The organism is Streptomyces sp. NPDC059787 (assembly GCF_042732315.1).
Classification (GTDB): Bacteria; Actinomycetota; Actinomycetes; order Streptomycetales; family Streptomycetaceae; genus Streptomyces; species Streptomyces atrovirens.
This window is the reverse complement of sequence record NZ_JBHWHX010000001.1, coordinates 55,431-167,375: the sequence shown is the minus strand read 5'-3', so window position 1 is coordinate 167,375 and position 111,945 is coordinate 55,431. Positions and strand designations below refer to the sequence as shown.

General features: G+C 70.4%; 107 protein-coding genes (2 of these 107 running past the window's edge). 32 read left to right on the top strand and 75 right to left on the bottom strand.

Annotated features, from left to right (window positions below):
* A protein-coding gene (locus ACFV5H_RS00815) for a lipopolysaccharide biosynthesis protein (protein ID WP_385192021.1) crosses the window boundary here: on the bottom strand, positions 1–1,315 show its beginning. It extends 1,424 nt beyond the left edge of the window; the window shows 1,315 of its 2,739 coding nt (coding positions 1–1,315); the start codon lies at positions 1,313–1,315; its stop codon lies off the left edge, out of view.
* Entirely contained in the window at positions 1,308–2,567 is a 1,260-nt protein-coding gene (locus tag ACFV5H_RS00810) for a DegT/DnrJ/EryC1/StrS family aminotransferase (RefSeq protein ID WP_385192018.1), read from the bottom strand. The genes ACFV5H_RS00815 and ACFV5H_RS00810 overlap by 8 nt, the downstream gene beginning before the upstream one ends.
* Before the next feature lie 244 nt (positions 2,568–2,811).
* Between ACFV5H_RS00810 and fahA the strand changes: the two genes are divergently transcribed.
* Together fahA and ACFV5H_RS00800 are read left to right on the top strand one after the other, a co-directional pair.
* A complete protein-coding gene (fahA, locus tag ACFV5H_RS00805; RefSeq protein ID WP_385045614.1) occupies positions 2,812–4,026 on the top strand; it encodes a fumarylacetoacetase in 1,215 nt (404 codons plus the stop codon).
* Positions 4,027–4,194: 168 nt separating this feature from the next.
* Positions 4,195–5,136 carry a M56 family metallopeptidase gene (locus ACFV5H_RS00800; protein WP_385045612.1) on the top strand — a complete coding sequence of 314 codons (942 nt, stop codon included), beginning with the start codon at positions 4,195–4,197 and terminating at the stop codon, positions 5,134–5,136.
* A 76-nt stretch (positions 5,137–5,212) separates the two neighbouring features.
* Here the strand turns inward: ACFV5H_RS00800 and ACFV5H_RS00795 are convergent, their stop codons facing one another.
* The 16 genes from ACFV5H_RS00795 to ACFV5H_RS00720 form a co-directional block, all read right to left on the bottom strand.
* Positions 5,213–6,121, bottom strand: a complete 909-nt coding sequence (locus tag ACFV5H_RS00795; protein ID WP_385045609.1) for a DUF1963 domain-containing protein — start codon at positions 6,119–6,121, stop codon at positions 5,213–5,215.
* An 87-nt stretch (positions 6,122–6,208) separates the two neighbouring features.
* On the bottom strand, positions 6,209–8,182 hold the full coding sequence (gene recQ / locus ACFV5H_RS00790) for a DNA helicase RecQ (protein WP_385045607.1): 1,974 nt from the start codon (positions 8,180–8,182) through the stop codon (positions 6,209–6,211).
* A 174-nt stretch (positions 8,183–8,356) separates the two neighbouring features.
* Positions 8,357–10,006 carry an NADH-quinone oxidoreductase subunit NuoN gene (gene nuoN / locus ACFV5H_RS00785; RefSeq protein WP_385192016.1) on the bottom strand — a complete coding sequence of 550 codons (1,650 nt, stop codon included), beginning with the start codon at positions 10,004–10,006 and terminating at the stop codon, positions 8,357–8,359.
* A complete protein-coding gene (locus ACFV5H_RS00780) occupies positions 10,003–11,574 on the bottom strand; it encodes an NADH-quinone oxidoreductase subunit M (protein ID WP_385045601.1) in 1,572 nt (523 codons plus the stop codon). The genes nuoN and ACFV5H_RS00780 overlap by 4 nt, the downstream gene beginning before the upstream one ends.
* Positions 11,575–11,579: 5 nt before the next feature.
* Positions 11,580–13,544, bottom strand: a complete 1,965-nt coding sequence (nuoL, locus tag ACFV5H_RS00775; RefSeq protein WP_385192014.1) for an NADH-quinone oxidoreductase subunit L — start codon at positions 13,542–13,544, stop codon at positions 11,580–11,582.
* Between the two features lie 14 nt (positions 13,545–13,558).
* Positions 13,559–13,858: an NADH-quinone oxidoreductase subunit NuoK gene (gene nuoK, locus ACFV5H_RS00770; RefSeq protein ID WP_004927567.1), complete on the bottom strand. Its 300-nt coding sequence runs from the start codon at positions 13,856–13,858 to the stop codon at positions 13,559–13,561.
* On the bottom strand, positions 13,855–14,712 hold the full coding sequence (locus ACFV5H_RS00765; protein WP_385192012.1) for an NADH-quinone oxidoreductase subunit J: 858 nt from the start codon (positions 14,710–14,712) through the stop codon (positions 13,855–13,857). The genes nuoK and ACFV5H_RS00765 overlap by 4 nt, the downstream gene beginning before the upstream one ends.
* A complete protein-coding gene (gene nuoI, locus ACFV5H_RS00760; protein WP_385045593.1) occupies positions 14,709–15,350 on the bottom strand; it encodes an NADH-quinone oxidoreductase subunit NuoI in 642 nt (213 codons plus the stop codon). Before nuoI ends, ACFV5H_RS00765 begins: the two co-directional genes overlap by 4 nt.
* Positions 15,343–16,719: an NADH-quinone oxidoreductase subunit NuoH gene (gene nuoH, locus ACFV5H_RS00755; protein WP_385045591.1), complete on the bottom strand. Its 1,377-nt coding sequence runs from the start codon at positions 16,717–16,719 to the stop codon at positions 15,343–15,345. The genes nuoI and nuoH overlap by 8 nt, the downstream gene beginning before the upstream one ends.
* Positions 16,716–19,271, bottom strand: coding sequence for an NADH-quinone oxidoreductase subunit G (locus ACFV5H_RS00750; RefSeq protein WP_385192009.1), 2,556 nt, complete (start codon positions 19,269–19,271; stop codon positions 16,716–16,718). Before ACFV5H_RS00750 ends, nuoH begins: the two co-directional genes overlap by 4 nt.
* Complete coding sequence (nuoF, locus tag ACFV5H_RS00745; RefSeq protein WP_385192007.1) at positions 19,268–20,617, bottom strand: NADH-quinone oxidoreductase subunit NuoF; 1,350 nt, start codon at positions 20,615–20,617, stop codon at positions 19,268–19,270. Before nuoF ends, ACFV5H_RS00750 begins: the two co-directional genes overlap by 4 nt.
* Positions 20,617–21,486 (bottom strand): NADH-quinone oxidoreductase subunit NuoE, encoded by an 870-nt coding sequence (gene nuoE / locus ACFV5H_RS00740; RefSeq protein ID WP_385045582.1) that lies wholly within the window; start codon positions 21,484–21,486, stop codon positions 20,617–20,619. The genes nuoF and nuoE overlap by 1 nt, the downstream gene beginning before the upstream one ends.
* Complete coding sequence (locus ACFV5H_RS00735) at positions 21,483–22,805, bottom strand: NADH-quinone oxidoreductase subunit D (protein WP_385045579.1); 1,323 nt, start codon at positions 22,803–22,805, stop codon at positions 21,483–21,485. The genes nuoE and ACFV5H_RS00735 overlap by 4 nt, the downstream gene beginning before the upstream one ends.
* Positions 22,802–23,554 carry an NADH-quinone oxidoreductase subunit C gene (locus ACFV5H_RS00730; RefSeq protein ID WP_385192004.1) on the bottom strand — a complete coding sequence of 251 codons (753 nt, stop codon included), beginning with the start codon at positions 23,552–23,554 and terminating at the stop codon, positions 22,802–22,804. The genes ACFV5H_RS00735 and ACFV5H_RS00730 overlap by 4 nt, the downstream gene beginning before the upstream one ends.
* The gene (locus ACFV5H_RS00725; RefSeq protein ID WP_016640165.1) at positions 23,551–24,105 is read right to left on the bottom strand and encodes an NADH-quinone oxidoreductase subunit B family protein; all 555 of its coding nucleotides are present in this window, start codon (positions 24,103–24,105) and stop codon (positions 23,551–23,553) included. The genes ACFV5H_RS00730 and ACFV5H_RS00725 overlap by 4 nt, the downstream gene beginning before the upstream one ends.
* A gap of 13 nt (positions 24,106–24,118) precedes the next feature.
* Positions 24,119–24,478, bottom strand: a complete 360-nt coding sequence (locus tag ACFV5H_RS00720) for an NADH-quinone oxidoreductase subunit A (RefSeq protein ID WP_003974383.1) — start codon at positions 24,476–24,478, stop codon at positions 24,119–24,121.
* Positions 24,479–25,397: 919 nt separating this feature from the next.
* On the opposite strand from ACFV5H_RS00720, the gene ACFV5H_RS00715 reads away from it, so the two are divergent.
* Entirely contained in the window at positions 25,398–26,237 is an 840-nt protein-coding gene (locus tag ACFV5H_RS00715) for a C40 family peptidase (protein WP_385192001.1), read from the top strand.
* Positions 26,238–26,516: 279 nt separating this feature from the next.
* Here ACFV5H_RS00715 and ACFV5H_RS00710 read toward each other — a convergent pair whose 3' ends face one another.
* Both ACFV5H_RS00710 and ACFV5H_RS00705 read right to left on the bottom strand, forming a co-directional pair.
* Positions 26,517–28,199, bottom strand: a complete 1,683-nt coding sequence (locus ACFV5H_RS00710) for a hypothetical protein (protein ID WP_385191998.1) — start codon at positions 28,197–28,199, stop codon at positions 26,517–26,519.
* Positions 28,200–28,324: 125 nt separating this feature from the next.
* Positions 28,325–29,608 carry a geranylgeranyl reductase family protein gene (locus tag ACFV5H_RS00705; RefSeq protein ID WP_385045565.1) on the bottom strand — a complete coding sequence of 428 codons (1,284 nt, stop codon included), beginning with the start codon at positions 29,606–29,608 and terminating at the stop codon, positions 28,325–28,327.
* Positions 29,609–29,706: 98 nt separating this feature from the next.
* On the opposite strand from ACFV5H_RS00705, the gene ACFV5H_RS00700 reads away from it, so the two are divergent.
* The gene (locus ACFV5H_RS00700) at positions 29,707–30,213 is read left to right on the top strand and encodes a GNAT family N-acetyltransferase (protein WP_385191995.1); all 507 of its coding nucleotides are present in this window, start codon (positions 29,707–29,709) and stop codon (positions 30,211–30,213) included.
* 118 nt (positions 30,214–30,331) lie between these two features.
* Positions 30,332–30,679, top strand: coding sequence for a PASTA domain-containing protein (locus tag ACFV5H_RS00695; RefSeq protein WP_385191992.1), 348 nt, complete (start codon positions 30,332–30,334; stop codon positions 30,677–30,679).
* Here the strand turns inward: ACFV5H_RS00695 and ACFV5H_RS00690 are convergent.
* The 4 genes from ACFV5H_RS00690 to ACFV5H_RS00675 are packed head-to-tail and all read right to left on the bottom strand — an operon-like array spanning position 30,666 to position 35,156.
* Positions 30,666–31,361: a demethylmenaquinone methyltransferase gene (locus tag ACFV5H_RS00690; RefSeq protein WP_385191990.1), complete on the bottom strand. Its 696-nt coding sequence runs from the start codon at positions 31,359–31,361 to the stop codon at positions 30,666–30,668. The two genes, ACFV5H_RS00695 and ACFV5H_RS00690, sit on opposite strands and share 14 nt — an antisense overlap.
* Positions 31,358–32,524 carry an acyltransferase gene (locus ACFV5H_RS00685; protein WP_385191987.1) on the bottom strand — a complete coding sequence of 389 codons (1,167 nt, stop codon included), beginning with the start codon at positions 32,522–32,524 and terminating at the stop codon, positions 31,358–31,360. The genes ACFV5H_RS00690 and ACFV5H_RS00685 overlap by 4 nt, the downstream gene beginning before the upstream one ends.
* Entirely contained in the window at positions 32,524–34,788 is a 2,265-nt protein-coding gene (locus ACFV5H_RS00680; RefSeq protein WP_385191985.1) for a bifunctional polysaccharide deacetylase/glycosyltransferase family 2 protein, read from the bottom strand. Before ACFV5H_RS00680 ends, ACFV5H_RS00685 begins: the two co-directional genes overlap by 1 nt.
* Complete coding sequence (locus ACFV5H_RS00675; RefSeq protein WP_385045551.1) at positions 34,785–35,156, bottom strand: hypothetical protein; 372 nt, start codon at positions 35,154–35,156, stop codon at positions 34,785–34,787. Before ACFV5H_RS00675 ends, ACFV5H_RS00680 begins: the two co-directional genes overlap by 4 nt.
* A 187-nt stretch (positions 35,157–35,343) precedes the next feature.
* Here ACFV5H_RS00675 and ACFV5H_RS00670 point away from each other — a divergent pair, with 187 nt between their 5' ends.
* Positions 35,344–36,369 carry a chitinase gene (locus ACFV5H_RS00670; protein WP_385191982.1) on the top strand — a complete coding sequence of 342 codons (1,026 nt, stop codon included), beginning with the start codon at positions 35,344–35,346 and terminating at the stop codon, positions 36,367–36,369.
* Positions 36,370–36,388: 19 nt separating this feature from the next.
* Here the strand turns inward: ACFV5H_RS00670 and ACFV5H_RS00665 are convergent, their stop codons facing one another.
* The 6 genes from ACFV5H_RS00665 to ACFV5H_RS00640 form a co-directional block, all read right to left on the bottom strand.
* Positions 36,389–36,988, bottom strand: a complete 600-nt coding sequence (locus ACFV5H_RS00665) for a hypothetical protein (RefSeq protein WP_385191980.1) — start codon at positions 36,986–36,988, stop codon at positions 36,389–36,391.
* Between the two features lie 7 nt (positions 36,989–36,995).
* Positions 36,996–38,195, bottom strand: a complete 1,200-nt coding sequence (mqnC, locus tag ACFV5H_RS00660) for a cyclic dehypoxanthinyl futalosine synthase (protein WP_385045543.1) — start codon at positions 38,193–38,195, stop codon at positions 36,996–36,998.
* Positions 38,196–38,263: 68 nt separating this feature from the next.
* Positions 38,264–38,998 carry a prepilin peptidase gene (locus ACFV5H_RS00655; RefSeq protein WP_385045540.1) on the bottom strand — a complete coding sequence of 245 codons (735 nt, stop codon included), beginning with the start codon at positions 38,996–38,998 and terminating at the stop codon, positions 38,264–38,266.
* Complete coding sequence (locus tag ACFV5H_RS00650; protein ID WP_385191977.1) at positions 38,995–41,946, bottom strand: BTAD domain-containing putative transcriptional regulator; 2,952 nt, start codon at positions 41,944–41,946, stop codon at positions 38,995–38,997. The genes ACFV5H_RS00655 and ACFV5H_RS00650 overlap by 4 nt, the downstream gene beginning before the upstream one ends.
* Before the next feature lie 126 nt (positions 41,947–42,072).
* Positions 42,073–42,954 carry a hypothetical protein gene (locus ACFV5H_RS00645; RefSeq protein ID WP_385191975.1) on the bottom strand — a complete coding sequence of 294 codons (882 nt, stop codon included), beginning with the start codon at positions 42,952–42,954 and terminating at the stop codon, positions 42,073–42,075.
* A 33-nt stretch (positions 42,955–42,987) separates the two neighbouring features.
* Complete coding sequence (locus ACFV5H_RS00640; RefSeq protein ID WP_385191972.1) at positions 42,988–43,413, bottom strand: ATP-binding protein; 426 nt, start codon at positions 43,411–43,413, stop codon at positions 42,988–42,990.
* Between the two features lie 219 nt (positions 43,414–43,632).
* Here ACFV5H_RS00640 and ACFV5H_RS00635 point away from each other — a divergent pair, with 219 nt between their 5' ends.
* From ACFV5H_RS00635 to ACFV5H_RS00625, 3 genes are read left to right on the top strand one after another with little or no spacing between them, the layout of a single operon-like run.
* Entirely contained in the window at positions 43,633–44,484 is an 852-nt protein-coding gene (locus ACFV5H_RS00635; protein WP_385191970.1) for a helix-turn-helix domain-containing protein, read from the top strand.
* Between the two features lie 8 nt (positions 44,485–44,492).
* Positions 44,493–44,690 carry a DUF397 domain-containing protein gene (locus ACFV5H_RS00630; protein WP_385191967.1) on the top strand — a complete coding sequence of 66 codons (198 nt, stop codon included), beginning with the start codon at positions 44,493–44,495 and terminating at the stop codon, positions 44,688–44,690.
* Positions 44,687–45,013 (top strand): hypothetical protein, encoded by a 327-nt coding sequence (locus ACFV5H_RS00625; RefSeq protein ID WP_385191964.1) that lies wholly within the window; start codon positions 44,687–44,689, stop codon positions 45,011–45,013. The genes ACFV5H_RS00630 and ACFV5H_RS00625 overlap by 4 nt, the downstream gene beginning before the upstream one ends.
* A gap of 44 nt (positions 45,014–45,057) precedes the next feature.
* Here ACFV5H_RS00625 and ACFV5H_RS00620 read toward each other — a convergent pair whose 3' ends face one another.
* The 10 genes from ACFV5H_RS00620 to ACFV5H_RS00575 form a co-directional block, all read right to left on the bottom strand.
* Positions 45,058–45,285, bottom strand: a complete 228-nt coding sequence (locus tag ACFV5H_RS00620) for a hypothetical protein (protein ID WP_385045522.1) — start codon at positions 45,283–45,285, stop codon at positions 45,058–45,060.
* Between the two features lie 383 nt (positions 45,286–45,668).
* Entirely contained in the window at positions 45,669–46,139 is a 471-nt protein-coding gene (locus ACFV5H_RS00615; protein WP_385045519.1) for a pilus assembly protein TadG-related protein, read from the bottom strand.
* On the bottom strand, positions 46,136–46,573 hold the full coding sequence (locus ACFV5H_RS00610) for a TadE/TadG family type IV pilus assembly protein (protein ID WP_385191962.1): 438 nt from the start codon (positions 46,571–46,573) through the stop codon (positions 46,136–46,138). The genes ACFV5H_RS00615 and ACFV5H_RS00610 overlap by 4 nt, the downstream gene beginning before the upstream one ends.
* Entirely contained in the window at positions 46,574–47,023 is a 450-nt protein-coding gene (locus ACFV5H_RS00605) for a TadE/TadG family type IV pilus assembly protein (protein WP_385045513.1), read from the bottom strand. It abuts the gene before it with no gap.
* 23 nt (positions 47,024–47,046) lie between these two features.
* Positions 47,047–47,298, bottom strand: coding sequence for a hypothetical protein (locus ACFV5H_RS00600; protein ID WP_385045511.1), 252 nt, complete (start codon positions 47,296–47,298; stop codon positions 47,047–47,049).
* Between the two features lie 64 nt (positions 47,299–47,362).
* Positions 47,363–48,274: a type II secretion system F family protein gene (locus ACFV5H_RS00595; RefSeq protein WP_385045691.1), complete on the bottom strand. Its 912-nt coding sequence runs from the start codon at positions 48,272–48,274 to the stop codon at positions 47,363–47,365.
* A gap of 14 nt (positions 48,275–48,288) precedes the next feature.
* A complete protein-coding gene (locus ACFV5H_RS00590; protein ID WP_385045688.1) occupies positions 48,289–49,251 on the bottom strand; it encodes a type II secretion system F family protein in 963 nt (320 codons plus the stop codon).
* 55 nt (positions 49,252–49,306) lie between these two features.
* Positions 49,307–50,614: a CpaF family protein gene (locus ACFV5H_RS00585; protein WP_385045508.1), complete on the bottom strand. Its 1,308-nt coding sequence runs from the start codon at positions 50,612–50,614 to the stop codon at positions 49,307–49,309.
* Entirely contained in the window at positions 50,611–51,474 is an 864-nt protein-coding gene (locus tag ACFV5H_RS00580; protein ID WP_385191960.1) for a hypothetical protein, read from the bottom strand. Before ACFV5H_RS00580 ends, ACFV5H_RS00585 begins: the two co-directional genes overlap by 4 nt.
* A gap of 17 nt (positions 51,475–51,491) precedes the next feature.
* Positions 51,492–52,217 (bottom strand): hypothetical protein, encoded by a 726-nt coding sequence (locus tag ACFV5H_RS00575; protein ID WP_385045505.1) that lies wholly within the window; start codon positions 52,215–52,217, stop codon positions 51,492–51,494.
* A gap of 447 nt (positions 52,218–52,664) precedes the next feature.
* Between ACFV5H_RS00575 and ACFV5H_RS00570 the strand changes: the two genes are divergently transcribed.
* The 11 genes from ACFV5H_RS00570 (at position 52,665) to ACFV5H_RS00520 (ending at position 62,530) form a co-directional block, all read left to right on the top strand.
* The gene (locus ACFV5H_RS00570; RefSeq protein WP_385191958.1) at positions 52,665–53,558 is read left to right on the top strand and encodes a hypothetical protein; all 894 of its coding nucleotides are present in this window, start codon (positions 52,665–52,667) and stop codon (positions 53,556–53,558) included.
* A gap of 62 nt (positions 53,559–53,620) precedes the next feature.
* Positions 53,621–54,349, top strand: a complete 729-nt coding sequence (locus ACFV5H_RS00565) for a hypothetical protein (RefSeq protein WP_385191956.1) — start codon at positions 53,621–53,623, stop codon at positions 54,347–54,349.
* Positions 54,350–54,356: 7 nt separating this feature from the next.
* A complete protein-coding gene (locus tag ACFV5H_RS00560) occupies positions 54,357–55,316 on the top strand; it encodes a hypothetical protein (protein ID WP_385191954.1) in 960 nt (319 codons plus the stop codon).
* Between the two features lie 459 nt (positions 55,317–55,775).
* On the top strand, positions 55,776–56,447 hold the full coding sequence (locus tag ACFV5H_RS00555) for a hypothetical protein (RefSeq protein WP_385191952.1): 672 nt from the start codon (positions 55,776–55,778) through the stop codon (positions 56,445–56,447).
* Positions 56,444–57,529 (top strand): hypothetical protein, encoded by a 1,086-nt coding sequence (locus tag ACFV5H_RS00550; RefSeq protein ID WP_385191950.1) that lies wholly within the window; start codon positions 56,444–56,446, stop codon positions 57,527–57,529. Before ACFV5H_RS00555 ends, ACFV5H_RS00550 begins: the two co-directional genes overlap by 4 nt.
* Before the next feature lie 40 nt (positions 57,530–57,569).
* Positions 57,570–57,869, top strand: coding sequence for a WXG100 family type VII secretion target (locus ACFV5H_RS00545; protein WP_385191948.1), 300 nt, complete (start codon positions 57,570–57,572; stop codon positions 57,867–57,869).
* 4 nt (positions 57,870–57,873) lie between these two features.
* A complete protein-coding gene (locus tag ACFV5H_RS00540) occupies positions 57,874–59,232 on the top strand; it encodes a hypothetical protein (RefSeq protein ID WP_385191946.1) in 1,359 nt (452 codons plus the stop codon).
* A gap of 9 nt (positions 59,233–59,241) precedes the next feature.
* Positions 59,242–59,655, top strand: coding sequence for a hypothetical protein (locus ACFV5H_RS00535; protein ID WP_385191944.1), 414 nt, complete (start codon positions 59,242–59,244; stop codon positions 59,653–59,655).
* Positions 59,642–60,274, top strand: coding sequence for a hypothetical protein (locus ACFV5H_RS00530; protein ID WP_385191942.1), 633 nt, complete (start codon positions 59,642–59,644; stop codon positions 60,272–60,274). The genes ACFV5H_RS00535 and ACFV5H_RS00530 overlap by 14 nt, the downstream gene beginning before the upstream one ends.
* Before the next feature lie 40 nt (positions 60,275–60,314).
* The gene (locus tag ACFV5H_RS00525; protein WP_385191940.1) at positions 60,315–60,956 is read left to right on the top strand and encodes a hypothetical protein; all 642 of its coding nucleotides are present in this window, start codon (positions 60,315–60,317) and stop codon (positions 60,954–60,956) included.
* Between the two features lie 890 nt (positions 60,957–61,846).
* The gene (locus ACFV5H_RS00520; RefSeq protein WP_385191937.1) at positions 61,847–62,530 is read left to right on the top strand and encodes a hypothetical protein; all 684 of its coding nucleotides are present in this window, start codon (positions 61,847–61,849) and stop codon (positions 62,528–62,530) included.
* A gap of 92 nt (positions 62,531–62,622) precedes the next feature.
* Here ACFV5H_RS00520 and ACFV5H_RS00515 read toward each other — a convergent pair whose 3' ends face one another.
* The 7 genes from ACFV5H_RS00515 to ACFV5H_RS00485 form a co-directional block, all read right to left on the bottom strand.
* Positions 62,623–63,141, bottom strand: coding sequence for a hypothetical protein (locus ACFV5H_RS00515; RefSeq protein ID WP_385191934.1), 519 nt, complete (start codon positions 63,139–63,141; stop codon positions 62,623–62,625).
* A 67-nt stretch (positions 63,142–63,208) separates the two neighbouring features.
* Positions 63,209–63,418 (bottom strand): hypothetical protein, encoded by a 210-nt coding sequence (locus tag ACFV5H_RS00510; protein ID WP_385191932.1) that lies wholly within the window; start codon positions 63,416–63,418, stop codon positions 63,209–63,211.
* A 716-nt stretch (positions 63,419–64,134) separates the two neighbouring features.
* Entirely contained in the window at positions 64,135–64,743 is a 609-nt protein-coding gene (locus ACFV5H_RS00505) for a hypothetical protein (RefSeq protein WP_385191930.1), read from the bottom strand.
* 15 nt (positions 64,744–64,758) lie between these two features.
* Positions 64,759–65,409, bottom strand: a complete 651-nt coding sequence (locus ACFV5H_RS00500) for a hypothetical protein (protein WP_385191927.1) — start codon at positions 65,407–65,409, stop codon at positions 64,759–64,761.
* Between the two features lie 9 nt (positions 65,410–65,418).
* Positions 65,419–66,753 (bottom strand): hypothetical protein, encoded by a 1,335-nt coding sequence (locus tag ACFV5H_RS00495; protein ID WP_385191924.1) that lies wholly within the window; start codon positions 66,751–66,753, stop codon positions 65,419–65,421.
* 71 nt (positions 66,754–66,824) lie between these two features.
* Positions 66,825–67,100: a hypothetical protein gene (locus ACFV5H_RS00490; RefSeq protein ID WP_385191921.1), complete on the bottom strand. Its 276-nt coding sequence runs from the start codon at positions 67,098–67,100 to the stop codon at positions 66,825–66,827.
* Between the two features lie 154 nt (positions 67,101–67,254).
* Positions 67,255–67,554 carry a WXG100 family type VII secretion target gene (locus ACFV5H_RS00485; protein WP_159535155.1) on the bottom strand — a complete coding sequence of 100 codons (300 nt, stop codon included), beginning with the start codon at positions 67,552–67,554 and terminating at the stop codon, positions 67,255–67,257.
* 303 nt (positions 67,555–67,857) lie between these two features.
* On the opposite strand from ACFV5H_RS00485, the gene ACFV5H_RS00480 reads away from it, so the two are divergent.
* Positions 67,858–72,495: an FtsK/SpoIIIE domain-containing protein gene (locus tag ACFV5H_RS00480; protein WP_385191919.1), complete on the top strand. Its 4,638-nt coding sequence runs from the start codon at positions 67,858–67,860 to the stop codon at positions 72,493–72,495.
* A 37-nt stretch (positions 72,496–72,532) separates the two neighbouring features.
* Here the strand turns inward: ACFV5H_RS00480 and ACFV5H_RS00475 are convergent, their stop codons facing one another.
* Complete coding sequence (locus ACFV5H_RS00475) at positions 72,533–74,506, bottom strand: serine/threonine-protein kinase (protein WP_385191916.1); 1,974 nt, start codon at positions 74,504–74,506, stop codon at positions 72,533–72,535.
* 74 nt (positions 74,507–74,580) lie between these two features.
* Positions 74,581–75,429 carry a menaquinone biosynthetic enzyme MqnA/MqnD family protein gene (locus ACFV5H_RS00470; protein WP_385045435.1) on the bottom strand — a complete coding sequence of 283 codons (849 nt, stop codon included), beginning with the start codon at positions 75,427–75,429 and terminating at the stop codon, positions 74,581–74,583.
* 319 nt (positions 75,430–75,748) lie between these two features.
* Here ACFV5H_RS00470 and ACFV5H_RS00465 point away from each other — a divergent pair, with 319 nt between their 5' ends.
* On the top strand, positions 75,749–75,952 hold the full coding sequence (locus tag ACFV5H_RS00465; RefSeq protein ID WP_003992177.1) for a cold-shock protein: 204 nt from the start codon (positions 75,749–75,751) through the stop codon (positions 75,950–75,952).
* Positions 75,953–76,072: 120 nt separating this feature from the next.
* On the opposite strand, the gene ACFV5H_RS00460 is transcribed toward ACFV5H_RS00465, so the two are convergent.
* On the bottom strand, positions 76,073–76,639 hold the full coding sequence (locus ACFV5H_RS00460) for a helix-turn-helix domain-containing protein (RefSeq protein WP_385045431.1): 567 nt from the start codon (positions 76,637–76,639) through the stop codon (positions 76,073–76,075).
* A 68-nt stretch (positions 76,640–76,707) separates the two neighbouring features.
* Between ACFV5H_RS00460 and ACFV5H_RS00455 the strand changes: the two genes are divergently transcribed.
* The 3 genes from ACFV5H_RS00455 (at position 76,708) to ACFV5H_RS00445 (ending at position 78,627) form a co-directional block, all read left to right on the top strand.
* Positions 76,708–77,433: an AzlC family ABC transporter permease gene (locus ACFV5H_RS00455; RefSeq protein ID WP_385191914.1), complete on the top strand. Its 726-nt coding sequence runs from the start codon at positions 76,708–76,710 to the stop codon at positions 77,431–77,433.
* The gene (locus ACFV5H_RS00450) at positions 77,430–77,744 is read left to right on the top strand and encodes an AzlD domain-containing protein (protein ID WP_385045426.1); all 315 of its coding nucleotides are present in this window, start codon (positions 77,430–77,432) and stop codon (positions 77,742–77,744) included. The genes ACFV5H_RS00455 and ACFV5H_RS00450 overlap by 4 nt, the downstream gene beginning before the upstream one ends.
* A 229-nt stretch (positions 77,745–77,973) precedes the next feature.
* Entirely contained in the window at positions 77,974–78,627 is a 654-nt protein-coding gene (locus ACFV5H_RS00445) for a methyltransferase domain-containing protein (protein WP_385191912.1), read from the top strand.
* A 1-nt stretch (position 78,628) separates the two neighbouring features.
* On the opposite strand, the gene ACFV5H_RS00440 is transcribed toward ACFV5H_RS00445, so the two are convergent.
* Positions 78,629–80,551: an AMP-dependent synthetase/ligase gene (locus ACFV5H_RS00440; RefSeq protein ID WP_385045420.1), complete on the bottom strand. Its 1,923-nt coding sequence runs from the start codon at positions 80,549–80,551 to the stop codon at positions 78,629–78,631.
* A gap of 206 nt (positions 80,552–80,757) precedes the next feature.
* Positions 80,758–82,059 (bottom strand): acetyl-CoA C-acetyltransferase, encoded by a 1,302-nt coding sequence (locus ACFV5H_RS00435; RefSeq protein WP_385191909.1) that lies wholly within the window; start codon positions 82,057–82,059, stop codon positions 80,758–80,760.
* Between the two features lie 87 nt (positions 82,060–82,146).
* On the opposite strand from ACFV5H_RS00435, the gene ACFV5H_RS00430 reads away from it, so the two are divergent.
* Both ACFV5H_RS00430 and ACFV5H_RS00425 read left to right on the top strand, forming a co-directional pair.
* Positions 82,147–83,454 (top strand): 3-oxoacyl-ACP reductase, encoded by a 1,308-nt coding sequence (locus tag ACFV5H_RS00430; RefSeq protein ID WP_385191906.1) that lies wholly within the window; start codon positions 82,147–82,149, stop codon positions 83,452–83,454.
* A 7-nt stretch (positions 83,455–83,461) separates the two neighbouring features.
* On the top strand, positions 83,462–84,334 hold the full coding sequence (locus tag ACFV5H_RS00425) for a MaoC family dehydratase (protein ID WP_385191903.1): 873 nt from the start codon (positions 83,462–83,464) through the stop codon (positions 84,332–84,334).
* A gap of 6 nt (positions 84,335–84,340) precedes the next feature.
* Here the strand turns inward: ACFV5H_RS00425 and ACFV5H_RS00420 are convergent, their stop codons facing one another.
* The 10 genes from ACFV5H_RS00420 to ACFV5H_RS00375 all read right to left on the bottom strand — a co-directional run bounded on the left by ACFV5H_RS00420 (position 84,341) and on the right by ACFV5H_RS00375 (position 93,458).
* Entirely contained in the window at positions 84,341–84,997 is a 657-nt protein-coding gene (locus ACFV5H_RS00420) for a TetR/AcrR family transcriptional regulator (RefSeq protein WP_385045409.1), read from the bottom strand.
* Between the two features lie 24 nt (positions 84,998–85,021).
* Positions 85,022–86,347 carry an SPFH domain-containing protein gene (locus ACFV5H_RS00415; protein WP_385045406.1) on the bottom strand — a complete coding sequence of 442 codons (1,326 nt, stop codon included), beginning with the start codon at positions 86,345–86,347 and terminating at the stop codon, positions 85,022–85,024.
* Positions 86,344–88,014 (bottom strand): SPFH domain-containing protein, encoded by a 1,671-nt coding sequence (locus ACFV5H_RS00410; protein ID WP_385045403.1) that lies wholly within the window; start codon positions 88,012–88,014, stop codon positions 86,344–86,346. The genes ACFV5H_RS00415 and ACFV5H_RS00410 overlap by 4 nt, the downstream gene beginning before the upstream one ends.
* A gap of 186 nt (positions 88,015–88,200) precedes the next feature.
* Positions 88,201–89,517 (bottom strand): dicarboxylate/amino acid:cation symporter, encoded by a 1,317-nt coding sequence (locus tag ACFV5H_RS00405; protein ID WP_385191901.1) that lies wholly within the window; start codon positions 89,515–89,517, stop codon positions 88,201–88,203.
* Between the two features lie 81 nt (positions 89,518–89,598).
* Positions 89,599–89,685, bottom strand: coding sequence for a putative leader peptide (locus ACFV5H_RS00400; protein WP_310740022.1), 87 nt, complete (start codon positions 89,683–89,685; stop codon positions 89,599–89,601).
* A 166-nt stretch (positions 89,686–89,851) separates the two neighbouring features.
* Positions 89,852–90,145: a DUF4229 domain-containing protein gene (locus ACFV5H_RS00395; RefSeq protein ID WP_385045397.1), complete on the bottom strand. Its 294-nt coding sequence runs from the start codon at positions 90,143–90,145 to the stop codon at positions 89,852–89,854.
* Positions 90,146–90,241: 96 nt separating this feature from the next.
* Positions 90,242–90,766, bottom strand: a complete 525-nt coding sequence (locus ACFV5H_RS00390) for a GNAT family N-acetyltransferase (RefSeq protein WP_385191899.1) — start codon at positions 90,764–90,766, stop codon at positions 90,242–90,244.
* Positions 90,767–91,073: 307 nt separating this feature from the next.
* Positions 91,074–92,237, bottom strand: coding sequence for an aminofutalosine synthase MqnE (gene mqnE, locus ACFV5H_RS00385; protein ID WP_385191896.1), 1,164 nt, complete (start codon positions 92,235–92,237; stop codon positions 91,074–91,076).
* A 51-nt stretch (positions 92,238–92,288) separates the two neighbouring features.
* Positions 92,289–92,747 (bottom strand): Lrp/AsnC family transcriptional regulator, encoded by a 459-nt coding sequence (locus ACFV5H_RS00380; protein ID WP_385045388.1) that lies wholly within the window; start codon positions 92,745–92,747, stop codon positions 92,289–92,291.
* A gap of 72 nt (positions 92,748–92,819) precedes the next feature.
* Positions 92,820–93,458: a UbiX family flavin prenyltransferase gene (locus ACFV5H_RS00375; protein ID WP_385045685.1), complete on the bottom strand. Its 639-nt coding sequence runs from the start codon at positions 93,456–93,458 to the stop codon at positions 92,820–92,822.
* A gap of 151 nt (positions 93,459–93,609) precedes the next feature.
* Here ACFV5H_RS00375 and ACFV5H_RS00370 point away from each other — a divergent pair, with 151 nt between their 5' ends.
* A complete protein-coding gene (locus tag ACFV5H_RS00370; RefSeq protein ID WP_006133221.1) occupies positions 93,610–93,810 on the top strand; it encodes a type II toxin-antitoxin system VapB family antitoxin in 201 nt (66 codons plus the stop codon).
* A gap of 23 nt (positions 93,811–93,833) precedes the next feature.
* Here the strand turns inward: ACFV5H_RS00370 and mqnP are convergent, their stop codons facing one another.
* Both mqnP and ACFV5H_RS00360 read right to left on the bottom strand, forming a co-directional pair.
* Positions 93,834–94,739, bottom strand: coding sequence for a menaquinone biosynthesis prenyltransferase MqnP (gene mqnP, locus ACFV5H_RS00365; protein ID WP_385191894.1), 906 nt, complete (start codon positions 94,737–94,739; stop codon positions 93,834–93,836).
* Positions 94,736–96,187, bottom strand: coding sequence for a menaquinone biosynthesis decarboxylase (locus ACFV5H_RS00360; RefSeq protein ID WP_385045382.1), 1,452 nt, complete (start codon positions 96,185–96,187; stop codon positions 94,736–94,738). The genes mqnP and ACFV5H_RS00360 overlap by 4 nt, the downstream gene beginning before the upstream one ends.
* 67 nt (positions 96,188–96,254) lie before the next feature.
* On the opposite strand from ACFV5H_RS00360, the gene ACFV5H_RS00355 reads away from it, so the two are divergent.
* Positions 96,255–96,590 carry a PLD nuclease N-terminal domain-containing protein gene (locus ACFV5H_RS00355; protein WP_385045380.1) on the top strand — a complete coding sequence of 112 codons (336 nt, stop codon included), beginning with the start codon at positions 96,255–96,257 and terminating at the stop codon, positions 96,588–96,590.
* Between the two features lie 10 nt (positions 96,591–96,600).
* Here the strand turns inward: ACFV5H_RS00355 and ACFV5H_RS00350 are convergent, their stop codons facing one another.
* Positions 96,601–98,397, bottom strand: a complete 1,797-nt coding sequence (locus tag ACFV5H_RS00350) for a protein kinase (protein WP_385192240.1) — start codon at positions 98,395–98,397, stop codon at positions 96,601–96,603.
* 173 nt (positions 98,398–98,570) lie between these two features.
* Here ACFV5H_RS00350 and ACFV5H_RS00345 point away from each other — a divergent pair, with 173 nt between their 5' ends.
* A complete protein-coding gene (locus ACFV5H_RS00345) occupies positions 98,571–99,170 on the top strand; it encodes a TetR/AcrR family transcriptional regulator (protein WP_385045378.1) in 600 nt (199 codons plus the stop codon).
* A gap of 33 nt (positions 99,171–99,203) precedes the next feature.
* Here ACFV5H_RS00345 and ACFV5H_RS00340 read toward each other — a convergent pair whose 3' ends face one another.
* Together ACFV5H_RS00340 and ACFV5H_RS00335 are read right to left on the bottom strand one after the other, a co-directional pair.
* Complete coding sequence (locus ACFV5H_RS00340; RefSeq protein WP_385045375.1) at positions 99,204–101,039, bottom strand: LamG-like jellyroll fold domain-containing protein; 1,836 nt, start codon at positions 101,037–101,039, stop codon at positions 99,204–99,206.
* 483 nt (positions 101,040–101,522) lie between these two features.
* The gene (locus tag ACFV5H_RS00335; RefSeq protein WP_385045372.1) at positions 101,523–102,287 is read right to left on the bottom strand and encodes a CDP-alcohol phosphatidyltransferase family protein; all 765 of its coding nucleotides are present in this window, start codon (positions 102,285–102,287) and stop codon (positions 101,523–101,525) included.
* 96 nt (positions 102,288–102,383) lie between these two features.
* Here ACFV5H_RS00335 and ACFV5H_RS00330 point away from each other — a divergent pair, with 96 nt between their 5' ends.
* Entirely contained in the window at positions 102,384–102,866 is a 483-nt protein-coding gene (locus ACFV5H_RS00330) for a nucleoside deaminase (protein ID WP_385191891.1), read from the top strand.
* A 38-nt stretch (positions 102,867–102,904) separates the two neighbouring features.
* Here ACFV5H_RS00330 and ccsB read toward each other — a convergent pair whose 3' ends face one another.
* The 7 genes from ccsB to hemL form a co-directional block, all read right to left on the bottom strand.
* Positions 102,905–104,038, bottom strand: coding sequence for a c-type cytochrome biogenesis protein CcsB (gene ccsB, locus ACFV5H_RS00325; RefSeq protein ID WP_385045366.1), 1,134 nt, complete (start codon positions 104,036–104,038; stop codon positions 102,905–102,907).
* The gene (locus ACFV5H_RS00320; protein ID WP_385191889.1) at positions 104,035–105,771 is read right to left on the bottom strand and encodes a cytochrome c biogenesis protein ResB; all 1,737 of its coding nucleotides are present in this window, start codon (positions 105,769–105,771) and stop codon (positions 104,035–104,037) included. Before ACFV5H_RS00320 ends, ccsB begins: the two co-directional genes overlap by 4 nt.
* 4 nt (positions 105,772–105,775) lie before the next feature.
* Positions 105,776–106,549, bottom strand: a complete 774-nt coding sequence (locus ACFV5H_RS00315) for a cytochrome c biogenesis CcdA family protein (protein WP_385045360.1) — start codon at positions 106,547–106,549, stop codon at positions 105,776–105,778.
* Position 106,550: 1 nt separating this feature from the next.
* Complete coding sequence (locus ACFV5H_RS00310) at positions 106,551–107,201, bottom strand: TlpA family protein disulfide reductase (protein ID WP_385045357.1); 651 nt, start codon at positions 107,199–107,201, stop codon at positions 106,551–106,553.
* A 66-nt stretch (positions 107,202–107,267) separates the two neighbouring features.
* A complete protein-coding gene (locus ACFV5H_RS00305; RefSeq protein WP_385192238.1) occupies positions 107,268–108,536 on the bottom strand; it encodes a hypothetical protein in 1,269 nt (422 codons plus the stop codon).
* A 190-nt stretch (positions 108,537–108,726) separates the two neighbouring features.
* Positions 108,727–109,374 (bottom strand): histidine phosphatase family protein, encoded by a 648-nt coding sequence (locus tag ACFV5H_RS00300; protein WP_385045679.1) that lies wholly within the window; start codon positions 109,372–109,374, stop codon positions 108,727–108,729.
* Positions 109,375–109,415: 41 nt separating this feature from the next.
* The gene (gene hemL, locus ACFV5H_RS00295; RefSeq protein ID WP_385045351.1) at positions 109,416–110,732 is read right to left on the bottom strand and encodes a glutamate-1-semialdehyde 2,1-aminomutase; all 1,317 of its coding nucleotides are present in this window, start codon (positions 110,730–110,732) and stop codon (positions 109,416–109,418) included.
* Positions 110,733–111,205: 473 nt separating this feature from the next.
* Between hemL and ACFV5H_RS00290 the strand changes: the two genes are divergently transcribed.
* A complete protein-coding gene (locus ACFV5H_RS00290; RefSeq protein ID WP_003992141.1) occupies positions 111,206–111,643 on the top strand; it encodes a hypothetical protein in 438 nt (145 codons plus the stop codon).
* 70 nt (positions 111,644–111,713) lie between these two features.
* On the opposite strand, the gene ACFV5H_RS00285 is transcribed toward ACFV5H_RS00290, so the two are convergent.
* Positions 111,714–111,945: the 3' portion of a MerR family transcriptional regulator gene (locus ACFV5H_RS00285; protein ID WP_385045348.1), read on the bottom strand. It continues 161 nt past the right edge of the window; only the last 232 of its 393 coding nucleotides appear in the window; its start codon lies beyond the right edge, outside the window; it ends in the stop codon at positions 111,714–111,716.

The window sequence follows — 111,945 nt, the reverse complement described above, 5'->3', positions numbered from 1 at the left end:
CGCCGGTCTTCTCGCGCAGCGCCGCGCGCAGCCCGAACACCGAGACGGCCGCGATCAGCGTCATGCTGATCAGCACCGCCCATCCGGCCCCCGCGATCCCCGCCGGGGTGAACAGCACGGTCGCGCTGCCCAGCACCAGCGTGCACATCGCACCCTGGAGCGCGGCGAGCACACCGGTGCGCCCCTGCACCCGCAGCACCCCGATGTACAGCTCCACGACCACGCGGGGCAGCGCGCCGAGCGCGAGCAGCCGCAGCACGGTCGAGCCGTGCTCGGCGTAGTCCGCGTCGAACGGCGTGAGGATCTGGGGCGCGAAGACGACCAGCACCGCGACCACCGGCACCAGCAGCAGCGTCATCCTGCGCAGCGCCCCGCGCACGCCGTCGGCGAGCTGACGCGGATCGTGCGAGGCGTGGGCGGTGAGCGACGAGGCCATGTTGATGGCCATGAACTCCATCGTGCCGCCGACGGTGTACGCCACGTAGAAGTAGCCGTTCTCCGCCGCGCTGAAGCGGACCGCGACCATCACGGGCAGCAGATTGATCATGGCGAGGCTGAACAGCGCGCCGAGCGAGTCGCCGGCCAGGAAGCGACCCATGGAGCGCAGGCCGGGCGGTTCCACGTCGTGGTCGGCGGCGGCCTGGCGCGGAATGAGCCGGCGGAAGATCAGCCAGCCGAGCGGCAGGGTGGAGAACGCGATGGCCACGGCCCAGGACACGAAGATGCCCAGCACGGGCAGTGTGCTCGCGAAGACGGCCAGCAGGGCCAGCTTCCCGACGGAGAACACCGCGTTCCCGGCCGGTACCCACTCGGCCTTGCGCAGCCCCGTGAGCACGCCGTCCTGGAGGGTGAGCAGCGCCCACGCCACGCACGCCGCGACGAACAGCGCCCCGGCCATCGGGGTGCCGAGGGGTGCGTAGGAGGGGCCCCACTGGTCGAGCGTGAGCAGGAAGACGCCCGCGGCCAGGGTGACGACCACCGAACTCGCCAGGTACACGCCCCACACCAGGCGTCCGGTCTCGCGGCCGGCCCGCGGTACGAAGCGGACCACGGCGCCGATCATCGTGGTCGCGGTGATGCTGGCGAGCAGCCGCATCGCGGCGATCGCGGCGGAGCCCTGGCCGACGGCCTCCTCGGAGTAGTAGCGGGCGGCCACGAGCCAGAACCCCAGGCCGAGGACGGCGGACACACCCGTGCTGAGCATCAGGAAGTAGGCGTTCTTGAACAGGGAGTCGGAGCCGGACGGGCTCCCGGCGGGCCGGGGCCCGCCGTCGGCGCGCGCCGCGGCGGGCTCGTGCACCCGGGTGTCAGTCACGGGCCGGCTCCGGCCCGTCGGCCGGTGTCCCCGGCCGCGTCAGGTCCTCCGGCGGTTCGGCCGGCCGGACACCGGACCGCTCCAGCACGTCGACGGCCTCCCTCGCCCGCAGCGGGTCCACCGGCAGCGCGTGCCGCGCGAACCAGCGGGCCGCCTCCGGCGCGGGCGACGGGTCCGTGAAGGCCTTCCCCGCGTAGTCGTCGAGGGGCGGGTCGTAGAGATAGCCGACGACGATCCCGCGCCGGGCCAGTGCCGCGATCGCCGCGTCCCGGTCCGCCACCAGCAGCGGCACCCGGAACAGCGGCTGCGCCCGGCTCCCCTCCCCCGGCCGGGCCCACCGGGTCGACAGCAGCAGTTCGGTGCCGTCCCGGCATGCCTGGAGCACCTCGTCCAGCCGCCCGAGCCTGCGCCGGATCCGCCGCAGCCGCAGCGGTCCTGACCGCAGGCGGTAGGTGTGCATGTCGACGCGGACCCAGGGGTCGTGCGCGGTCAGGTCCGGGGCCGCGCCGACGGCCGCGGCCAGCGCGTCCGGACGCAACGGCATCCTGATCCCGTCGCGCTCCGTCAGCCCCAGCAGCCCCAGCGCCGCCCAGGCGGCCCGTCGCAGCCCCAGCCCCCGTACGGCCGCCTCGGCGTACGGCCGTAGGACGTAGGCGAGTTCGGACGCCGCCCGGGGCGGGGTGAGCAGCTCGTCGCAGGCGGCCCGCACCGCCTCGGCCAGGCTCGGGTCGGCGAGCGCGAGGATGCCGCCCGCCTGGGCGCCGGCATGTTTGGAAAGGCTGAAAACGGAGGCCTCGCCCCAGGTCCCGACCGGCCGCCCGCCGACCTCGCTGCCGATCGCATGCGCCCCGTCCTCGATCAGTGGAATGCCCGACGCGTCGCAGCGCGCACGCAGTTCCGGCGCCGGGTCCGGGTTTCCGTACAGGTTCGTCGTCAGTACGGCGGACAGCGAGCCCCATGTCTCCTCGGGCACGGCGCCGATGTCGATGGACCCGTCGAACGGGTTCAACGGCGCCTGCACCGGCCGCAGCCCCGCCGCCAGCACCACGAAGAAGATGACGTCGTCGTTGACCGGCGACATCAGCACCCTGCCGCCCGGCGGGCACCAGTGGCGCAACGCCACGAACAGCCCGAACCTGCATGACGGCACGTACACACATTCCCGGCCGAGCCGGCCGCGCATGGTCTCTTCCAGCCGTTTCGACTGCGATCCCGAGCGCGCCGAGCGCGGGCCGGCCTCCCCAATGGCCATCCGCCCCCCAGTGTGCCTTCGGAAACGCCCCCTCCCCGAGGCCTTCCGGCACCTGCCCAGAGTCGCCCCGTTCGCACCGCTCCGTCAAGATTGCCTCCCGTTCTGTGGATAACTTCCGGTACGCAAGGGGAAGCGGGGTGCGCCACCACGTCGGCTCTGCCCAAGACCGGCGTCCCACCCGTAACGTGTGGCACGGCCACGGACACGTGGAGCACCTGCGCACACGAAAGCGAGGCAGCACCCGATGCCCCCCTTCGATGTCCCCGAGGGCGATCCCTTCGGCCCGCACAACCTGCCGTACGGCGTCTTCTCGCCCCCCGGTTCGTCGGAGCGGACCGTGGGCGTCCGGCTCGGCGACCACGTCCTCGACGCCGGCGCGGCGGCACACGCCCTGGGCTCGCCGTACGCCTCCCTGCTCGCCCGTCCGACCCTCAACCCGCTGCTGGCGGCGGGCCGCACGGCCTGGTCGGACGTGCGGCGGGCGCTCACGGCGTGGGTGACCGTCCCGGCGCACCGGGAGACCGTCGAGCCGCTGTTCCACCCGCTGTCCGAGGTGACCCTGCACCTCCCCTTCGAGGTCGCGGACTACGTCGACTTCTACGCCTCCGAGAACCACGCCCGGAACGTCGGCCAGATCTTCCGCCCCGACGCCGCCGACTCCCTGACCCCCAACTGGAAGCATCTGCCGATCGGCTACCACGGCCGCGCCGGCACGGTCGTGGTGTCCGGCACCGACGTCGTACGCCCCTCGGGTCAGCGCAAGGCGCCCACGGACGCCGCCCCGGTCTTCGGACCGTCCGTCCGGCTGGACATCGAGGCCGAGGTCGGCTTCGTGGTCGGCGTACCGTCCGAGCCGGGCCGGCCGGTGCCGCTCGGCGACTTCCGCGACCACGTCTTCGGGCTCTGCCTTCTCAACGACTGGTCCGCCCGCGACGTCCAGGCCTGGGAGTACGTCCCCCTCGGCCCGTTCCTCGGCAAGTCCTTCAGCACCTCGGTGTCGGCCTGGATCACCCCGCTGGACGCCCTTGACGAGGCCCGCGTCGCGCCGCCGGAGCGCACGCACGAGCTGCTGCCCTACCTGGACGACGCGGCCGAGGAACCCGGCGGCTACGACCTGCGGATCACCGTCACCGTCAACGGTCATGTCGTCTCCGAACCCCCCTTCTCCACCATGTACTGGACGGCCGCCCAGCAGCTCGCCCACATGACCGTCAACGGCGCCTGTCTGCGCACCGGCGACCTGTACGGTTCCGGCACGGTGAGCGGTCCCACCGGGCGGGAACGCGGCTCGCTGCTGGAACTGACCTGGAACGGCCGCGATCCCCTCGAACTCCCCGACGGCAAGCGGACGTTCCTGGAGGACGGTGACGTGGTGACGCTGTCGGCCTGGGCGCCGGGCCCGGACGGCGTCCGCGTGGGCCTCGGCGAGGTCACGGGACGGGTGGTCCCCACGGTCTGACCCGTCCGGCCTTCACCGATCTTCGACGACCCCTGACTCACACCGCCCTTCGCCGTCATACTTGGCGTCGGGCGGTGTGTGCGTTCGCGCCGCGCTCCCCTCGCACTTCCCGCACGCCCCAGCACGACCCGAAGCCGCCCTCTTCCGACAGGATCCGGAGCCCGTGGCATGACCGTCTGCCTGCTCCTGCTGAGCGTTGTCGCCGTGACGGCCGCCGTGCCCGTCCCCCGGGCGCTGACCCGGGCGAAGTGGCCGGAACGGGAACCGGTGGTCGCCCTGTGGGTGTGGCAGTGCCTGGTCGCCACCGTCCTGCTGTGCTGCGTCACGGCGCTCGCCCTGGGTGCCGCCGCCGTCTTCGGCACCGTCCGCGCCCAGCTCTTCGCCCCGGCCCCGCCCGCGGTCACCGCAGCGTACGACCTGTCCGCCGCCTCGCCCTGGACCATCACCCTCACCGTGCTGCTGGCGTCCGGGGCGGCCTGGACGACGGCCATGCTCGGGCGTGAACTGGTCGAGGCCCGCCGCCGGCGCGCCCGGTCCCGGGAGCATCTGCGGGAACGCGCCCCCGACCTGCCCGCCGGACTCCCCGCGGCCCGCGGTCCCCTGCTGGTGCTGGAGGACGAGTACCCCGACGCCTGGTGGATGCCGGGCAGCCCGCCCCAGCTGATCGTCACCACCGGCGCCCTGCAGCGCCTCACCGACCACCAGCTCGACGCCGTCCTCACCCACGAGCGGGGGCACGCCCGCGCCCGCCACGACTGGCTGCTGCACCTCTCCACCGCGCTGGCCACCGGCTTCCCCCGCGTCCCGCTGTTCGCGCACTTCTGCGACCAGACCCACCGCCTGGTCGAACTGTCCGCCGACGACACGGCCTCCCGCCGCTGCGGCCACCTGACCACGGCACTGGCGCTGATCGAGCTCAACCAGCACCGGGGCGTCCTCTCCTGCGCCTCCAGCCACCGCCTCCTCGGCGAACGCGTCGACCGCCTCCTGGAGCCCCCGCCCCGCCTCGGCCGCCGTGACCGCGCCCTGACCACGGCCGCGGCGGCCCTGGTCCCCCTGCTGCCCCTGCTGATCACCTTCGCCCCGGGCCTGCTGAGCACGCTGCCCTGAGCCAGGGGTCACTCCCCCGCCGTCACGGCGGGGCCGGTCCCGTGCCCGAGGCCTGCCCGCGACGACAGCGCGGAGGTCAGCACTGATAGACCAGTTCGGTGCGGTCGAACCGGGGGACGGCCAGGTCCGTGCGCGGAACGACCCAGTACAGCGCCCCGTCGCCCTCTCCGAAGAGGTTGTCCTGCCCGGCCTCCGCCAGGGGTCTCCAGGCGGCTTGCTGCTCTTCCCTGGTGGCGAGGCCGGACTCGTACTCGTCCGGATGCGGGCCTTCCCCGTGCTCGGCCCGCCCCCTCTTCCGCCTCTCCACCCTGTCGACGACCTCGATCTCCACCTCTTCCTGCTGGCAGTGCGCCACTCCGCACAGCTTCAGGTCGCCCCAGCCGTCGAGGTTCAGGGGGGACAAGTGCCCGGCGAGGGAACGGAACTCCTCGATCGCCTCCCGCAGGGCCACGGCCTCGTCGTACATCTCCCTTTCCTCGTCGTCCATGTCCGCCGGGTCGCGGTGGAAGTCGTCCGCGTCCATGTTGCCGTCCATGTCCCAGATGGTCGTGGCCGCGAGCGGCTGACGCTTGATGACGTAGTTCTCGTCGAACGAATCACCCGCGGACGAGGGGTCCCAGGGAACGGTCTCCGTCCCCGGCGGTATGTACAGCGCGTAAGGGAAGGAGGGCGGCCCGTCGGTCCAGTCCAGCATGGTGAGGCCGGACCAGGTCTCCCCGAAGAGCAGCAGCCGGCCCTCCCTGGGCAGCCCGGTGTCCAGATCGTGCTCGGGCAGGGCGCCCAGGTCGATGGAGGCGATGAAGACCTCGTCGCCGTCCCACGTCATACCGACCGGCAGCTCCGGATACCCGCCCAGGTAGCCCACCGCTTCTTTCCCGTAACCCAGTCCGTAGGCGGGCCGCAGATGCTTCAGGATGAGCGCGAGGGAAGCCTCGGAAACTCCCGACTCAAGGGCTGAGGAACGGAATTCGTCGAGATTCGTCATGCCGGACACCCTGGCACGGAGAACTGACAATCCATCGCCGGTGCCTCGGCGTCGCCCCGGGAGCGACCTGGCCGGGCCTCGCCGGTGTCACTCCCAGCCGTCGGGCTCCGGCTCCTCCTGCGGCCAGTCGTCGGAGCCGTCCGCCGGTCCGGATGCCGCGGCGACGCCGTCCCCCGGCCCGGATGCCGCGGCGACGCCGTCCCCCGGCCCGGACAGCCCGGACAGCACCGCCACCACACCCTCCCCGTACGTCGCCAGCTTCTTCTCCCCCACCCCGCTGATCCCGCCCAGCTCGGCCACCGACGTGGGCCACACCGTGGCGATCTCCCGCAGCGTGGCGTCGTGGAAGATGACGTACGCCGGAACCCCCTGCTCCCGCGCCTGCTCGGCACGCCAGGCGCGCAGCGCCTCGAACGCGGGCTGCAGCTCCTCGGGCAGCTCGGCCGCGGCGGCCTTGGCCTTGCGGTCGCCCCGGCCCGAACCCGACCCGCCCGACCGGGAGGTGGCCGGCTTCTTCGGCTCCTTGCGCAGCGGCACCTCCCGCTCCCGCCGCAGCACCGCCCCGCTCGCCTCGGTCAGCACCAGCGTGCCGTACTCCCCCTCGACGGCGAGCAGCCCCTGGGCGAGCAACTGGCGCACCACGCCCCGCCATTCGGCCTCGGTCAGCTCCTCGCCGATGCCGAACACGGAGAGCTGGTCGTGGTCGAACTGGATGACCTTGGCCGTGCGCCGCCCCAGCAGGATGTCGACGATCTGCACCGCGCCGAACTTCTGCCCGCGCTCCCGCTGCAGCCGCACCACCGTGGACAGCACCTTCTGCGCCGCGACGGTCCCGTCCCAGGTCTCCGGCGGGGTGAGGCAGGTGTCGCAGTTGCCGCAGCCCGCCGGGTCGGGGTCCTGGCCGAAGTAGGCGAGGAGCTGGCCGCGCCGGCACCGGACGGTCTCGCACAGGCCGAGCATCGCGTCCAGGTGCTGGCCCGCCCGCCGCCGGAACGCCTCGTCGCCCTCACCGGACTGGATCAGCTTGCGCTGCTGTATGACGTCGTTGAGCCCGTACGCCATCCACGCCGTGGACGGCAGCCCGTCGCGCCCCGCGCGGCCCGTCTCCTGGTAGTAGCCCTCCACGGACTTGGGCAGGTCGAGGTGGGCGACGAAGCGGACGTCCGGCTTGTCGATGCCCATGCCGAACGCGATGGTCGCCACCACGACCAGGCCCTCCTCCCGCAGGAACCGCGCCTGGTGCGCGGCGCGCGTCCCCGCGTCGAGGCCCGCGTGGTACGGCACCGCCTCGACGCCGTTGCGGGAGAGGAACTCGGCGGTCTTCTCCACCGAGTTGCGCGACAGGCAGTAGACGATGCCCGCGTCCCCGGTGTGCTCCCCGCGCAGGAAGCTCAGCAACTGCTTCTTGGGGTCCGCCTTGGGCACGATCCGGTACTGGATGTTGGGCCGGTCGAAGCTCGCCACGAAGTGCCGGGCGTCCGGCATGCCGAGACGCTCGGTGATCTCCCGGTGCGTGGCGTGCGTGGCCGTCGCCGTGAGCGCGATGCGGGGTACGTCCGGCCACCGCTCGCCGAGCAGTGACAGCATGAGGTAGTCCGGCCGGAAGTCGTGCCCCCACTGGGACACGCAGTGCGCCTCGTCGATCGCGAAGACGGAGATCTTGCCGCGCGACAGCAGGTCCTGGGTGCTGTCCAGCCGCAGCCGCTCCGGTGCGAGGTACAGCAGGTCCAGCTCGCCGGCGAGGAACTCCGCCTCGACGACGCGCCGCTCGTCGAAGTCCTGCGTGGAGTTCATGAACCCGGCCCGCACGCCCAGCGCCCGCAGCGCGTCCACCTGGTCCTGCATCAGCGCGATGAGCGGGGAGACGACGACACCCGTACCCGGTCTGACCAGGGCCGGAATCTGGTAGCAGAGCGACTTTCCGCCACCGGTCGGCATGAGCACGACGGCGTCGCCGCCCGTGACCACGTGCTCGATGACCGCTTCCTGCTCACCACGGAAGGCGTCGTATCCGAACACCCGGTGCAGCGTGGCCAACGCCTCGCTCTCCGTCACTGCCATCCCGCCATTACCGCCCGTCACCGTGCCCCCGTAAGCCGTCCCTCGACCACTGCCTCCACGATAGGGGTCCGCACCGACAGCCCCGGAGTTATCCACAGGCCGCTCACCCGACGACTTCGGCCCGGCACCCCCGAAGGGTGCCGGGCCGTCGTCGACGTGCCGGTGAGGGCCGTGTCAGCGCACGAACACTCCCGCGTCCCCCGCCAGCTCCAGGAAGTACTGGGGTGCGACGCCCAGCACCACCGTGACGGCCACGCCGACTCCGATCGCCGTCATCGTCAGCGGTGACGGAACCGCGACGGTCGGGCCCTCGGGGCGCGGCTCGCTGAAGAACATCAGGACGATCACGCGGATGTAGAAGAACGCCGCGATGGCCGACGAGATCACACCGACCACGACCAGCGGGGCCGCTCCGCCCTCCGCCGCCGCCTTGAACACGGCGAACTTCCCGGCGAAACCGGAGGTCAGCGGGATGCCCGCGAAGGCCAGCAGGAACACCGCGAACACCGCCGCCACCAGCGGGGAGCGCCGGCCGAGGCCCGCCCACTTCGACAGGTGCGTCGCCTCGCCGCCGGCGTCCCGGACCAGCGTGACCACCGCGAACGCGCCGATCGTCACGAACGAGTACGCCGCCAGGTAGAAGAGGACGGACGAGATGCCGGACGGCGTGGTCGCGATGACACCCGCGAGGATGAAGCCCGCGTGCGCGATCGACGAGTACGCCAGCAGCCGCTTGATGTCGGTCTGCGTGATCGCCACGATCGCACCGGCCAGCATGGTGACGATGGCGACGGCCCACATGACCGGCCGCCAGTCCCAGCGCAGACCCGGCAGCACGACGTACAGGATCCGCAGCAGCGCGCCGAACGCGGCCACCTTGGTCGCCGCCGCCATGAAACCGGTCACCGGCGTCGGGGCGCCCTGGTACACGTCGGGCGTCCACATGTGGAAGGGGACGGCGCCGACCTTGAACAGCAGGCCCATGACCAGCAGCGCGGCGCCGACCAGCAGCAGCGCGTCGTTGCCCATGGTGTCGGCGAGCGCCGGGGTGACCTCCGGGACGGTGCCGTCGACGACCTGGGCGATCGTGGCGTACGACATCGAGCCCGAGTAGCCGTACAGCAGGGCGATGCCGAACAGCGTGAACGCGGAGGCGAACGCGCCGAGCAGGAAGTACTTGACCGCCGCCTCCTGCGACAACAGCCGCTTGCGACGGGCCAGCGCGCACATCAGGTACAGCGGGAGCGAGAGGACTTCCAGCGCCACGAACAGCGTCAGCAGGTCGTTGGCCGCCGGGAAGACCAGCATGCCGGCGACCGCGAAGAGCAGCAGCGGGAACACCTCGGTGGTGGTGAACCCGGCCTTGACCGCCTTCTTCTCGCTGTCGCTGCCCGGTACGGACGCGGCCTGCGCGGCGAAGGAGTCCACCCGGTTGCCGTGCGCCTCCGGGTCGAGCCGGCGCTCGGCGAAGGTGAACAGGCCGACCAGGGCCGTCAGCAGGATCGTGCCCTGCAGGAACAGGGCCGGCCCGTCGACGGCGATGGCGCCCATCGCCGCGATGCCCGCCTTGGTCGTGCCGTAGCCGTCCGCGGCGAGCGCCACGACCGCGGCGAAGGCGGCGACGAGCGCGACCACGGAGACGAACATCTGTGCGTAGTAGCGGGACTTGCGCGGTACGAACGCCTCGACCAGCACCCCGACGACCGCCGCGCCGACGATGATCAGGGTGGGCGCGAGCTGCCCGTATTCGATCTTCGGCGCGTCGATCTTCGAGATCGGATCGGCCGCCGTTGTCCACAGGCTGTGGACGGCTGTTGCGCTCACTTGGCCGCCTCCACCTCGGGCTGAGGATCCTTCTTCTGTACGTCGGACATGGTGTGCTCCACCGCCGGGTTCACGACGTCCGTGACGGGCTTCGGGTAGACGCCCAGGAAGACCAGCAGCACGACCAGCGGCGCCACCACCGCGATCTCCCGCACCCGCAGGTCGGGCATCGCGGAGACCTCGGGTTTCACCGGACCGGTCATCGTCCGCTGGTACAGGACGAGGGTGTAGAGCGCGGCGAGGACGATGCCGAAGGTGGCGATGATGCCGATCACCGGATAGCGCGTGAACGTGCCGACCAGGACCAGGAACTCACTGACGAAGGGCGCGAGCCCCGGCAGTGAGAGGGTCGCGAGCCCGCCGATCAGGAAGGTTCCGGCGAGCACCGGGGCGACCTTCTGCACACCGCCGAAGTCGGCGATGAGCCGGGAGCCGCGCCGCGAGATCAGGAACCCGGCGATCAGCATCAGCACGGCGGTCGAGATGCCGTGGTTGACCATGTAGAGCGTCGCCCCGGACTGGCCCTGGCTGGTCATCGCGAAGATGCCCATGATGATGAAGCCGAAGTGCGAGATCGACGCGTACGCGATCAGCCGCTTGATGTCGCGCTGGCCGACCGCGAGCAGCGCGCCGTAGATGATGCTGACGACCGCCAGTACGAGGATGGCGGGCGTCGCCCACTTGCTGGCCTCCGGGAACAGCCCGAGGCAGAAGCGGAGCATCGCGAAGGTGCCCACCTTGTCGACGACCGCCGTGATCAGCACGGCCACCGGGGCGGTGGACTCCTGCATGGCGTTGGGCAGCCAGGTGTGCAGCGGCCACAGCGGCGCCTTCACCGCGAAGGCGAAGAAGAAGCCGAGGAACAGCCAGCGCTCGGTGTTCGTCGCCATGTCCAGCGAGCCGTTGGCCCGCGCCTCGGCGATCTCGGTGAGCGAGAAGTTCCCGGCTACCACGTACAGCCCGATCACCGCGGCCAGCATGATCAGACCGCCGGCCAGGTTGTAGAGCAGGAACTTCACCGCCGCGTACGACCGTTGCGTCGCCGCCTTCTCCTCGCCGTGCTCGTGGGCACGGTCCCCGAAGCCGCCGATGAGGAAGTACAGCGGGATGAGCATGGCTTCGAAGAAGATGTAGAAGAGGAAGACGTCGGTGGCCTCGAAGGAGATGATCACCATCGCCTCGACGGCCAGGATCAGGGCGAAGAAGCCCTGCGTCGGCCGCCACCTCTTGCTACCGGTCTCCAGCGGGTCGGCGTCGTGCCAGCCCGCGAGGACGATGAACGGGATCAGCAGCGCGGTCAGCGCGATCAGCGCCACCGCGATGCCGTCCACGCCCAGCTCGTACCGCACGCCGAAGTCCGCGATCCAGGCGTGGGACTCGGTGAGCTGGTAGCGGTCGCCGTCCGGGTCGAACCGCACCAGGACGACGATCGCCAGCACGAGCGTGGCGAGCGAGAACAGCAGGGCCAGCCACTTGGCGGCCGTGCGCTTCGCGGCCGGTACGGCGGCCGTGGCGATCGCCCCGATGGCCGGGAGCGCCGCCGTCGCTGTCAGCAGAGGAAAGGACATCGGTATCAGACCGCCCTCATCAGCAGGGTCGCGGCGACGAGGACCGCCGCGCCGCCGAACATCGAGACCGCGTAGGACCGCGCGAAGCCGTTCTGCAGCCTGCGCATCCGCCCGGACAGGCCGCCCATGGAGGCCGCCGTGCCGTTGACGACCCCGTCGACCAGGGTGTGGTCGACGTACACCAGCGAGCGGGTGAGGTGCTCACCGCCGCGGACCAGGACCACGTGGTTGAAGTCGTCCTGGAGCAGGTCGCGCCGGGCGGCCCGGGTGAGCAGCGACCCGCGCGGGGCGACGGCCGGCACCGGACGGCGCCCGTACTGGGCCCAGGCGACCGCCACACCGATGACCATCACGGCGACCGTGGCGGCGGTCACCGTCATGGCGCTGATCGGCGCGTGACCGTGGTCGTGGCCGGTGATGGGCTCCAGCCAGTGCATGAAGCGGTCGCCGATGCTGAAGAAGGCACCGCCCGCGACCGACCCGACGGCCAGCACGATCATCGGGATCGTCATGATCTTCGGCGACTCGTGCGGGTGCGGCGGTTCGTAGGCACCGCGCGTCTCGGCGGCGGGCTCCACGTCCGGCTGCGCCGGGGACGGCGTCGGGGCGTTGCGCCAGCGCTCCTCGCCGAAGAACGTCATCAGCATCACGCGTGTCATGTAGTACGCGGTGATGGCCGCGCCCAGCAGGGCGCAGGCGCCGAGGATCCAGCCCTCGGTGCCGCCCTTGGCGAACGCGGACTCGATGATCTTGTCCTTGGAGAAGAAGCCGGACAGGCCCGGGAAGCCGATGATGGCGAGGTAGCCGAGGCCGAAGGTGACGAACGTGACCGGCATGTACTTGCGCAGTCCGCCGTAGCGGCGCATGTCGACCTCGTCGTTCATGCCGTGCATCACCGAGCCGGCGCCGAGGAACAGCCCGGCCTTGAAGAAGCCGTGCGTCACCAGGTGCATGATCGCGAAGACGTAGCCGATGGGGCCGAGGCCGGCGGCGAGCACCATGTAGCCGATCTGCGACATGGTCGAGCCGGCCAGCGCCTTCTTGATGTCGTCCTTCGCGCAACCGACGATCGCACCGAACAGCAGCGTGACCGCGCCGACGATGGTGACGACCAGCTGGGCGTCCGGGGCGCCGTTGAAGACGGCCGCGGAGCGGACGATCAGGTACACGCCCGCCGTCACCATGGTCGCGGCGTGGATCAGGGCCGAGACGGGGGTCGGGCCCTCCATCGCGTCCCCGAGCCAGGACTGCAGCGGCACCTGGGCGGACTTGCCGCAGGCGGCGAGCAGCAGCATCAGCGCGATCGCGGTGAGCTTGCCCTCACCGGCCTGCCCGGCGAGGCCGGGCTCCTCCAGGGTGCCGAGCACCGGCCCGAAGGCGAAGGTGCCGAACCACAGGAACATCAGCATGATCGCGATGGACAGGCCCATGTCGCCGACGCGGTTGACCAGGAAGGCCTTCTTCGCCGCCGTCGCCGCGCTGGGCTTGTGCTGCCAGAAGCCGATCAGCAGGTAGGAGGCGAGACCGACGCCCTCCCAGCCGACGTACAGCAGCAGGTAGTTGTCGGCGAGGACGAGGATCAGCATCGCCGCGAGGAACAGGTTCAGATAGCCGAAGAAGCGGCGGCGCCGCTCGTCGTGCTCCATGTACCCGACGGAGTACAGGTGGATCAGCGAGCCGACGCCGGTGATCAGCAGGACGAACGTCATCGACAGCTGGTCGAGCCGGAAGGCGACGTCGGCCTGGAAGCCCTCCACCGGGATCCAGCTGAACAGGTGCTGCGTGACGGTGCGTTCCTCGGCGCCCTTGCCCAGCAGGTCGGTGAACAGCACCATGCCGAGCACGAAGGAGACGGCCGCGAGCAGCGTGCCGATCCAGTGGCCGACGGCGTCCAGCCGGCGTCCGCCGCACAGCAGGACCACCGCTCCGAGCAGGGGCGCCGCCACCAGCAGCGCAATCAGGTTCTCCACGATTCAGCAGCCCCTCACAGCTTCATCAGGCTGGCGTCGTCGACCGAGGCCGAGTGGCGGGAACGGAACAGGGACACGATGATCGCCAGCCCGACCACGACCTCCGCGGCGGCGACGACCATCGTGAAGAACGCGATGATCTGGCCGTCGAGGTTGCCGTGCATCCGGGAGAAGGCGACGAACGCGAGGTTGCAGGCGTTGAGCATGAGCTCGACGCACATGAACACGACGATCGCGTTGCGCCTGATCAGTACGCCGGTGGCGCCGATCGTGAACAGCAGCGCGGCCAGGTACAGGTAGTTCACGGGGTTCACTTCGACGCCTCCTCGGCCCGCTTGAAGGTCGGCGCGTCGATCGCGGTGCGCTCCAGGCGCTCTTCCGCGCGCTGCTCCATCGCCCGCAGGTCGTTGATCGCCTCCTGCGACACGTCACGGATCTGGCCGCGCTCCCGCAGCGTCTTGCTGACGGTGAGCTCCGACGGGGTGCCGTCGGGCAGCAGGCCCGCGATGTCCACGGCGTTGTGCCGGGCGTACACACCGGGCGCCGGCAGCGGCGGCAGGTACTTGCCGTCGCGCACGCGCTGCTCGGCCAGTTCCCGCTGGGTCCGGGCGCGCTCGGTGCGCTCCCGGTGGGTGAGCACCATGGCGCCGACGGCGGCCGTGATGAGCAGGGCGCCGGTGATCTCGAAGGCGAAGACGTACTTGGTGAAGAGGAGGGCCGCCAGGCCCTCCACGTTGCCGCCCGCGTTCGCCTCGCCGATGCCGCTGAACTCGCTGAGCGAGGCGTTCCCGATCCCGCCGATCAGCAGGACGCCGAAGCCGAGCCCGCACAGCAGGGCCAGCCAGCGCTGGCCCTTGATGGTCTCCTTCAGGGAGTCCGCCGCGGTGACGCCGACCAGCATCACCACGAACAGGAACAGCATCATGATCGCGCCGGTGTAGACGACGATCTGGACGACGCCCAGGAAGTAGGCGCCGTTGGCCAGGTAGAACACCGCCAGGATGATCATGGTGCCGGCGAGGCAGAGCGCGCTGTGCACGGCCCGCCGCATGAAGACGGTGCACAGGGCGCCGATCACGGCGACCGTGCCGAGGACCCAGAACTGGAAGGCCTCTCCGGTGGAGGTGCCGGCCGAGAGAGTCGCCGCGGCGGCGAGCTGCCCGGTCATCGCCCGATCACCTTCTCCGACGCCGGCTCCTCCGGACCGGAGGTCGAGGCGGCCTCCTGCACGACCTCGCCCTCGGAGTGGACGGCCTGCCGCTCCGTACCGGGCGCGGCCTCGGTCACCAGGCCCCGGTAGTAGTCCTGTTCGTCGGTGCCCGGGTACATGGCGTGCGGGGAGTCGACCATGCCCTCCTCCAGACCGGCGAGCAGCTGCTCCTTGGTGTAGATGAGGTTGGCGCGGCTGGAGTCCGCCAGCTCGAACTCGTTGGTCATCGTCAGCGCGCGCGTGGGGCACGCCTCGATGCACAGCCCGCACAGGATGCAACGGGCGTAGTTGATCTGGTAGACGCGGCCGTACCGCTCGCCGGGCGAGTAGCGCTCCTCCTCGGTGTTGTCCGCGCCCTCGACGTAGATCGCGTCGGCGGGACAGGCCCAGGCGCACAGCTCGCAGCCGACGCACTTCTCCAGGCCGTCCGGATGGCGATTGAGCTGGTGCCGTCCGTGGAAACGCGGAGCGGTGGTCTTCTGCTGCTCCGGGTACTGCTCGGTCAGCCGCTTCTTGAACATGGCCTTGAAGGTCACGCCGAAGCCGGCCACGGGGTTCAGGAAACCGGGCTTGGTCTCCTTGGGCTCCTCAGCCATCGGACGCCTCCTTTCCATCCGTGGATCCGACCGGAGATCCGTCACTCTGAGTATCGGGGGCACCACTGACAATCAGCTCCCGCTCCCGGCGCGAACGGCGTCGCGGCACCGGCGGCGACTCCTGTCCCGGCAGCGGCGGTACGGGGAATCCACCGCCCATGGGGTCGAAGGCGGGCGGGCCCTCGGCGGGCTGCCCGGCCTCCTTTCCCTTGCCGCGGAACAGGTCGGCGACGAAGGACAGCAGCAGGAGGGCGAGGACGGCACCGCCGATGTAGAGGGCGATGTCGGCGAAGTCGTAGTTCTCGTTCCGCAGCGCCCGCACGGTGGCGACGAGCATCAGCCACACCAGGGAGACCGGGATGAGGACCTTCCAGCCGAGCTTCATCAGCTGGTCGTAGCGCACGCGCGGGAGCGTGCCGCGCAGCCACACGAAGCCGAACAGCAGGGAAAGGAGCTTGCCGGTGAACCAGAGCATCGGCCACCAGCCGTGGTTCGCGCCCTCCCAGAAGGTGCTGATCGGCCATGGCGCCCGCCAGCCGCCCAGGAAGAGGGTCACGGCGACGGCCGAGACGGTCACCATGTTGATGTACTCGGCGAGCATGAACATCGCGAACTTGATCGACGAGTACTCGGTGTTGAAGCCGCCGACCAGGTCGCCCTCGGACTCGGGCATGTCGAAGGGGGCGCGGTTGGTCTCGCCGACCATCGTCACGATGTAGATGAGGAAGGAGACCGGCAGCAGCAGGATGTACCAGCGGTCGGTCTGCGTCTCGACGATCGTCGACGTCGACATCGACCCCGAGTACAGGAACACGGAGGCGAACGCGGCGCCCATGGCGATCTCGTACGAGATCATCTGCGCGCAGGAGCGCAGGCCGCCGAGGAGCGGATAGGTGGAGCCGGAGCTCCAGCCCGCCAGGACGATGCCGTAGATGCCGACCGAGGCGACCGCCAGGATGTACAGCATCGCGATCGGCAGGTCGGTGAGCTGCATGGTGGTGCGCTGGCCGAAGATCGAGACCTCGTTGCCGGCCGGTCCGAAGGGGATCACCGCGAACGCCATGAAGGCCGGGACGGCCGCGACGATCGGCGCGAGGACGTACACCGCCTTGTCCGCGCGTTTGACGACGACGTCTTCCTTGAGCATCAGCTTCACGCCGTCGGCGAGCGACTGGAGCATGCCCCAGGGGCCGTGCCGGTTGGGGCCGATGCGCAGCTGCATCCAGGCGACGACCTTGCGCTCCATGACGATGGAGATCAGCACGGTCACCATCAGGAAGGCGAAGCAGAACACCGCCTTGACGACGACCAGCCACCAGGGGTCGGTGCCGAACATCGAGAGGTCTTCAGCGGCGAGGTACGGGCTCATGCCTCCACCTCCTCGGTGGCCTCGTCGGCGAGGGTCGCCGGGCCGATACGGACGAGTGAGCCGGGCAGTGCCCCGGTGCCGGAGGCGACGCCGCCGACGACGGAGTTCAGCGGGAGCCACACCACGCGGTCGGGCATCTCGGTGACGGCCAGGGGCAGCCGGACCGTTCCGGCGGTGCCGGTCACCGCGAGCAGGTCGCCGTCCTTGACGCCGGCCTCGGCGGCCGTGGCGGCCGACACGCGCGCGTGGGCGGCGTGCCGGGTGCCGGCGAGCGCCTCGTCGCCGCGTTGCAGGAGGCCGTGGTCGAGCAGCAGCCGGTGCCCGGCGAGCACGGCCTCCCCGGCGGCCGGCCGGGGCAGCGCGCCCGCGGTCTCCAGCGGGTCGGTGGCCCGGGGGCCGTCCCAGGCGCCGAGCCGGTCGAGCTCCGCGCGGATGGTGCGCAGGTCCGGCAGCCCCAGGTGGACGTCCATGGCGTCGGCCAGCATCTGCAGCACGCGCGCGTCGGTGGGCGCGAGCCGCCGGGTCATCTGGTCGGGCTTGAGCGCCGCCTCGAACATGCGGACCCTGCCCTCCCAGTTGAGGAAGGTGCCGGCCTTCTCCGCGACCGCGGCGACCGGCAGGACGACGTCGGCGAGTTCGGTGACCTCACTGGGCCGCAGCTCCAGCGACACCACGAACCCGGCCTCGGCGAGCGCCGCACGCGCGCGTGCCGGGTCGGGCAGGTCGGCGACCTCCACGCCCGCGACCAGCAGCGCCTGGAGCTCACCGCGTGCCGCCGCCTCGACGATCTGTCCGGTGTCGCGGCCGTAGCGGTGCGGCAGTTCGGCGACGCCCCACGCGGCGGCGATCTCCTCGCGTGCGCGCGGGTCGGTCGACGGGCGGCCGCCGGGCAGCAGCGCCGGCAGCGCGCCCGCCTCCACGGCGCCCCGCTCACCGGCCCGGCGCGGGATCCACACCAGCCGGGCGCCGGTGGCGTCGGCGAACCGGACGGCCGCGGTCAGGCCGCCCCGTACGGCCGCCAGCCGCTCGCCGACGACGACGACCGCGCCCTCGCCCCGCAGCGCCTCGGCTGCCCGGGCCCCGTCGCCCTGCAGGCCGACGCCGCCGGCCAGGGCGTCCAGCCACTCGGTCTCGGTGCCGGGAGCCGCCGGCAGCAGCGTGCCGCCGGCCTTCTCCAGCCCGCGCGTGGCGTGCGTGGCCAGGGCGAACGTCTTCTGTCCGTGCTTGCGCCAGGCCTTGCGCAGCCGCAGGAAGACGCCGGGCGCCTCCTCCTCGGACTCGAACCCGACCAGCAGGACCGCGGGGGCCTTCTCCAGGTGCGTGTACGTGACGCCCGCGCCTCCCCCAGACTCCGTCTGGGAGGTGCCCCCAAGGTCACGGCCGCGGCCCGCCACCCGCGCGGCGAGGAAGTCGGCCTCCTCGGCGCTGTGCACGCGCGCGCGGAAGTCGATGTCGTTGGTGGCGAGCGCCACCCGCGCGAACTTGCTGTACGCGTAGGCGTCCTCGACGGTGAGCCGGCCGCCGGTCAGGACACCGGTGCGACCGCGCGAGGCCAGCAGACCCTGCGCCGCGATCCGCAGCGCGTCCGGCCAGGACGCCGGCTCCAGCTCACCCTCCGGGTTGCGCACCAGCGGCGTGTCGAGACGGTCCCGCAGCTGCGCGTACCGGAACGCGAAGCGCCCCTTGTCGCACATCCACTCCTCGTTGACCTCGAGGTCGTACGCGGCGAGCCGCCGCATGACCTTGCCGCGCCGGTGGTCGGTGCGGGTGGCGCAGCCGCCGGAGCAGTGCTCGCACACCGACGGCGACGAGATCAGGTCGAAGGGGCGGGAGCGGAACCGGTACGCCGCCGAGGTGAGCGCGCCGACCGGGCAGATCTGGATGGTGTTGCCGGAGAAGTACGACTCGAAGGGGTCGCCCTCGCCGGTGCCGACCTGCTGGAGCGCGCCCCGCTCGATCAGTTCGATCATCGGGTCGCCGGCGACCTGATTGGAGAACCGGGTGCAGCGGGCGCACAGCACGCACCGCTCGCGGTCGAGCAGCACCTGTGTGGAGATCGGGACGGGCTTCTCGTAGGTGCGCTTCCTGCCCTCGAAGCGGGACTCGGCGTTGCCGTGCGACATGGCCTGGTTCTGCAGCGGGCACTCGCCGCCCTTGTCGCAGACCGGGCAGTCCAGCGGGTGGTTGATGAGCAGCAGCTCCATCACACCCTTCTGGGCCTTCTCCGCGACCGGCGAGGAGAGCTGGGTCTTCACCACCATCCCGTCGGTGCAGGTGATGGTGCAGGACGCCATGGGCTTGCGCTGGCCCTCGACCTCGACGATGCACTGGCGGCAGGCGCCGGCCGGGTCGAGGAGCGGGTGGTCGCAGAACCGGGGGATCTCGATGCCGAGCTGCTCGGCGGCCCGGATGACCAGGGTGCCCTTGGGCACGCTGATCTCGGCGCCGTCGATGGTCAGCGTCACGAGGTCCTCGGGCGGGACCGCGGCTTCTCCTCCGCCGGAGGAGCGCCGGCCCGCGGCAGAGCCGCTGTCGGATTGCTGTACGGTCATGCGTTCACCTCCGTACGGTGGTCGGCCCAGGCCGTCGACCTGGCCGGGTCGAAGGGGCAGCCCCGGCCCGTGATGTGCTGCTCGTACTCCTCGCGGAAGTACTTCAGCGAGGAGAAGATCGGCGAGGCGGCGCCGTCGCCGAGGGCGCAGAAGGACTTGCCGTTGATGTTGTCGGCGATGTCGTTCAGCTTGTCGAGGTCGGCCGTCCGTCCCTTGCCGGCCTCGATGTCCCGCATCAGCTGGACCAGCCAGTACGTGCCCTCGCGGCAGGGCGTGCACTTGCCGCAGGACTCGTGGGCGTAGAACTCGGTCCAGCGGGTGACGGCGCGGACGACGCAGGTCGTCTCGTCGAAGCACTGCAGGGCCTTCGTGCCGAGCATGGAACCCGCGGCGCCCACTCCCTCGTAGTCGAGGGGGACGTCGAGGTGCTCGTCGGTGAACATCGGCGTCGAGGAGCCGCCCGGCGTCCAGAACTTCAGCCGGTGCCCCGGGCGCATCCCGCCGCTCATCTCCAGCAGCTGGCGCAGTGTGATGCCGAGGGGCGCCTCGTACTGTCCGGGGTTGGCGACGTGGCCGCTGAGGGAATAGAGCGTGAAGCCGGGGGACTTCTCGCTGCCCATCGAGCGGAACCATTCCTTGCCCCGGTTCATGATGGCGGGAACCGACGCGATCGACTCGACGTTGTTCACCACGGTCGGGCACGCGTAGAGGCCCGCGACGGCAGGGAAGGGGGGACGGAGCCGCGGTTGACCCCGGCGGCCTTCGAGCGAGTCGAGCAGTGCGGTCTCCTCACCGCAGATGTACGCGCCGGCGCCCGCGTGCACGGTGAGTTCGAGGTCGAGTCCGCTGCCCAGGATGTTCTCGCCGAGGAGGCCGGCCGCGTAGGCCTCGCGCACGGCCTCGTGCAACCGCCGCAGCACCGGGACGACTTCACCACGCAGATAGATGAAGGCGTGGGACGACCTGATGGCGTAACAGGCGATGACGATGCCCTCGATGAGGCTGTGCGGGTTCGCGAAGAGGAGCGGAATGTCCTTGCACGTTCCGGGCTCCGACTCGTCGGCGTTGACCACCAGATAGTGGGGTTTTCCGTCCCCCTGGGGAATGAACTGCCATTTCATCCCCGTCGGGAAGCCGGCGCCGCCGCGCCCGCGCAGACCGGACTCCTTGACGTACGCGATGACGTCGTCCGGTGACATGGCGAGCGCCTTGCGGAGCCCCTCGTACCCCTCGTGCCTCTTGTAGACGTCCAGCGTCCAGGACTCGTCCTCGTCCCAGAAGGCCGACAGCACGGGTGCGAGCAGCTTCTCCGGGCTCATGTCCTTGAGTTCGGGTGCCAAGGTCATCACTCCCCCTCCTCGGCGGTGGGCCCGGCAGGGTGCGCCGGGTCGGAGGCCGACGTGTCCTGCGGCGCGTCGTGCGAGCTGAGGTGCTCAGTGGGCGACGGCTCGTGCGGCGGGGTGTCCCGGGGTGCCTCACCGCGCGGGTGCACCACGCGCGCGGGGGCGGCCTCCCCCTTGGCCAGCTTCAGGCCGATCAGGGAGGCGGGTCCCGCGCTGCCGGTGGCCTCGACGGCTCCCTCGCGCGTGTCGGGGAAGCCGGCCAGGATGCGGGCGGTCTCCTTGAAGGTGCACAGGGGCGCCCCGCGCGTGGGCTCGACCGGGCGGCCGGCGCGCAGGTCGTCGACCATGCGCTTGGCGCTCTCGGGGGTCTGGTTGTCGAAGAACTCCCAGTTCACCATCACCACGGGCGCGAAGTCGCAGGCCGCGTTGCACTCGATGTGCTCCAGGGTGACCTTGCCGTCGTCGGTGGTCCCGCCGTTGCCGACGCCCAGGTGCTCCTGGAGCTCCTCGAAGATCGCGTCGCCGCCCATGACGGCGCACAGGGTGTTGGTGCACACCCCGACCTGGTAGTCACCGCTCGGCCGGCGCCGGTACATGGTGTAGAAGGTGGCGACCGCGGTCACCTCGGCCGTGGTCAGGTCCAGCATGTCCGCGCAGAACCGCATCCCGGTGCGCGTGACGTGGCCCTCCTCGGACTGCACGAGGTGCAGCAGCGGCAGGAGGGCGGACCGGGAGTCCGGGTAGCGGGCGATGACCTCGCGCGCGTCGGTCTCCAGCCGGGCCCGGACGTCGTCCGGGTAGGCGGGTGCGGGCAGTTCGGGCATGCCCAGGCTGACGCCCCGCTCGGACCGCTCCGAAGAAGAGGTGGTCACCGGTCGACGCCTCCCATCACGGGGTCGATGGACGCGACGGCGACGATGACGTCGGCGACCTGGCCGCCCTCGCACATCGCCGCCATGGCCTGCAGGTTGGTGAAGGACGGGTCCCGGAAGTGGACCCGGTAGGGGCGGGTGCCGCCGTCGGAGACGACATGCGCCCCGAGTTCGCCCTTGGGCGACTCGACCGCCGCGTACGCCTGTCCCGGCGGGACGCGGAAGCCCTCGGTGACCAGCTTGAAGTGGTGGATCAGGGCCTCCATGGAGGTGCCCATGATCTTCTTGATGTGGTCGAGGGAGTTGCCCAGTCCGTCCGGTCCCAGGGCGAGCTGGGCGGGCCAGGCGATCTTCTTGTCGGCGACCATGACCGGTCCGGGCTGGAGCCGGTCCAGGCACTGCTCGACGATGCGCAGCGACTGGCGCATCTCCTCCAGCCGGATCAGGAAGCGGCCGTAGGAGTCGCAGGTGTCGGCGGTCGGGATCTCGAAGTCGTAGGTCTCGTATCCGCAGTACGGCTGTGCCTTGCGCAGGTCGTGCGGCAGGCCGGTGGAGCGCAGGATCGGGCCGGTGGCGCCGAGGGCCATGCAGCCGGCCAGGTCGAGGTAGCCGACGTCCTGCATACGGGCCTTGAAGATGGGGTTCCCGGTGGCGAGCTTGTCGTACTCCGGGAGGTTCTTCCGCATCGTCTTCACGAACTCGCGGATCCGGTCCACCGCGCCGGGCGGCAGGTCCTGGGCGAGTCCGCCGGGGCGGATGTACGCGTGGTTCATCCGCAGGCCGGTGATCAGCTCGTAGAGGTCGAGAATCAGTTCACGATCGCGGAATCCGTAGATCATGATCGTGGTGGCGCCGAGTTCCATGCCGCCGGTGGCGATGCACACCAGGTGGGAGGAGAGCCGGTTCAGCTCCATCAGGAGCACCCTGATGACGGTGGCCCGGTCCGGGATCTGGTCCTCGATGCCGAGGAGCTTCTCGACGCCCAGGCAGTACGCCGTCTCGTTGAAGAACGACGTCAGGTAGTCCATGCGCGTCACGAACGTGGTGCCCTGGGTCCACGTGCGGTACTCGAGGTTCTTCTCGATGCCGGTGTGGAGGTAGCCGATGCCGCAGCGGGCCTCGGTGACCGTCTCGCCGTCGATCTCCAGGATCAGGCGGAGCACTCCGTGGGTGGACGGGTGCTGCGGACCCATGTTGACGACGATGCGCTCGTCGTCGGCGCGGGCCGCGGTCTCGACGACCTCGTCCCAGTCTCCACCGGTGACCGTGTACACGGTGCCCTCGGTGGTCTCCCGAGGGGAGGCGTGCGAAGTGCTCATGAGTACGACCTCCGCTGGTCCGGAGCCGGGATCTGGGCGCCCTTGTACTCGACGGGGATGCCGCCGAGGGGATAGTCCTTGCGCTGCGGATGGCCCTGCCAGTCGTCCGGCATCATGATCCGCGTGAGGGCCGGGTGACCGTCGAAGACGATGCCGTAGAAGTCGTACGTCTCGCGCTCGTGCCAGTCGTTCGTCGGATAGACGGAGAACAGCGACGGGATGTGCGGGTCGCTGTCGGGGGCGCTGACTTCGAGGCGGATCAGCCGGTTGTGGGTGATCGAGCGCAGGTGGTAGACGGCGTGCAGCTCGCGGCCCTTGTCGTTCGGGTAGTGCACGCCGCTGACGCCGGTGCACAGTTCGAAGCGCAGGGCGGGGTCGTCGCGCAGGGTCCTCGCGACCCGGACCAGGTGCTCGCGCTCGATGTGGAAGGTGAGTTCGCCGCGGTCGACGACCGTCTTCTCGATCGCGTTCTCCGGGAGCAGGTCCTGCTCCTCCAGCGCGCCCTCCAGCTCGTCGGCGACCTCGTCGAACCAGCCGCCGTAGGGGCGGGACGCCGGTCCCGGGAGCCGGACGGAGCGGACCAGTCCGCCGTAGCCGGAGGTGTCGCCGCCGCCCGCGGCGCCGAACATGCCGCGCTGGACTCGGATCTCCTCGCCGCCCTGTCCGCGCTGGCCGGGGAGGTTCTCGGCGGACAGGTCCTTCTCGGGGTTCACCCCGCCCGGCCCGCCCGCGCCGTTCGCGTCGCTCATCGCAGCAGCCCCTTCATCTCGATCGTGGGCAGGGCCTTGAGCGCCGCCTCCTCCGCCTCGCGGGCGGCCTCCTCGGCGTTCACGCCGAGCTTGGAGGTCTGGATCTTCTGGTGGAGCTTGAGGATGGCGTCCATCAGCATCTCGGGGCGGGGCGGGCAGCCGGGGAGATAGATGTCGACCGGGACGACGTGGTCGACGCCCTGCACGATCGCGTAGTTGTTGAACATGCCGCCCGAGGAGGCGCAGACCCCCATGGAGATCACCCACTTGGGGTTCGGCATCTGGTCGTAGACCTGCCGCAGCACCGGCGCCATCTTCTGGCTGACCCGCCCGGCCACGATCATGAGGTCCGCCTGCCGCGGTGAGCCGCGGAAGACCTCCATGCCGAAGCGCGCCAGGTCGTAGCGGCCGGCGCCGGTGGTCATCATCTCGATGGCACAGCAGGCGAGGCCGAACGTGGCGGGGAAGACGGACGACTTGCGCACCCAGCCCGCGGCCTGCTCGACGGTGGTCAGCAGGAATCCGCTCGGCAGCTTTTCTTCGAGTCCCATGACTAGTGGCCCCTCAGTCCCATTCCAGGCCGCCGCGCCGCCATACGTACGCGTACGCGACGAAGACGGTGAGCACGAAGAGCAGCATCTCCACGAGCCCGAAGATCCCCAGGGCGTCGAAGGTGACGGCCCAGGGGTAGAGGAAGACGATCTCGATATCGAAAATGATGAAGAGCATCGCCGTCAGGTAGTACTTGATGGGGAAGCGCCCGCCGCCGGCCGGCGTGGGGGTCGGTTCGATACCGCACTCGTAGGCCTCGAGCTTGGCGCGGTTGTACCGCTTCGGACCGATCAGCGTGGCCATGACCACGGAGAAGATCGCAAAGCCTGCCCCGAGGGCTCCCAGTACGAGGATGGGCGCATACGCGTTCACCGCTCCTCGCTCCTCTCAGTCGGCATTGACTGCAATGGGGGTCCCCCCGGGGGCGAGCGAAGCCGAGCCCCTGGGGGAGGTTGTGCAGCGGGCTTCGCCGCCTCAACTGCCCCACGAACCACGCCCGCCCCGGCGAAGATCGAGAACATGTGAAGCAGGTCACAAGCCCAACCGCTCCGCATCCTATGCCCGTGAGTCTGTGATCTGCGACACGGGGTATTGCACAAGCTTTGTGATCTCCACCACCTGACGAACGATCATGAAGTCGGATGAGCGGTGATCTTCACACGCCAAGCATCCAGGCGATCACCAAAGGTGACATTTTGCCTTGTCAGCGCAGCTCAGAGCGACCGCCTCCATATCAAGAGGCTTCCCGTGCATGCAAATTGGTGCTGGACCTGATCTCTTGATAGAGGAGCGTTCACACATCAGAGGGGGTCAGGGGCGGGATGTGGACGTGTGCACGCGTTCACGAAGTCCCGGTTACGCGATCCGGCCATCGCCCGGACCGCCACCCCGACCCTCACCCCGACCGTCGATCCGTCCACCGCCCGGCCGCCGATCCGGCCACCGATCCGACCCTCACTCCAGTCGCCGACCCGACCGGCGGCCCCCGCATCGATCCCCGCATCGATCCCGGCGCCCGGCCGGGGCTCGGCCGGCACTCCCCGACGCGGGGGCGCGGGCAATCGTTCCGTGACCTCCGCCACATTCATGAGAGGCGCATGAAAGGAGGGATTGGCCAACCGGTCCAACCAGTGGTAAGCGCGGGGCAATTCGGACGTAACGATGAAAGTACGTGATCACGGGCCGATCACGGGCGCCCGCAATGTCCGTTAGGGCGTCAATAAAAAGCGACACGCCCGGGATTCGGAGTCCCGGTTGAACAACTGTGGCGCAGCACACGTTTCTTGAAGATATGAAGCAGCGCCTGGTACCGGTTGTTCCCATGTCCCACACCGCTCACATACGCAGCCACCGGAAGCCCCGCCGCACCGCCCAGTCCACGATGGCGATGCGGGCCGGAGTTGCCGGTGGCGTCCTCAGCACCCTGGCAGTGGCCGGGGCGTCGGGTTCGGCGAACGCTGCCGAGCCGGTGACGCAGACCCTCGAACTGCCCACCCTGACGGCGGACCTGGCCGCTCAGGTCGCCCAGTCCGCGGACGCCACCCAGCAGGCCGCCGCGAACTACCAGCTGCGGGCCGAGCGTGACGCGGCCGCGGAGCAGGCCGCCAAGGAGGCCAAGGCCGACCTCGCCGTGGCCAAGAAGAAGGCCGAGGCGAAGAAGAAGGCCGCCGAGGAGGCCCGCAAGGCCGCCGCCGAGCGTGCCGCCCGCAGCGCCGAGCGCACCACCCTCACCGCGACCGCCACCACCACCGCCACGACCGTCTCCGCGCCCGCCAGCGGCAGCGTCGCGACGGTCATCGCCTTCCTCAAGGCGCAGGTGGGCGACGCCTACGTCATGGGCGCCTCGGGCCCCAACGCCTGGGACTGCTCCAGCCTGGTGCAGGCCGCGTTCAAGCAGGTCAACGTCGACCTGCCGCGCGTCTCGCAGGACCAGTCGATGGTCGGCACCGACGTCTCGCTGTCCAACCTCCAGGTCGGCGACATCCTCTACTGGGGCGGCAAGGGTTCCGCGTACCACGTGGGTGTCTACATCGGCGGCGGCCAGTACCTGGACGCGGCCAACCCCTCCAAGGGCGTCGTCATCCAGGACCTTTCCGGCTACCCCGCGTCGGGTGCCGTGCGCGTGCTCTGAGCCGCGCCCCGTCATGGGCCGGAGGGCCGCTGCCGCTCGGGGGCAGCGGCCCTCCGGCGTTCCCGCACACCGGGCCGAGATCGACCGATTGCCCGAATCGTCCCGCCGATCGGGCGGGTTGGCGGTGCCGGTACGCACCGACCGGGCGCCGTGCGGCCCCGTGACGGCCCCTCACGGCGCCCCGGTACGGACGCCGACGGCCGGAGCCCGTCCTCCGGGCCCCGGCCGCCCACGGCGCCGCTCACGGCTTCGCGCCGCGCGGGCGCTCACTCACGCCTCTCAGGCGATGGCCCCGCCCGTCTGCCGTGCCCGGCGACGCAGCAGCACCGTCACGCCCGCGCCGAGGCCCAGCGCCAGCAGCGCCGCCCCGCCGGTCAGCGCCACCCCGCCGGCACCGGTGGACGCCAGACCGCCCTGGATGTCACCGGACGTGCCGTTCGTGCCGGAACCGGAGGAACCGGAGCCGCCGTCCTGCCCGGAACCGGACGAGGGAGAGGCCGAGGGCGAGGGCGAGGCGGACGGCGTGGCGCCGCCGTTCTGACCCGTTCCGCCATCCGTCTGCTCGTCCGGGCCGTTCAGGACGATCCAGGCCGAATTGTTCCCGAGATTCGGCTCGGCAGGGTCGCCCGACTCCGGAAGCGCCACCTCGCCCTTGGCGTTCTCGACGACCCGGTCGACGCGCAGCTCGAACGGGTAGGTGAACTCGGCGTCCTCCAGCAGCGGGGTGCTCACCAGGCAGCGGTAGCCCTTCTCGCCCCCGGCCAGGGTGATCTCCCGGCACCTCTGCGGGGCCTTGGTGACGGTCGCCCCTTCGGGAACCTCCACCGTGAAGGAGAAGGACTCACCGCCGGACCGCAGGGCGCTGATCCAGGCCGGCCCGTTGTTGCGGAAGCCGATCTCCGCCGTGACGGTGTCCCCGGCCTCGGCGTCCAGCGAGGCGCCCGTCAGCTCCAGGTCGTAGGTGTTCGTCGTGGGCAGGTCCAGTTCCGCGTACCGGGTGTAGTCCGCGGGGTCGGCGTCGGCGACGTGCTTCAGCTCGAGGTCCGCTCCGTTGCCCTGCCGGTAGTCCTTCGCCGCGCGCAGGCCGGCCGCCTCGCCCGGGGGTACGGCCGTGAAGGAGTAGGTGAAGATGTCGCGCAGCGCGAAGTCCGCGGTGCCCACCTTCAGCGGCTCGGCGAGCGCGTACGCCGCACCGGCTTCGATGGTGTCCGGGAACGTGCAGATGACGTCGGTGCCCTGGTACAGCAGCGGGCCGGTGGTCACCTCGGAGTAGGCGCAGTTGCCGAACGAGTCGGGGAAGGCCACCCCGCGCGAGCCGTGGAACCGCAGCACCGCGCCCTCGGCGGGCATGGTGCCCACGTTGCGCAGACCCACGGGAGCCTTGTAGGTGTCGCCCGCCTTCAGATCACCGGGCAGGGGCAGCTTGTGGTTCAGGAACTCGGGGCCGCCGACGAGCACGTCGATGTCCAGCGGTGTGAAGTCCAGCCCCTCGCCCTCGCCGGTGACCTTGATGCTGCCGAAGTCCCCGGCCTCGCTGTCGTCGTCGAGGTCGAGCCGGATCTTGCCGACGCGGTTGTACTGCTGCCCGGCGTACAGTTCCCAGCCCGTGCAGGTGGCGACGAGACCGTCGGCGTCGCAGGGGAGCTTCACCGAGGCGACGCCCTCCAGCTCGGTGGCGTCGATGCGGATCGTGTAGTCGCCGGTGAACACGGTCGGGACGTCGCCGTCGCCCTCGTGCTCCTCCCCCGGGACGTTCAGCCGCAGGTCGATCTGCGGTTCCGTGGGGTCGCCGTTGCCGGACCCCAGCGACAGGTCGACCCGGTCCTCGCCGGTGATGGTCACGGGGAGGGGCTCGTCGGCCGCCCGGGCGGTGCCCGCGGCGCCGGCCGCGACCAGACTCGCGGCGGCCACCAGCCCCAGGGCTCTGAGCGGCCCTAACCGCCGGATTGCCTGCTGTGTCATAGAAGGCTCTTTCGTCGTACGGGACGTGCCTGAGTGGCTACGCCCCGTACGACACCGGCCGAAGTCGAACAGTTGTCCACGGGCGTGTTACGTAATGATCACGATCGGACACCCCGTCACCCCGGTCACGCCTTCGGCGCCACCTTGCTCAGGCCGTTGATGATGCGGTCCATCGCGTCGCCGCCCGTCGGGTCGGTCAGGTTGGCGAGCAGCTTCAGGGTGAACTTCATCAGCATCGGGTGCGTCAGTCCGCGCTGGGCGGCGATCTGCATGATCTTCGGGTTGCCGATGAGCTTCACGAAGGCCCGGCCGAGCGTGTAGTAGCCGCCGTAGGTGTCCTTCAGCACGCGCGGATAGCGCTGGAGGGCGATCTCCCGCTGGGCCGGGGTGGCCCGCGCGTGGGCCTGGACGATCACGTCGGCGGCGATCTGCCCGGACTCCATGGCGTAGGCGATGCCCTCGCCGTTGAAGGGGTTCACCAGTCCGCCCGCGTCGCCGACCAGCAGCAGGCCGCGCGTGTAGTGCGGCTGGCGGTTGAAGGCCATGGGGAGCGCGGCACCGCGGATCGGGCCGGTCATGTTGTCCGGGGTGTAGCCCCAGTCCTCCGGCATCGAGGCGCACCAGGCCTTGAGGACCTCGCGCCAGTCCAGTTCCTTGAAGGAGTCGGAGGTGTTGAGCACGCCGAGACCGACGTTGCTCGTCCCGTCACCCATGCCGAAGATCCAGCCGTAGCCGGGCAGCAGCCGGTCCTGCGGACCGCGGCGGTCCCACAGCTCCAGCCAGGACTCCAGGTAGTCGTCGTCGTGGCGCGGCGAGGTGAAGTACGTACGGACCGCGACGCCCATCGGACGGTCCTCGCGGCGGTGCAGACCCATCGCCAGGGACAGCCGGGTGGAGTTGCCGTCGGCGGCCACGACCAGCGGGGCGTGGAAGGTGACCTCCCGCTTGTCCTCGCCGAGCCTGGCCTTCACACCGGTGATGCGCCCGGTGCGGTCGTCGACGATCGGGCCGCTCACGTTGCACCGCTCGTACAGCCGGGCGCCCGCCTTCTGGGCCTGCCGGGCGAGCTGCTCGTCGAAGTCGTCGCGCTTGCGGACCAGGCCGTAGTCGGGGAAGGAGGCGAGTTCCGGCCAGTCGAGCTGGAGGCGGACCCCGCCGCCGATGATGCGCAGACCCTTGTTGCGCAGCCAGCCGGCCTCCTCGGAGATGTCGATGCCCATGGCGACGAGCTGCTTCGTGGCGCGCGGGGTGAGGCCGTCGCCGCAGACCTTCTCCCGCGGGAACTCGGTCTTCTCCAGCAGGAGCACGTCGAGTCCGGACCGGGCCAGGTGGTACGCGGTGGTGGAGCCGGCTGGCCCCGCGCCCACGACGATCACATCGGCGGTGTTGTCGGAGAGGGGCTCGGTCACGGCGGGATCTCCCCAAGTTCGAAATCTGCGTGCCGACCGGCACTGGACACAGGCAGTCTATTCAGCACGAGTGATCACCCGGCTGAAGGGCTGCCCCCGTGAACCGAGCTCTCCCCGTCGTACGGCTGCGCGTCCCCACCCACGAGGACGCCTTCGTCTGGCACCGGATCTTCGACGACCCGGACGTCATGGAGTTCCACGGCGGCGCGTCGGCGGAGCTGTCGGTCTACGAGGAGCTCACCGCCCGCCAGCGCCGGCACGACGCCCAACTCGGCTTCTGCCTGTGGACCGTGCTCGACGGGTCCGGCCGGGTCATCGGCTTCACCGGCGCCCAGCCGTGGGAGCGCGACTGGGGCCCGACGGGCGAGATCGAGATCGGCTGGCGGCTCGCGCGGGAGCACTGGGGCAAGGGGTACGTCACCGCGGCGGCCCGGCAGACACTGGAGCGGGTGGCGGCGGCGGGCCCGACGGGCGTGGTGGCGATGGTGGACGCCCGCAACTCCCGTTCCATAGCGGTCACCCGACGGCTCGGGATGCGCCTCGCCGAGACGTTCACGATCCCGTCCGACCCGCGGGAGGCCCACTGCTACCGGCTGGACCTGTGACCCCGGTACCCGACTGTCACGCAGAGTAATCAATTGTCACGGAAAGCCACTTGCTGCTTCCGGCGGGCACGGCACGGGTCTACTCTGCCGGTACCGCTTGGGGGTGACGTCTGTGCGTATGACACCCAGGACACCGACGCCCGAGGTGCGTGTGCCGCGCCTGGTCGGACTGATGGCCGTGGACGCGCGCGAGTCGGCCCGGGCCCGGGGCCTGTCCGTGCACGCCCCGGACCGGCCGGACTTCCGGCTCGCCGTCGTCGACTACGTCGTACGCCAGTATCCGCAGCCCGGCACCGAGGTGCCGCGGGACTCCGTGGTCCACGTGTGGTTCGACTTCGGTGAGGGCGAGGGCGGCGGAGGGGTGCGCGAGCCGCGCGGGCCGGTGCCGCCGACGGGCGGGCGCCGGCGGGAACTGGAGGAGCCCGCCCTGCCCCACGCGGCGCTGCTCAGCTCTAGCTCTCCTTGAACCCCCGGTGCAGCGCCACCACGCCGCCCGTGAGGTCGCGCCACGCCACCTTCGACCAGCCGGCGCCCTGCAGCCGTCCGGCCAGCGCGGACTGGTCGGGCCAGGCGCGGATGGACTCGGCGAGATAGACGTACGCGTCCGGGTTGGACGACACCGACCGGGCGACCGGCGGCAGCGCGCGCATCAGGTACTCGGTGTAGACGGTGCGGAACGGCGCCCACGTCGGGTGCGAGAACTCGCAGATGACGATCCGCCCGCCGGGCCGGGTCACCCGGTGCATCTCGCGCAGCGCGGCGTCCGTGTCCTGCACGTTGCGCAGCCCGAAGGAGATGGTGACGGCGTCGAAGACGTCGTCCTTGAAGGGCAGCCGGGTCGCGTCGCCGGCCGTGTACGGCAGCCAGGCGTTGTTCCGCTTGCCGACCCGGAGCATGCCCTGGGAGAAGTCGCAGGGCACGACGTAGGCGCCGGCGCGGGCGAAGGGCGTCGACGAGGTGCCCGTGCCGGCCGCCAGGTCCAGGATCTTCTGCGCGGGCCGGGCGTCGACGGCCTTCGCGACCTCCTTGCGCCATCGCCGGTCCTGGCCGAGGGACAGCACGTCGTTCGTCAGGTCGTATCGTTCCGCGACGTCGTCGAACATCGAGGCGACTTCGTGCGGCTGCTTTTCCAGGGATGCGCGGGTCACGCGCCCATTCTTGCAGCCCGCCCTCCCGGCAGGAGCGTCGGCTTCCGGCGCGCGGCGACGTCCTCGACCCAGCCGCACGCGAGCACGAAGCCCCCGATCAGGATCCAGCCGACGCCGAACATGAACCACTGGCTCTCCAGCGGCAGATACTTCTCGAACGCGGGCACCTCCCAGAACCGGTCGATCAGCGGCACGGCCAGGATCAGCGCCAGTTCGTGCCAGAGGTAGATCGTCACGGCGCGCGCGTTGAACACGGTGACCAGCCGGGAACGGGACGGTCCCACGAGGCCCGCGTACTCCTTGGCGTACATCAGCAGCGTCACGAATCCGGCCGACCAGAAGGCCTGCGCGAGCGGGTTGTCGTCCAGGTCGTAGGTGCCGCCGTACGCGGACTGGTGGGCGAGGGCGTACCAGCCGCCGTACGCGAGCGCGGCGAGCGACGCCACGGCGACGGCGAGGGGGCGCAGCCGCCCGAGCACCCCCTCGTGGTGGGCGAAGCCGAGGAGCCAGCAGAACAGGAACGTCGCGAGGTCGGTGAGGGCGCTGCCGAGCCGGCCCTCCGGCGGCTGCCACGCGTACGTGAGGACGACGACCGGGACGAGCGACAGCACCAGCACCACGACCGGCGACAGCCGGAACACCCGCAGCAGCAGCGGGGAGAGCAGCACGAACCACAGGTACGTCCGCAGGTACCAGACGATCTCCCAGGCCTGCTCGGCCCAGGCGCTGCCCGGCGGGTCGCCGAGCGGCACGATCCAGTACACGATCTGCCACCCCGGCATCCAGCCGTGCACCAGCATCGCGGTGACCACGAAGAGGCCCCAGAACCAGAACGGCGGCAGCAGGCGGCGGACCCGGCCCCGGATCACCGTGAGCGCGGGGCGCCGCAGCGACCTGGCCATCAGGGTGCCGGCCAGCCCGAACATCACCCCCATCGACGGGAAGACCATTCCCGCCCAGGCCCAGCCGAAGGTGTGGTACGTCACGACCCGGACGAGGGCCACCGCGCGCAGGAGGTCGAAGTACCCGTCGCGGCCGGCCGGGGGCGACGGGGCGGCCGCCGGGCCGGCCGGGGCCGCCGGTTCCGGGCGTCCGGCCCGTGCGGCCCGTGTGTCCCGTGCGGCCCGTGTGTCCCGTGCGGCCCCCTTGCTGTGCGCCCCCATCAGCCGCCCGTCCCCGACGGCATCCCGACCTCGCCCGTCCGCTTCAGCTTCTGCCAGCGCAGCCGGCCGCCGGTCAGGGCGGTGACACAGGAGTGGATGAGGACGAGGTACATCATCTGCCGGTACGCGAACTGCTGCAGCGGCATCATCAGCAGATACCGGTACTTCTCCCGGTCGAGCCGGAAGGCGTACGCCGCGCACACCAGCTGCACGGCCAGGACGGCGATCCAGGCCAGCAGGGCCGCCTGGAAGTCGACGAAGACCATCGAGTACACGGTGAACACGTCGATGAGCGGCGCGAAGACCGGCGTGACGATCTGGAAGAGCACCACCAGCGGCATGCCGACCCGCCCGAACCGTCCCGAAGGCCCCTTGTCGGTGAGGGACTTGCGGTGCTTCCACAGCGCCTGCATGGTGCCGTACGACCAGCGGTAGCGCTGTGACCACAGTTGCCGCAGCGACCGGGGGGCCTCGGTCCACGCGCGGGCGTGCTCCTCGTAGACGACCCGCCACCCCTCACGGTGCAGTGCGATGGTGATGTCGGTGTCCTCGGCGAGGGTGTCCTCGCTCATCCCGCCCACCTGGAGCACCGCCTCGCGGCGGAACGCGCCGATCGCTCCGGGGATGGTCGGCATGCAGCGCAGCAGGTCGTACATGCGCCGGTCGAGGTTGAAGCCCATCACGTACTCGATGTGCTGCCAGGCCCCGATGACCGTGGAACGGTTGCCGACCTTGGCGTTGCCCGCGACGGCGCCCACCGACGGGTCGGCGAAGGCCTGCACCAGGCGGCCCACGGTGTCCGGTTCGAAGACGGTGTCGCCGTCCATCATCACGACGATGTCGTGCCGGGCGCTGCGGATGCCGTTGTTCAGGGCGGCCGGCTTGCCCGCGTTCTCCTGCCGGATCACCCGGACGTTGGGCAGACCGAGCGCCTCGGCGAGCTCCGCCGTGCCGTCCGTGGAGCCGTCGTCGACGACGATGATCTCGATCGGATGGGTGCTCCCGGCCAGCGACCTCAGGGTGTTCTCGATGCACTCCTTCTCGTTGTACGCCGGGACGATCACGCTGACCGGCCGGGTCACGGGCGGTCCCCAGCTGAAGCGGCGTCTGTTGCGCTGCCGGTAGTGGCGCCGGGCGAGGACGAGCATCAGACCGAACCGCCCCATGACGGCCACGCCCACGATCACCAGGCCGGCCGAGAGCGCGGGCACCGTCCACTCGGCGACGGTGACGGCCGCGATGAGCGCCTTGCCCTCGTAGAGGATCGTGCCGGTGGCGGGACGGTGGGATGCCTGGAGCTGGTTGCCGGTGCCGGACGGAGCACCGGCGGCGGGCCCGCCCGCTCCGGATCCGTCGGCCCCGGCGGGCTGCTGCTGCTGTTGCTGCTGCTCGGCCATGGCACCGCTGACGGTGGTGAAGGTGTAGCCCTCCGCCTGCATGTTCTCGATGTACTCCGCCAGCGCCTCGACGGTCTGCGTGCGATCGCCGCCGGAGTCGTGGAAGAGCACCGAAGCGCCTTCCCCGTCCTCCGGGGTGGCCCCTTCGACGATCTTCGCGACGCCCGGTTCCTTCCAGTCCTCGCTGTCGGTGTCGATGAAGACGCTGGTGTACCCGTCCTCGCCGAGCTGCTGGTAAACCTGCCAGCTGTAGTTGTCGATGGCGTCCGGCTTGGAGGAGTACGGCGCCCGGAACAGCGTGGTGGTGATCCCGGCCGCGCCCGCGAGCGCGAGCTGGGTCTGCTCCATCTCGCGGGTGACGCGGGCGGAGCTCTGGTACGACAGGTCGACGTGGGTGAAGGTGTGGACGCCGATCTCGTTGCCCTGGTCGACCAGGTCCTTCACGATGTCGGGGTAACGCGACACCATCGAGCCGACCACGAAGAACGTGCCGGGTACGTCGTACTCCTCCAGGACCTCCATGACCTTCGGCGTCCAGGTGGGGTCCGGTCCGTCGTCGAAGGTGAGCACGATCGTCTTGTCCGGGACGGAGGTGGTCTCGGCCTGCCCGCCGGGGAAGCTGAGGATCGGGCCGCCGTCGAGGATCTCGTCGGGCACCTCGGAGGACGAGGCCCCGGTGCGGACCCGCTGGTCGTCGCCGACCTCGGCGCGCAGATAGCCGTCGAGGAGCATCACGCAGGTCAGGGCGAGCAGGAGCAGCAGCGCGAGGAGTACCCGCGGCCGGTGCAGCGCTGCGGCCCGCCCGGCGGCGCGCTCGATACGGGTGGGGGCGCGGCGCCGGCCGCGCGCGGGGGGCGCCGCGGTCATGACGTCGCCGAGGGGGTGGGCACGGCGGTGGCACCCGGGGTGCCGGCCGGCGGGGACGGCGGTGCGCCGGTCGGGGCCGTCCCGCCCTGCGGACCCGCGCCGCCACCGGGACCGGCCTGACCCTGCCCGACCCCGAACGGCAGCAGCGAGGCCGGCGTGACCGAGGTGCCGATGCCCATGAAGGCCATACCCAGCACGACCGCGTACCCGACGCAGACGGCCCCCAGGAGCAGGCCGATCCGGCGCAGCAGCCTGGCCCGGCGTCCGGAGGAGTCGACGAAGACGGGTCCTTCGCCGGGCCCGTCAGGGCGTTTGCGGCGACGGCCGCGCGCGGCGGCGCGGCTTTCGATGGCGGGATCGGAATGCATGGCCCGGACGGTAGAGGCCGTTGTGCAGGAAAAACCTGGCGTTTCCTGTGAGTCTCCCGTGGGAGGGCCGCGAACCTCTCCGTCTCCTGAGAATCATCCGGGAACCGGGCGTACATCCTCAGAAAGCACACAGACCCGTGTGCCACGTTGGCCGTCCACCCGACGTCTCATGAACGGAACGAGCACGATGCGCGGTCCACTGAAGTCCGTTGCCGGGCTCGCCCTCCTCCCGGCCCTGGCCCTGGTCGCGGCCACCGCCGGCTGTTCCGCCGGGGACACCACGACGGACGCGGCCCCGGCGGATCCCGCCCCCTCGGCCTCGTCGTCGTCCGCGCCGGTCACCGCGTACGCCCCGTACGTCAGTGCCTCGGCGGCCTCCGACACCGACTCCGCGGGCTCCCCCACGACGTACAACCTGGCGTTCGTGATCTCCTCCGGCAGCGGCTGCACCCCGTACTGGAACGGTACCCAGGACATCGACGACGAGAGCGTGACGTCCCGGATCGCGGGGCTCACCGGGTCCGGCGCCGACGTCCGGGTCTCCTTCGGCGGCGCCTCCGGGGACGAGCTGGCGGCCACCTGCGACACCGCGGCGGAGCTGGCGGAGGCGTACGGCACCGCGCTGGACGCGGCCGGCGCCACCCGCGCCGACTTCGACATCGAGGGCGACGAACTCGCCGACTCCGCCTCCGTGGACCTGCGTTCGGAGGCGATCGCGCTGCTCCAGGAGGAGCGCACGGACCTGGAGGTGACGTTCACGCTCCCGGTCATGCCGTCCGGGCTCGACGAGGACGGGCTGGCACTGCTGGCGTCCGCGAACAATCACGGCGCCCAGGTCTCCACCGTCAACCTCATGACGATGAACTACGGCGAGTCCTACGACGGTGACATGGGCGAGTACGCCCTCACCTCAGCCGAGGCGGCGAACGCCCAGCTCCAGGAGGTCTTCGGGCTGTCGGAGGCCGATGCCTGGCGGGGCATGGCGCTCACCTCGATGCTCGGCGTCAACGACGTGGAGGGGGAGACGTTCACGCTCGCGGACGCGGCGGAGGTACGGGCGTTCGCGGAGGAGAAGGGGATCGCGTGGGTGTCGATGTGGTCGACGTTCCGGGACACGGAGTGCGGGGAGGACGCCTCCGCGGATGACGCGTTGACGAACTGCAGCGGGGTGGAGCAGGAGGACGGGGCGTTCGGGCAGGCGTTCGCGGGGTGAGGGCCGGCGCCGCCACGGGTCAGCGCCGCCGGTACACCAGCCGGCCGCCCACGACGGTGGCCACGCACGTGGACGCGCCGTTCCGCACGAGGGCGTCCCGGTCGGGCACGTCGAACACCGCGAACCGCGCGGGTCTCCCGGCGCCGAGGCCCGGCAGCAGCACGAGAGGAACCGGGGAGAGCGCCGCGGGCCCGGGCAGTGCGGCCGGACGCCCCGCCAGGGCGAGCCCGGCCCTGCGCACCGCGTCCAGGGCCTCGCGGCCGCGCAGCTCACCGGCGACCGCGACCGTTCCGTGCGCCAGCATGCGCTGTACTCCGCGGCGTGCGCTGGCGCCCCGCGCGGACGGTCCGGCGGCCAGGAGTGCCCGCGCTCGCTCCCCGAACACCGGCTCGGTACCGAGCCGGTCCGCCTCGCGCGGGTCGGGGTGGTACGCCTGCTCCAGCAGTTCCGGACCGTAGGGGTTGAGCAGACCGGGCGTCAGGATGCCGGGCCACCGCCGCAGCCGGGCGCCCGGATGACCGGCGGCCAGCTGTTCGTACGGGCCGACGGCGGCGATGTGCGCGCCGTCGACCACGACGGCGGTCCCGGGCGAGGCGTCGGCGGTGTGAAGGGTCAGCACGGGGACGTCAGTTGGCGGACAGGAGCTTCAGCTCCGGGTGGGCCGTGCCGCCCTCGATGGCGGTGGAGGAGATGTGGGAGACCACGCGCTCGTCGACGGGGTCGTTCGCCGGGTCGTCGTGGACGACGAGGTGCTCGTACGTCGTCGACCGCTGGGCCGGGACCCGCCCCGCCTTGCGGATCAGGTCGATGATCTCCATCCGGTTGGAGCGGTGCTTGGCGCCGGCGGAGGAGACGACGTTCTCCTCCAGCATGATGGAGCCGAGGTCGTCCGCGCCGTAGTGCAGGGAGAGCTGGCCGACCTCCTTGCCGGTGGTCAGCCAGGAACCCTGGATGTGGGCCACGTTGTCGAGGAAGACGCGGGCGATGGCGATCATCCGCAGGTACTCGAAGAGCGTGGCCTGGGTGCGGCCCTTCAGGTGGTTGTTCTCGGGCTGGTAGGTGTACGGGATGAACGCGCGGAAGCCGCCCGTGCGGTCCTGTACGTCCCGGATCATCCGCAGGTGCTCGATCCGCTCGGCGTTGGTCTCGCCGGTCCCCATGAGCATGGTGGACGTGGACTCGACGCCGAGGTTGTGCGCGATCTCCATGATCTCCAGCCAGCGCTCGCCGGACTCCTTGAGCGGCGCGATGGCCTTGCGGGGACGGGCGGGGAGCAGCTCGGCGCCCGCACCGGCGAAGGAGTCGAGCCCGGCCGCGTGGATCCGGGTGATCGCCTCGTCGACGCTCACCTTGCTGATCCGCGCCATGTGCTCGACCTCGCTCGCCCCCAGGCTGTGGATGACGAGCTGCGGGAACTCCTTCTTGATGGCGGCGAAGTGCTTCTCGTAGTACTCGACGCCGTAGTCCGGGTGGTGACCGCCCTGGAACATGATCTGCGTACCGCCGAGTTCGACGGTCTCGGCGCAGCGCCGCAGGATGTCGTCGAGGTCACGGGTCCAGCCCTTGGCCGTGTCCTTGGGGGCAGCGTAGAAGGCGCAGAACTTGCACGCCGTGACGCACACGTTCGTGTAGTTGATGTTCCGCTCGATGATGTACGTCGCGATGTGCTCCGTACCGGCGTACCGGCGCCTGCGCACGGCGTCGGCGGCGGCGCCCAGCGCGTGCAGCGGGGCGTCGCGGTAGAGGTCGAGGGCCTCCTCGGGGGTGATCCGCCCACCGGCGGCGGCACGGTCGAGGACGGTCTGAAGGTCGGCCTTCTCGGTCACCGGCGTCCCTTTCGTAAGGGTGTGGACGGACCGATCCAGCGTACGTCAGCCGGTTGTGCCCGTTGACGTCAGGCCGCGTACGCGCCGATCAGCAGCCCCGCGAAGGCCCCGCTGATCAGGAAAGGACCGAACGGGATCGCCGTCTTGCGTCCCGCCTTCCGGGCGACGACGAGGGCACCCCCGTACAGCGCCCCGAACACGAACCCGGCGAGGGTGCCGAGCATCACGGTCGGCCAGCCGTACCAGCCGAGGACGGCGCCCGCGCCGAGCGCGAGCTTGACGTCGCCGAAGCCCATGCCGCCGGGGTTGATGAGGAACAGCACGAAGTAGCCGGCGCCCAGTGCGAGCGCGCCCAGCAGGGCGGTGGTCCACTCCCCCGCGTGCCCGGGGGCGAGGGCGGTGAGGCCGAGCAGGGCGAGGGCGGCTCCGGCGAGGGGGAGGGTGAGCGGGTCGGGGAGCCGCTGCACCCGGAAGTCGACCACCGCCAGCAGCACCCCGACGGGTGCGAGCAGCAGCCAGACGAACAGCTCGGGCCGGGTACCGGTGGCGGCGGCGAGGGCGGCGCAGACGAGGGCGGTGACGACGACGGACGTGGTGCCGGGTCCGTACGGCGGTCCCGCGCACGGCCCGCACCGGGCCCGCCCGAGCCAGCCGCCGACCGGGTGCCCCGCCGGGCACGCCGTCCGCCACGCCTCCCCCGACGGGACGGAGAACCGGTAGGCCGCGCGGGGCAGCACCGCGCCGGCCGCCGCGCCCCACAGCGCGGCGGCGACGACCAGCGCGATGTCCAGGGAGTCGGTCATCCCGCCGCCGCGACCGCGTCGCGCCAGGTGGGCAGCAGTTCGTCGAGCAGCGCCTCGGTGCGCGGCGGCAGCCCGCGGGCGCCGGCGCGGCCGACGAGGTCGGCGGCGAGGGCGGTGAGCCGCTCGGGGTCGTCGAGGGCGTGGGTGGCGCGCAGCAGTTCGTTCCACAGCCGCTCGTCGGCCGGGGCGGTGCGCAGCGCGGCGTTCAGCGCCTCGATGGCCTTCTCCGCGCGGTTCTTCTCCAGGTGGAACTCGGAGAGCGCGAGTCCGGTGTCCGCGACGAGCAGCGGGAGCTGGGCGTCGACGATCTCGTGGGTGAGCCAGCGGTAGCGGCCCTCGGGCCGGTCGGCGAGCAGCGGTCCGCGCACCAGCACCAGCGCGTCGGTGAGCAGCCGGCCGCGTACGGCCCGGCTGTCGACGCCCTTGCCCTGGGTGGCCTCGTGGTACAGCGACCGCAGCACGTCCAGGTCGGAGACGACGGACTTGGCGAGGGTGAGCCGTCCGGTGGAGTCCGTGCCGAGGCGGGGGGTGCCGTCGGGGTCGGTGCCGAGCCAGGCGCGCAGCCGCTCGATCAGCGCCTCGCGCACGTCGTCGGTGACGCCGCGCGGCCACAGCGCGGACGACAGCACGCGCGGGTGGACGCCCTCGCGGTGCAGGAGCAGCAGCGCGAGCGCCTCGTGCAGCAGGGCGCTGCGTTCGCCGTCCGGGGTGTCCAGGCCGATGATCTCGTACGGTCCGACCAGGCGCGCGTAGACGGCGGGCCGCCCCTGCTCGCTGATGTCGACGAGGAACGGCGGGGTGTCGCCGGGCCCGTCCGGTCCGTGCTCGGGGTCGGCGTCGGTGAACAGCTCGACGACCGCGCGCTGTTGGGCGGCGGGCAGGAGCTGGGCGTCGAGTTCGAGGCCGAGGAGGGGGGCGAGCAGCTTGCCCTCGCCGGTGATCTCCATCTCCCAGGCGGCGCCCGGCAGATCCCCGCTGCCGGTGCCGACGAGGTAACCGATGCCGAGGCGGCCGGCGTCGGCGGCGAGTTCGGCGAGCGTGACGGCGTCCTCGGCGGACGGCTCGGCGGCGAGCAGCACGAGGTGCGGGGCCCAACGGGTGTGCTGGGCCGGGCCGGTGCGCCCGGTGAGCACGGAGTCGTGCCCGGCGGCGCCGAGCGCCCCCCGCCGCTGCCGCGTCTCGGCCTCCATGGTCTCGATCAGCGCCTCGATGCCGTCGAGGTGGCGCAGCCGGCTGGGCGCGAGCGGGGTCAGGTCCTCACCGAATCCGACGAGGGTGATGGTCATCCGGTCCGACCAGCCGTTGGTGGCCAGCTCGGCGGCGACGGAGGCGAACACGGCGGCCCGGTCGGCCTCGCTGCCGCTCAGCGAGACGATGCCGGGGACCGACTCCAGGTTGAGCAGCAGCCGCGAGTCGTCCATGGTGCCGAGGCAGACGAGGCCCGGGTAGGGAGCGGCGGTGTCGACGTCCTCGTACCGTACGGCGTCGTCCTTGGCCAGCGTCCAGAACGTCTGGTCCTGTCCGGGCTGCCAGGGCGCCGGCGGCTTCCCGGACGGCTGGGCGAGCTGGAGGTGCAGGTCGCCGTTGCTGAGCCAGGCCGCGTAGACGGTGGGCAGCGGGCGGGACTCGGCGGCGAGGGACGCGGCGAGCCCGCGCAGCGACCGGTCGAGCAGCCGTACGCCCTCGGGGTCGGCGCCGACCAGCAGCGCGTCCTGGACGTCCTGGGCGTCCCCGGTCGGCGTCGGCGGCTCCATCCCGCGCCGCCCGCCGATACCGCCGAACGCCGACTGCCACAGCGCCTGCCGCCGCCGGTGCCCGAGCGCGCCGAGGAGACCGGCGGCCAGGAGGGGTGCGGCGAGAAGGGCTTCGGGGAGGCCGAAGGAGGAGGAGTCGTGGGCAGGGGTGGCGTGCTGCCGGGCGGGCTCCTGGTGACCGGCGTTGTCGTTCGCGGGAGCGGGAGCGGGGGCGGGCCGCTGCTCGGGAACGGAGACATGAGCGGCACCGCTGCCGCTGCCACCACCGCCCTGCGCGTGGTCCCCGGTCCTGTCGTAGTCACGGATCTGCTGCTGCACCTCGGGCGAGACCTCGGGTGCCTCGTCCGGCATCTCGACGAGGTCGCCGCCGCGCGCGTCGCCGGGCATCTCCATGATCCAGCCGGGCCGGATCAGACTGGCCTCGGACAGCTTGGAACCGTCGGGCTGGGTACGGTCCTTGTTGAGCTCGAAGATCTCCTTGTACCGGCGCCCGTCACCGAGGTGCCGCTCGGAGATCTCCCAGAGGGAGTCGTGGTGACGCCCCTCGGGCGGCTGGATCCGGTAGAACTTCGTGTCGCCCTGCTGCTTGGCACTGCTGCCCGCGGCGGCTTCGGCGTGCGACGCCTGCTCGGCGAGCGCGGCGGCGGTACCGGCCGCCTGCTCCTGCTGCTGGGCGAAGAACCCGGGGGTCTGCTGGGCGGCGGCCACGGCGGGCCGCTGATTCCCCTCCAGGCTCTGCCCGAGCTGGCTGAGCCCCGGAGTGAAGCTGGCGGCGGTGGCGCCGACGAGCAGCACGGCGGCGACGAGCTGCCGGGCGAGCAACTGGCTGGGCCCGGCCCCGGGCACCCGCCCCGGCACCCCGACCCCCGACAGCGCGGCCTTCATCTCGACGAGCACACACGCGGTGAACTGCGCCCAGGCGAGCCAGACGACGAAGGTCAGGATGGAGAGGAAGGTCTGGACGGAGATGTCCTGCTTGAGCCACTCCATCGGCTCGAACGTGTCCGGCAACGGCCAGCCGGCGGTCACGGCCAGCGCGAACGGCACCCCGACGAGCAGCGCGGCCAACGCCACGAAGGCGAAGAACGCCTTGACGAAGTCCCCGAACGACCGCCGCCGCACCCGCACCGGCTGCGGCGTCCTGTTCCTCGGAGCCGTCGAACTGGACGGGCTGGGACTGCGGCGTCGCGGCATGGCGGGTGTCCTGGGTGTGTGGGAAGAGGGTCTACTGAGCCTACGGAGATCTTATTGACTCGAACGGCCCCAGTCGAAGGCCTCCTCCCACCGCGACTTCCCCGACGGCCCCACAGGACCTGCCGATCAACCGCTGAACAGGTCCTCGGCCCGGGTGGCGTGAACAGCCCGCTGGGCCCAGAGCTCGAGCTGATCGAGGTCGGCGCAGGCCTGTACCCGCTCCCGTACGGCGTCGGGCACCGGGACACCCCGCCACTCCAGGATGCGCAGCGTCATCGCGGCGCGATCCTCGACCCGGCCCTCTTCCCGGCCCTCTTCGCGCACCTGCTCCGCCACCGGGTGCCGGAAGAAGTAGTGGATCGCCGCCATCAGGTCCCTCCAGATTTCCTTGGCCTGGGTATCGATCAGGCATGAGTCGACGAACGCAACGAAAACCGCCGCGCTCTCGGCGTCCATGGTCCGCAAGGCGGCAGCCAGCGGTTCCAGTATGGCCGCAGCCCGCTTCCCCCGGCCATGTGTCATGGCCGAGAGCACCGCGAGCGGTACATCCCGCTCCGCCTCCTGTTCGTCCCTGATCACCGGTACGTTCTCCGGCCCCAGCACCAGCGGCCGAACGGTCAGCGAGTGCCAGCCAGGCAGTCCGAGCCTGATCGGCCGAGCCGCCCACCGCGCCGTGGCCCTGCTCTGAGTGATCACGATGAGGACCGGCTCGCAGCGGTACTTCGCATACAAGTACGACAGGTAGTACGCCCAGCTTCCCCGCTTGGCGTCGTCCACTTTCCCCTGCGCCTCGACGACCAGGAGGTACGCCCCCTTGTCCGTCTCCACGCGCATCAGCGTGTCGACGCGCCGCTCGACCGGCTCGATCTCCGTCAGGTCCGCGTTCAACACCGCGAAGTCCCGCGGCTCGGGGAAGTGAATGTTCAGGACACGCTGCAATGCCCGCGTCAGCAGCGCGGGGTCCTTCTGGAAGACCCTGTGCAGCGCCTCGTGCGACGAGCTGACCATCAGCTCTCCTTCCTGATCAGCACGATCAACGCGTCAGACCGCGACGAGGTCACACCACACGTACTTGCCCCGGCTGCCGTCCCTCGCGTGGGGCTGCCAGCCCCAGAGGTCCGCGCAGGCCCGCACCAGGGCCAGCCCCCGCCCCTCCTCCGCTTCGGCGAGCCGCTCCCAGCGCCCCGGCGGCTCGGGCGGTTCCGGGTCCGTGTCCCACGCGCCGATGCGCAGCACGCCGTCCGACCAGCGCACGCGCAGCGCGGCCGGCCCCTTCGTGTGCCGTACGGAGTTGGCGACCAGCTCCGTCGCCAGCAGTTCGGCGGTGTCGACGAGGCCGATCAGGCCGTGCATCGTGAGGATCAGCCGCAGGGTGCGGCGGCAGATGGTCACGGCGCGTGGGTCGTTGGGGATGGACAGGGTGTACTCCCAGGAGGTGGCGGCCTCTTCGACGCCGGTTTCGGGCATGCGTGGACTCCTGTCAGGGATGGGAGAGGGCCAGGCGGTGGCTCCGCCGCGTCCGTCATGGCATGACGGAGCGGTGCGCTTCCGGCACCGGACGGTTCCGCACCGTGTGCGACACATCACCGACGGTATTTCCTAACTTTAGGAAATCACAAGCGCCTGCCGTATTCTGACCCTCGAACGAGGTACGCGGGCCAGGCACTTGGGACCAGGAGGCATGGATTGCCACCGAAGAGACATCTCACGGCCCGCAGGGTGCGGTTGGGCACCGAGCTGCGCAGACTGCGCGAGGCGATGGGCATGAAGGCGAAAGAGGTCGCGGAGCTGCTCGGCGCCGACTCCGTACAGATGAGCCAGATCGAGTCCGGTGTCGCGGGTGTGAGCGAGAAGCGCGTACGTCGCCTCGCGGCGCACTACGCCTGCACGGACGAGGAATTGATCGACGCGCTCGTCGCGATGGCCACCGACCGCACACGCGGATGGTGGGAGGAGTACCGGGGAGTACTGCCCCCGGTGTTCCTGGACACCGCCGAGGTCGAGCACCATGCCACGGCCCTGCGCGAGATCGTGATCACACACGTTCCCGGGTTGCTCCAGACCGCCGACTACGCCCGCGCGGTGTACACCTACATGATGCCGGGCCTACCCGAGAGCGAACTGGCTCCTCGCATGGAACACCGGATGAGACGGCGCGCTGTGATCGGGGGTACCGACCCGACACCGTACGAGACGATCATCCATGAATTCGCCCTCCGGGTCCGCGTGGCCGACCGCCAGGTGGCCCAGGCGCAACTGGGCCAGATCTTGAAGCAGATCGAGGACGGTCACGCGACCGTACGCGTCATCCCCACCCACCAGGACGGTTTCGCCGGTGCCGACGCCTCGATGATGCACGCATGCGGCCCCGTGCCCCAACTGGACACCGTACTGCGCGACTTCCCCACCGGGACCGCCTTCATTGACGCGGAACCTCAACTGAATCAACTTCGAACACTGTTCCGTAAAGTGGAGAAGGCGTCGCTGGACCCCGCGGCGTCGCTGGATTTCATCCACCACTTGACGAAGGAACTGTGAGACGAGCCATGACCGAGCCCTTGCACTGGCGGAAGTCCTCGTTCTCCGGCGGCGGCGACGGCAACACCTGCGTGGAGATCGCGCCGCTGCGCACCCGAGTCGCCATACGCGACTCCAAACACCCCACCCACGGCCCCCTCTCCTTCCCGGCCCTCGCTTTCAACGCCTTCGTCGAAGCCCTCAAGTCAGGCGGTGCACCGGTATGAGCAAAGGGAAAAGCGACCTCGCGCTTCCGCTGACCGAGATGGAGGACTACGGGCGTCGCCTGCGGTCCCTCAAGACGCGGATGAACCACACCAAGAAGCTCTTCGAGTCCTACAAGGACGACATCGGCGACGGCGGTGTCAACGACGCGCTCTCCGACTTCGAGTCCAACTGGGAGGACGGCCGCGAGGACATCACCCAGCAGCTCGACGCGCTCGCGAGCATGTCCGACGCCGTGGTCCGTGAGTTCAAGAAGCTCGAGGACGAACTCACCAAGCAGGTCAACGAGAAGATGAAGGTCGAGGACAAGCGCCCCAAGAAATGAGCCGGGCCCCGGCCTGCGAGCAGACCGGGGCCCAGTACACGCGCTCAGAGCATCGTGGTGCGCACGGCGCCCTCGTGGCCCACCGAGCCGCCGAGACCGGCGGAGACGCAGAGCGGACCCGCCTCGGCGTACACGCCCACGCCGACGGAACCGTGGTCCAGGACGACGGCCACACCGGCGTCGATGCCGGCGGAGACGGAGTGTCCACCGGAGACGTTGTCCAGGTCCGCGTCGGAGATTTCGGCCGTTTCGACCTGGGGGACGAAGTTCATGGCTGGCCTTTCCATTCGTAGCGAGGAACGCAACGGCGGGGAGTTCGCCGGACGCCCGGAACCGGGACTCACTCCGACGAGCCGTGCCCACTGATCAAAGCACGCCCACCAACAGCCGACCAGTGGCGCGTAGTTGACAGGCACTGCCTCAGCGTCACCGAATTCACCAGTGTGGAAATACGGTCACGGAATGGGCCGACGCCTTCACGTCGCCCACCGATTCCCGAAGCCGTCGGCCACCGGCAGGCGCTTTTCCGAACGGCCCCCACACCGCGCCACGACTTCCTCCCGATTCCCTTCCCTCTCCGTGCGGCCGCCCGGTGAACGGTGTGCAGGTCCGAGGGATTTTTCGGGTCGGGGCGACTGTGACACTCCAGGGGGCGTCAGCCCACCTCGTTCTCCGCGACCGCCTGCCCGCGCACCACCACGTCCCCGCCGTAGAACATGCCCGTGAAGACCGGCGCGTACGTCAGCTGCACCTCGACCTCCACCGCATCCGCCGTCGCCGCCACGCAGCGCGTTCCCGCGATGTCCGCCCCGGACATGTCCATCTCGCGGGCGAACGCCTTCACCCGGGCGTCGCAGTTCTCGTAGTTGATCGGCGCGGGGCCGCCCACGTCGTCGTACAGCGCCTCGCGGTCGATGTCCTGGGCTGCGTAACGGGCCGCCTGTTCCGCGATGTCCGCCGCACGCTCCCGCTTGGAGATGGACATGCCGCCGTCGATGACGAACGCCGCCAGGGAGAGGAAGACCAGCGCGAAGATGATGACCGCGCCGGCGCCCGAGCCGCGGTCGTCCAGCCGCGTACGGCGGTCCGACAGCCAACTCCGCACACGTGCACGCGCCGCTCTCACGCCGTCCTCCGATACGGATCCAGCGGCGAGCTGAAGCTCGCGTTCAGGGTCGTAGGGATGTCCAGGCCCAGCATGGCCAGACCCCGCACCTCGCAGCTCACCTCGACCGTGAAGATGGTGTCCGGCTCGAAGCCCTGGCTGGTCTGCACGACGCTCACCGGACCGGAGCAGACGTCCGCGAGGTTGGCCTCCGCCGCCGCCCGCGCCTCCGCCATCGCCGTACCGTGGTCCTTCTGGATCGAGCCCGCGCGGGCCGCGTCACGCGCCGCGCCGTCCAACGCGCCGCGCCCGTCCACCAGTTGCCCGAACGCCACCAGCACGAGGATGAACAGGATCATCACCGGCGCGAGGATGACCACCTCGACGGTCGACAGGCCCCGGTCCCGGTCGTCGTCCGACCGCACGACGCCCCCGTCCCCCAGGGGAAACCCCATCTAGTTCTCCCCCTCCTGCACGAACCGCTCCACCGGCCCCACCGACTGCGCGTGCACCGTCAGGTCCAGGCCCGGGAACACCGTCGGGACGCGGGCCGTGATCTCCACACCCACCGTGTCCTGCTCCGGCTGGAGCAGCCGCACGTCGGGGCCCAGCACCAGCTGCGGGCCGAGCTGCCGGATGTAACTGTCCACCACACCCCGTGCCTCGCCCCGCCAGCCGCCCGGCTGGGCGTCCGCCGTGGCACGCGCCTTGCGCGCACCCGCCTGCGCCGCCGCCTGGGCGACGTGATCGGCGAAGAAGTACAGCGCGAACTGCACCGTCGCGAAGATCATGAAGAACAGGACCGGCGTGAGGAACACGAACTCGATCGCGGTCATGCCGGACTCGCCGCGGGCGGAGGCGGCCTCCACCCGTCGGCGTACCCAGCGGCGTACGCGCACCGACATCCCCGTGAGAGAGGTGACGGCCGTCAGCAGGTGCCGCTCGCCTGGGCGCCCTTGATGCAGTCGCCGACCTTGTTGGCGCCCTCGCTCAGCGCGGCGTTGATGATCGCGGCCACGACGCCGACGATCGCCACGACGACCGCCGAGATGATGACCCACTCCACCGCGGAGGCCCCGCGGTCCAGTTCGCCGGAGCGGGCGCGCTCCACGCGGGCCCGCATGAAGGTGACCAGGAAGTCCACGGCGGGGATGCCGGTGTGGAAGGTACGTCCGTTCATGACGCGTTGTCCTCTCGAATTCGGTTCACGGGAGTTCTGACGTACGGCTCGGGGTTCGCGGTTCTCACACCTGGAACACCCGCATCGCCGCAGGGAAGATCAGGAACACGAGGAACCCCGCGCACAGCAGCAGCTGTGCCACGAGCATCGACTGGGACTTCTCGCCCGCGCTGCCCTCGATCTCGGCGAGTTCGCGGTGCCGCATGGTCTCGGCGCGGGAGGCGAGGGACTCGCGCACCTTGGCGCCGTCGTCCGCGACGAGCGCCAGCGACGCGGAGAGGTCCTTGAGCTCCTCCACGCCCAGCTCCTCCCCCAACTGCCCCAGCGCCTGCCACTGGCTGATGCCGGTGATGCGGGCGTCGGCGAGGGCGTTGCGGATGCGCTGCGTCGCCCAGCCGTCGGACACCTCGGCCGCCGCCATCAGCGCCTCCGGCAGGCCCCGCCCGCCGGCCAGGCTCATCGACACCAGGTCCAGGTACGCACCGATCACCCGGCGCAGGTCGCGCCGCTTCTCGGCGGCGTCCCGGCGCACCTCCAGGTCCGGCAGGAAGAAGAACAGCGCCGCGCACAGCAGGGCCATCCACACCGGGATGATCGGGCTGTCGGCCAGGGCGAGCGTCCAGACGATGGCGAAGAGGAACGGGCCGAAGAACAGACCCGCGACCGACAGCAGCACCTTGGTCGCCAGGAACTTCTCCCAGCTGCGGTCCAGGACGGCGAGGTCCGCGCGCAGCGAACGCTGCTCCCACCCCTGCTGCAGGTAGAACTCCGCGACCCGTACGCCCACTCCGGCCCGCAGCGAGCCGAAACGGCCGGTGTCCTGCGCCGCCGTCCGCGCCGACCCGTACGCCGTTCCCCGCGCCCGCATCGCGTCGATCCGGGCGACCTGGGAGATCGCACTGCGCTTGGTCGGCATCAGCGCGCGGACCAGGACGTAGATGCCCAGTCCGATGACCGCGCCGACGACGACCGGCATCGTCAGTTGGTCACTCACCGGCGTACCCCCTCTTCCGGCTGGAGCGGCGCCTGCTGCTGGGCGGCCGGTGCGGCACCGGGTGTACGCGGACGCACGAACCGCACCGCCGACTCGTCGCGCACCAGGAACCGTTCGGGCGTCTCGATGGTGGACAGCTTGCGCAGCCACCAGAAGCCGAGCGCGAACAGACCGCAGACACAGGCCAGTACGAGCTGTCCGACCGCCGTTCCGTACGGCTCGACGAACTCCCGGTTGAAGATGGACAGTCCGAGCACGAACGCGATCGACACGGCGACGACGATCTGCACCGAACGCCGGGTGGAGGCACGCTGCGCCATCACGCGCTGCCGCATGTCGACCTCCTCGCGCGCCGACTTGGCGAGCGCGCCCAGCACCTGCCGCAGACCGGGTCCGCGCAGCCGGGCGTTGAGGATGAGGGCGGCGACGATGATGTCGGCGGAGGCGTCGTCGATCTCGTCGGCGAGCTGCTGGAGCGCCTCGGCCAGCGGGGTGCGGGAGCGCAGCCGGTCGACGAGCGCGTCAAGGTGCGGGCGCAGCACGGGCGCGGCGGCCCGCGCGGACGCGGGGATGGCCTGCTCCAGGCCCACCGCGCCGGCGATGGTGTCGCGCAGCGACTCGGTCCAGGAGGCCAGCGCCTCCACGCGCCGCATCGCGGCCTTCTCCTCCCCGGCCCCGCCGAAGAGGCGGTCCCAGAAGAAGACGAGGACGGCGGCGGCGATGCCGGCGACCGTCCAGCGGGTCAGCAGCAGCACGGCGAGGCCGACGATCGCGGCGAGGGAGCCGCGCCGGCCGGCGAACCGGACCAGCTCGTTCGCCCGCTCGCTCGCCTTCTGCTTCTCGTGCTCGGGCTTGGCGGGCAGTCCGCGTACGGCGACGGCGAGCAGGGCGAGTCCGCCGCCGACGGCGACGCCGCACGCGAGCGCGTACAGGACGGTGGTGGAGAACAGTCCGCCCATGGCGCCGAGCGAGTCGAGCGCGGCCAGCGGGATGGTGGCAGAGGTGCTCACCGGCTCACCCCCACGTTCCGCTGGGCCGGTAGCCGTAGGCCATCAGTTCCTCCAGGCAGGCTATGGGGGCGTGCGCGGTGACCCGCCCGTCGGGGGCCTCCGCGAACACCTCGCTGGACAGCACCCGTCCGTCGACGCCGTTGACCTCGCGCACGGAGGTGACCATGCGCTGGAGGCGGCCGCCGCTCTGGTATTCGTTGCGCCGCTGGATGAACACGACGAAGTTCACGGCGCCCGCGATCAGCATCTGGCTGGCCTCGATGGGCAGCCGTTCCGTCGCCTGCAGGGCGTAGGTGGAAATACGGTTGAAGACCTCGCTGGAGCTGTTGGCGTGGATCGTGGACAGTGAACCGTCGTTGCCCTGGGACATCGCGTTCAGCATGGTCACGATCTCGTCGCCGAGCACCTCACCGACGATGACGCGGGAGGGGTTCATGCGCAGCGACCGGCGCACCAGCTCCGCCATGGAAATGGTGCCCTGTCCCTCGGAGTTGGGCAGCCGTTCCTCGAACGCCACCACGTTGGGGTGGAGGTCGGGGAACGTGTCGAGCCCGAGCTCCAGCGCCCGCTCGACGGTGATGAGCCGCTCCTGCGGCGGGATCTCGTTGGCGAGGGCGCGCAGGAGGGTCGTCTTGCCGGCGTTGGTCGCGCCCGCGATCATGACGTTCTTGCGGGCGCGGACGGCGCAGGCGAGGAAGTGGCCGAGCTCGGGGGTGAGCGTCCCGTTGCCGACGAGGTCGGAGATGAACACCTTGCCCATGCGCGCACGCCGGATGGACAGCGCGGGCCGCCGCGTCACGTCCATGACGGCCGACAGACGCGAACCGTCCGGCAGCCGCAGGTCGAGCTGGGGGTTGGCGGAGTCGAAGGGCCGGGACGACAGACCGGAGTACGCGCCCAGCACCTGGATCAGCTCGATGAGCTCCTCGTCGGTCTCGGCGACGGCGTCACCGCGCACCTCGCGCCCGTCCGAGTAGCCAACGAACACCTGGTCGCAGCCGTTGATGTCGATGTTCTCGACCTCGGGGTCGTCCAGCAGCGGCTGGAGCCGCCCGACCCCGAACAGCGCGGCGTGCACGGCGGCCGCGTACTGCTCCTCGGTCTCGGCGTCCAGCGGCGTACGGCCCGCGTTGATCTCCGCGCGGGCGTACTCCTCCAGTATCTGGGCGATGACGGCACGGGCGTACTGCCGCTCGTCCTCGGTGGACATCGGCGTGACGCCGTTGACCTGGTCGAGGCGGCGCTGTTCGGCGATCCGGTCGCCGGCGTCCTGACGGAACCGCTTGACCAGCTGATGGTCGACAGCGGTCATCGCCCGGCCCCGTGCGCCTGGGGCGGCTGCTGAGCCTGGGCCTGCGCCTGGGCCTGGGCCGCCCACGCGGCGCCGTACTGCTGGTACACGTCGGCCGTCACCTTGCGCGCCGAACGGATCAGCAGCGACTTGTCGAGCCGGCCGCGCCTGCGCCCGGCCAACTGCTCGGCACCGGCCGGGTCGTCGGCGAGGGTGCCGACCACCCGGGCACCGGTCTGCGCGTGTACGAGCATGTCGTTGACCTGGGACGCGAGCTTGGCCGCGTTGCCCGTGTCGGCGACGAGGACGACGCCGATCACCGGGTTGCCGAGGGTCGCTGCACCGCGCGGCCCGCCGTGCAGCTTGCCCGCGAGTGCGGCGGCCCGGTCCCGTACCCGCGCGAGCGCCTCCGGCTCGGTGCGCGAGACGAGCAGGACGAGGGAGGCGTGCGGGAACAGCTCCACGGCCGGGGTGTCCCCGCTGATCCGTCCGCAGTCGGCGATGACGTCGGCGGGCGCGTGCGGGGAGTCGGCGAGCGAGGCGAAGGCGTGCCCGAGCGTCGGCCACAGCCCGGCGAGCCCGGCGGCCTGCTCGGCGATCCCGAGCCCGACGAGCACTTCCAGTCCGCCGCTCAACGGCTGGACGTGGTCCCAGAGTTGATCGGGCACGAGTCCGCGCCGCGCGGTCGCGGCGATGGACAGCATCCCGGTGTTCGGGTTCAGCGGCCCGCCGTGCGCGGCGGCACTGCGGTACACGAGGTCACCACCCGCCGGGTCGGTCTCGGCGAGCAGCACCCGCCGCGGCCAGACCGCCGCGAGAGCGACGGCCGCGGTGGTGACGCCGGGGGAACCCTTGTCGGCGGCGAGGGCGATGAGGGCCATGGGTCGGGTGCCGCCTTCTAGTTGCCAGGAACGAGGACGAGAGCCACCTCGCCGTTGGAGGCGGCCTGGGTGAGCACCGCGGCGTCGGCGCTGTCGACGAGCAGCGTCACGGACTTGTTGGCGCTGCTGACGAGGTCACCGCTCTGCTCCGCCGGTACGGAGTTCACCCGCGCCTCGTCCACGATCAGGGTGTTGCCCCCGCCGGTGGAGCCGGAGGAACCACTGTCGGCGTCGGAGTCGGAGCGTGAGGTACCACCGACGCGGTAGGCGGCAACGGCGTCACCGTTCTCCAGACCGGCCGGGTACTGCCCCTCCTTGAGGGAGAGCCCGACGAGGGCCTTGCCGTCGGGGACCTTGGCCTCGTCGCCGAACATCTCACCGACGGCGACCACACCGGCCGGGATCGTGCTGACGGCCTTGAGGTCCTTCAGGGCGTCGAGTTGAGTCCACTCGACGTAGTGGATGCCCGGGTCCTCGGCGACCATGACCGACGTGGTGTTGGCATCGGTGACCTTCTGCCCGGCAGGGATCTCCTTGGTGATCTTCACGACCTCGATCCGGTCCCCGGCCTGCAGCACGAGCATCGTGGCACCGAGCGCACCGACCAGGATCAGCAGCACCGCCAGCGCGGCCAGCGCCGGTTTGCGCTCGCGGGGCGGAGTGGGAAGCCGGTCACCGACCGCCGGCCCGGCCGGTGCCGCGGAACGGCCGGCGCCCGCCCCCGTACGCTCTTGGATCTTCACGCAACCGCTCCCCGTACACCCAAGACGATGTCTGCCAAGTTCCCTGAAATCACAGACACTTCACCCATGTCCACTCACGCACGGACATGCGCGACGGACCGGACCCACCCGCCCGGACCGGGCGAATAGCCAACGCTGGGGGTGAGTGTCAAGCCATCGCACCGTATCAGCCACACATAAGCCCCTCAAGGCGGAGTCCGTCTCACGGCCCCCATCCCGCACACCGTTACTGATCTGCAATTTCACTGTTGAACAACCCAGTTGAGAGCAGCGGACCACCTGTGCGGAAGCGAACCGTCACCACACCCCGGCCGCCACGGACGACGTACGGTTCATCACGCACCGCACATGAGCCCTGCACGATTCACTCACGAGGGCACCGGGCGACCGTGCCATGATCTTCGCCCGGACCGGTGACGGGATGTACGGGGACAGGGGGACTCAGAAGTGGCGAGGACTCGAACGGAACTGCTGCCGCTGAACGGATCGACGCTGGCGAACGACCCACGCCTGCTGGAGAAGGTCTACGCGATCGGTGCGCGCCACGGCATGGATTACACCGACGACACAGCGGTGACCGCGTTGTTGACGGAACGGCGCCGCACCCTGGAACGCATTCAGCGCGGCCCTTTGGTGTGGCCGGGTGCCCTCACCCTGGCGGCAGCCGTGGTCTGGCCGCTCCTGGCCCCGCGGGTCCCCGGACTGGCGGACAACCCGGTTCTGTCCTACGCCCCCGCCGGTCCTCTGCTGCTCATCGCCGTGGCGTGCATCGCCCTCGTCCACGTCCGCTGGAAGCGTGAACTCACCCAGGGAGCCCTGACCGGCTACCGAGAGGTCCTGGGCCTCGCGCGAGCCCACGGTTACGGGCCGACCCACGTACCCGCGTGGCTCGAGGGCCGCAGCACGTTGGGCGGCAGCGGGAAGGGAGCGGCGCCCGTCCCGACGTACCCGCGAGTGGCCCCGCAGCCGACGGACGCCGCCCTCCGGACCGGCGGCTCTCCCACCACCCCGTCGGTACCCCCGAAGCCGGAGGCGGTGACCGCCTACGAACGCATCGCCGCTGAGGGCGGCTGGCACGACGAGGCCGGCTGCCTCCTGGTCGCGGCCGGTGCCGGCGGCGCGATCTGGGCAGCGACCTCGGACGCCCCACTGGGCTACGCGGCCCTGGTCCTCGTCCCCGTGGCCGTCGCCGTCTGGCTGGCGGGCAGCCGCCAGGGTGACGAGAAGCAACGGCTGCGGGCGGAGGCGGAGGCGTACGTCGAAGCGGTGGCAGCGGCACAGGCGGCGGGCGTGCAAGTACCCGAACTCTCACCGGCATTGCGTGAACTACTCGATCAGTGACGCCCTCGGCGCCGTCCGCCCCGCAACCACCACTCCACGAACACCCTTGAGGAAAGCGCCACATGAACCGAGCAACGGTGGCCGCCGCGACCGCCTTGACGCTGATGTCCCTGACCACGCTCACCGCGTGCGGCGGGGAGGGCGAGTCGGACAAGGCGACGGGTGAACCCCGGCCCTCCGCCTCCCGGGCGAAGCAGCCCACTCCTGCCGAGAAGCTGGCCGAGCTCATGGTCGCCCCCGCCGACGTGAAGGGCTTCTCGGTGCAGGAGCACAGCGACGAGTTCGCCCTCGCCAAGTCGCCGGAGGAGGTCACCCTCGACAAGCCGGCCTGCGCGCCCCTGGCGTACGCGATCAACCAGCTCCCGCTCGGCGAACCACAGGCCGACCTCACGCGTGTGCTGGCGGACGAGGCGAAGGGCCTGAACAGCGCACACACCTACATCACGCTCACCACCTACGCGTCCGGTGGGGCACAGTCCGCCCTGGCCGACGTGAAGAAGGCCGTGGCGGCCTGCGGCGACGGCTTCACGGCAAAGGGAAGCGGCGGCACCAGCACGTACGGCTCCGTCACGCCGGAGGACGTCGCCCCGGCGGGCGACGAGACCCTCGGTTTCACGTCCACGCTGACCTTCCGCGGCGCCCCGCACACCATGCACACCCAGGTCGTCCGCGAGGGCGAGGTCCTCGGCGTCTACTTCTCGGTCAACGGCACGGCCATCGCCAACGCCAGGCCGAGCGACGCGAAGCTGACCCCGGCGGTGGTGAAGGCGCAGAACGTGAAACTGGGCTGACACACCGATGACCACAACAGGAACGGGCTCGCGCTTCGGCCCCGAGCCGTCCGAGGCACGCGTCAAGCGCGTCAAAGTGCTGCGGATCACCGCGGGCACGGCTGCCGGAGTCGTCTCACTGACGCTCGCTCTGACGCTGACACTGGCTCCCGCGTCCCTCGGCCTGCCCTCATCACCGGCCCTCTACGAGAAGGTCCGAGCCCAGGACCGCGCCGCCGAAGGCGTGCTCGTCGCCTGGGCACTGCTCGCCGTGCCCGTCGGCGGCCTGCTGCAGACGCCGGTGGCGCGCCTGCGCGGGGCACGCATAGCAGCGGGCTGGGTCCTGCTGGCCGGCTACTGGCTGTACGTCCTGCTCGTGGCGGTCGCCGTCTGGCAGGTACAGGGCCTCTTCCCACCGCCCGACGGCCCCGGCAAGAGCGGAGGAATTCTCGGCGCGTTGACCGCGCTGGCACTGGCGACTCCCGTGTGCGCGGCCTGCTCGGGCGCGGTGTTCCGACCGGTGCCCGGCGAGAACGGTGACACCCTGGGCGGCCAGATCCGCGGCCACCTCGCAACGGTGGCACTGCTCTCATGGGCGTTCAACGGGGTCTTCGTCGGTGCTCTGATCGGCAGGAACTTCAGCTTCCCCCGTGCCGGCTCCTTCGCGATGTTCGTCCCGGGCGGCGTCCTGTGGGGTTTCCACGCGGGCGCCGCACTGGGCATGCTGATCGGCGCCCGCCTCCAGCGCGCCCCCGAAGCCCGCGCCGGGACGACCCGCATCGCGGCCTCACTCGCCCGCACGGCGACCGCCCTGCTGCTCTGCTGCCTGTGCGTGGCCCAGTTGGGCTGGGTCCTGCCGGCGTGGATGGTGGCGTTGAGCGGCATCCCGGCGATCATCGCCCTGTCCGTGCTGGCCTCACGAAACGAACGGCTGGACCGCTGGGTGGAGTTCCGCACGCTGGAACTCCCGAAGGGAGGCTTCGACTGACCGACCGCCGGTCATGGACCCTGCCGGCCCTCACGAGGAGGCCGCGTCGACCCCGTAGGTCCCGTAGCGGGGCGTCCCGGCTGGAACACGCATGGTCGGTGAGCAGCGGATACCGCACCCGCTGGAAGGTCCCGCCGGAACACCGCGAGGACCCCGCGTACCGTGCCGCGGGCCGCCGCACGGACTTCGCCCAAGCGGTCCACGACCGGCGCTCGGCCCTCGGAAGGAAGAGCATGACGCCGGCGGCCAACCGGTGCCCACGGCTGCCCTGGAGAGCACGGCGCGAGAAGAAGACCACGACCGCAGCGCAGACGGAGCGGCTCTCCGCCTTACGCCCCGCCGAAACAGCCGTTAGCTGTCGATTCGGCCTGTTTGTTGGACAGTTCGCGTTGGTGAAACCGAGAACCCCACCGATATCGTCACTGCACTGGAAACGTTTCGTCTCACGGGGAGCCCACTGTGAAGCGTCGCACTTTGCCCGTTGCCGTCGCGTTCGCCACCACCGCAGCCTTGATGCTGACGGCCTGCGGAGGCGGGGACGACAAGTCCGGCGAAAGCGACAAGATCGCCGGCGCCGACCAGGGGACGGAGAAGCCGAGCAAGTCGGCGGAGCCCTCGGGAGCACCGGCGGAGGACAAGCCGGACGGCGTGGACGTGTCCCTGCCCGCGGACATGAACCTGGTCTTCGACTGGGAGAAGCCGAAGGACGAGAACGAAGCTGCCGCGATGGAGGATGCCGGGAACTACCTCCGCGCCATCTATCGGGGTGTCGACAAGCGCATGACCAAGGACGCGGCCCTGATCGCCTACGCCACCGGCGAGGGCCTCCACTACGGGGAAGTGCAGATCAACGAGTGGATCAAGGGCGGCTGGACCGCCACCGGCACCCGCCGCCACTACGACGCCACCACACGGTCCGCCTCGAACGGCAACTCCGTGGAGGTCGCGTTCTGCTCGGACGCCAGCAAGTTCTACGGCAAAGAGGTCAAGACTGGGAAGGTCCTGAAGACCGAACCCAGCCTCAAGGACTTCGGTTACTACAAGATCATCATGGTCAAGGTTCCCACGGGTGAGGACCTGTGGCAGGCGTCCAAGGTGGACGTCGAGACGGGGGTGGAGAAGTGCCGGTGACCGGATCACGGCGTACGCTCCTCGGCACAAGCACTGCTGCTCTGGCTCTCGCGTTCAGCACCCTCATCCTCACAGCCACCAACTCTGCTGCGGAACCGGTGGATTACGGCAAGGGTGACGGCGCAGAGGAGTCGGGCGGCAACGACGAAACCGGCATCTACGCTGCCGCACGCATCCAGTACTCCGGTTCCGTCGCAAAGAACGGTGGCACCGGCAACGTGACGTCCGCCGACGTCAACTGGACGCCACCACCCTGCTGGTACGCCCCGTACCTCGGCGCCAAGGACTTCAAGAAGAAGATGTCCAAGGATCTCGAGAACGCCGCTTCGGCCCCCGGAATGACCGGGCACGCGGGCGCGGCGATCGGCGAGACGAAGCGGCACTACGAGGACGACTACGGCTGGGCCGACACCCCCGGCTACAAGGACTACAACGTCGAGAAGGACGGCGAGGGGATGTTCTGGGCCGGTGTCGAGAACCCCGACGAACCCGACATCCTCAAGCGGACCTCGTGCACCGACCTCCCCTTCTGGGTCGACAACGGCGAGGCCCCGCCGCCCCAGTACGAGGAGGCCATCACCCCGGAGATACTCGCCGCCCTCGCCTACCAGCACATGCAGCTGCCCGACACCGAGGTCAGCCTCAGGCCCGAGGGAACCACCAAGGTCAACCTGCCGACCTGGGCCTGGCTCGACAGGGCCGTCTTCGACGAGGTCCAGGCCACGGCATCCATCGACGTCCCCGGCTTCGCCCTCCAAGCCACGACGACCGCCAAGCCGGTCTCCCTCAAGCTGGAGCCGGGCACCGCCGACGCCGAGACCTACCCCGCCTCCGGCGAGTGCACCATCAACGCCGACGGCTCCATCGGCGAGCCCTACGCCAAGGGCAAGGCCGACCAGACCCCACCCTGCGGAATCACCTACCTCCGCTCCTCCGGCAACGGAACCTACAACCTCCAGGCCACCATCACCTGGGAGATCGCCTGGACCGGAACCGGCGGCGCCGGCGGCGACCTGCCCGACGGGACGTTCGGGAACGGCCAGGAGGTCGTCGTACAGGAGATCCAGGCGGTCAACCGTTGAAAGCACAACAGCGAGAACACGCGCGAGGGGAGGGTCCACCATGGGCGAACCGGATCTGACGGTCGACTACGACTTCCTCGCGGACTGTGAGCGCAAGCTCGGCCAGCTCAAGAAGACCTTCGAGGACATCGAGAACCGCCGGGACGACATGAAGGAGCACTGGGGCTCCGGTGACGTCGCCGGGGCCATGGAGGACTTCGTCGACAACTGGGACGACTACCGCACCAGGCTCGTCGAGGCCATCGAATCGGTCGGCAAGCTCGTGGCCGGCAGCAAGAAGGCCTTCGAGGATCTCGACGGAGAGCTGGCCAAGGCGAACGAGAAGAAGCAGAAGAAGTGACGCCATGACACCGACATCCAAGCGCCGTCCGGTGGACTGGCAGCCGCTGTGCGAATCCGATCCCGTACCCGGCGATCCGGAAGAGATACGTGCCGAGGTCAAGCACATGATCTCGGTGGCCAAGAAGCTCCGGGACCAGGCCAAGAACCTCAAGGCGATCAGCGACGACGAGACCCTCAAGGGCAAGTACGTAAAGGCCCTGCGCGACGAGTCCTCGACGCTGGAGAAGCACATGCGGGAGGTGGCCGGACGGTACGAGCGTGTGCACGGTCACCTCACCAAGTGGTCCAACGAGCTGGAGGACTTCCAGTCCGACGCGGACAAGGTGCTGCACCAGGCCAAGCAGAAGCAGGACGAGATCGAGGCGGAGAAGGCCAAGAAGTCCGGCTCCGGCGACAAGGACACTCCGCAGACCTCACCCAGTGGCGACGACCATCCCGACGACGACCCCCTCCAGTCGTACCGCACGCGGCTGAACACCATCACCGGCAACCGGGACACCCGCGCGAGCCACCACGCGGGCAAGGTCCGCGACGAGATCGACGACGTGATCGAGGACTCGTGGTGGGACGACGTCAAGGGCTGGGTCCATGACAACGCGGACTTGATCAAGGCCTTCATCGATGTCCTCGGCTGGGTCGCGACGGTGGCAGGTTTCCTGGCGCTCGCCATTCCCGGCCTGAACCTGCTGGTCCTGGGCATCGCGGTGCTCACGATCGGGCTCAGACTCCTGCTGGTGGCATCCGGCGACGCCACCTGGACGGATGTCATCTTCGACGTCGTGGGCGGGCTGCTCGTCGTGGGTGGCCTCGGGGCCGCCGCGAAGCTCGCCAGCGGCGCCAAGGCCACCGTGGGCGCCGCTCAGACCGCCCGGACCGCCGGCCTGAGAAGCGGTCTCAGGGGCGTCAAGGGCATCCTGGACGACACGGGGCGGATGATGACCAAGATGCCGCCAGGACCGGGACGGCAGGCCCTCGGAGCGGCCCGTAACGCGATGCGCAAGTCCATCTCCCAGAACGTCGGCCTGGTCTCCAAGGGACCGCTGAGGGTCAGCCCGTTGTCGACGCTGCTGCACCTCGGCGACAAGGAGATGGCCGGCATGGCGAAGATGCTGCAGGCGAACAAGGCTGCCTTCCCCGCGGCCGCGGGGGCCGCAGCGGACAAGGCGTACAAGTCCTATCAGGTGGGCCTCGGCATCGCCTGGACCGGCATGGGGATGGACGTCATGGACAAGGCGCTGGGAAAGAGCGACCTGACAAGCGTGACCGAGGAGAAGTTCGGAACCGGCGAGAAGCCGTACAACGAGGCGTACTCGGACTGGAAGGACAACACTCTGAAACCCGCCCCCGACACCCACTGGTAAGGAGTGATCATGGACCTGCACTCGGCGCAACGCATTGCCGAGGCCGAAGCCGCCCGCACGGGACTCGGCACCGGCCCCAACCGGCGGCTCCGGCTGACGCTGATCATCGGAATGCCGCTGTTCCTCCCGGTACTGGGAATCATGATCCTGGTGCCGAAGTCGTTGATGAATGAGGTGCTCTACGTCTATGAGGCCGGGATCATCGGCTGCCTCCTGCACTACGTCTGGGTCTTCGCGAAGTACCCCCGGTACGCGGACCGCCCGCCCTACCTCACCCGGGATCTCGCCATGGGCGGCGGCTTCTTCCTGCCCTCGCTGTTCTTCGGTTTCTGGCCGGGCATGATCGCCGCCCCGGCGTGGGCGCTCTTCGTAGGCGTCGCCTACGCAGTGGAAGTGACGCGGGGGCGCAATGACCACCGTTGAGCACCGCCGGGCCCCGAACGGTTTCAACCTGGTGCCGCCACCCGGCTGGGACGTGATTCCGCTGCGCACGGGCACCAAGGAGGCGATGGACCGCATCGTCCGCAAGGCCGTCGCACAACTTCCCGCCGGCTTTCCCAAGGACGACATTCCGAAGGCCCGGCTGAAGCTCACCCAGGAGATGAAGAAGGTCGTCCGCCGGGCCAGCGCCAAGGGGGGAATGACCCTCTACCTCCCCACCGAACGCCTTCACGGCGTCGCGCTGCCCGTCTCGATCGTGGCCTCCGAGCCGATCGAGATTCCGCGGGTCAGGCCCGGCAGCGGCCCGGAAGCGGTCCTGGCCGCGCTCGCCTCCGTGACTCCCGGTGCCGAGACGCGGGAACTCGACAGCACTGCGGCCCTGCGCTCGGAGCGAGACGTGCCCGCCGACGCGGCCAAGGGCGTCGACGTCGCTCACCGCCGGGTCGAGTACTTCGTTCCGGTCCCGGACAGCGCCCCCGACCAGTACCTCACCTTCTCCTACAGCGCCCTGATCGCACCCGGCTCGGACCCCGCCTTCTACGACACCCTCGTGGAGCTGTTCGATGCCGTGATGGGCACCTTCCGCTGGACCTACGCCTGAAGGCTCCCTTCTGCCGTGCCCCCGAAGAAAGAGACCGCTCATGTCCGAAGGCACCCTGTGGAGCACCGATCTCGGCGCCCCGCTCCACATCGACACGGATGCCAGCCCAGACCTCTGGGGCTATCTCCACCTGCAGATCGACAAGAAGACCTTCAAGGAATGGCTGGACCTGCACCTGACCGGCCTGGCCACCATCCATGAGGTGGAACTCACCCGCAAAATCCGCCGATTCCACAAGAGCTTCTACGAGCAGACGATCGTCACGCTCCGGGACAAACTCCAGGCCGACGAGGCGTTCATCTACCATCCCGTTCCGTTGACCTACATGCCGCTGGTGATGCACGCCACCCGCATCCACTGCGAGGCCCGTGACGCAGTCGCCTGCGAGGGGATCACCGCGCTCACGGTGCCGCACCCGGACATCCCCGAGTGGCAACAGCGAACCGGCAGCATTCCGTTCGCCTCTCCCCACCTGGGCGCGGACGGGGTCCGGGTCACCCGCTCCTACCCTGCGGACAGCACCATCATGATGACCTCGGTGACGTACCACTGGCACACCCCGCCCGGCCTCCCCGACGTCCTGCTCCGCGGGCACCACGACGACCCGGAACTGATCGCCGCGGCGATGGAGCCACTGGACGACTTCGCACGGACTCTCCGGCTTCCTGCGGCGGCCCATTGACCGGCGCCGCCGGGGGCGGGTTCAAGCGGTGAGTCGGCCTCGGCCCAGGGAGCGTCCGTCACCACGCCCCCGGACGCCGGGAATCCCAGGGACGACCTGGTAGAAGCACTGGCCGAATGGTTTGACGCAGCGGCGGCAACATTCCGATGGAGGCGCGGATGGGCGAGCCCTTCTTCCCGGTCATCGATATCGAGTACATCGATGCATACCCGTGATCAATTGTGCCGCCGCGCTCCGGGGACACGGGACCGTTCGAGGAATGGGAGGACATCAAGGCCTGGTCCCGCGAAGAGGCCGAGGATCTCTGGCTGGACCGTGAGCCCGATCCGGGGCCAAGTGGCGTCGACTTCGCAGCCGGCACTTTGGAACGCTGCGCCGAGGCCTTTTCCCCACACGGATCCGACCACTGATTCTTCCTCCACCTCGACCACCCGACCGACCTTCCACTGCCCGTCTTCGCAGCGATCGGACCGTCCAACGGCCCTCGGATGGAGACCCTTCGCGCCCTGACACCGGCCGACGATCCGACCGCCGCGGAATCCCCCGTCATCAAGACCTTCAAGGCCGGAATCCGGAGGACGGCCTGACCACCTTCCGCCACGTCCCGCAAACGGACTCACCCCACCTGCCGGCCTGCATCCGTTACGCCTGGCAGATCTCGGAACACGGAGCCGACATCGTGCTCTGGACCGCCACGGAGGATGTCGCACGCATCATGTACGCCAGTAAGGACTTGGAGCAACTGGCTCACACCTTGGGAATTTTCGTCCCCTGATATTGCACAACATCCAGGTGAATTCTCTATGTGCGGGTCGACATCAAATGATTTTCAAACGACTCATGTTTTTCAAACATGAGTCCTGTTTCACTTTGGCGAGGAGAGTCTTGACGTGACACGCAGAGTCAAGCAGCGCATGACAGCGGACCGCCTCGGCGTCCAGGCCGAAGCGGGCGGCTGGTGCACGATCGGCAAGATCCCGCAGCCCTCTGCGGATGTGCTCCAGGCCGCGGGCAACCCTCGGCTCCATCCGGCGAGGATGCCCCCGCTGGGCATGCTCGGCACGGTGCTCGGCGGACCTTTGATAGCCATCATCACGTTCTTCGAGCTTCTGGCCAAGATGGAAGAAGCAGTCATGCGATCACTCGACCCGAAGGACGAGAAGGAGCGGTTGCGGGCCAAGAGAGAGGATGAGAAACGCCGCCGGGACGCCATCATCGACCAACAATGCCTCGACAACGTCTTCGACGGGAACTGGCACGGCGACGCGGGGCAGTTCCTGCTGCGCTGGTACAGCCACTCCACCCACCACGAGCGACTGCTGCTCGCGACCCCGGACGGGATCGTGTTCGCGGCCCCGCCGCAGCGCGTCAGCACGGGACGGGAGAAGCACATGCAGGTCGTCGCCCGCCTGTCCGCCGACGAAGCCACGCTGGTCGACCCCTTCTCCGGTGAGTTCGAGACGCGGATGCTGCTGATCCGCTTCCGTGACGGCTCCTGGCTGCGCGTCGACACGGAGGAGCCCCGCAGCGAGCTGCACATGTACGTACTCCGGCAGTCCTTCTCGGGCAACTGACAGCCTCTCGCCCGGTGAACAGGAGAGTCTGACCGCCGGCGGTCAGGCGCGTCCGTCCTCATGCCCGCGGCCTTCACCCGGCTCGGACCGAGTCAGAATTCCACCGTCAGTGTCTGCGCGATGCTGTCGGTGGCTTCCTCCATCTCTTCCGTCAGGCCGGGGACGGTCCACGACACGAGCAGCATCACCGCACCTTTCGAGCCGGTGGGCAGGATCCCGTACGTGAGCGTCTCCAGCAGAATGCCGGGCCCGTGGGTCGGCGGGTTCTTCGCAGCGAAGTTCTGCCGGATTCGTACGGCAGGACCGAGCGGGAGCTCCGTGCGCACGATGTCCGGCGCACCGAAGTCGTCTGCGCTGAACGTCTCGGCCAGCCAGTCCAGGGTGATATGGGGGACTGTTTCGTCGGGGTGGATCAGGTCCACTTCCAAGGTCGCGAGAGCCGTGTCGAATCCGTCGGGGTAGAAGGCGAAGGCGTAGAAGGGATCTCGGCTGCGGCTGTCTTCCGCCCGCGCCCGGAGATCCCTGCGCAGGTTGCTCTTGTCCAGTTCGTAACCCGCTGCCTTACTACGGTCACGCAGTTCCGCCGCGATTCCCTTGGCCCAGCTCTTCACGTCGTCCGATGGTTCGAGAGGGAAGGGTACCCAGTCAGTGGGAACGACTATGCCGCACATACGGATATCACTCATGGGTGCTGTCTCCGTTCATCCAATTCAGTGAGCCCGCTACCGCATCGAGGAATTCGTGCGCCGCGTCCGCGATGCGCACGAGCGGAGCGCAGGAGGTCAACAGCAGGTACGCCTCGGTTGCGGGAACTGGAAATTGATGGCCCAGCGTGACAGAAAGGAGAGCGGCGCCGTTATGCATAATGATCATCGATACCGAAGTCACGGTGCTGCCCTACTCCTCAAGAGCCACTATGAGAATTCCGGCACACCGTCACAGGGAAGGACATCGTGGGGAAATCCGCCGAGCCAGGTCGCCGTGGAGCATCGGAGTCGACCCTGCACTTCGGGCAGTCCAACTCAGCCACAAAGGAACCGCAGAAGGCCACCAGTGTCTCGCTTGGAAGCTGCCTGGTGGGCTTTGCGCCGCTCTCTTGGTCCTGGTGGCTACCCTCGACTGGCTGTGGGGTGACGACACGTGGCAGTGGGCAGCGAGATCATGGCCGGGCGGCGCTTGCGGTTTCGCAGTCTTCGTCGGCGGAGCCGGACCGTGCCTCGCAGTGCTGTCCATCTTCTGTCTGAGTCACGTGGACTGGAAGTCGTGGAGACAACGCCCTGCGCGCATGCTCGCTCACACCGCCGCGAGTGCAGCCTCCACAACCGCGTTGGTGCCCTTTGCTTCTTTGGCCACCAACGCGCAGAACACCGGTGAATGGGCCCGCAATCGCTCCACTCCTCCGACATGGGTATTCAGTCACTCCCCTTGGCTCTGGGCCATCGGGCTGGCTTCCACCGTCGGTGCCGTCATGGTGCTCATCTTGGCCTTTGTCCTCCGCCATCACCGACAGCGCCGGGCTGCCGCCTCAGGTGTGGACAGCCGACCCCAGTGACGTCCGAAGCCGTCAGAGCTGTCTTCAGCAGACAGCCATCCCCTCCATGCCGTCAAGCCCAGTGCAACGTGCCGGCCACCGCGTCGAAGAGTTCCACCATCCGATCGGCCAGGGGATCCAATGGAGTCGAGAAGGTCAGCATGAGCCACCGTTTGGTTGCCGGGATCGGCACGTAGTACGTGAGCGTTGTGCTCAGACCAGTGTTGCCCATCTCGTTCTCCGGGTCGGCAGCCTTTCTACGGCGGCGCACGGCCCTACCGGCCGCTTCCAGACCCACGACACCCAGCTCGCCGTCACCCACGCCGTTTCGGCTGACGAGGTGCTCCGCGAGTTCGTCCGGATCAGAGCACTGGGGCCATTCATCAGGTGCCGGAACGCTGATGAGCAGCGAGGAAGCCAGCGGCACAGGTCCTGCCATCAGCAAGGAGAGATACAGCTCCGTGCCGCCGATCGCATATGCGTTCTTGGCCTTCTTCTGCAGGTCCCGCATCAGTTGACTCTTGAGATGCGGGGCATTGTCGATTCCACGGAATTGCAAATCGGCCAGGGCGACAATGCTTCGGTCTCGCTCTTCCGGAAGGAGCGATATCTGGAACCAACCATCTGGCACAAACAATCTGTAGTCCGCTGGCGGAGAGGCGAACTCGTCTGCCGTCTTCATGGGCTTCTCCATTGCTCAGCCCGATCCGGCCTCGTCCTTGGTGCCCACTGACACCTGCTTCATCGTGGCAACCAGTTCATCCGTGATCCGAACGAGTTCATCGGACGCTGTCATGTCACGCCACATGACAGTGACGACAACTATGTAATCTACTGCAGGAGGAAAAACAGCATACCTGATGAACTCAGCCAGTTTGGCTCCGAACCCGAGAACCCGTTTGGCTTTCAACATGGCCTGCACTCGGACAGCCGGCCCCGCCTTCAGGTCCAAGTACCTGAAGTCAGGCTCACCGACCACCTTGCCATTCGACCAGTCAAGCAGAAGAGGTGTCACCTCGGATGGCGATGGCCTGGAATTTCCCTCATCACCGTACGAGTCGACCCAGAGGTCAGCGAGCCCCACGCCATCAGGTGTGTAGTAGGCGGCCGCAAGCTCCGGTTCCTTCTCGTTAAGAAAGAGCGCCCTGTCAACCAAGTCTTTCAGCAAATCACGGTCACTTACTGTCCGCTGAAGGATGTTGAAGTGCCGCTGCATCAGTGCCGCAGCCAGGCCGAGCGCCTCTGCTTGGGTGCCGTGATCAAGCGTCAGGTCGACCCAGCCCGCCTGGAAGTCAAATTGACTCAGGAGGCCGTCATACGGCACACCGGTGTCACGCGCGTCCACCATAAGCTCCCCTCAATCCAACAGCGGGTTCAGGTTACCGTCTAGAGCCATTCCCACAGAAGTAACACCGGCCCCCACCACGGATAGCTCAGTCGCCGTCCTCGAGAGTCGATTAACTGCTTCATAGCCATCCAAACCCTGAGTGGCAAACTTAATGTCTTTCAACTGAGACGCAATGCCCGGATCCGCCAAGGAAAACGAGCGTCCCGTCCCCAGCATAGTGTTTCCCTCGCCTCGAATCACGACCTTCTGCCAAGCATCTGTCCAACTGCCGGGACTGGACAAAGTCCTAAAGTTTTCCGCCCACGCTTTGGAGAAAGGCTCCGTAAACACCTCTTTCGTCGACTTCCAGCCGTCGCCTGGCTCCAGCTTGAAGGTCTCCATCTTCCCCTTCAGCCAGCCCTTGCCAAAGTTACCCTGCTCCCCTGCAAGCTTATTGATCCCCTTTCGTGCGCGCCCACGCTGCCTGGCGGTTCGGGCAACTCCGGCCTTGCCCATCTGGCTCATGGCTTGATTTGCATATCGTCCGGCAACCTTAGTAAACGCTTTTCCCACTCCCATCACGGCGAAGCCCAGCACCGTGAACGCGAGGTCCTTCAGTCCTTTGTCACCTCGGATGACCTGAATTAATGTGGCGAGGGAACTCACCAACGTAAAGATTGTGGAGATCGCCCCCAGGACGCCGGCCAAGGCTTGACCAATGATGGGAATCCAGCCGACAGCGAGCGCGGCCAGACCAAAATAAGTGGCCAATTCCTCCGCCCACCCTCCGACCGAATCCACCCAGTCATCGAATTTGTCCCAGAAACCGTCCTTCAACGAGTCGTTATTAATGGCATCGTCTAGTGCTTCACGTGCGAGCTTCGCCGCCTTGTCCCGGATGGCCTTGGCCTGGTTGACCTTCTCTCGGGCGGCGTCGATTTCGTCGCCTGCGGAATCCAACTGCTCCTGCAGCTTCTTCTTGTCACCCTTTTCCTTCTCGGAAAGGGTGTCCAAACTCCGCTGGGCGGCACCTTTGCGGTCGTCCGCATCCTTGGCTTCACGAAGAGCCGAGTCGGCGATTTCCTGAGCGCGGTTCAGGTCGGACGCGTAGTTCGTGTACTTGGCCTGAAGCTTGTCCTGGTACCCGCCGCCGACCTCCGTCACCTCGGTGCCCAGGGCGTCGGCCGCGACGTCGTACCGCTTCAGTGCCGCTTCGAGCTTCTTGACGTTGCCCTTTGCCTTATCGCGGAACTCCTTTCCCGCCTTGCTGTCCCAGGCGTCCACCTCGGCGACCGCCTTGAGGTTCTTGATCTGTCGATCCAATTCCTCTGCAGTGCTACGGAGCTGTCGGCCGAGGGTAGCCACCTGGTCAGGGTCGCCGGGCACAGGGTCGCTATCAGCAACCGGGTTCCAATCACGGGGCCGTCCAGACACGCCTACTTCCCCCTTTTTGGCGACTTCGGCTTCTGAGCACCCCGGATCGCCTCGGCCAGCGCGTGGTCGATGTCCTCGTAAATCTTGGCCGCATCGTTGGCGAGCTTGGCCAACGCCTTTACTTCATCGGTCAGTTTTTCGCGGTTGATCTCCCAGTTTCCGGCGAAGTCCTCGAAAGTGCCCGCTAGATCCCGGTGCCCGAAGTCATCCCCGTACTTCCCTGTGAGCTTTTCCAGCCTTTCGAAGGCCTTCCTCACGTTGTCGAGCCCGGTTCCCATTTCTTTGATTACATCGAGATCAGCCCGAGTGTGGTCACCTTCACCAGACATGACTCCCCCGTCTTCCCATCCCCGTCGCATTTCCCCGCGCCGCCGGACCAGCGGTGCGGCAAGGCTCTGTGGCCTCACCGCACCTCAAGGACGGGACGGAGTCCTACTTCCGAGCCGCCTTCGCCAGCTCGTCGTCGATCTGCTCGAACTTGTCGGCCGCCATGGTCAGGTAGTCGCCCATGCCGTCCAGGCCGTCGAGCGTGGTCTTCGCGCCGTTGGTGAACTCGTCGAAGTTCTCGTCGAAGGCCTTGGAGGAGGACTTCGTGACGTAGCCGGAGTTGACCAGGTTGTTGATGTACTTGCGGAGGGCGTCCAGCTTCTCCTGGAGCTTCTCCTTCTCCTTCACGACATGCTTGGCAGCTTCCCGCATGTCCTGATATGTGATGTCAAGGTCCTTGGCCATGAAGCCGCTCCCTCTCGCAACGCCGCAGGGCCAACCCCCGTGGCTCCCTGTTTGCGGAACTGTCGGCACGGGGCCGCTGGGGCCGCCGGTGCGATCGTCCGCTCTTGCGGCAGCAGCTTACGGGGGTGAACTGTGGTGGCACATCCCCGTCTTGTGAAGGCGGAGGCGTGGAGTCGTGTACGCCGTTGCTGTCGGGAATGCGGGCGTGCTCCCCGACTGCCCCGGCCCGGGCGTGAGCCGATATCGTCGGCGGGACTGTGACGCGCGGGGTGGAAGCGGTCACGGGGCCTGGGGAGGACAAGCGTGCGCCTGACTCTGACCGTCGTCGATCCGTTCGGCGGGGACGCCGCCGACGTCGTACTCGATGCCGATCCCGAGTCCACTGTCGGGGACATCGCGCAGGAGCTGGCCGCGCAGGTGGGGCGCGGCGGTGCGCAGATCATTCCCATCGGGCAGCAGCGGCAGGCATCGGGCGGTGGTGCGCCCGCCGTGTATGTGGACGGGTATGCCGTCGATCCCGGTGCCACCGTCGTCGGGTCGCCGTTGCGTGACGGCGCGGTCGTGTCCCTGCAGGATCCCTCCGGGTGTCTGCCCGGTGAGCCGTCCGGGCTCGTCGAGTTGCGGGTCGTCGGCGGGCCGGCCGCCGGGTTCGTGCACCGGCTCGGGGTGGGGCGGTACGACATCGGCAGCGGGGCGGCCTCGTACGTCCGGGTCGAGGACCCTGAGGTCGACGGCCGGGCCCTCACCCTCTCCGTCGCCACCGACGGGACGTGTCACGTCGTCCTCCACCGCGACGAGGAGGGCGTCACTCTCGACGGGAAGCCGATCGCCGGTCCCGAGGAGGAAGAGGGCGACAAGGAGAGCAAGGGACGCAAGAAGCGCCGGAAGGGCGCTGAGGACTCCGCCGGCGAGAAGGCCGACCGGTTCGACTGGCCCCTCGGTGCGCAGATCGGACTCGGCAACACCCTTCTCGAGCTGACCCGTTACACCCCGCCCAACGCCGCCCTCAAGTGGTCCGACGACGGCGTCGGGCTCGACTACAACCGGCCGCCCCGGCTGCGTCCGGCCGAGCGGCAGACCAACTTCCGGCTGCCGTCGGCGCCCCGCGAGTACGAGGCCCGGCCGCTGCCGTGGCTGATGGCGTTGACGCCGCTCGTCGGTGCGGTCGTCATGGTGACGATCTTCCAGCGCTGGTACTACCTGATCATGGCGGGGCTCAGCCCCATCCTGCTCTTCGCCAACTACTTCAACGACAAGAAGCACGGGCGCAAGTCCCACGCGAAGCAGGTCAAGGAGTACGAGGAGCAGAAGGAGCGGATCGAGAAGGACGCCCAGGAGGCGCTGGTCCAGGAGCGGAACGACCGGCGGCACGCCATTCCCGACCCGGCGACCGTGCTGTCGATGGGTACCGGGCCGCGGACCCGGTTGTGGGAGCGGCGGCGGACCGACCGGGATCATCTGCTGCTGCGGTTCGGGACGGGGCGGTTGCCCTCCGAGGTCGTGCTCGACGATCCCGAGCAGGACGACCACCGGCGTCAGGTGACCTGGAAGATCGAGGACGCGCCCGTCGCGCTGAACCTGCGCTCCCTCGGGGTGATCGGTGTGGCGGGGCCCGGTGACTCCGCGCGGGCCCTCGGGCGGTGGGCGGTGGCGCAGACCGCCGCGCTGCACAGCCCGATGGACGTGCAGTTCTACGTGCTGAGCGAGAACTCCGCCCAGTCGTCCTGGGACTGGATGCGGTGGCTGCCGCACGCCCGGCCGTCCGGGGGGCAGGACGTCAACGTCCTCATCGGTACCGACGCCGAGACCGTCGGCGCCCGTATCGGTGAGCTGACGCAGATCCTCGACGCGCGCAAGAAGGCCGCCGAGCAGGCGCGTTCGCAGGGCACGTCGTTCAGCGATCCGGACATCGTCGTCGTATGGGACGGCTCGCGGCGGTTGCGGTCGCTGCCCGGTGTGGTGCGGCTGCTGCGTGAGGGGCCGTCCGTGTCCGTGTTCGCGCTCTGCCTCGACGCCGAGGAGCGGTTCCTGCCGGGTGAGTGCCAGGCGTTCGTCGTCGCCGAGCCCAGGGTCGAAGAGAACGACCAGGAGCAGCAGCAAGCCCGGACTCAGCAGGTGAGCGGCGGTTTTCCCTCCTTCCAGGCCTGGCACACCGGCTCGCCCGAGCCCAGTCCGGCCCAGGAGCCCGACAAGCTGCGGCTGCGCGTCGAGGAGGCGGGCGCGGAGCGGATCAAGGACGTACGGCCGGACTTCGTCCCTCCGGCGTGGTGTCTGCGGCTCGCCCGTTCGCTGTCGCCGCTGCGCGACATCAGCGGGGAGACGGAGGACTCGGCGCTGCCCGGCTCCAGCCGGCTCCTCGACGTGCTCCAGCTCGAGCCGCCGACGGCCGACGCGATCGGCGCCCGGTGGCGGATGGGCGGGCAGTCGACGCTCGCCGTGATCGGTGAGTCGTACGACGGGCCATTCGGCATCGACATGCGCAAGGACGGGCCGCACGGGCTCATCGCCGGTACGACCGGATCCGGTAAGTCCGAGCTGCTGCAGACGATCGTCGCCGCGCTGGCCGTCGCCAACACGCCCGAGAACATGACGTTCGTCCTCGTCGACTACAAGGGAGGCTCCGCCTTCAAGGACTGCGTCAAACTGCCGCACACCGTCGGCATGGTGACCGACCTCGACGCCCATCTCGTGGAACGGGCGCTGGAGTCACTGGGTGCCGAGCTGAAGCGGCGCGAGCACATTCTGGCCGCCGCGGACGCCAAGGACATCGAGGACTACCAGGACCTGGTGCGGCGGGATCCGTCCCACGCGCCCGTGCCGCGGCTGCTCATCGTCATCGACGAGTTCGCGTCGATGGTGCGTGATCTGCCGGACTTCGTCACGGGGCTCGTGAACATCGCCCAGCGAGGGCGGTCCCTCGGCATTCACCTGCTGCTCGCCACGCAGCGGCCGAGCGGTGTGGTGTCCCCCGAGATCCGCGCCAACACCAACCTCCGTATCGCCCTGCGGGTGACGGACGCCGGTGAGTCGACCGACGTCATCGACTCGCCCGAGGCCGGACACATCGCGAAGAGCACCCCCGGCCGGGCGTACGCGCGGCTCGGTCACGCCTCGCTGGTGCCGTTCCAGTCGGGGCGGGTCGGTGGCCGGCGGCCGGGGGCGGCGGATCCGGCCGCCCTCGCGCCCTGGGTGTCCCCGCTGACCTGGGAGGACCTGGGGCGGGCCGCGCTGGCCAAGCCGAAGTCGGAGGCTCGCGAGGACGACGAGATCACCGACCTGAAGGTGCTCGTCGACGCGGTGCGCGAGGCCAACAGCGCGCTCGGCATCCCGGCCCAGCACAGTCCCTGGCTGCCCGCGCTGGACGAGATGCTGCTGCTCGACGACGTCGAGGTTCCGGCCGTCGCGCTCGCGCCGGGCAAGCTGCCGCCGGCCCCGTTCGGCATCGAGGACCTGCCGGGCGACCAGGCCCGCCGTCCGGTCACCGTCGACTTCGCCGGCTTCGGCCATCTGATGATCGGTGGTGCCCCGCGCAGCGGCCGGTCCCAGGTGCTGCGCACCATCGCGGGTTCCCTGGCCCGCACCCACTCCGTCGCCGACGTCCATCTGTACGGCATCGACTGCGGCAACGGCGCGCTGAACGCGCTGACCCGGCTGCCGCACTGCGGCGCGGTCGTCGGCCGCAACCAGACCGAACGGGTGATCCGGCTCGTCAACCGGCTCAAGGGCGAACTGTCCCGCCGGCAGGACCTGCTGGCGGACAAGGGCTTCGCGGACATCGGCGAGCAGCGGGCCGCGGTCGCCGAGGAGGAGCGGCTGCCGCACATCGTGGTGCTGCTGGACCGCTGGGAGGGCTGGGTGCCCACGCTCGGCGAGATCGACCACGGTTCGCTCACCGACGAGCTGCAGACGATGATGCGGGAAGGGGCGAGCGTCGGCATCCACCTCGTCCTGACCGGCGACCGGACGCTGCTGGTGGGCCGGATCGCCTCCCTCACCGAGGACAAGTACGGTCTGCGGCTGGCCGACCGCAGCGACTTCTCCTCGCTCGGCATCCCGGCCCGCAAGGTGCCGGAGGAGATCCCGCCGGGCCGCGCCTTCCGCAACGAGGCCGGTACGGAGACGCAGTTCGCGCTGCTCGCCGAGGACACCACCGGTCAGGGCCAGGCGGCGGCGCTCACGGCCATCGGCGAGGCGGCGGCCGCCCGTGACGCCGAAGTGCCGCGTGCACGGCGCCCGTTCCGGGTGGACAGCCTGCCGAGCCGGATCTCCTTCCCGGAGGCGTGGGAGATGCGCGACCCGGAGGGGTCCCGGTCCAGGCTGTGGGGGCTGGCCGGCATCGGTGGCGACGAGATCGTGGGCTTCGGTCCCGATCTGGCGGACGGCGTACCGGCGTTCGTCATCGCCGGTCCGGCCAAGTCGGGCCGTTCGACGGTGCTGATGAACTTCGCGCAGTCGTTCCTCGCGCACGGCACCCGGCTGGTGGTCGCCGCCCCGCGCCAGTCACCGCTGCGCCAACTGGACGGCACGGAGGGCGTGCTGAAGGTCTTCACCGGTGACGACATCGACGAGGACGAGTTCGAGGAGCTGATCGACGAGGCGTCGACGGACGAGCCGATCGCCGTGCTCATCGACGACGGGGAGCTCCTGGAGGACTGCGACGCCGAGAGCCAGATGAAGAAGCTCATCTCCCGTGGTGCCGAGCGCGGGCTCGCCCTCGTCATCGCCGGTGACGAGGAGGACGTGTGCAGCGGCTTCTCCGGCTGGCAGGTCGACGCGAAGAAGGCCCGGCGCGGGATTCTGCTCTCGCCGCAGGAGTCGTCCAGCGGCGACCTCATCGGCGTACGGCTGTCCCGCGGCATGGTCGGCGGTCAGGTGGCCCCGGGCAAGGGCATGCTCCACCTCGGGGACGGGGAGCTGCGGACGGTCGTGGTGCCGGGGTGAGCGGTGGGCGGCCTGCCCGACGTGCCGGAGTCCGCCGCTACTCGATCTTCGACAGCCGGGCCTTCGGCGACCCCGACTCCTTGCTGTCCGACTCGTAGACCAGGTCGTCGCCGACCGGGGTGAGGCGGACCGTGTGCTCGGCCTGGTTGCAGACGTCGCGGTTGGACGTCGCGCCGACGGAGGTCGTGACGAGCTGCTTCTCCGTGACCTGCTTCAGGGTGAGGACGTCGTCGCAGACGCCGCCGAAGATGTCCGTGTGGCGCAGGGTGCCCACCTGTTCGCCGACCTTCGCCTGCTCGAGGGTGACGCGGAAGGTGCCGAGCGGGATGGCGATGCTCTCGCGGGAGGCGGCCTGGCCCTCCCAGGTGCCGAGGTAGGCGGCGGGGACGGTGGTGGGCGGTGCCGCGGGCTGGGACCCGCCGTCGGAACTCGAAGGGCCGCCGCCCCGGGAGCCGCCCGGCAGCAGGTCGAGTACGAACACGGAGCCGACGGTCACCGCGGCCAGCGCGCCCGCCACCGTGAGGGCGACCGTGCAGCTGACCCGCCGGCCTCTGCCACCGGGCTGGGCGGAGGAGGTGGCCGCCACGGAGACGGAGAGTTTCCCGGGGCCGCCCCGGTCCACCGGCTGAGTGGGCGGGTGCGGGGCCGCGAGGACGTGGGGCGGTGCGTCGCGTGGCTCCGGGACGGCGGCCACGCCCGGTCCCTGTGTCACCGGCATCACGGGCGGCGGGCCGAAGGCCCCGGACACCGAGCCGGCCGACGCGGAGCCACCCGCGGACAGCTCACCGGGACCCCCGGCCGGCGCGGAGCCACCCGCACCCGGATCACCGAAGCCCCCGGCCACCGCCGTCCCACCCGCCGGCGCACCACCGAAGCCCCCAGCCGGCGGAGCCCCACCCGCCGACGCACCACCGAAGCCCCCAGCCGGCGGAGCCCCACCCGCCGACGCACCACCGAAGCCCCCGGCTGCCACGGAGCCACCCGCCCCCGGATCACCGAAGCCCCCGGCCGGCAAAGCCTCACCCGCCGGCGCCACACCGGCCCCATCGCCCACCGCCGCCTCCCCCACCGACGGCCTGCTGAACCCCACCGGCCCCGACGGCCCCTCCCCCGTCGCCTCCAGGTTCAGAAGTCGTACCGCGGCCCGGCTCACCTGCTCCACCAGGGGCCCCGGCAGCCAGCCGGCCGCCACCAGGCGGGCCGCGCCGCCCTCGGGGGACAGGCGGCGGGCCAGTTCGGTGGGGGCCGGGCGGGCGGACGGGGACTTGTCGAGGCATGCCTCGACGAGCTCGCGCAGGTCGCCGTCCAGTTCGCCCAGTTCGGGCGGCTCGTGCACGACCTTGTACAGCAGGGCCGCCGAGGAGTCGCCGGGGAACGGGGGGCTGCCCGTCGCCGCGTACGCCAGTACCGCGCCGAGGGAGAAGACGTCCGCCGCGCCCGTCACGCCCTTGCCGAGGATCTGCTCGGGGGACATGTAGCCGGGGGAGCCGATCGACACGCCCGTCGACGTCAGGGACGCCGTGCCCTCCGTGGCGCGTGCGATGCCGAAGTCGATCAGGAGGGGGCCGTCGAGGGTGAGGAGGACGTTGGACGGCTTCACGTCCCTGTGCACCAGGCCCAGTGCGTGTACGGCCGTCAGCGCCTCGGCCAGCCCCGCGCCCAGCGCCCGTACGGTGGGCGCGGGCAGCGGGCCGGTGTCGGTGACCGCCGCGGCGAGGGACGGGCCGGCCGCGTAGGCGGTGGCGACCCAGGGGACCCGGGCGTCGGGGTCGGCGTCGAGGACGGGGGCCGTCCAGGCGCCGCCGACCCGGCGGGCCGCGTCGACCTCGCGCCGGAAGCGGGCGCGGAACTCCTCGTCCAGCGCGAAGTGGGGGTGCACGATCTTCACCGCGACCGTGCGGCCCCCGGCGCTGCGGCCCAGATAGACCCGGCCCATGCCGCCGGAGCCGAGCCGGCCGAGCAGCCGGTAGGGGCCCACGACCGTGGGCTCGTCCACTTCGAGCGGCCGCATGGCGTCCACCCCTCCCCCGTCACGCCCGTACGCCGGAACCTTCCAGCAGGGTAGTGGGCGGGCGGCCCGTGGCCTCAGGGCCGGAGCAGATCGATCTTCACGTCGGCCGGGAAGCCCGTCGTCGGTCCCACCCTGCGGGCGAACTCGGCGACCGCCTCCAGCTGCGGGGCGCCGAAGCTGAAGTCGAGGGTGGTGAAGTACTGCGCCAGGGTCGCCTCGTCGAAGGCCTCCCAGCGGGCCGCCTGCTCGGCGACCTTGTCGACCTCCTCCAGGGAGAGGTTGCGGGAGGCGAGGAAGGCCTCGTGCACCCTGCGGGTGATGACCGGCTCGCGCTCCAGGTAGTCGCGGCGCACCGCCCACACCGCGAAGACGAACGGCAGGCCCGTCCACTGCTTCCACAGGGCGCCCAGGTCGTGCACGTCGAGCCCGTAGCGGGGTCCGTCGAGCATGTTGGCGCGCAGGGCCGCGTCCCCGATGAGGACGGCCGCCTCGGCCTCCTGCATCATCAGGCTCAGGTCGGGCGGGCAGGTGTAGTAGTCGGGCCGTACGCCGTACTGCTCGGCGAGGAGGAGCTGGGCGAGGCGTACGGAGGTGCGGGAGGTCGACCCGAGGGCGACCCGCGCTCCGTCCAGCCGGTCCAGCGGGACCTGCGAGGCGATCACGCAGGACATCACATCGCCGTCGCAGCCGACGGCGATGTCCGGGAAGGCGACGAGCTGGTCCGCGTGCTTGAGGAACTCGACGAGGGTGACGGGCCCGATGTCGAGGTCGCCCTGCACCAGCTTCTCACTGAGCTTTTCCGGGGTGTCCTTCGTCAGCTCGAAGTCGAGGAGCGTGCCCGTTCTCGCGAGCCCCCAGTACAGGGGCAGGCAGTTCAGGAACTGGATGTGGCCGACGCGCGGCCGGGTGCGAGGATTGTCCACATCGTGAGGCTAGTCCTCGTCCCCGGCGGGCGGACCTTCGCCCCCTCGGTCCCCCCGATCGTCCAAATGTTCGACCGAACGCCCGTGACGGACGGGGCGTTCAAACATTCGGGTGACGTGATCTTGACCCCTATTGCATTCGGGGGCCTGCGTGCTAGGCTCTTCCGCAAGTTGCAGTTTGGTTTCCCTTGCAGTACAGAGCCTGCGGAGCATGTGACCGCGGGCTCTCGTCGTTCTCAGACGGATGCACTTGTGCGGAATTGGTCTTCACACTTGCTGGTTCTGGAGCAGGGCAACCCTTTGGGCCCAAGGAGGGCTTATGGCTACCGGAACCGTGAAGTGGTTCAACGCCGAAAAGGGCTTTGGTTTCATCGCCCAGGAAGGCGGCGGCCCCGACGTCTTCGTCCACTACTCCGCGATCAACGCGAGCGGCTTCCGCTCCCTTGAGGAGAACCAGCAGGTGTCCTTCGACGTCACGCAGGGTCCGAAGGGCCCGCAGGCGGAGAACGTCACCCCGGTCTGATCCTCGCCGATCCGGGAACGACTAGCAGTACCCAAGGAGCCCCGCGCCGTCAGGCGACGGGGCTCCTGCCTTTTCCCCTCCATCACCGAAATACTTCGGTGAATATTCGGGGAATTCCTCTCATACGTGCTGCATGACCAGCACGAATTTCGTGCCGGCCTCCAGTGCCTCGTACGCGTGCGGCACATCCCCGCGGTACGTCATGTAGTCCCCCGGGCCGAGTTCCGCGCTCTCTCCGCCGGGCCCCGCCTTCACCCGTCCCGCGCTGACCACGATGTGCTCCACGGTCCCCGGAATGTGCGGCTCGGAGGCGCGTACGGTCCCCGGTTCCAGCCCCACCGCGTAGATGTCGCGCCGCGCGCCCGGCGGGCTCGCCGACAGCAGGGTGGCGACGTAACTGGACCGCTCGGAGTGCACGGTCGGCCCCTGCCCCGCCCTGATCACCCGCACGGACGGCACCGGGGACTCCACCAGCGCGCTGAACGGCACCCCGAGCGCCACCGCCAGCGCCCAGATCGTCTCCATGCTCGGATTTCCGCTCGCCGCCTCCAGCTGGGACAGCGTGGACTTGGCGATTCCGGCCCGTTTGGCCAGCTCGGAGAGGGAGAGGCCGACGCGGACGCGTTCGCGGCGCAGGGCGGCGGCGATCCGGTCGAGGGGGAGGCGGGGCGGGGGGCCATCGGTCATGTCGTTCGCTCCAGCGGTACGATCGTTCGTCTTGACGAACGCTGTCTCTTCTGTCCATGGTAGGAAACATGCGTTCGGTACAGCGAACAACTCCCGCCTTCCTCGACCCCGATCTGCTCCGGGACGTGTCCCTGGTCTGTCTGGCCGGGGGCGTCGTCGGCGTGTCGTTCGGGGCGATCGCCGTCGCCGGCGGGCTGCCGGTGTGGGTGCCGGTGGTGATGTCGCTGGTGGTGTACGCGGGCTCCGCCCAGTTCAGCGCGGTGGGTGTGCTGCTGGCCGGGGGCGGTCCGGTCGCGGCGGCGGCCACGGGACTGCTGCTCAACACCCGTACGGTCGCCTTCAGTCTCGCCGTCGCCGAGCACATCGGCCCGGGAAGGCTCGCCCGCCTGGTCGGGGCGCACCTGGTGACCGACGAGACGGTGGCCTTCACCCTGGCCCAGCGGGACCCGGCACGGCGACGGGCGGCGTTCTGGATCTCGGGGCTCGGGATGTTCGCCGTGTGGAACACCGGGGTGGCGGCGGGCGCGCTGGCCGGCAGCGCGCTGGGGGACACGGCGCGCTACGGGCTGGACGCGGCCTTCCCCGCGGTACTGGCCGCCCTCGTCCTGCCCGCCCTGCGCGAGGACGCCGACGTCCGCCGGGCCGCGCTGCCCGGATCGGCGCTGGCCCTGGCGGTCACACCGGCGGTGCCGGCGGGCGTACCGGTGCTGGTGGCCCTGGCGGGGCTGGCGCTGCACGGGCGGGGGCGAGAGCACGGACGCGGGCACGGACGAGAGCGAGGGCGGTCGGTGTGAGCTCGACGGTCGCGGTGATCCTGGTGCTGGCGGTCGGGACGTACGCCTTCCGGCTGGTCGGGCCGGCGCTGCACGGGCGGGTGGAGCTGCCGGTCCGGGTGCGGGAGCTGCTGTCCGCCGGTGCGGTGGTCCTGCTGGTGGCGCTGCTGGCGACGGGGGCTCTCACCGAGGGCGGCGGGTTCGCGGGGTGGGCGCGCCCGGCCGGGGTGCTGGTGGGCGGCGTACTGGCATGGCGGCGCGCGCCGTTCGCGGTGGTCGTCCTCGGGGCGGCGGCCACGACGGCGGTGCTGCGGGGCGTGGGGGTCGGGTAGCCGTCCCCCACGCCGAGCAGGCACGAAAACCACGTGACCGTCGCCCGGACCGAGCGGGCACGGAAGCAGCCCCCGGCACCAAGCAGGCACGAAAGCCGCACAGCCGCCCCCGGACCAAGCAGGCACGGCGGTGCGTCCGGTGCGTGCCCGCCCGGCCACAAAGAGCGCGAGGCCGGTTTCACCCCCATGCCCCCGGAGCTGTCGGTGGAGACGAGTAGGGTCACCGCCCATGACCGCCACCGACGCCGACCACGTGGTCGCCACCCGTACCTTCTACGACGCCGTCGCCGAGGACTACGCCGCCCTGTTCCGTGACTCCCTCTCCGTCATGCCCCTGGACCGGGCGGTGATGGCCGGTTTCGCCGAACTGGTCGGCGCGGGCGGCCGGGTGGCCGACCTGGGGTGCGGTCCCGGCCGGGTGACCGCGCATCTCGCCTCCCTCGGCCTCTCCGTCTTCGGTCTCGACCTGTCGGAGGGGATGCTCGCGATCGCCCGCCGCGAGAATCCCGGCCTGCGCTTCGAGCAGGGCTCGATGCGGAACCTGGACCTCCCCGACGGCGCCCTCGCCGGCGTGGTCTCCTGGTACTCCACCATCCACACTCCGCAGGACGAACTGCCCGCCGTGTACGCCGAGTTCCGCCGGGTCCTGGCACCCGGAGGCCATCTGCTGCTCGCGTTCCAGTGCGGCGACGAACCCCGCCGTCACGACCGCCCCTGGGGCCACCCGGTCACCCTCGACTTCCGGCGCATGCGCCCGGAACGCATCGCCGCGCTCCTGGAGGCGGCCGGTTTCACCCTCGTCCAGCGCACGGTGCGCACCGCCGACACGGACCAGGGCGAGTCGACCCCCCAGGCGTTCCTGATCGCCCGCGCGGCACGGTGATCTACCCCGCGTACAGCCCCTCCACCTCCGCCGCGAAGTCCCGCAGGATCTCCTCCCGGCGCAGCTTCATCGACGGGGTCAGGTGGCCCGCCTCCTCCGTGAAGTCCACCGGGAGGACGGTGAAGCGGCGGATCGACTCCGGGCGGGAGAGCATCTTGTTGGCCTCGTCGATCGCGCGCTGGAGGATCGCGTACAGCTCCTCGTCGTCGAGGACGAGTTCCGGCGGGACCGGGTGCTTGCCGTTCATGCGGCGCCAGTGGGAGATGCCGTCGGGATCGAGGGTGATCAGGGCGGAGACGTAGGGGCGGTTGTCGCCGACCACCATGACCTGGGAGATCAGCGGGTGCGAGCGGAGCCAGTTCTCCAGCGGGGCCGGGGCGACGCTCTTGCCGCCGGAGGTGATGATCAGCTCCTTCTTGCGGCCCGTGATGGTCAGGTAGCCCTCGTCGTCCAGTTCGCCGAGGTCGCCGGTGTGCAGCCAGCCGTCGGGCGCGGCGGGCACGACCCCGCCCGCCTGGGGGTCCCAGTAGCCGCGCAGCACATGGTCGCCGCCGACCAGGATCTCGCCGTCCGCCGCTATGCGGATCCGCGTCCCCGGCAGCGGCCAGCCCACCGTGCCCAGACGGGGTTTGAGCGGGGGTGTCACCGTCGAGGCGCCGGTGGTCTCCGTCAGGCCGTAGCCCTCGAAGATCTCGATACCGGCACCGGCGTAGAACGCGGCGAGGCGGGGGCCGAGCGGGGAGCCGCCGCAGATGGCGTAACGCACCTTGCCGCCCATGGCGTTGCGGATCTTGCGGTAGACGAGCGGGTCGTAGAAGGCGCGGGCCGTCTTCAGGGAGCGGGACGGGCCGGCTCCCGCCCCCGTCTGGCCGGCCTCGACCGCCTCGCCGTAGCGGCGGGCCACCGACTCCGCGCGGTCGAAGGCCGAGAGCCGTCCGCCCGCCTCCGCCTTCGCCCGAGCGGTGTTGAAGACCTTCTCCAGCATGTACGGGATGGTCAGCAGGCAGGTGGGCCGGAAGCTCGCCAGGTCGGGCAGCAGGTCCGCGGGCGCCAGGCTCGGCGCGTGGCCGAGGCGCACCCGGGCGCGCACACAGGCGACGGCGACCATCCTGCCGAAGACGTGGGACATCGGCAGGAAGAGCAGGACGGAGGCCTCTTCACCGGTCCGGGCCTTGAAGACGGGGTAGAGCAGCTCGATGGCGTTGTCCACCTCGGCGAAGAAGTTGCCGTGGGTGAGGGCGCAGCCCTTGGGGCGGCCGGTGGTGCCCGAGGTGTAGATGAGGGTGGCGAGGGTGTCGGGGCCCAGGACGCCGCGGCGCACCTCGACTTCCTGGTCGGGTACGCGCGCACCGGCTTCCGCGAGCGCGTCGACGTGGCCCTTCTCCACGACCCACACCCGCCGCAGGTCGGGGAGGTGGGGAAGTTCGGGGCCGAGGGCGGCGGCCTGGCCGGCCGTCTCCGTGACCAGGGCGACCGCGCCGGAGTCGTGCAGGATCCAGCGGGTCTGGAAGACGGAGGAGGTCGGGTAGACGGGGACGGTGACCAGCCCGGCCGCCCACGCGGCGAAGTCGAGCACCGTCCACTCGTAGACGGTGCGGGCCATGACGGCGATCCGGTCACCCGGCATCAGGCCCTCGGCGATCAGCCCCTTCGCGACGGCCAGGACCTCGGTGGCGAATCGTTCCGCCGTGACGTCCCGCCAACTGCCGTCCGTCGTCTTCCGGCTGAGCACCACCGCGTCCGGCGCCGTGCTCGCGTTCTCGAACGGCAGGTCGGCGAGCGATCCGTGCCGCACCGGCTTCGCGAACGGCGGTACGGACGCTTCCCGTACGACCCCGTCCAGCCGCCGGGTCTCCGGCTCGACCAGGACGGGTGCTCCGTAGTCGTCGGCGTCGACAGCGGTGGAGGAATGCGTGGTGGACACGGGCGGCTCCTGGGGCGTGCAGGGGAACTGCGTGATGCCACGACGTACGTGCCCCGCACGCCGAGGCGCTCACCGGTGGCCGGCGGGAAAAGGGGTCACCACCGGTCGGTGCGGAGATCGTACGGCGCTGACGTGGAAGGTCTGTGCGGGTTCGGGGATGGTCCCGGGCCGGGGGTGTGCAATGTTGCGGGTTACGTGAGGGTCACTCACGTACGCTCCAGGATCGCCGTCACCCCCTGGCCGCCCGCCGCGCAGATAGAGATCAGTCCGCGTGCGGGGGCGTCCCGTTCTGCGAGGAGTTTCGCCAGGGTGGCCACGATGCGGGCGCCGGTGGCGGCGAAGGGGTGGCCGGTGGCCAGGGACGAGCCCGCCACGTTCAGCCGGGCGCGGTCGACGGGCGCGAGGCCGCGCTTCTCCCAGGCGGCCAGCGTGGCCAGCACCTGGGAGGCGAACGCCTCGTGGACCTCGATCAGGTCGAAGTCCGCCATGCCGAGACCGACCCGCTCCAGCATGCGCGGGACCGCGTACGCGGGTGCCATCAGCAGCCCGTCCTCGCCGTCGGCGACGTCCCCGTGCACGAAGTCCACGGCGGCCGTCTCGTACGCGGTCAGGTGGGCCAGCGGCTCCAGGCCCCGCTCCGCCGCCCACTCCTCGCTCGCCAGCAGCACCAGCGCGGCGCCGTCCGTGAGCGGGGTCGAATTGCCCGCCGTCATGGTCGGGTCGGGACCGTCGAGGCCGAACACCGGCTTCAGTGCGGCGAGTTTCTCCACCGTCGAGCCGGGGCGCAGGTTCTGGTCGCGGGCCAGGCCCCGGAAGGGCACCACCAAGTCCTGGAACAGACCGCGTTCGTACGCCGCCGCCAGCCGCTGGTGACTGGTCGCCGCCAGTTCGTCCTGGTCCTCGCGGGTGACGCCCCAGGCGCGTGCGGTGACCGCGGCGTGCTCGCCCATGGACAGGCCCGTGCGCGGTTCGGCGTTGCGCGGGATGTCGGGGACCAGATGGCCGGGGCGCACCTTCGCCAGGGCCTTCAGCCGGGCGACGGGCGTCTTCGCGCGCCGCGCCTCCAACAGCACCTTGCGCAGAGTGTCGTTGACGCCTAGGGGCGCGTCGCTCGCGGTGTCGGCGCCGCCGGCGATCGCGGCCTCCGTCTGGCCGAGGGCGATCTTGTTGGCGGCGGCGACGACCGCCTGGAGCCCGGTGCCGCAGGCCTGCTGGATGTCGTAGGCGGGGGTGCGGGCGTCGAGCGCCGAGCCGAGGACGGTCTCGCGGGCGAGGTTGAAGTCACGGCTGTGCTTGAGGACCGCACCGGCGACCAACTCACCCACCGCGCCAGGGGCTTGCAGCTCGTACCGCTCGACGAGGCCGTCCAGCGCGGCGGTGAGCATCTCCTGGTTGGAGGCGGTGGCGTAGGGGCCGTCGGAGCGGGCGAAGGGGACGCGGCTGCCGCCGATGACCGCGACGCGCCGGACGGCGGCCGGCCCCGGGGGGTTCGGCTTGAGGGTGCTCATCTCGACCTGCTCCTCACTGTGACATACCCTTACCTCCGGTAACCTTACTCCAGAGTAAGCAAGGCGAGACCACACCGGGAGTCCCCCATGGCCGACCGCTATCTGAGCTTCACCGGCACCGCGCCCGGCCGCTTCCTCACGCGCCGCCTGGGACTCCCCCGGCCGGCGCCGCTGCGGCGCTGGTCACCGGAGCGGCCGGACCTGGACGGCGGCCTGCTCCACCTCACGGCCGGCAAGTCCGACCTCGACCTCGCACCCGTCCTCGCCCGCACCGGACCCGCCCCGGACGACACCACGGGCCGGCCCGCCGCCGTCGTCCTGAACGCCACCGGGGTACGGGACGTCGAAGGGCTCGCCGAGGTGCACGCGGCCCTGCATCCCGTCGTACGGTCGGTCGCCACGAGCGGCCGGATCGTGGTGCTCGGCGCCCCGCTCGACCCCGCCGACCACCATCAGGCCGCCGCCCAGCAGGCGTTGGAGGGCTTCACCCGCTCCCTCGGCAAGGAGACCGGCCGGGGCATCACCGTGAACCTGGTCCGCCTCACCGACGCCCCCGCCGCCGAGTCCACCCTCCGCTTCCTGCTCTCCCCCAGGTCCGCCTACGTCAGCGGCCAGGTGATCGGCGTCGGAGCATACGAGACCGCCGCCCCGTACGACGTGGACCGTCCCCTGTCCGGCCGTACCGCCCTGGTGACCGGCGCCGCGCGCGGCATCGGCGAGGCGGTCGCCGAGACGCTGGCGCGGGACGGCGCCGAGGTGGTCGTCCTCGACGTACCGGGGGCCGAGGCGGACGCCCGGCGCGTCGCCGAACGGCTCGGCGGGATCGCGCTCCCCCTCGACATCACCGCCGCCGACGCGGGCGCCCGCATCGCCGAAGCCCTCCCCGACGGCCTCGACGTCCTCGTCCACAACGCGGGCATCACCCGTGACCGGCGGCTGGTCAACATGCCGGCCGAGCGCTGGAGTCCGGTGCTGGAGGTGAACCTGGCGAGCGTGCTGCGCACGACCGACGCGCTGCTCGCCGCCGGCACCCTGAAGCGCGGTGGACGGATCGTCGCCACGGCGTCCATCGCGGGGATCGCCGGGAACGCCGGCCAGACCAACTACGGGGCGAGCAAGGCGGGCATCACCGGCCTGGTCCGCGCCCTCGCGCCGCACGCGCTCGACGGGCACGGGGTGACGGTGAACGCCGTGGCGCCCGGCTTCATCGAGACGAAGATGACGGCGGCCGTTCCGCTGTTCATCCGGGAGGCGGGCCGCCGGATGAACTCCCTCGCCCAGGGCGGCCTGCCCATCGACGTCGCCGAGACCACCGCCTGGCTCGCCCACCCGGCCTCCGGCGCGGTGAACGGGCAGGTCGTACGGGTCTGCGGCCAGAGCCTGCTGGGGGCGTGAGCGTTCCATGACGTCCGCACCGACCGTCGTCCTCCCGCACTCCCCGGCCCTCCCTCCGCTCCTCGCCCGCGGCGCCCTGCTGTCGCCCTTCAGGCGCCCCCGTCCCGACGCCGCCCACCCCCGCACCCGGCTGGTGCTGCCCGCCCTGCGCGTCGACACCGCCCGGCTCGCCGCGTACGAGCGGGTGTGCGGCTTCCCGACCGGCTTCCCGGCCGGCTCCCCGGCCGGCGAGGCCGCGCTGCCGGTGACGTATCCGCACGTGCTGGGCTTCCCGCTCGCCATGCGGCTGATGAGCGGGCCGGACTTCCCGCTCCCGCTCCTCGGCCTGGTCCACACGTCGGTACGGATCACCCGGCACCGGGCGACACCGGCCACGGGCGCGTACGGGCTGACGGTGTACGTCGACGGACTGGCCCCGCACCGGCGCGGCACCCAGGCCGCCGTGGTCACCGAGATGCGGGACGGCGGGGACGTCGTGTGGGAGTCGCGGAGCACGTATCTGGCCCGCCACCGGACCACCTCCGGACGGCAGAAGGACCAGGAGGAAGAACGCGAACCCCTGCCCGCCGTCGACGAGTGGCGGCTGGCCGGGGACGTCGGACGGCGCTACGGTGCCGCGTCCGGCGACCGCAATCCGATCCATCTGCACCCGCTCACCGCCCGCCTCTTCGGCTTCCCCCGCGCCATCGCGCACGGCATGTGGACCGTGGCCCGCTGCCTCGCCGCCCACGGCACCCCGGACACGGCGGAGGTCCGCGCGGACTTCCGGGCGCCGGTGCTGCTGCCGGGGACGGTGACGTACGCGGCGGAGGGCGGACGCTTCGAACTGCGCGGCGACGGCGACCGGGTTCACATGACCGGGGAGGTCCGCCCCGTCTGAGCCCCGTCAGGCACCGCTGTCGTCGTCCGGCGGGGTCCAGCGGCGGCCGGCCATCAGGTCGCCGAGGCCCGCCCAGGCGAAGTTCATCAGGGTCCCCGCCGACTGCCGGGCCGTGACACCGGGGGTGGCGTTGGCCCAGTCCGCGAGGGACTCGGCGGCACCGACCAGGGCCTCCGCGAGCCCGGAGACCTCGCGTTCGGGGAGGTCCGGGTCGCGGTGGGCGTCGCGGGCGGCGACGAGGATGAGCTGCGTCACGAACGCCACGATCTCCGCGCGCATCGCGGCGACCTCGGCGGCGAACACCTCGCCGTGGGTGCGGGCCTGGAGGTGCAGCACCGCCCAGCCGTCCGGATGCCGGGCGGTGTGCGTGAAGAACGCCGTCAGACCCGCCCAGAGCTGCCGGTCGGCCGGCAGCTCCGGGCGGGCACCGGCGCGCACGGCCTCGACGAGGGCCTTCGCCTCACGCCGGATGCACGCGGTGAACAGGTCTTCCTTGGAGTTCAGGTACAGGTACACCAACGGCTTGGACACACCCGCCAGTTCGGCGATCTCGTCCATCGACGCGGCCATGTACCCCCGTTGACCGAAGGTCCGTACGGCGGCGTCCAGCATCTGCTGTTCACGGACCGCACGCGGCATCCGCTTCGTCTTCACGGCACCCATGGGACACAGCGTACGGTCCGTCTCCTAGCGCGGGTCCCGGCCGCCGTCGTTCCCCGGTCCCCCCAGGTCGCCGAGGACGGGCCGTTCGCCCGCCGTCAGCCGCGGCAGCAGCTGCGCGGTGAACAGCGTGGCCAGCGCCGAGGTGTCGGTGCCGCCGTCGGTGCGGACCACCACCGGCTGCGGGGCCTTCCCGGCCAGCCCGGCGCCCACCTCCAGGCGCCTGCGGGCCAGTTCGTACTGGAGCACCGCCCGGTTGTCCCGGTAGGCCTTGGCCAGGGCGCGCTGGGCGCGGGCCTCGTTCTCGGCGGCGATGAGCCCGCTGCGACCACGCGTCTCGATCTCGATCCGCACCCGCTGGGCCTCGGTCTCCTGCCGCTCCAGCAACTGGGCGACCTGCTCACGGGCCCGGTTCAGTGCGGCCTTCACCTCGACGATACGGGCGTCGCGCACCTTCTTGGCCCGCTCGATGTCCATGCCCAGGCTGTCGATGCGCCGCTTGCGGGTCAGGCCCCACTCCTGTTCGTAGGCGGTGCGCTCCTTGGCGATCCGCTCCCGGGTGGCCAGGTGGTGCTGGTACTGCGTCGGCAGCTGCACGTCGGGGATGTTGCAGCCGGTGATGCGCACGCCGTAGCCGGACAGCTGCCGGTTGAGCAGTTCCTGCATGTCGGCCACGTCCGAGCCGCGCAGGTCGTAGGCGCGCTGGGTGCGCATCCGGCGGGCCCGCTGCCGGATCGCGTCCTGTACGGCGCTGGACAGCACCAGGTCGAAGTTGCCGGCGCCGATGGTGCGGACGAACAGCACCGCGTCGGTGATGCGGAACTTGAGGAAGAACTCGATCGAGCGCAGCGGCACGTTCTCCTGCGTGGGGCAGGCCATGACGGGCGCCGAGTACGGGATCTCGGTGGCCGTGTCGACGACGAAGTCGACCCGCGACCAGGGGTGCCACAGGTAGTGCCGGCCGGCGTCCAGGGTGCGGGTGACGGCGCCGTAGCGGGTCAGCACACCGTTGGTGCCCTGCTCGATCTCGACGATCGAGGAGCGCCACCACCACAGCGCGCCGATCAGCAGCAGCACCGCGCCGCCGACGTGGGCGAGGGTGGCCAGCGTGCCGTAGGCGAGGTCGGCCACGCCGTCGGAGCCGGCCTCGCGCAGCGTCAGCATCACGCCCGTCAGCAGGGCGTAGGCGCCGAGCCAGAGCGGCAGCATCCACCACAGCCGGCGGCGGTGGCGGGGGATGATCACCGGGATGAGGGTGTCGGCCTCACCGCCGCGCAGCAGCCGGGCGATGTCGCTCCAGGGGGCGACGGCCTCGGAGATGACCGAACGGCGTCGGATACGGGCGGAGCTCACTGCTGGGCCTCCTCGGCGGACTCGGACACATCGCTTGCTCCGGCGGTCTCCGCGGACACGGGCACCTCGCCCGCCCCGGCGCCCTCGGGCACCTGCGGCACCGTCGGCCGGTCGGCCGCCAGCAGCGCGCCGATCTCCTCCTCGCGCGCGGCTATCCGCTCGGACACCTCCGCCAGCCGGCCCCGTACGGCGGCCATGTCCGCGTCGGTGAACAACTCGGCCCCGCGCTCGCCAACCAGCTCACGGGCCAGTTCGAGGAAGTCGATCCCGGCCGCGCCGGTGCCGTCCGCACCGCCGATGCGCACCAGGCGGGGCAGGTGGTCGGCGACCTGCTCCAGGGTGTCCAGCACCTGCTGCTGGTAGCGGTACTCGAGGATCTCCGGCGCCTGCGCCGCGGTCACCGCGCGGATGTCGAGGGCCTGCGCCTCCAGCAGCGCCGCGTTGGCCTTGGCCTCCGACTCGGCCTGCACGTAACGCTGGCGGGCCAGCGCCTCGGCGCGGTTGGTCTCGCGCTCCACGGCGGTGTCCATCTGCGCCTGGTACTGGGCGATGTCGGCCTGGATCGCGGAGAGCGTCTCCTGACTGGAGGCGAGTTCCCGGCTCAGGTCGCCCTCGTCCTGCTCCTTGCGGAGCTGGAGCGCGTACTCGTGCGTGTACGCCTCCTTGGCCATGCGCACCATCTCGGGGGCGGCCAGGTCCATCCGGTACCGCCGCTCCGAGGGCTCGGCGTGCGTGATGTTGGCGTTGGTCAGCTCCACCGCGGGACGGAACTGCTGGTTGAGCTGTTCCAGCAGCCGGCCGCTGTCCTCACCGACCATGTCGTAGATGCCGGCCGCCTCCTGCTCGTAGATCAGGCTGCGGATGGTCTCGCTGACGGCGTTGCCCAGCTTCTCCTCGAACCCGCGCACGGCACCGAGGGTGTAGACGAACTCGACCGGGTCGCTGATCCTGAACTGGATGAACAGGTCGATGGACGCCTTCACCCCGCCCTTGGTCGGGGCCTCGCGCACCGGCGCGTTGAACGGGTACTCGCGGGTCGTGTTGACGATGTACGACACCCGCTTCCAGGGGCTGAGCAGGGTGACCCGGCCGGGTCCGACGACCTTCTCCAGCTTCCCGAACCGGGTGATCATCGCCTGGCAGCCGTCCGGCACCATGACCAGGCCCTGCCGCCACCACACGAACACGACGGCGAGCAGCGCGACGACCCAGTAGTGCGCTCCGAACAGCGGGTTCGTCAGCCCGTCGCCACCGGTCGCCGACACGACCGAGGTGCCCACGGCGCCGATCACCAGCAGCGACAGCACCGGCAGCATGGACAGCAGGGAACGGCCCTTGGGCATCACCATCGGGCAGATGGCGTGCACCACCTTCCCGTCCTCGCGCAGCTGCTCGCTACGGCCGAGCGCCTCCCCGGCCTCGTCCAGCGGCACCGTCTTCTGCCGCATGACGGTGTCGACGGAGCTTCCGTCCTGTTCCCGGGCCGCCGGGAAGTCGGCCGGGTCCATCCCCTCGCCCTCGGCCTCCTGACGGCCGCCCTGGTCGTCCCCGGCGCCGCCTCCTCCGACGCGGCGGCGCAGTTCGTCCTGGGCCGCCGTCCGTGGATCGGTGCCGGAGGCGACCGCCTCGGCGACGTTGCGCAGACTCTGCGCCCGCGTGCGTGCCACGGGTTCCCCCTTCGCGTGTGGTGCTGATCCCTGCCGGATCGCTCATGTGGTTCATGTGATGCATGTGATGCATGTGATGCACGTGATTCCACACCATGAGGGGGACAGGAGTAAGGGGCGCCCCCAGCAACGGTCACCTGTCGGTGGTTGCCGGAAAGCGCCCCTCACGCCCGGGGACGGGGACGGTCAGGCCGCCGCGGGGACCCGCTGGGGCTCGTCGGCCGGGGTCTCGTCGACCGGCGAGGCGTGGACCGAGTCGTACGCCTTCCGGTCGAGCAGGCCCTCACGGGCGGAGACGATGACCGGGACCAAGGCTTGCCCGGCGACGTTCGTCGCCGTGCGGATCATGTCCAGGATCGGGTCGATGGCGAGGAGCAGGCCCACGCCCTCCATGGGCAGGCCCAGGGTGGAGAGGGTGAGGGTGAGCATGACCGTCGCGCCGGTGAGACCGGCCGTGGCGGCGGAGCCCACCACCGAGACGAACGCGATCAGCAGGTAGTCGCCGACGCCGAGCTGGATGTCGAAGATCTGGGCGACGAAGATCGCGGCGATGGCCGGGTAGATCGCGGCGCAGCCGTCCATCTTGGTCGTCGCCCCGAACGGGACGGCGAACGACGCGTACTCCTTCGGTACGCCCAGGCGCTCGGTGACCTTCTGGGTCAGCGGCATGGTGCCGACGGAGGAGCGGGAGACGAACGCCAGCTGGATCGCGGGCCAGGCGCCCTTGAAGAACTGCACCGGGCTGGCCTTGGCGACGGTCGCCAGCAGCGCCGGGTAGACGCCGAAGAGGACGAGCGCGCAGCCGACGTAGATGTCGGCGGTGAAGGTGGCGTACTTGCCGATCAGGTCCCAGCCGTAGGTGGCGATGGCGTTGCCGATGAGGCCGACGGTGCCGAGCGGGGCGAGCCGGATGACCCACCACAGGGCCTTCTGGAGGAGTTCGAGGACGGACTCGCTCAGGGTGAGGATCGGCTGGGCCTTCTCGCCGAGCTGGAGGGCGGCGATACCGGCGACGGCGGCCATGAAGACGATCTGGAGCACGTTCAGCTCGGTGAACGGCGTGATGACGTCGGTCGGCACGATGCCGGTCAGGAAGTCGATCCAGGAGCCGGTGTGCTCCGGCTCGGCGCCGTCCGCCGGGGTGAGGCCTGTGCCGGCGCCCGGGTTGGTGACCAGGCCGATGACCAGGCCGATCGCCACCGCGATCAGCGAGGTGATCATGAACCAGAGGAGGGTGCGCGAGGCCAGCCGGGCCGCGTTGTTGACCTTCCGCAGGTTGGTGATGGAGACCAGGATCGCGAAGAAGACGAGCGGGGCGACGGCCAGCTTCAGCAGGCCGATGAAGGTGCCGCCGACCTTCTCCAGGGTGGTGACCAGCCAGGAGACGTCCTGGCTGCGGGCGAGCCAGCCGAGCAGGACACCCAGGACCAGGCCGGCGAGTATCTGGGCCCAGAAGGGCGCGCGTATGGGCAGCTTTGACTGCGTGTTCGTGGACACGGACATGCTCCGGTGAGGGGGGACGCGTAAGGAAGGTGACGTGGACTTCGGGGTACGGCGGAACGTCGGTGACGACGGCCGGGAACGTCAGTGACGACAGTTCGCGGAAGTGACCCGGCAGAGGTCCACGTGCAGGCGCGCCACGAGCGGAACACTCCGGGGCGTGGGGAACACGGCTGCTGACTTCACCCGGAGACCGTAACACCTGAGCTTTGAGTTCCTCAAAGCCTTGCTTTGAGAGGTGGGAAGCCAAAGGCGCCCATACAACGCAAAGCGCCCCGGTTTCCAGGGAAGTTCGGAAACCGGGGCGCCCGAGCGCGGTGCGCGGATGTGACGGACGTTACGAGGTCTGCGCGCGGGCGGTCTCGTCGGCCGTGTCCTCCATGTTGCGGTTGGCCTCCAGGTTGGCCTTGGCCCGGTCCACCCGCTGCACGATCCGCTCGGAGGCCCGGTCCCGCTCCTTGCGGAGCACGACGAAGCTGATCGGGGCCGAGACCAGCAGCGCGAGCAGCACGACCCACAGGCCGTTGGAGTCGCCGAGGCCGCGCGGGGCGAGGCCGGAGTAGACAAGGCCCCAGACGACCACGAGGCAGCCCACGAAGATCCCGAGGCGCATCAGTGTGTAGCGGAGCATCTCATCCACTCTTCCCTGCGTACGGTCAGAACGCCCCAAAGGGACGACGTCCAGTGAAGCACGGCCGGGCGTGGATCTTTCAGCGGGGTACGGGGCTCAGGCCAGCGGCAGCAGCATGACGACGTCGTCGCGGTCGTCGCCCGGGGCCACGCGGATGGCGTCCGGGACCCGGCCGACCTCCTTGTAGCCGCAGGAGGCGTAGAAGCGCTCCAGGCCGAGGCCGCCGCGGCAGGTGAGCCGGATCGCCTCGATGCCGTCGACGGTGCGGGCGGACTCCTCGGCGGCTGCGAGCAGGTCACGGCCGTAGCCCTTGCCCTGGTGGCGGGGGTGGACCATCACCGTGTAGAGCCAGAGCCAGTGGGTCATCAGGTGGTGGGTGTTGAAGGTGAGGAACGCCGTCGCGGCCACCCTGCCCTCCTCGTCGTGCCCGACGAGCAGGCGGGAGCGTTCCTCCGCCATCGACACGAACTGTCGCACCAGGCCGGGGCGGATGTCCTCACGGGTCACGGGCGGTACGAAGCCGACCGCCCCGCCGGCGTTGGTGACGTCGGTCCACAGGTCGAGGATGCCGTCGCGGAGTTCGGGGGTGACGACGGGATCGAACGTGAAGGTAAGGGGCATGTGAGGATGCTAACCCTTACTTCAGGGCTTGCGCAGGGAGGGGAGGCCGCCCTGCGCGGGCACGAAGGGCTCCGCCGTGGGGGTTCGGAGCCGTGCCGACTGCGGCTGAGCGGGGGTTGATCGCGCAGTTCCCCGCGCCCCTGAGGTGGGACCAGCCACTCGGCGCCTTCCACGCGGCGGAGCCGCACATGGGCACAGCCCTGCGCGCCTGGAGGACTTCTCGAGTCACCGAGTCGGGTGGTGGGTGGGCGGGGGCCCAGGGGGCGGGAGCCCCCTGGCGGGGTCGAAGGGGCGGAGCCCCTTCACCTCACACGCGCATCGGCTGGGGGGACTCCCGGCGCGCCGGATCGGGACCGTCGTACTCCCGGATCACCTCGTACCGGGTGTTCCGTTCCACCGGCCGGAACCCCGCGTCGCGGATGAGGTCCAGCAGATCCTCACGGGTGAGCTTGTTCGGCGTACCGAAGTCGTCCGCGTCATGCGTGATCTTGTACTCGACCACCGACCCGTCCATGTCGTCCGCCCCGTGCTGCAGCGCGAGCTGCGCCGTCTGCACGCCGTGCATCACCCAGAACACCTTGACGTGCGGCACGTTGTCGAACAGCAGCCGCGACACCGCGAACGTCTTCAGCGCCTCCGCGCCGGTCGCCATCCGCGTCCGCGCCTGGAGCCGGTTGCGTACCTTGCCGTCCTTCATGTCCACGAAGTCGTGCTGGTAGCGCAGCGGGATGAAGACCTGGAAACCGCCGGTCTCGTCCTGGAGTTCACGCAGCCGCAGCACGTGGTCCACGCGGTGGCGGGGCTCCTCGATGTGGCCGTACAGCATGGTGCACGGCGTCCTGAGCCCCTTCTCGTGCGCCAGCCGGTGGATCCTCGACCAGTCCTCCCAGTGGGTCCGGTGGTCGACGATGTGCTGCCGCACCTCCCAGTCGAAGATCTCCGCCCCGCCACCGGTCAGTGACTCGAGGCCCGCGTCGATCAGCTCGTCGAGGATCTCGGAGGCGGACATCCCGGAGATGGTCTCGAAGTGGTGGATCTCGGTGGCCGTGAAGGCCTTCAGCGAGACGTCCGGCAGCGCGGCCTTCAACTCCCTGAGCGAGCGCGGGTAGTAGCGCCACGGCAGATTGGGGTGCAGCCCGTTGACGATGTGCAGCTCGGTGAGGTTCTCCCCCTCCATCGCCTTGGCGAGCTTCACCGCCTCCTCGATGCGCATCGTGTACGCGTCCTTCTCCCCCGGCTTGCGCTGGAAGGAGCAGTACGCGCAGGAGGCGGTGCACACGTTCGTCATGTTGAGGTGGCGGTTGACGTTGAAGTGCACGACGTCGCCGTTCAGCCGCGTCCGCACCTCGTGCGCCAGCCCGCCCAGCCAGGCCAGGTCGTCCGACTCGTACAGCGCGATGCCGTCCTCACGGGTCAGGCGTTCGCCCGCCCTGACCTTCTCCTCCAGCTCGCGCTTGAGCCCGACGTCCATGCCGATCCCTCTTTCCCTCTTCAGACAGACCCGGTCAACCGTACGCCCCGACTACTCCACCTCTTCGGGCAGCTCACCGACGCGGTTCTCCCACTTGGTGGAGAGCACGATGGTCGTACGGGTCCGGGAGACGCCCTTGGTGCCGGACAACCGGCGGATGATCTTCTCCAGGCCGTCCACGTCGGTCGCCCGCACCTTGAGCATGAAGGAGTCGTCGCCGGCGATGAACCAGCAGTCCTCGATCTCCTTCAGGTCCTTCAGCCGCTGCGCCACGTCCTCGTGGTCGGCGGCGTCGGAGAGCGAGATGCCGATCAGGGCGGTCACGCCGAGACCGAGCGAGGCGGCGTCCACGGTGGCGCGGTAGCCGGTGATGACACCGGCCGCCTCCAGCCGGTTGATGCGGTCGGTGACGCTGGGGCCCGACAGTCCGACGAGGCGCCCCAGCTCCGCGTAGGAGGCCCGGCCGTTCTCTCTCAGGGCCTGGATGAGCTGCCTGTCCACCGCGTCCATCGAATCGAAGCCTTCCACTGGAACCGAAGAGGTCTGAAAGTTCTGCACGTGCCGGGGTGCTGCGGGAAGTGCTCAGTCCGTGCGGGATCCGCCGCCGAGTTCGCCCTTCCAGCGGCGGTAGAGCCGGTGCTCGACACCCGCCGCGTCGAGTACGCGTCCGGCGACGAAGTCCACCAGGTCCTGGATGTGCGTCGCGCCCGCGTAGAAGGCCGGCGAGGCGGGCACCACGGTCGCGCCCGCGTCGTCCAGCGTCACCAGGTGCCGCAGCGTCTGGCCGTTCAGCGGGGTCTCCCGTACGGCCACGATCAGCGTGCGTCCCTCCTTCAGGGTGACGCTCGCCGCCCGCTGCAACAGGTCCTTGGACAGCCCGAGCGCCACCCCGGCCACACAGGCCGTGGAGGCGGGCACGATCAGCATGCCCTTGCTCGGATACGACCCCGAGGACGGCCCGGCCGCGAGGTCACCGGCGGCCCAGTGCCGTACGCCGTCGAGGTCGACGGTGAACGTGTCCGGCTTGCCGTCCGCACCACGGGACAGCCATTCCCGCAGGTCGTCCCGCCAGTGGGCGTCCCGGAAGGCGATGCCGGTCTCGTCCAGCAGGGTGAGCCGGGAGGCCCGGCTGACGACGAGGTCGACACTCTCGCCCGCCGCCAGAAGCGCACGCAGCACAGCGGCTGCGTAGGGCGTCCCGGACGCCCCTGAAACCCCCACGATCCAAGGCCTGCGCCGCGTTTCTCCTGCGTTCACATCTTGAGCCTACCGGCGGACGTCGGGCTTCCGTTCTCAGGACCGGCCGAAGGCCTTCGGGCCCGGCGCCCCGGGCGGCTAAAGTGCGGAGGCAACGCGGGACGAGGGGGGAACAGTGGCCAAGGTCAACATCAGTCTCGACGCCGAACTCGTGGTGGAAGTGATGGTCCTGGCGGGGGTCGGCTCGCCCCAGGACGCGATCGAGGTGGTCGTGCGCGACTACATCGCCCGCGGCCACCGCACGGAGGCCCGCACCGAACTCAGGGACCAGGGCCTGCGCGAGGTCGACGCCAAGCCGCAGGAGCCCCAGGGCTGAGTTCCCGGCCGCGCACCGGCGCCCTACACGGTCAGACCCCGCACCAGCAGATCCAGCAGCGCGCACACGAACAACGCGATGCCGATGAAGCCGTTGACGCTGAAGAACGCCCGGTTCAGGCGGGTCAGATCGTTCGGGCGGACGATCGTGTGCTCGTAGACGAAGGCCCCGGCCACGATCAGCAGGCCGAGCCAGAAGAAGGCGCCGGCGTCGGTCAGGAGCGCGTACCAGACGAAGAGGGCCGTCGTGACGGTGTGGCAGGCGCGGGCGCCCCGGATCGCCGCGGGGATGCCGAAGCGGGCCGGGACCGACTTCACGCCGATCTCGCGGTCGGTGTCGACGTCCTGGCAGGCGTAGATCAGGTCGAAGCCGCCGATCCAGACGCCGACCGCGAGGCCGAGGACGACCGCGTCCCAGGACCACGACCCGGTGATCGCCAGCCAGCCGCCGACCGGGCCCATGGCCTGCGCGAGCCCGAGGATGGCCTGCGGGAAGTTGGTGAACCGCTTGCCGTACGGATACACCACCATCGGGATCACGGCGACGGGCGCGAGGGCGAGGCAGAGCGGGTTGAGCAGGGCCGCCGCGCCCAGGAAGACCACGAGGGCGACGAGCGCGCCGGTCCAGGCGTGCCTGACCGACATCGCGCCGGTGACCAGCTCGCGGTGGGCGGTGCGCGGGTTACGGGCGTCGATCTCGCGGTCGATGATCCGGTTGGCGGCCATGGCGAAGGTGCGCAGGCCGACCATGGCGACGGTGACCAGGAGCAGCCGGCCCCAGTGGATGTTCTCGTCCCACTCGTACATCGCGGTGAGGGCGGCGATGTAGGCGAAGGGCAGGGCGAAGACCGAGTGCTCGATCATCACCAGGCGCAGGAAGGCTTTCGTGCGTCCCGGCTGCTGCGGAAGCGCGGCGGAGGCCGAGGTCACAGTCCGTACTCCTTCCAGCGTCGGTCGACGAGCGCGGCCGTGTCCGGGTCGGACTCGACCATGTCGGGCCAGCCGCCGTCGCGCGTGTACCCCTCCTCGGGCCACTTCCTCGTCGCGTCGATGCCCGCCTTGCCGCCCCAGAACTGCTGGTACGAGGAGTGGTCGAGGTGGTCGACGGGACCTTCGACGACGGTGAGGTCACGGGCGTAGTCGGTGTTGCCGAGGGCCCGCCAGGACACCTCGTGCAGGTCGTGGACGTCGCAGTCGGAGTCGACGACCACGATCAGCTTGGTCAGCGACATCATGTGGGCGCCCCAGACGGCGTGCATGACCTTCTGCGCGTGCTTGGGGTACTTCTTGTCGATCGAGACGATCGCGCAGTTGTGGAAGCCGCCGGACTCGGGGAGGTGGTAGTCCACGATGTCCGGGACGATGATCTTGAGGAGCGGGAGGAAGAAGCGTTCCGTCGCCCGTCCCAGCGGTCCGTCCTCCGTCGGGGGCCGGCCGACGACGATCGACTGGAGCAGCGGGCGCTTCCGCATGGTCACACAGTCGATCTTCAGCGCGGGGAACGGCTCCTGCGGGGTGTAGAACCCGGTGTGGTCGCCGAACGGCCCCTCGGGCAGCATCTCGCCGGGCTCCAGCCAGCCCTCGATGACGACCTCCGCCTGCGCCGGGACCTGGAGCGGAACGGTCTTGCAGTCGACCATCTCGATCCGCTTGCCCTGCACGAACCCGGCGAACAGGTACTCGTCGATGTCGCCGGGGAGCGGCGCGGTGGACGCGTACGTCACGGCGGGCGGGCAGCCGAAGGCGATCGCGACGGGCAGGCGCTCACCGCGACGGGCGGCCACCTGGTAGTGGTTGCGGCTGTCCTTGTGGATCTGCCAGTGCATGCCGATGGTGCGCCTGTCGTGGCGCTGGAGGCGGTACAGGCCGAGGTTGCGGATGCCCGTCTCCGGGTCCTTGGTGTGGGTCAGCCCCAGGTTGAAGAAGGAGCCGCCGTCCTTGGGCCAGGTGAACAGCGCGGGGAGCCGGTCGAGGTCCACGTCGTCGCCGGTGAGCACGACCTCGTGCACGGGCGCGTCCTTCACCTTCCTCGGCGGTACGTGCGTCATCGCGCCGAGCTTCCCGAACGCCTCGCGCACCCCGACGAACCCGTGCGGCAGCTCGGGCTTCAGCAGCCCGCCGATCTTCTCGGAGATGTCCGCGTACGACTTCAGGCCGAGCGCCTTCAGCAGGCGGCGGTCGGTGCCGTACACGTTCATCGCGAGGGGCATGTCCGAGCCGCGCACGTTCTCGAAGAGCAGTGCGGGACCGCCGGCCTTCTGCACCCGGTCGACGATCTCACCGACCTCCAGATACGGGTCGACCTCGGCCTTGATGCGCTTGAGGTCACCCTCGCGCTCCAGCGCCCTGAGCAGGGAGCGAAGATCGTCGTAAGCCATGCGGTCAAGTATCCCCGAGCGGTTACGCTGGCCCTGTACCGCCCACCGCTTTCGCTGGAGAGGCCCCATGCTGCGGGTGCTGATGTTCCTCGTGCCACTGGCCCTGAGCGTGTACGCGTTCATCGACTGCATCAGTACGAAGGACGACGACATCCGCCACATGCCCAAGCCGCTGTGGGCGATCCTCGTCCTGCTGTTCCCGCTGGTCGGCTCGATCTCGTGGCTGATCGCCGGCAAGAAGCGGCACCCCGCGGGCGGCGCCGCCGGCTCCGCCTGGGGCCGGGGCGGCGGCCGACAGCAGTGGGTGGCCCCGGACGACAACCCGGACTTCCTCAAGTCGCTGGACGAGGAGAAGGACAAGGACGACAGGCCGGGGGACGGCGAGCGGGGCGGACCCGCCTGACCGCCCCGCGTCAGCCCCGGGTCCAGCTCTGGGCGGCCGAGCCGGTGCACGCCCGCCGCATGATCATGCCGCTCGGGGTGGCGTGCTCCAGACACAAGTCGTTGTTCGTGAGGACCACGGTGCCGCCCGAACCGAGACGCCACTCCTGGGCGGTGTCCGCACCGCAGGTCGCGCTGTGCATCGAACCGTAGCCGGACAGGCAGGTGCCGGACGCCTGGTGGACGATCCGGTAGGTGCCGGAGGAGACGCTCCGCAGACTCCAGCGGGCCGTCGCGGCGGTGCAGTCGCCCCCGCCGACATTGCCGTACGAGGCGGTGTCGGAGGCAGTGAGGCACTGTCCGCTCGACGCGTTGCGCAGGGTGAAGCCGCCCGTCGACGGGGCCTCGGCCTCCGTGTCCGTGTCCGAGGAGGAGCCCTCCCCGTCACCGCCGCTGCCCTCCGCGGCTCCGTCGTCCGCGTCCGAGCCGGCACCCGCACCCTCCGCCCCGGCCCCGGCCGGTGACTCCCGGGAGCCGGATCCCGGCTCGTCCGAGTCCTTCGAGTCCTCGGGGTTCTTCGGGTCCTTCGTGGAGGACGCACTGGTGGACGGCGACGGCTTCGCGGACCCGCCGGCCGTCCCCGAGGGCGTCGCGGCGGCGGAGACCGTGACCGACGCGGAGGGGGTGGGCCCCGCCTCGTCGCTGCTGTCGAAGGTGTACGGCAGGAGTGTGAAGGCGAGGGTGGCGCCCGTCGTGACGACGACGGGGATGACCACGGGGATCACCCGGGTCCGGCGGCCGCGCTTCTCCCGCGCCGGCCCGGACGCTTCGGGCGCCCGCGGTTCCTCGGGCTTCGCCGGTGCTGCCGGTCCCTCCGGTTCCTCCGGTTCCTCCGGTTCCTCCGGGACGGTCGGTGTCCGTTCCGCGAACGCGGCCCGTTCGGTCAGCTGCGCGGTGACGGCCTCCGGCCACAGGGGCGGGGTGAACGGACCGTGCCGGTCGGCGAGTCCGACCAGTTCGGCGGCGGTGGGCCGGCCCTCGTAGTCCTTGTCCAGGCAGGCCGCGACGACCTCGGCGAGTTCGGGGTCGAGGGCCCGTACGGCGTCGAGGTCGGGTTCCTCGTGCACGATCCGGTACAGCACGCCGTGCCCGGACTCGTCGCCGAAGGGCGGCCGGCCGCTCGCCGCGTACGCGAGGACGGAACCGAGCGCGAAGACGTCGACGGCCCCGGTCGAGCTGCGCGCCCCCGAGGCCTGTTCGGGGGACATGTAGGCGGGGGTGCCCACCACCATGCCGGTGCGGGTGAGCTGGCTCTGCTCGGCGGCTCGGGCCACGCCGAAGTCGATGAGGGTGAGGCCGTCGAGGGTGAGCATGACGTTGGACGGCTTGATGTCCCGGTGCACCATGTCCAGCGCGTGCACCGCGGCGAGCCCCGCCGCGGCCTCGCGCAGCAGCAGCCACAGGGCGGCGGCCGGCAGCGGCCCCCCGTGGGCTTCGAGGGCCTCGCGCAGGGTGAGGCCGGGGACGTAGGAGGTGGCGAACCACGGGGGCCGGGCGGTGCGGTCCCCCGCGAGCAGCGGGGCGGTGGCGTGCTCGGGCAATCGTGCCAGGTTGTCCAGCTCGTGTCCGAAGCGGCGCAGGAAGTCCTTGTCCTCGGCGACGACCGACGGCAGCAGTTGCTTGACCGCGGCGTACCGCCCCTCGTGCACACCGAGGTAGACACGGCCCATGCCGCCGGCTCCGAGCCGTCCGACGAGCGGGATCGGTCCGATCCGTCGCGGGTCCTCGTCCTTCAGCGGCTCGGCGCCGCTTCCGCCCAGCTCGATCACGCCTGCCCCGTTGTCGTGTTCCGTCACCGCGCCACCGATGGCGGTCCGCCCGTTCCCCCACGACGGGCGGACACGCACGTCGTGGGGGTCAGTCTGGACCAGCGCGGACTAGAATTGGAAGGGAATTCTAGAAATTCACTCAAGAAGCGGCTGGAAGGTACAACGACCCTGCGATGAGCCCCAAGCAGCACCGTGGTGAGGTCACCGCCGAACAGCTTCTGGACGCGGCGCTGCGCGTCTACGGGGAGTCGGGCGAGCAGGGTCTCACCGTCAGCGCGGTGACCGCGGCGAGCGGCGTGAGCCCCGGCAGCCTCTACCACCACTTCGGCAGCATGGACGGCCTGCTGACCGCCCTGCTGATGCGCTGGCTGGAACGGCTGCTGGTCCGGATGGTCACGGCCCTGGAGCAGTCGGACTCCGCCCGGGCCGGCGTCCACGCCCTCGTGGAGGCGTATCTCGCGTTCATCCGCGACCACCGGGACGCGGGCCTCCTCCTCCACTCCTCCCGCGCCGACGAGATCGGGATGCGGCAGGCGAAGCAGTTGCGGGACGCCCAGGAGGCCCGGCTGTCACCGCTGTCCGCGTGGGTGAGCCGGCACGTCGAGTCGGGCGAGGTCGCACCCCTGTCGGTGCCCCTGCTCGAGTCCATGGTCCTGGGGCCGGTCATCGGCGTCAGCCGCCGCTGGCTGACCCTCGGCGACGTCGACCTCGACGAGGCGGCCCGCGTCCTGCCGGACCGGATCTGGCGGTCGATCGGCGCGGACCCCGGGTGAGCGCGGGTGAGCGCGGGCAGGACGCCGGGCGGGTCAGCCGACGAGGTTCCTGATCCGGGCGGCGGTGAGGGCCCGGTCGAAGACCCGTACGTCCCGGACGGCGCCGGGGAAGAAGTCGACGGCCTGACCGCCGTACGACGCCCGGCCGATGATGAAGGGGCCGGTGGCGGACATCGGGTTGGTGTCCTCGGCCTCCGCCTCCTGCACGCCGTTGACGTACAGCCGCAGTGTGCGCGCCGGGCCGTCGCAGACGCCGACGAGGTGGGTCCAGACGTTCACGGCGGGCTCGCTCCGGCCGGCGGCGCGCAGGCCGGGGCGGGAGAGGGCCCAGCGGTTCTCGTCGACGGCGTACTGGAGGTAGAAGGCGCTGGCGTCCCCGGCGTCCTGGCTGACGGCGGTGGCCCAGTTCCCCGGTGCGGCGGAGAGCCGGACCCGGGCGGCGATCGTGAAGCTTTGGCCCTCCCCGGTCTCCACCACCGGTCCCCCGGTCATGATCTGGCCGCCCTGCCCGTCGAAGACGGCTCCGCCTCCGCCGGGCACCCAGGTGACGCCGGTCGCGGTGCCGTCGTGGCCGCCCGCGGTGTCCCGCGCGACCGTGCCCGAGGTCTCGTCGAGGGGCCAGTGCCCGACGGGCCGGACGGGCCGGGGGGCGGCGGAGGGCGAGGACGAGGGGGAGGCCGAGGAGGGTGGCGTGGCCCGGTCCCGGTCCGCGGCGGCCGACCGGTTGAGCCAGAACCCCGCCCCGACACCGGCCGCGGCGACCGCGCCCCCGCCGATGCCGAGGAACAGGAAGGCCCGCCGACTGCCACCACGCTCCCGGCCCGCCCGGCGGCCGGTGAGCTCCGTCGCGGCGGGGGCGGGCTCCGGGGTGGCGCCCACCCGGGTGGCCTGGTCGTGGAACCGCGGCGCCACCGTGGTCGCCTGCCGGGGAAGTACGTTCGTCGGGGCTCCCGGATCCGTGGCACGGGCGCCCGGGAGGGGCGTCCCGGCAGGAGTCGGGGCCCCGGGAGCGTTGCCCTGCTGCGGCCAGGGGCCGGAGTGCCGCAGGGCCATCGTGCTCTCGTTGCCCAGTGCGCCGACCCGGGCGAGGATCTCCCGCGGGGCGGGACGGCGGGCCGGGTCCTTGGCCAGGCAGTCGCCGATGAGGGCGTGCAGGGCGGGGTCGGTGACGGCGCCGATGTCGGGGGTGTTGTGCACCACGCGGTAGAGCAGCGCGGGGGTCGCTCCCTCGCCGAAGGGATTGGCGCCGGTCGCCGCGAAGGCGAGCACCGCGCCCAGGCAGAAGACGTCGCTGGCCGGAGTGATCGCGTCGCCGTTGACCTGCTCGGGCGACATGAACCCGGGCGAGCCGGCCACGAGGCCGGTGCCGGTGATCGAGTCGGCCTCGACGCTGCGGACGATCCCGAAGTCGATGACGCGCGGCCCGTCCTCGGCGAGCAGCACGTTGGAGGGCTTGAGATCACGGTGGACCAGGTTCGCGGCGTGGATCGACACCAGCGCCTCGGCCAGCCCGGCCGCCAGCGCGAGAACCGCCCCCGCCTCGAACGGCCCCCGCTCGACGACCGCCTGCTCCAGCGAAGGACCGGCGATGTAGCTGGTGACCAGCCACGGCAGGGGAGCGTCCGGGTCGGCGTCGACGACCGGTGCGGTGAAGGCACCGCTGACCTTCCGGGCCGCCTCGACCTCACGCCGGAACCGGTCGCGGAACTCGGGCCGGCGCACCAGCTCGGCGTGCACCACCTTCACCGCGACGAGCCGCCCGCCCGGGGAGCGGCCGAGGAAGACCCTGCCCATACCGCCCGCACCCAGCCGGCTGATCAACCGGTATCCCCCGACGGAGCCCGGGTCGTCCGGCTCCAGCGCTGACACAAATGCCTCCCGGCGTGCGATCTCGGCCCGTGCGGGCAGGGCCAAGCATAAAGCCAATCGCACCCGTGTTCGTCGAAGTACCGTACGTCGTACGGTACTTCGACCATCACCCTCCTCCTGGACGCCGCGCTGCGCCGCTGCACGGAGTCGGGCGACCGGGGAGTCGGCGTCGCTCGAAGATCTCTTCGGCCTTCGGGGCGGTGACGGCGCGGGGGAGCCGGCGACGGAGGAGGCCGGGATCGCCGCAGTCCGTGACGCGACCGCGGACGTCGTCGGAGAGGTCGAGGCCCGGAGCCGCGTGCGGGGAGTGCCGCCACGTTCCCGGCCGACCGACGACGGGTCCCGGTTGTGTGAGCATCTTGGCCGATTCCGTTGAGGCGGCGCTCAGATGTGAAGGGCGTGAGCACTCCCTTGGAAAGTGCTCACGCGTTTTCGACAAGGTGGCTCTGCGGGCGGGGCGGCGCACCGCTCCCGGGGGCAGGGTCAGCGCAGGCGGGACGAGGACAGGATCGACAGCAGGTGGGCCGGGACCATCACCCAGGTGATGACGGCGAGTGCGCCCAGGGCCCAGCGGGTCGGTTCGATACCGCCGGTCAGCGTGTCGGCCACCGCCGCGACGAGGAGGACGAGGGACGCCTCGATGCCGTTGGTGACCCGGTGGATCTTGAACGCGGCGGCGATGCGGCGCACCGTGGCGACGCCCTCCGAGCGCGGGCGGGTCGACTCGTCGTCGGCGACGGTCAGGCCGCGGCGGGCGCGGGCCACGTCCACCAGGTCGGTGGAGGCCTTGAGCAGGACGACACCGAGGGCGGTGGCGATGCCGACCGACAGCCAGCCGCCGACACCCGACTCGGCGGCGCGGTAGCCGGCGCCCGCCATCAGCGCCGCGTCGGCGAGATACGCGCCGAGCCGGTCGACGTAGATGCCGGCCGCGCTGTTCTGGCCCTTCCAGCGGGCGACCTCGCCGTCCACGCAGTCGAAGAGCAGGAACAGCTGCATGAGGATCACGGCGAGGACCGCGCCGGTCAGGCCGGGGATCATCAGCGCGGCGCCGGAGGCCACTCCGCACACCACCATGGTCCAGGTGAGCTGGTCGGGGGTGACGGGGGTGCGGACCAGGTGGCGGGTGGTGCGCAGGGAGATCTTCCGCATGTAGAGGCGGCCGGCCCAGTGTTCGCCGTTGCGGCTGTCCATCTTGGCCCGCGGCTGGCAGACCTCCCGCAGCTCCTCCAGTACCGGAGCACCCATGACGTTCCTCCCAGCCCCAACCGCCGCGCGTGCGGCGGTGATCGGGCCAGGGTACAGAGCACGTACGGCGGGCCGCCGACAGGGGACACCGACCCCATGGAGTCGATCGATCCGGTCACCGCCCGCGCCTGGCTCGCCACCGTCCTCGCGGAGGCTCGTGCCGGGCTGGAGGAGGGCGGCGTCCCCGTCGGCGCCACGCTGTACGGCGCCGACGGGACCCTGCTCGGCCGGGGCCGCAACCGCCGCGTACAGGACGACGACCCGTCGACGCACGCGGAGACCGCCGCCTTCCGCGCGGCGGGACGGCAGCGGTCGTACCGCGGTACGACGATGGTGACGACGCTCTCCCCGTGCTGGTACTGCTCCGGCCTGGTCCGGCAGTTCGGCATCTCCCGGGTGGTGATCGGCGAGGCGGTCACCTTCCACGGCGGGCACGACTGGCCGGCCGGGCACGGCGTGGAGATCGTGCCGCTGGACGGTCCGGAGTGCGCCGCGATGATGCGGGAGTTCGTCGCCCGTCATCCGCGGCTGTGGAGCGAGGACATCGGGGATCGAACGGGGAAGGCCGGTTCCCTGTGACCTGAGTCGCAGGGAACCGGCCTTCGTGGGGCGTGGGTTCAGAAACCGACGGACCCCAGCGCGCCCAGGCCGACGTCCGCGTACGAGTGCTTGCCGGAGACGAAGATGTTGACGCCGTAGTAGTTGAACAGCCAGCAGCCGAAGGCGAGCAGGGCCAGGTAGGCGGCCTTGCGGCCCTTCCAGCCGGCCGTCGCGCGGGCGTGCAGGTAGCAGGCGTAGGCGACCCAGGTGATGAAGGACCAGACCTCCTTGGGGTCCCAGCCCCAGTAGCGGCCCCAGGCGTCGCCGGCCCAGATGGCGCCCGCGATGATCGTGAACGTCCACAGCGGGAAGACGGCCGCGTTGACCCGGTAGGAGAACTTGTCGAGGGACGCGGCCGCGGGCAGGCGCTCCAGGACGGAGGTGGCGAAGCTGCCGGGCTTGCCGCCGCCGGCGAGCTTGTTCTCGTACGAGTCCTTGAACAGGTAGAGGATCACGCCGACCGCGCCGACGTAGAAGACCGCGCCGCACAGGATCGCCGTGGAGACGTGGATGTACAGCCAGTACGAGTGGAGGGCGGGGACCAGCTGGTCGCTCTCGGTGTAGAGCCAGGTGACGGCGATACCGAGGTCGAGGAGGACCGAGGTGGTGAGGAACAGGCCGAGCCAGCGGACGTTCTTCTTCAGCGCCAGCAGCAGGAGGTACACGCCGACGGCGGTGGTGGAGAAGGTGATGTTGAACTCGTACATGTTGCCCCACGGCGCCCGCTCCACGGACAGCGCGCGGGTGAGCACGCCGCCGAAGGAGAGCAGGAAGGCGAGCACGGTGAGGGAGATGGCGATCCGTCCGTAGAGGTCGCCCTTCTCGTCGCCGCCGTGCGCTCCGGGCCCGTCGGGCACGTCGCGGGAGCCGGTGGCGGCGCGTACGACGACCTTCGGCCGCTCCAGTACGGCGGTGCCGCCGGCCTGGTTGACGGTGACGGCCGGTGCCTTCTTCGCCCGGGCCTCCGCCTTCGGGGTGAGGGCGGCGGCGGTACGGGCGACCTTGCTGCGGCTGCCGAAGGTCCACTCCGCGATGTACGCGAAGAAGGCGAGGGTGTAGACCGCCATAGCGGAGTAGACCAGCACGTTGCTGATCTCCGCGAGGTTCTCGTTGGCCGCGGCGGCCAGATCTGTTGCGGCGGCGAGAGTCATTTCTCAGCCCCTTCGGCAGGTACGGCTTCGGGATCGGTGGCGGTGTCGGTGGGATCGGTCGGATCCGGGGAGGGGTCGGGCGCGCCCGGTGCCCGGTCGTAGAGGATTCCGGCGAGGTCGCCGAGTTCCTCGGGGACCTTCGCGGACTCGCTGCGGCCGAGGCCGGCCATCTCGACGACGGTCACGCCGTCGTCGCCGCGCACCGCGCGCACCCACACGCGGCGGCGCTGGATGAACAGGGAGCCGGCGAGACCGGCGATCGCGGCGACGGCACCGCCGAGCGCCCAGCCGCCGCCCGGCTCCTGGACGACCTGGAAGCCGGCCCACTCCTTGACGTCCTTCTCGAAGGTGACCGAGCCGGCGCCGTCCGGGAGCGTCATGGTCTCGCCGGGCGTGAGCAGCTTCTTGAACAGCTCGCCCTTCGAGTCCTTGAACTCCTTCATCTTGGTCTTGTCCATCTGGTACACGCTCTGCGGAATGCCGGAGTCGGCCTTCAGGTCGCCGTGGTAGGCGGAGAGCGCGAGCACCGGATAGTCCAGCGCGGGGAACTGGGAGAGCATCGTGCCGGCGGCGGAGCCGCCGAAGGTGGGCACGAAGAAGGCGTTGAAGCCGAGCTGCTCCTTCTTGCCGTCCGTGTTGCGGTAGCCGTCGAGGACCTTGACCACGCCGGAGGAGGTGACGTTGGCGTCCAGGGGCAGCAGCGGCACGGCGTCCCGGTAGACGACCTTGCCCTTGCCGTCGCGGACGGTGACGACGGGCGCGTAGCCGTGGCTGACGAGGTAGACCTTGGCGTCGCCGATCTCCAGCGGCTCGTTCACCTTGATGACGGCCGTCTTCTCCTCGCCGTCGGCCCCCTCGGCGTAGGTGACCTCGGACTGGTACGTGCGCGGAGTGCCCTTGTTGGGTCCGGTGCGCTCGTAGGTGCCGGTGAACTCCTTGACGTCGAAGCTGAACGGCACCAGGTCGTCGTTGGTGAAGAGGTTGCCGGACTTGAAGTCGTCGTACTGGGTGAGCGTGTTGGCGAAGCCGTCGCCCTCGACGATCAGCTTGTTGCCCTCGGACTTGAACAACTGGCCCCAGCCGAAGGCGATCAGCATCACGATCAGCGCGATGTGGAAGAGCAGGTTGCCGACCTCGCGCAGGTAGCCCTTCTCGGCGGCGACGGCGTCACCGGCGAGGTGGGCGCGGAAGCGGCGCTTCTTCAGCAGGGCGAGCGCGGCCTCGCGGACCTGCTCGGGCTCGGCCTCGGTGCGCCAGGTGGTGTGGGCGGGCAGCCGGGTCAGCCGGCGGGGCGCGCCCGGCGGGCGGCCGCGCAGCTGGCCCACGAACTGCCAGGTGCGGGGCACGATGCAGCCGATGAGGGAGACGAACAGCAGGATGTAGATCGCGGAGAACCACACCGAGCTGTAGACGTGGAACAGGCCGAGCTTGTCGTAGACGGGCGCGAGGATGTCGTGGCGCTCGCGGAAGTCGGCGACCTGCGTCTCGTCGACCCCGGTCTGCGGGATCAGCGAGCCGGGGATCGCGCCGAGCGACAGCAGCAGGAGCAGCAGCAGTGCGACCCGCATGGAGGTGAGCTGCCGCCAGAACCAGCGGGCCCAGCCGATGACTCCGAGGGAGGGCAGGTTCGGCGCGTCTTCCCTGGGGGCGGTGGACAACTGGGAGCCGGCGGCGCCGAGCTCCTGGTCGTCGGTGGCCCTGGGGGTGTCGTCGTCGGTTGTCGTCTTGCTCATCGGGTCAGATCCCCACAGTGAAGCCGTTGGACCAGGTCTGCATCTCCGCCACGAGACTGTTCCACGCGCCGGTCAGCAGGAGCACGCCGGTCACGATCATCATCGTGCCGCCGATGCGCATCACCCAGGTGTAGTGGCGCTTGACCCAGGCGAACGCGCCGAGTGCCTTGCGGAAGGCCACGGCGGCGAGTACGAAGGGGACGCCCAGTCCCAGGCAGTACGCGATGGTCAGTACGGCGCCGCGTCCGGCGCTCTCCTGCTGCGCGGAGAGGGTGAGCACGGAGGCGAGCGTCGGGCCGATGCAGGGGGTCCAGCCGATGCCGAACAGGGCGCCGAGGACGGGGGCGCCGACCAGTCCGGTCGCCGGCCGCTTGTGGAAGCGGAACTCGCGCTGGGTGAGCCAGGGCATCAGGCCCATGAAGAAGACGCCCATGAGGATCATGAGGACGCCGAGCACCTTGGACAGGACGCCCGACTGTTCCTGGAGGGTCTGCCCGAAGTAGCCGAAGAAGGCGCCGCCGGAGACGAACACGGCGGTGAAGCCGAGTACGAAGAGGGAGGCGCCGGCGACCATGCGTCCGCGCCGGGCCTCGGCCAGGTCGGTGCCGGAGACGCCGGTGACGTAGGAGAGGTAGCCGGGGACCAGCGGCAGCACGCAGGGCGAGAAGAAGGAGACCAGTCCGCCGAGCAGGGCGATGGGCAGGGCGACCAGGAGGGCGCCGTTGAGCACCGTGCCGTTGTAGCCCGTCTCCGCGGCGAGCGTGTGCAGGGCGCTCACGTCACTTCTCCGCGACGACCGGCTCGAGCATCTTCAGCAGGCGTTCCTCGCTGAGCGAGGTCAGCGAGCGGGCCGCGATCCTCCCCTCCCGGTCCAGGACCAGGGTGGAGGGGACGGCCTGCGGGTTGAGGGTGCCCTTCTCGAAGCGGAGCATCAGCTTGCCCGTCGGGTCGTACAGGCTCGGGTAGGGGATGCCGAAGTCCTTCTCGAAGGCGAGGGCGGCCGTGGTGCTGCCGTCCCGTGTGTTGATGCCGACGAACTGCACGTCCTGGTCGGCGTACTCCCCGGCCACCTTGGCGAAGTACTTGGCCTCCGCGCGGCACGGGTTGCACCAGGAGCCCCAGACGTTGAGGACGACGACCTTGCCCTTGTAGTCGGCGACGTCGAGCTGCTTGTCGTCGATGGTCTTCCCGGACAGTTCGGGTGCGGCGACCCGCTTGCCCTCGGGGACCGTGGAGATGCCGTCGGTGCCGGCGACGAAGTTGGTGTTGCCGCCCCCGCCGGACGTCCCGCCCGAGCCGCACGCGGAGACGAGCAGTGCGGCCGCGGCAGCGCCGGCGGCCAGGGTGGCGCGACGGCGGACGCGGAGGGCACGGTCCGAGCGGGGAACGACCCGGTTCGAGCGCTGGGGGGCGCGGCTGGCGGCACTCATGTGAAAAGTTTCGCATGCCCGTTCCGGGGATCTTGAGCACCCCCCTTGCGGGCGGAAACCCGCATATCAGGCGGCGTTGCCAGGGCCTGTTCCGGTGGTGGTGCCGGTGTCCCCGGCGAACGCCTTCCAGCCACCGGCCGGTTCCTGGCCGACGTCCAGGGTGCGGAACCGCTCCAGCACCTCCGGCTTCTGCACGTCCAGCCAGTCGGTGAACTGCCGGAAGGAGACGAGCCTCACGTCGCCGCCCTTCTCCTTCTCCCGCGCGATGTGCTTGAGGGCTTCCTCCACGGCGTCCATGTAGATGCCGCCGTTCCACTGCTCGAAGTGGTTGCCGACGAAGAAGGGTGCGCGATTCGACTCGTATGCCCGCTTGAAGCCGGATATGTACGCCTGGGTCGCCTGCCGTCGCCAGCCCGGGTGGTGGTGGGCGGGCGCGTTGGTCGAGTTGACCGACTGGTTGGCGAGGATGTTGTAGTCCATCGACAGGACCTCGAAGGAGTGGCCGGGGAACGGTATCTGCTGCAGGGGAAGGTCCCATATGCCCTGCTTCTTCGACGGCCAGACCTGGCGTCCGCCGGGCGAGGAGGCGTCGTAGCGCCAGCCGAGCTCGCGGGCGGTGGGCAGCAGCTTGTCCTGGCCGAGCAGACAGGGCGTACGGGCGCCGACGAGCTCCTTGTCGTAGTCGAAGGGGAGCGGCTCCAGGTCGGTCCAGCCGGAGTTGGTCCGCCACTCCTTGACGAAGGACTTGGCCTGCTCGATCTCGCTGCGCCACTGCTGCGGGGTCCAGTTGCCGACGCTGCCGGAGCCGCCGCAGAAGTGGCCGTTGAAGTGGGTGCCGATCTCGTGCCCTTCGAGCCAGGCACGGCGGACGTTCTTCAGCGTGTCCTTGATGTGGCCGTCGGTGAGGTAGCCGATGTCGGAGGCGCCGCGCGGGTTGTTCGGGGGGTCGTAGAGCCGCTTCTTCGACTCGGGGAGCAGATAGAGGCCCGAGAGGAAGAAGGTCATGGACGCGCCGTGCTCCTCGGCGAGGTCCAGGAAGCGCGGGAAGAGGCCGTTGCCGACCTCGCCGGCGCCGTCCCAGGAGAAGACTACGAACTGCGGCGGGGTCTGGCCCGGCTCCAGCGGCACCGGCGCCTCGGGCTGGTGGGGCTGCTCGCCGGTGAAGGAGGTGGAGCCGTCACCGATCGGGCGGGCCGTCTTCGTCGGCTTCGGGTCCGGTTCCGGTGTGCCGGGCCGGTCCTCGGAAGGACGGGAACCGCCGGGGCCGTCCGCGTCCTTGTGGCCGCCGCAGCCGGCCAGCGAGGCGGCGGCGACTCCCGCCCCGAGCCCGAGCATTCCCCTACGGGTGAGACTGCGCATGGCAACCCCGTTCGTCACGTCCTCTGGTGGTCACTCACTCAGAGGACGCGACACAGCCGGGGGTTCCCGGCCGGATGCGGGGGTTTCGCAACGGTTTTCGAAAGCGTGGTTCCGTCGGGCGTCGTACCGGTCCCGGGACCGGTACGACGCCCGTCCGGGACGGGCGTTACGCCCCGAAGGCCTTGCTCTTCCCCTTCACCGGCTTGGCACCGGCCAGCAGATGGGCGGGGACGAGATCGCGGGCCGGCTCGCTGTAGCCGACGGAGACGATCCTGTCGCCCTGGTAGGTGAAGGTGGTCAGCGAGGCGAGCGTGCACTGCCGCTTGCGCGGGTCGTGCCACAGCCGCCGCTTCTCGACGTAGGACCGCACGATCCAGATCGGCAGCTGGTGGCTGACCAGCACCGCCTCGTGTCCGCGCGCCGCGTCCTTCGCCGCGTTCAGCGCGCCCGTCATGCGGATGACCTGCTCGACGTACGGCTCGCCCCAGGACGGCTTGAACGGGTTGACGACGTGCTTCCAGTTGGCCGGGCGGCGCAGCGCGCCGTCGCCGATGCCGAAGGTCTTGCCCTGGAAGACGTTCTCCGCCTCGATCAGCCGCTCGTCGGAGGCGATGTCCAGGCCGTGCGCCTTGGCGATGGGCTCGGCCGTCTCCTGCGCCCGCTCCAGCGGGGAGGCGACGACGTACGTGATGTCACGGGAGGCGAGGTGCTCGCCGACCCGGTCGGCCATGCGCCGGCCCAGCTCGGAGAGGTGGTAGCCGGCGAGACGGCCGTAGAGGACGCCGTCCGGGTTCTCGACCTCGCCGTGCCGCATGAGGTGGACGACGGTGACGTCGTCGTCCTTCTTCAGGGTGCTCACGCGGTCGCCTCCGCTGCCGCTCGGGCCGCCGCCGGAAGGGCGTCGGCGATCCGCTGGACGGCCCGCTCGTCGTGCGCGGTGGACACGAACCAGGACTCGAAGGACGACGGCGGCAGATAGACGCCGTTCGCGAGGAGGGAGTGGAAGAACGCGGTGAAGCGGAACGACTCCTGCGTCTTCGCCTCCTCGTAGTTGCGCACCGGGCGGTCGGTGAAGAACACGGAGAACATGTTGGAGGCGTTCTGCAGCGTGTGCGCGACGCCCTCCTTGGTCAGCGCCTCGGTGACGAGGGACCGGATCTGCGCCGAGACGGCGTTCACCTTCTCGTACGCGGCGGCGTCGAGCAGCCGCAGCTGGGCGAGCCCGGCGGCGGTGGCGACCGGATTGCCGGAGAGGGTGCCGGCCTGGTAGACGGGCCCGGCGGGGGCGAGGTGGCCCATCACGTCGGCGCGCCCGCCGAAGGCCGCGGCCGGGAAGCCGCCGCCCATCACCTTCCCGAAGGTCATCAGGTCGGGCCGCACGCCGTCGACGCCGTACCACCCTTCCCGGCTGGTACGGAACCCCGTCATGACCTCGTCGGAGATGTACAGCGCGCCGTTCGCGGCGCACGCGTCCTTCAGCCCCTGGTTGAACCCGGGCAGCGGCGGTACGACGCCCATGTTGCCCGGCGACGCCTCGGTGATCACGCAGGCGATCTCACCGGGGTGCGCGGCGAAGGCGGCGTGCACGGCGTCGAGGTCGTTGTACGGCAGGACGATGGTGTCGCCGGCCTGGGCGCCGGTGACGCCGGGCGTGTCGGGGAGCGCGAAGGTGGCCACCCCGGAGCCGGCGGAGGCGAGCAGCGAGTCGACGTGCCCGTGGTAGCAGCCGGCGAACTTGACCACCTTGGTGCGCCGGGTGAACCCGCGGGCGAGCCGGATCGCCGACATGGTGGCCTCGGTCCCGCTGGACACGAGCCGCACCTGCTCCAGCGGCTCGATCCGGGCGGTCATCTCCTCGGCGAGCGCGACCTCGCCCTCACCGGGCGTGCCGAAGGACGTGCCGCGCGAGACGGCCTCCTGCACGGCGGCGATCACCTCGGGGTGCGCGTGCCCGAGGATCATCGGCCCCCAGGAGCAGACCAGGTCGACGTACTCGCGTCCGTCGGCGTCGGTCAGGTACGGGCCGGTGCCCGACACCATGAACCGGGGCGTGCCGCCGACCGCGCGGAAGGCGCGCACCGGCGAGTTCACGCCGCCGGGCGTGACAGCCGCGGCACGATCGAACAGCGCCTGCGAGACCGGGGCTTCGTATGAATATGGCAGTTCGCTCATGACCTGCGACTTCTCCGACCTTCTCCGACATTCCGGGGGCTTCCCGGCTCCGGGTGCGTATGACGTGTCCAGGGTAGGGCAGGGGCGGCCTGCGGCATCCGGCCCCCGTTCGGCCGTGATCTGCGAAACTGACGTCTGATACACACAGCTCACACGGCCGGGGCCGGCCGGAGGCTGCGGACATCCCGCGGGCAGATGTTTCACCGCACGTTTCGGCGGGCGGCCGTGGGGGAGGTCACTGACACGATGATCGGGTTGCGCGGCGGGGGCCACGCGTCCTAGAAAAGCAGTCGGGTGGAGATATGCATCGCGGTGGCGGACTGGGCGAGGGGACCGATGACCTGGGTCCTCGACGTGCCCGGCGGGGAAGGCACCGACGCGAGGCGGAGGACACTGAGCAGACGCGGCGGACACGCGGCGAACCGGAGCGGATCGGCCCTCCGCGGGGGGCGGGGAGCAGGAATGGTGGTCGGGTGGGGGTGACGTACAAGTACTTCGGCGCGCCGGACGGCGCCACCGCGGCCCGCGTCCCGATATCGATGCGCCCCGAGGAACTCGGCGGCGACGAGCTCGGCATGAACGGCATGTTCACCAAGATCAAGCCGGAGACCATGGCCGCGATGGTCCTCACGGGCATCGAGGGCGTCCCCCTGCACAAGGTCCCACCCCTGGAACTGGTCGTCCTGCACCCCGACTACGCGGTCGTGAAACTCCCCATGACGGTCGTCGACCCCCTGCGCGGCATAGGCGAGGAGGCGGTCGGCGCGGCGGCCTTCATCTGGTCGACGGTCCCGGACCGCGGCGGCCCGCGGGACGCGTTCAACGTGTACCAGCTGCTGCACGAGTGGCAGGACTTCTCCCACCGGCTGCACGAGGCGGGGCATCAGGCGTACTGCCTGGTGTGGCCCTGAGCCGGGGTTCCGGTGGTTTCGGGCGGGGTCCTTCGGGAGACTCGCCCTTTTCCGTGCCTGAGCGGGGCCGTCAGGCTGCCAGGCGGGCGGCCAGGGTGGCGGCGAAGTCCTCGGCGCGGGCCAGCTGGGTCCGCAGCTTCTCCACCTGTTCGTCGGCGGCCCGCTGGTACGTGCGGACGCGCCCCAGCAGGGCCTGGCGCTCGCCGTAGTCGAGCGCGTCGTCGCCGTCCAGGCGGTCGGTGGCGTCCAGCAGGTCGCGCATCTGCTCCAGGGTGAAGCCGAGCGGCTTCATCCGGCGGATG

What these genes read in the sequence shown, in the direction of transcription:
- ACFV5H_RS00545 (WP_385191948.1), top strand. Translation starts at nt 57,570, where the DNA reads ATGGGCGAACCGGATCTGACGGTCGACTACGACTTCCTCGCGGACTGT.
- ACFV5H_RS00655 (WP_385045540.1), bottom strand. Translation starts at nt 38,998, where the DNA reads ATGACCGACTCCCTGGACATCGCGCTGGTCGTCGCCGCCGCGCTGTGG.
- ACFV5H_RS00390 (WP_385191899.1), bottom strand. Translation starts at nt 90,766, where the DNA reads ATGCCCCTTACCTTCACGTTCGATCCCGTCGTCACCCCCGAACTCCGC.
- hemL (WP_385045351.1), bottom strand. Translation starts at nt 110,732, where the DNA reads ATGAGCGAACTGCCATATTCATACGAAGCCCCGGTCTCGCAGGCGCTG.
- ACFV5H_RS00765 (WP_385192012.1), bottom strand. Translation starts at nt 14,712, where the DNA reads ATGACCGGGCAGCTCGCCGCCGCGGCGACTCTCTCGGCCGGCACCTCC.
- ACFV5H_RS00590 (WP_385045688.1), bottom strand. Translation starts at nt 49,251, where the DNA reads ATGGGCGGACTGTTCTCCACCACCGTCCTGTACGCGCTCGCGTGCGGC.
- nuoH (WP_385045591.1), bottom strand. Translation starts at nt 16,719, where the DNA reads ATGAGCCCGTACCTCGCCGCTGAAGACCTCTCGATGTTCGGCACCGAC.
- ACFV5H_RS00750 (WP_385192009.1), bottom strand. Translation starts at nt 19,271, where the DNA reads ATGACCGTACAGCAATCCGACAGCGGCTCTGCCGCGGGCCGGCGCTCC.
- ACFV5H_RS00445 (WP_385191912.1), top strand. Translation starts at nt 77,974, where the DNA reads ATGACCGCCACCGACGCCGACCACGTGGTCGCCACCCGTACCTTCTAC.
- ACFV5H_RS00710 (WP_385191998.1), bottom strand. Translation starts at nt 28,199, where the DNA reads ATGACACAGCAGGCAATCCGGCGGTTAGGGCCGCTCAGAGCCCTGGGG.
- ACFV5H_RS00380 (WP_385045388.1), bottom strand. Translation starts at nt 92,747, where the DNA reads ATGGACGCGGTGGACAGGCAGCTCATCCAGGCCCTGAGAGAGAACGGC.
- ACFV5H_RS00595 (WP_385045691.1), bottom strand. Translation starts at nt 48,274, where the DNA reads ATGCCGGTCGTCGTCGGCGCGGTCATCGGACTGGGCATCTACGTCCTG.
- ACFV5H_RS00645 (WP_385191975.1), bottom strand. Translation starts at nt 42,954, where the DNA reads ATGGTCAGCTCGTCGCACGAGGCGCTGCACAGGGTCTTCCAGAAGGAC.
- ACFV5H_RS00585 (WP_385045508.1), bottom strand. Translation starts at nt 50,614, where the DNA reads ATGACCGCTGTCGACCATCAGCTGGTCAAGCGGTTCCGTCAGGACGCC.
- ACFV5H_RS00685 (WP_385191987.1), bottom strand. Translation starts at nt 32,524, where the DNA reads ATGGGGGCGCACAGCAAGGGGGCCGCACGGGACACACGGGCCGCACGG.
- ACFV5H_RS00795 (WP_385045609.1), bottom strand. Translation starts at nt 6,121, where the DNA reads ATGACGAATCTCGACGAATTCCGTTCCTCAGCCCTTGAGTCGGGAGTT.
- ACFV5H_RS00420 (WP_385045409.1), bottom strand. Translation starts at nt 84,997, where the DNA reads ATGGGTGCCGTGAAGACGAAGCGGATGCCGCGTGCGGTCCGTGAACAG.
- ACFV5H_RS00620 (WP_385045522.1), bottom strand. Translation starts at nt 45,285, where the DNA reads ATGAACTTCGTCCCCCAGGTCGAAACGGCCGAAATCTCCGACGCGGAC.
- ACFV5H_RS00650 (WP_385191977.1), bottom strand. Translation starts at nt 41,946, where the DNA reads ATGCCGCGACGCCGCAGTCCCAGCCCGTCCAGTTCGACGGCTCCGAGG.
- ACFV5H_RS00560 (WP_385191954.1), top strand. Translation starts at nt 54,357, where the DNA reads ATGACCACAACAGGAACGGGCTCGCGCTTCGGCCCCGAGCCGTCCGAG.
- ACFV5H_RS00580 (WP_385191960.1), bottom strand. Translation starts at nt 51,474, where the DNA reads ATGGCCCTCATCGCCCTCGCCGCCGACAAGGGTTCCCCCGGCGTCACC.
- ACFV5H_RS00475 (WP_385191916.1), bottom strand. Translation starts at nt 74,506, where the DNA reads ATGCGGCCGCTCGAAGTGGACGAGCCCACGGTCGTGGGCCCCTACCGG.
- ACFV5H_RS00460 (WP_385045431.1), bottom strand. Translation starts at nt 76,639, where the DNA reads ATGACCGATGGCCCCCCGCCCCGCCTCCCCCTCGACCGGATCGCCGCC.
- nuoI (WP_385045593.1), bottom strand. Translation starts at nt 15,350, where the DNA reads ATGGCTGAGGAGCCCAAGGAGACCAAGCCCGGTTTCCTGAACCCCGTG.
- ACFV5H_RS00675 (WP_385045551.1), bottom strand. Translation starts at nt 35,156, where the DNA reads ATGCATTCCGATCCCGCCATCGAAAGCCGCGCCGCCGCGCGCGGCCGT.
- ACFV5H_RS00435 (WP_385191909.1), bottom strand. Translation starts at nt 82,059, where the DNA reads ATGAGCACCCTCAAGCCGAACCCCCCGGGGCCGGCCGCCGTCCGGCGC.
- ACFV5H_RS00455 (WP_385191914.1), top strand. Translation starts at nt 76,708, where the DNA reads ATGCGTTCGGTACAGCGAACAACTCCCGCCTTCCTCGACCCCGATCTG.
- ACFV5H_RS00305 (WP_385192238.1), bottom strand. Translation starts at nt 108,536, where the DNA reads ATGCTCGGGCTCGGGGCGGGAGTCGCCGCCGCCTCGCTGGCCGGCTGC.
- ACFV5H_RS00600 (WP_385045511.1), bottom strand. Translation starts at nt 47,298, where the DNA reads ATGAACGGACGTACCTTCCACACCGGCATCCCCGCCGTGGACTTCCTG.
- ACFV5H_RS00640 (WP_385191972.1), bottom strand. Translation starts at nt 43,413, where the DNA reads ATGCCCGAAACCGGCGTCGAAGAGGCCGCCACCTCCTGGGAGTACACC.
- ACFV5H_RS00530 (WP_385191942.1), top strand. Translation starts at nt 59,642, where the DNA reads ATGACCACCGTTGAGCACCGCCGGGCCCCGAACGGTTTCAACCTGGTG.
- ACFV5H_RS00735 (WP_385045579.1), bottom strand. Translation starts at nt 22,805, where the DNA reads ATGAGCACTTCGCACGCCTCCCCTCGGGAGACCACCGAGGGCACCGTG.
- ACFV5H_RS00430 (WP_385191906.1), top strand. Translation starts at nt 82,147, where the DNA reads ATGGCCGACCGCTATCTGAGCTTCACCGGCACCGCGCCCGGCCGCTTC.
- ACFV5H_RS00565 (WP_385191956.1), top strand. Translation starts at nt 53,621, where the DNA reads ATGAACCGAGCAACGGTGGCCGCCGCGACCGCCTTGACGCTGATGTCC.
- ACFV5H_RS00355 (WP_385045380.1), top strand. Translation starts at nt 96,255, where the DNA reads ATGCTGCGGGTGCTGATGTTCCTCGTGCCACTGGCCCTGAGCGTGTAC.
- ACFV5H_RS00730 (WP_385192004.1), bottom strand. Translation starts at nt 23,554, where the DNA reads ATGAGCGACGCGAACGGCGCGGGCGGGCCGGGCGGGGTGAACCCCGAG.
- mqnE (WP_385191896.1), bottom strand. Translation starts at nt 92,237, where the DNA reads ATGGACGTCGGGCTCAAGCGCGAGCTGGAGGAGAAGGTCAGGGCGGGC.
- ACFV5H_RS00800 (WP_385045612.1), top strand. Translation starts at nt 4,195, where the DNA reads ATGACCGTCTGCCTGCTCCTGCTGAGCGTTGTCGCCGTGACGGCCGCC.
- ACFV5H_RS00680 (WP_385191985.1), bottom strand. Translation starts at nt 34,788, where the DNA reads ATGACCGCGGCGCCCCCCGCGCGCGGCCGGCGCCGCGCCCCCACCCGT.
- ccsB (WP_385045366.1), bottom strand. Translation starts at nt 104,038, where the DNA reads ATGACTCTCGCCGCCGCAACAGATCTGGCCGCCGCGGCCAACGAGAAC.
- ACFV5H_RS00320 (WP_385191889.1), bottom strand. Translation starts at nt 105,771, where the DNA reads ATGAGCAAGACGACAACCGACGACGACACCCCCAGGGCCACCGACGAC.
- ACFV5H_RS00695 (WP_385191992.1), top strand. Translation starts at nt 30,332, where the DNA reads ATGACACCCAGGACACCGACGCCCGAGGTGCGTGTGCCGCGCCTGGTC.
- ACFV5H_RS00725 (WP_016640165.1), bottom strand. Translation starts at nt 24,105, where the DNA reads ATGGGACTCGAAGAAAAGCTGCCGAGCGGATTCCTGCTGACCACCGTC.
- ACFV5H_RS00425 (WP_385191903.1), top strand. Translation starts at nt 83,462, where the DNA reads ATGACGTCCGCACCGACCGTCGTCCTCCCGCACTCCCCGGCCCTCCCT.
- ACFV5H_RS00670 (WP_385191982.1), top strand. Translation starts at nt 35,344, where the DNA reads ATGCGCGGTCCACTGAAGTCCGTTGCCGGGCTCGCCCTCCTCCCGGCC.
- ACFV5H_RS00540 (WP_385191946.1), top strand. Translation starts at nt 57,874, where the DNA reads ATGACACCGACATCCAAGCGCCGTCCGGTGGACTGGCAGCCGCTGTGC.
- ACFV5H_RS00630 (WP_385191967.1), top strand. Translation starts at nt 44,493, where the DNA reads ATGACCGAGCCCTTGCACTGGCGGAAGTCCTCGTTCTCCGGCGGCGGC.
- ACFV5H_RS00715 (WP_385192001.1), top strand. Translation starts at nt 25,398, where the DNA reads ATGAAGCAGCGCCTGGTACCGGTTGTTCCCATGTCCCACACCGCTCAC.
- ACFV5H_RS00780 (WP_385045601.1), bottom strand. Translation starts at nt 11,574, where the DNA reads ATGTCCTTTCCTCTGCTGACAGCGACGGCGGCGCTCCCGGCCATCGGG.
- ACFV5H_RS00625 (WP_385191964.1), top strand. Translation starts at nt 44,687, where the DNA reads ATGAGCAAAGGGAAAAGCGACCTCGCGCTTCCGCTGACCGAGATGGAG.
- nuoF (WP_385192007.1), bottom strand. Translation starts at nt 20,617, where the DNA reads ATGACCTTGGCACCCGAACTCAAGGACATGAGCCCGGAGAAGCTGCTC.
- ACFV5H_RS00405 (WP_385191901.1), bottom strand. Translation starts at nt 89,517, where the DNA reads ATGTCCGTGTCCACGAACACGCAGTCAAAGCTGCCCATACGCGCGCCC.
- recQ (WP_385045607.1), bottom strand. Translation starts at nt 8,182, where the DNA reads ATGGCAGTGACGGAGAGCGAGGCGTTGGCCACGCTGCACCGGGTGTTC.
- ACFV5H_RS00605 (WP_385045513.1), bottom strand. Translation starts at nt 47,023, where the DNA reads ATGTCGGTGCGCGTACGCCGCTGGGTACGCCGACGGGTGGAGGCCGCC.
- ACFV5H_RS00485 (WP_159535155.1), bottom strand. Translation starts at nt 67,554, where the DNA reads ATGGCCAAGGACCTTGACATCACATATCAGGACATGCGGGAAGCTGCC.
- ACFV5H_RS00330 (WP_385191891.1), top strand. Translation starts at nt 102,384, where the DNA reads ATGGAGTCGATCGATCCGGTCACCGCCCGCGCCTGGCTCGCCACCGTC.
- ACFV5H_RS00395 (WP_385045397.1), bottom strand. Translation starts at nt 90,145, where the DNA reads ATGCTCCGCTACACACTGATGCGCCTCGGGATCTTCGTGGGCTGCCTC.
- ACFV5H_RS00345 (WP_385045378.1), top strand. Translation starts at nt 98,571, where the DNA reads ATGAGCCCCAAGCAGCACCGTGGTGAGGTCACCGCCGAACAGCTTCTG.
- ACFV5H_RS00335 (WP_385045372.1), bottom strand. Translation starts at nt 102,287, where the DNA reads ATGGGTGCTCCGGTACTGGAGGAGCTGCGGGAGGTCTGCCAGCCGCGG.
- ACFV5H_RS00505 (WP_385191930.1), bottom strand. Translation starts at nt 64,743, where the DNA reads ATGAAGACGGCAGACGAGTTCGCCTCTCCGCCAGCGGACTACAGATTG.
- ACFV5H_RS00610 (WP_385191962.1), bottom strand. Translation starts at nt 46,573, where the DNA reads ATGGGGTTTCCCCTGGGGGACGGGGGCGTCGTGCGGTCGGACGACGAC.
- ACFV5H_RS00360 (WP_385045382.1), bottom strand. Translation starts at nt 96,187, where the DNA reads ATGGCTTACGACGATCTTCGCTCCCTGCTCAGGGCGCTGGAGCGCGAG.
- ACFV5H_RS00300 (WP_385045679.1), bottom strand. Translation starts at nt 109,374, where the DNA reads ATGCGGCACGGCGAGGTCGAGAACCCGGACGGCGTCCTCTACGGCCGT.
- ACFV5H_RS00465 (WP_003992177.1), top strand. Translation starts at nt 75,749, where the DNA reads ATGGCTACCGGAACCGTGAAGTGGTTCAACGCCGAAAAGGGCTTTGGT.
- ACFV5H_RS00500 (WP_385191927.1), bottom strand. Translation starts at nt 65,409, where the DNA reads ATGGTGGACGCGCGTGACACCGGTGTGCCGTATGACGGCCTCCTGAGT.
- ACFV5H_RS00310 (WP_385045357.1), bottom strand. Translation starts at nt 107,201, where the DNA reads ATGAGTGCCGCCAGCCGCGCCCCCCAGCGCTCGAACCGGGTCGTTCCC.
- ACFV5H_RS00535 (WP_385191944.1), top strand. Translation starts at nt 59,242, where the DNA reads ATGGACCTGCACTCGGCGCAACGCATTGCCGAGGCCGAAGCCGCCCGC.
- fahA (WP_385045614.1), top strand. Translation starts at nt 2,812, where the DNA reads ATGCCCCCCTTCGATGTCCCCGAGGGCGATCCCTTCGGCCCGCACAAC.
- ACFV5H_RS00810 (WP_385192018.1), bottom strand. Translation starts at nt 2,567, where the DNA reads ATGGCCATTGGGGAGGCCGGCCCGCGCTCGGCGCGCTCGGGATCGCAG.
- ACFV5H_RS00525 (WP_385191940.1), top strand. Translation starts at nt 60,315, where the DNA reads ATGTCCGAAGGCACCCTGTGGAGCACCGATCTCGGCGCCCCGCTCCAC.
- ACFV5H_RS00490 (WP_385191921.1), bottom strand. Translation starts at nt 67,100, where the DNA reads ATGGGAACCGGGCTCGACAACGTGAGGAAGGCCTTCGAAAGGCTGGAA.